The following is a 115,343-nucleotide window of genomic DNA, read 5'->3' as shown; positions in this document are numbered from 1 at the left end:
CTGTGATTCGTTAGATTGGCAGACAATGATATGCATGCCACGGGTTTCAGCTACTTTTTCGATCCCACTTATGGCCATGGCATATAAGTGATAACTTATTTTTGGAACGATGACGCCGATAAAGTTACTTCGTTTACGTATCTCAGTGGCCAACATACTTGGAGACATATATTCAAGCGCACGGGCGACTTCCAGAACCTTGTTTTGGGTCTTTTCACCAATTCTAGGATGGCCTTTTAAGGCCCTGGATACCGTAGAGATTGAGAGGCCTAGTGTTTCGGCAATATCCTTTAAAGTCGCTGGTTTGGATTTCAATAGTGTTCGTAATTTAGATTGTGCAAATGTTTGCGCAAAATAATGCAAATAATTTCGCGCATCAAACTAATTATTAAATATATTTGAATAATTGGTCTAATTGGATATGCGCAAATTTGCGCAAAAAATTAAAAATGTGATATGAATCATGAAAAAAGCCTATAAAATTGCAGTGGTAAATGGAGATGGAGTAGGAGCTGAGATCGTACCGGCCGGGGTTTCTGTACTCGATGCCGTAGCGGAAAAGTACGGATTTCAATTGGATAAAGAAGCGTTTCCTTTCGGTGCAGGATACTACAAGGAAAATGGAAAATTCATGTCGGATGATGCCTTGGAAACCTTAAAGGGATTCGATGCTATATTCTTCGGAGCGGTTGGTCTACCCGAAATCGATGATACCTTGCCTGCTAGAGATTATACGTTCAGAGTACGGACTTCTTTTCAGCAGTACATAAATTATCGTCCTGTGAAATTATTCCCTGGTGTGGATAGTCCATTGCGTTACAAAACCCAAGAGGATATTGACTTTGTGGTCATACGGGAAAATAATGAAGGGGAGTTTGTGCAAAGCGGTAAAATTCTCCATGCCGATAAACCGGCCGGTTTGGCTGTGGATACCAGTATTTTTACAAGATTTGGTATCGAGCGCGTAGCGCATTACTCATTCAAGTTGGCCCGTAAACGAAACCGGAAGGTAACTAACGTGACAAAATCGAATACCTTGATAAGTAGCCTCGCCTATTGGGATCAAGTGATTGCCGAAGTGGCGGAAGAATATCCCGATGTGGAGTATAGCAAAATGTATATCGATAATGCATCTGCCAGTTTTGTGCTACGTCCGGAAATCTTCGATGTCATTTTGACGACCAATCTTTTTGGGGATATACTTTCCGATCTAGGTGGCGCTATTATGGGTAGTCTTGGTCTTGGCGGTAGTGGAAATATCAATCCTGAGAAAGAATTCCCATCCATGTTCGAACCCATCCATGGTTCCGCTCCTGATATTGCAGGGCAGAATAGTGCGAATCCGATAGGGCAAATTTGGTCCGCGGCAATAATGCTGGAACATTTAGGGGAAATGGAAGCGGCGCAAGATATTATGGACGGTATCGAACATACCACCGCCCAGGGCAACCTCACAAAGGACCTCGGAGGAACTGCTACCACTGTTGAAGTGGCCGATAGTGTGGTCGAGTTTATTCGAGCCGCAAAAATGGCAACTGTATAATTTAGAATGATAGCTAAAAAAGTCATTGACCTTACCTTGCCCATCAATGGGGAGGTTAGCGGAGTGTTGATCGAACCTGCCAAAACCGTGGAGGAGGATGGATGGAATGCGACAACCTTGCATTTGTATTCCCATAGTGGTACCCATATGGATGCTCCGCATCATTTTGGGGTCAACGACCAAACTATGGACAAAATTCCGGCTGCCCGATTAATTTCCGAGGCCTGGGTGGTCGATTTGACTTCGGTGGTACCGAAAGAATCTATAACCATTGCACATCTGGAGAGTATAGAAAATAAACTTCAAAAAGGCCAAAGTGTACTATTGCATACCGGATGGAGTGAAAGATTGGGAACGGATGCCTACCGGAATCAACTTCCCCGAATAAGTGCTGAATTAGCACATTGGCTCGGTAAAAAAGGAGTGAATATGCTGGGTGTGGAGCCCCCTTCAGTTGCCGATGTCAATGATTTGAAAGAAGTAGCGGAAGTTCATACGATATTGATGCAAAATGATATCGTTATTATCGAAGGGCTGACCAATCTCGAACAATTGTCCCGAGAAAAAGTAACTCTAATCGCCTTGCCCTTAAAGGTCGAAAATGGAGACGGCGCTTCCGCTAGGGTGATTGCGTTAGAATAAACTGATGACCGACCAAGAAATCATACAATCGATAGCGGAAGGACAGGAGAGACCTGGTTATCTGGATGAAATTTGGCATGAGCTTAAGTTCAATCCTAAAACGATAGTGATTTTGGATGATGATCCCACCGGTACCCAAACGGTTCACGACATACCCGTCATTACACAATGGACAGAGGAAGTCATCGAAAAGGAGATTCTTAATAGTCCTGTTTTCTTCATCTTAACGAATTCGAGGAGTCTTCTGCCCGGTGAAGCGGACAATCTGGGAAGATTGATCGGACGTCGATTGCAAAAAGCAGCCGCTAAGTACAATAAGAACCTGGTAGTCATTAGTCGTAGCGATTCCACACTGCGCGGACACTACCCTAACGAGGTGAATGCCCTAGCTTCTGGACTTGGGTGGAATAATGCCAAACACCTATTGGTTCCGGCTTTTTTTGAGGGTGGGAGATATACCTATAAAGATGTTCATTATGTCAAGGAAGGAGATGCATTCATACCGGCAGCTGAAACACCCTTTGCCAAGGACAATACCTTTGGGTATGCTTCTTCCGACTTAAAGGCTTGGATTGCGGAAAAAACGAAAGGGGAGGTAAAGGATACGGAGGTCAAAAGTTTGAGCCTTGATGTTCTTAGAAACCGACCTACTCAGGCCATACAAGATATTTTAAATGGTGATACCAATCATTATATCGCAAATGCAACGGCCTCTTGTGATATGGATGCGATAGCTTTGGCCGGACTTCGGTCAACGGCCCGAATTATTTATAGAACAGGGGCATCTTTTATAAATGCGATAGCTGGAATCCAAATAAGACCACTTCTTGAAAAAGATACTATTTTCACAGAAAATAGATCAAACGGCGGGTTGATTGTGGTCGGTTCGTACGTTCCTAAGACAACCCGGCAATTAGAGTATTTGAAAAAGCATTCAAAGGCCTCATTTATCAAATTTGATGTTGCTAAAATGATAAGGAAAGGTTCCATGGAAAAGGAACTAACGCGGATTGGCATCGAAATAGACCATTCAATTCAGCAACAGAGTAATGTCGTCCTGTATACCGCGAGGGAGGTCATCAAAGGAGATACGAAGGAAGAAAGCCTTAAAATCGTCAATCAAGTATCCCAAAACCTGATTGCTATTATCAAAAGCCTAAAAAATAAGCCTAAATACATATTGACCAAAGGTGGTATAACATCAAGTGATATTGCCGTAAAGGCATTAGGGGTGAAACGTGCACTGGTGCTTGGTCAGGCCATTAAAGGAGTGCCTGTTTGGCGCTTGGACGAAAACGCCAAGTTTAGGGAATTGCCTTATATTGTTTTTCCGGGCAATGTTGGCGAAGACAATGCCCTCTTTACGATAATTCAAAAGTTGACATGAGTACAAAAAAGTATTTTCCCAAGAGGTATTTTATGGTTTTAGGTACCTTTTTGTTGGCCTTGCTACTCTATATAGACCGTGTCTGCATTTCGGTAGCTAAAGAACCTATTTCAGAGACCCTTAATTTGAATGATAAACAAATGGGGTGGGTGCTGGCCGCTTTTTCATTGGGTTATGCTCTTTTTCAAACCCCTGCCGGAATGTTGTCGGACAAATTGGGACCTCGCAAGGTGCTTTCGGTTATTGTGACCGTTTGGTCAGCATTTACCGCCTTGACAGGGGCGGCTTGGAATTTTATTTCGCTCTTGGTGGTACGGTTTTTATTTGGCGCAGGGGAGGCTGGTGCCTTTCCAGGTATGTCAAGGGCAATATACAGTTGGATTCCCCTTAACGAAAGAGGTCTGGTCACCGGAGTGAATTTCTCAGGTTCCCGATTAGGTGCTGCTTTTGCTTTACCATTTGTGGCATGGATGATAGGTGATTTCGGATGGCGGCCAACGTTTATGATTCTGGGTGGTATCGGTGTCGTATGGGCGGGTGCATGGTATGTATTTTTTCGCGATAAACCAGAGGAACATCAGGGCATTTCGGAAGAAGAAAGAACCGTTATTCTTGCGAACAGGCAACAACAAGATGCTAGTGAAAATGGAAATAAAATTAGAATGTCTACCTTGTTACAGTCAAAGAACATGTGGCTGGCTATGGGACAGTACTTTTGTAGTAATTTCACTTTTTTCTTTGCCTTGACTTGGCTTTTTCCACACGTAAAAAGCGAATATAATTTAGATACGTTAGAAGCCGGCTTCTATACCTCGATACCTCTGATTTGCGGAGCCTTTGGTAATTGGTTTTCAGGAGCAATGATGGATAGGATATTCAAAAGTGGTCAATGGAATAGGTCGCGCATCTTTCCTGCATCACTTGGATTTCTGCTGGCCGCTGTCGGATTGGTAGGGAGTATTTACATGGATAGTGCCGTAGGAGCGATCGTTTTTTTAAGTCTCGCTATTTTCGGCGCGGATATGACCTTGCCTCCATCATGGTCTTTCTGTGTGGATATTGGTAAAGAAAATTCAGGAGCGGTGTCGGGTACGATGAACATGGCAGGTAACATAGGTGCTTTTTTGACCGCATTGGCCTTTCCCTATTTACAGTCTTGGACACAATCTACCACTCCGTTTTTTGTAGTGGGCGCACTATTAAATAGTATCGCCATTCTCATGTGGTTTAATATGAAACCACAACAACCTTTTTCAACCTGAGGCTATGACACAACTTAAAGGCGTTTGTATCGGGGCAGGATATTTTAGTCAGTTTCACGTCGAAGCTTGGCAACGCTTGAGAGAAGTAGAAATTGTGGCTGTTTGCGATGTGCACAAAGCAAGCGCAGAGAAATTAGCGACAGCCCATGGTATTCGAAAGGTATATGACGATGTAGAACAAATGTTCATTGCCGAACAACCTGATTTTGTGGATATTATTACGCCGCCGGAAACCCATTTAGAACTTTGTCGTTTGGCCGTAGTGCATAACATTCATATCATTTGCCAGAAACCGCTGGCGCCCAATTTGAAAGAGGCTGAAGAAATTGCCATGCTCATTGAAAAATCCGAAGTGCGAATGATGGTGCATGAAAACTTCCGATTCATGCCCTGGTACCGGGAAATCAAAAAACTCCTTAACGGAGATGTGGTAGGGAACCGTATACACGCGCTTCATTTAAGAATGCGCATGGGCGATGGTTGGCAAGAGGATGCTTATATGAACCGTCAACCGTATTTTCGAAAGATGAAGCAGCTGCTCATGTACGAAACCGGAGTACATTTTATTGATGTTTTCCGCTATCTGGGTGGGGAAATCACCAAAGTGTATGCCCGACTGAAGCGCTTGAACACCAATATTAAAGGGGAGGACTTTAGTTGGGTACAATTGGATTTTGCCAACGGCGGACTAGGTTTTATTGACGCCAACCGTTACAATGAAAGTACAACTACTGATGCCAGACTGACTTTTGGCGCCCTCTTGTTGGAAGGAAATAAAGGAAGTATTCGGCTGTATGAAGATGGAAAAATTACCATACAAGTATTAGGAGAAAAAGAGCAGCCACATGAGTATGCCTTCGAGAACAGGAATTTTGCGGGCGATTGCGTATTTCATACCCAACAACATTTCGTAGAATGTCTAGTATCGAATAGTCCATTTGAAACAGCTGTTGCGAACTACCTCAAGAACATTGAAGTACTTGAAAAAGTATACAAATCCGATAAATCAGGATTGCCTATCGATTTGTAAAGGATTTCTGCAATATTATGGATGGTGCATTGCGCAATTCGATCTTCCATAAATCCGGTCTTGACCATGACCCATAGTTTAATAAAAGACCACAACCCTACAGCTATTGTCTAAAGTAACTGTTAAGAAATTTAGCTACTCGCGACTAAAATTAGAATCATTACATTTAATCATCACCAGTACTACGAAACTCTGTCTTCTTTGAAGTGAACCAACGGACCATATGCTTGAAGATTCTGAGATGTGAAAGAAGTCTGGTCGTTCCTTTCTAAAAAGCGGCTTTTCATTGAAGAAGATTCTAGAAGAAGGTTTATCGGAAAGTCGTACAATAGTTAAAAAATAAATGCGAATCAATAAATACACCAATACCAATGAAAAAACCTATTGCAATTGCAACAATAACATCACTTGAGAATAAAAAACCGGCCCATGCATTGGTCAATGGCCTTGATTTGGTCATTGTCAAATATGACGAGGAGATTTCCGTGCTCTATGGAAGATGTCTTCACCGAGGCGCTTTGATGGCTGACGGTCATATCGATGGCCACAATCTCATTTGTGGAGTACACGGCTGGGATTATCGCTATGATACGGGTGTTTCTGAGTACAATAACAACGAGGTGCTCCATAAATTTACGACCGAAATCAGGGATGGAGAACTATTTGTAGATGAGGCTGAAATCGATACCTATTTAGTGAAACATGCCCAGCCCTTTAATCGAGATGAGTATTTAGGGGCATATGCCGACACCCATCCTGAAGATACGGAACCCTATACAGGTTATATCAAGGAACTCTCCAGAAACGGACTTAAAAATATAGGACATCACGGGTTTTCAGCATCTATGGGGGTTGATAGGAATACGCTTCCGAAGTGGAACGATATTCAATTTTTGCCGGCCCAGTTGGCCTCTAGACCCTTATTGGATGACGAAGCCGTGGCGACCAAGGTGGTCATCGGCCCAAGAGCAAAAAGGCCCCTTGAACTAGACATCCCATTATTTGTTAGTGACATGAGTTTTGGGGCATTGTCTAGAGAGGCAAAAATTGCCTTGTCTAAGGGAGCCGAGCTAGCGGGTACCGGTATCTGTTCAGGTGAAGGTGGAATGTTGCCTGAAGAACAAGCAAGTAATAGCAAGTATTTTTACGAATTGGCTTCGGCCCAGTTCGGTTTTAGTTGGGATAAATTGGATAATGTACAAGCCTTCCATTTTAAGGGAGGACAGGGTGCAAAGACAGGTACCGGAGGACACTTGCCCGGAAATAAAGTGAGTAAGGAAATTGCAGAAGTACGTGGACTCAAAGAAGGGGAGACCGCAATTTCACCAGCGGCCAACCCTAATTTTCATACGCCCCAAGATTTTAAGGATTTTGGCGATAAGGTTCGTGAACGTACAGGTGGAATTCCCATCGGCTTTAAAATCGCCGCCAGTCATATAGAAAAAGACATTCAGTTTGCCCTTGACGCCGGGGTCGATTATATTATTCTCGACGGTCGAGGAGGTGGAACGGGTTCGGCACCCACCATTTTAAGAGATCATATTAATGTACCGACTATACCGGCCTTGGCGCGTGCAAGAAAATATTTAGATAAGGTAGGCGCGACCGATATCACTTTGGTCATTACCGGCGGTTTACGCGTAGCGGAGGACTTCTCGAAAGCGCTGATGTTGGGGGCCGATGCTATCGCCGTATCGAATTCGGCCCTACAGGCCATTGGTTGTTTGGGTATGCGTGCCTGTGGAAGCAATAATTGTCCCGTAGGTATTGCTACTCAAAAAGAGTCCTTGCGCAGCCGATTGATTATCGAATCTTCCGCAAAGCAGCTCCATAACTTTTTTGACGCGACCAATCACTTGATACAAGTAGTGGCCCGATCGTGTGGATATGATGACATCAGTAAATTCAATCCTGATGACTTGTCTACTTTTGATTGGGATATGCACAAATTAACTGGAATTAGTTACGCCGGAATTTAATGGGGAACATGGACAAACAAATGCACTTGGCTGCACAATATTTGGCCGCCGCTGGAATAAACTTCGTTCCGAAAAAAGAGGATGACAGTCATACCAATCTGGGGTTTTCAATACTTAAGAGAAGTTTGGAAACACATCCACTTTCCGAAAAAGGAGATACCCTTTCATTGAGTTATGCTAGCTTTAGTTTGCAATGGAGTTCGCCAAATAACACCGAATCTTTAGCATTAGATGGAGTTTCACATCAGGCTATTTTACAGTGGATTAACAATTTATCAGAACGCTTTTTAAGCGAAGCCTATTCCTATGGATTTCATTACGAGTTGCCCTATGAAATAACAGATGACCATGTATTCGAGCTCAGCGATTCAGAACGTTTGGCGGAGCTAAAACAACTACGAATTCTTGCGCAATCGGCTCTGAAAGAAACTTTGGCATCGACTAAATTAGAATCCCCTATTCGGGTATGGCCCCACCATTTTGATAGTGGTGCATTTGTAAGACTGAATGAACAGGTATCCCTAGGTTTCGGGATGGCGATTCCGGACAGTGTCTGCAATGAATATTATTTTTATATCAGTGGATATCGAGGGCATGATTCTATTGCTCCGGACAGTTTTTTGCCTCTTTCCAAAGGGGAATGGAAGAACGATACTTTCGTCGGAGGCGTGCTTGCTGCTGAAAATGTTGCACTGTCTGATGTGGTCTCATTTTTTGAGGAGGCAATAGCGCAGTACCGTAAGTAAGAACAACCTCTTGTAAAGGAGGGCCCCGGACTTTTAAATTCTTCTTTGCCAAATGCCCGCTCCCGTATTCAAAATTCTGATTGTTTTCTGAGATAGATTATGTTCGTGTTCAAAAGTCCGGTTTGAATTTTGCTATTTTCCTAGCATTCGGCTTATGATGACCAAACGTTTAACAATAGGGAACTAGACATATACTGAACAAATGCGCATTTTTGGGCGTAAGGTTAAAATACGCCCATAGATAGTCAATGGCCCTTAAGTCTTCTCCAACGATTTTTGGTAAATTTAAAGTAGTGCGAATAACTGATCATACCATGTATAGATTAGAACATCAGAACAATTTCTTACCGAATCGATTAACTAGTTTTAGTGCTTATAGAAGACATTATGAAAAACAGCGTTCCATTTTTACTATTTGCCTTGTTCTTGAGTATTTTATCCCTAAAAGCTCAAGTAAAAGTTTATGAAGGCACCGAGATCATTCCGACCTATCAGAAAGGCGCTGATGAGGTCAGCCCGATTTTTTATACGGGGAGGGGCGTGCAGGGAGCCCAAGGAAAGGTCTACCCGTATCCCTCGCAGACCAAATTGGGCGATTCCTTGACCGATGTGACCTATGAAATGGTTTATCTGGAAAATGAATACATACGAGTGAAAGTGCTCCCCGCTTTTGGAGGGCGGCTTTTTTCGGCTATTGATAAAACCAACGGGCACGAGCTTTTTCATACCAATAGTGTTATCAAGCCAGATTTGATCGGTACGCTTGGCGCTTGGGTTTCCGGGGGTATCGAATGGTGTTTTCCACATCATCATCGAACGAGTACACTGATGAAGAGCGATTATCGCATGGTCAACAATGAGGATGGGAGTGCCACGGTATGGATCGGAGAAACCGAGAAAACTATGGACATGCGTGGCGTTATTGGTATGACACTCCACCCAGGCAAGTCATATATTGAAGTCGATTATCGAATTAACAATGCCAATACCCTGACCAAGACATTTCTCTTTTGGGCCAATGTGGCCATTACCTCAAATGATGATTTTAGAACCTTTTGGCCTCCAAGCCAAGAAATCGGGGTGTTTCATAATAACCGAAGTTTTATCCAATGGCCGATTTCCAATGCCACGGATGACTATGGACGTACCAGTTATCCTGAAGGGGTCGATCTGACCTGGTGGAAGAATCATCCGAATCCTGTTTCCTTTTTTATGTGGGATATCAAAGAAGGGTTCATCGGCGGATATGACTATGCACAAAAAGCAGGTACTGTTCACGTCGGAGACCCGCACGAAAACAATGCTTCCAAATTATGGCAATTCGGACCGGGCCTACAGGGGCAAAATGCACGAAGGAAACTTACCGATGATGGTAAGGCGTATGTGGAATTAATGACCGGAACCTTTTCGAACAACCAACCTGATTACAGCTGGATTCTTCCCCATTCGGTCAAGGATGCCAAGAATTACTGGTACCCGCTTCGAGATTTGGAAGTAGTTAAAAATTCAACCATAGATGCTTCCGTGACACTACAAATGCGAAATGCGAAGACTGTTTTTTACGGATTCAATACGACATCCGTTTTTAAGAATGCGAAGGTGGTCTTGACATATGGGGAAGATGTACTCACAGAGAAAATTACGGATATCGACCCGGCGACTCCCTTTACGGATACCTTTAAAAACCGAAAACCATTAGATGAGTATCAGCTGCATGTTGCACTTTATGACGCGACGGGGAGGGAATTGGTGTCGTATCGACCCTACAAACCAAAAAAACCGGAATTGCCCGAACCACAGCAGCGGGTAAAGAGCCCTTCGGAATATGATTCCGTAGAGGATTTGTATTTGACGGGTAGGTTTGTGGAGCAGTTCAACCGCCCGGGAATGAACGCGGATGATTACTATTTGGCCGCTTTGGAAAAATCACCCAATGATTATCGCACTAATATTGCCTTAGGCCAACGTCGCTTGAACCAAATGCGCTATACGGAAGCCTTAACGTATTTACAAGCCGCCGCCGATAAACTGAATGTAAAGTACTACCAACCTAAAGAAGGTGAATTATTCTACTACAGAGGTTTGGCCCATAGGGCGCTTGGCAATGCAGAGGATGCATACAAAGATTTGGCCAGATCAACCTGGTATTATCAGTGGTACGCCGCCGGTAATTTTCAATTAGCACAAATAGAGAGCGTAAAAGGGAATCTTGATAAAGCCCTGGAGTATAGTGCCGAAGCCTATTCCACCAATACCAGGGATGGACGCATCGTACAGTTATATGCGACGCTTTTGAGAAAGACAGGCCATACTGAAAAGGCGAAATCGCTCCTTGAAGATCAATTGGCCTATGACCCCTTAAATTTTGCTGCCCTCTACGAGCAACAGCTGCTAAATGGAAAATCGACATTAACCGCATGGTATAAAAACATGCAAGATGTCGAAAACAATTACCTAGAAATTGCCACGAATTATATGAACGCCGGGCTTTACGAAGACGGAATCAACCTGTTATCGGACATTAGGGCCCCTAAAAATCCATTGGTACATTACTATCTTGCATGGTTTAACGGTCAATTAGGGAACACGAGCAGGGCACAGTTGTACTTGGCAGGTGCCAAAAATTGCTCCTTCGATTACAGTTTTCCCTATAGGGCCGAAACTGAGGTTGTATTGAAAAATGCCGTGGTGATGGATGATGACAACGCCAAGGCCAACTATCTTTTGGGCAATCTTCTTTATGACCATCGACCCGATGATGCCATGGCCGCTTGGCAAATGGCCGCCGAAGCCGACGCTACCATTTCTATGGTATGGAGAAACTTGGCATTCGGTCAATTTTATCATCATAAGGATCCAAAAAAGGCGATCGCAAATATGACCAAGGCCATTTCCATCAATGGGAAGAATCCGCTATGGTTCGCCGAAATCTCAAAGTATTATGATGAATCTGAAGAAGATAGCAGTGAGAACCTGAAAATATTGCAGGAGAATATCACCGTGGTCCGTGAAGATGTGGCGGCCCCAAAAACACTGGTGCAGCTGTTAAACCTTGAAGGGAATTATGATGAAGCCATCCGATTTTTAGGGGAACACCACTTCCGAACTTGGGAAGGCGGTCGTGAAACCTATTGGCATTATGTAGATGCCCATACGTTGAAGGCAAAACAGTTGATCCAACAAAAAGAATTTACAAAGGCCATTACACATTTAGAACGAGCCTTGGAATACCCCGAAAACCTGGAAGTGGGTAAACCCACACATGATGAGAAAAATGCCATGATCTATTATCAGATGGGCGAGGCCTATACGGCTCTCGGGAATTCGAAAAAGGCAAAAGAAAGCTATCAGAAAAGTGCCGAAGCCGAGAACGGGCGTGGAATGCACGATTTACTCTTTTATCAGGCGATGGCCAACGAGAAATTAGGTAGAAAAGATAGTGCGGTAGGTATGTTTCAAAACCTTATTAAACTGGGGCAACAACAACGTTCTGGCGGTAGCAATAATACGTTGGTAGCTGTGGAAGAGGCATCGGTCACGAATAAAAAGGGCGTGTCACAGTCGTATCTCTTGGAAGCACTTGGTAATATGGGCCTTGGTAAAATGGAGGAGGCAAAACGTCTGCTCAAAAGCGCCACGGAGACCTATCCCAACAACCTTTGGGCAAAAGTGATGTCTGAAATTTGACCGCTCCCTAATTCGATATAATGAAAAGGTAGAATAGCGATAACTGGTTCGAAATGCATCTCCCTCCGGTTATCGAGGGAAATCGAAGCTCTACATCGACGATTTTTCCAATTTACGATATTTCAAAAAATGTGCATCAGGCCAATCGCTTTGGACTTGTACTGTTTACAGATTAGTCGATACTTCTGTTGTCAAACAACAATGGAAAGAACTTGCCCTTCATTTGCTGACCTTTTTTGACTCCAATAGTACTTCCTCGTAACATTTCACCGTCAGTATCACTTTCGGTGCCATCGGCAAATACATTGATTACAAAGGCCCTTCTGCTGATAGAAGAAGTGTTTTCATAAGACCCGTGAACCATTAATGGATGATGAAAGGTCGCATGGCCTGCTTGAAGTTCTATAGCTACCGGTTTGAAGTTCGCCTTTTGTTCCGCTGTGAGCATATCGAGCAGCGCATCCATGTTTCCGGCAAGTTCTGGCTTTCTAAGCAGTCCCCAGCGGTGGCTTCCCGGAATGTACTGAAGGCATCCATTGGCCGTAGTGGCGTCATCCAAGCCCGTCCAACAGGTCAGGTGTTGCATGGGCACTGTTCTTGTCCAATACGAATAGTCTTGATGCCAAGCCACAACACCTCCATGACGAGCGGGCTTGCAAAACAATTGGTCGTGCCAAAATCGTACGGATCGCTCTCCTAAAAGTTGGTATGCCGCCATAGTAAAAGCCGGATTCCAGAGGATGTCATGAAATCCTTCGGTAATCCGCCAATGGCCCAGAGAGTGAAATAAGACCGTATTTGGGTCTGTGGATTGATTGCTATGGAACTCATAGAACAAATGATGCAATGGATGCTTTGGGTCACGCAATTCATCCAATTCTTTACGTAATACTTCTATCTGCTCAGCATCGAGCAGTTTAATGCCCGAAACATAACCGTATTCCTCGAAGTGATCAAGCTGATCTTTACTTAGTCGATACTGATCCCATTCTTCTTTGGTCTTCGGCAGTTTGAAAAGCTCGGACAGTAGTTCATGTTTTTCTGCAAGGTCTTTTGTGGTCTTCATTTCTCTTTACTTTAGTTTTTGATACTACCAATTGGTGAGCGAACCGTCATCTTTGCGAAGCCGAGGAATATCCACCAATTGAAAGTCCTGCTCCAATGCCAATGCCTCATTGAATTCCACACCCAACCCTGGAGTATCCGGAACGCGATAACGGTTTCCCTCCAATTTGGGTTGTATCGGATAGAAATCGGGTGCGTTCGTTCCCATATATTGAGCAGGGGTGTTTACTTCTTCCAAATAACTGAAATTCGGACATGCGGCTGCCATATGAATGCTAGCAGCCGTACAAATAGGTCCCAGGGGGTTGTGTGGCATCAAATCGACATAATGGGTTTCCGCCATTGACGCCACTTTCATCGATTCGGTAATACCGCCTACGTTGCAAACATCGATTCGGGCGTATTGTGCGATGTCATTTTCCAGAAACGGCTTGAACTGCCATTTACTTGAAAATTCCTCACCGATGGCGAAAGGTACATCGATCATCGCTCTCAGAGCCTGATAGGCCTCAGGGTTTTCGTCACGAATAGGCTCCTCAAGGAAATCGATCGTCCCAGGGGGCATTCGTTTCATAAAGGAATAGGTTTCCGCAGCGTTCAAACGTGTGTGATAATCAACACCAATAACGATACCCGGCCCTACTTCATTTCGTAATTCGGTAATCCATTTAGAAAGTTTTGCAATAGACTCTCGAGGCTCGAATCTAGTTTTGTTATCCTGTGATTCGAATTCCGCAGGGGCCAGTCGCAAAACCTTCCAACCTTCGGCTACACATATCTTCGAATAGTTGAGTAGTTCCTCCTTGGTCGTGAATCGAACCGAGGCAAAACATTCCACGTAGTCTCGCTGTTTCCCTCCTAATAGTTCGTATACGGGTATACCTAAGGCTTTCCCTTTGATATCGTATAAGGCGATATCGATGGCAGAAATGGCTGCTGCTAGCACCCGCCCGCCCTCAAAATATTGACCGCGATACATTTCTTGCCAGAGGGCCCCGATCTGACGGGCATCCCGCCCAATCAAAAAATCACGAAAATGGTCGATTGCTCCAACCACGGCCAGTTCACGTCCCGACAGCCCAGAACACCCCCAACCATGGATCTCGGCATCTGTTTGCACTTTGACCACAAGTTGTACGCCACCATTTTTCAAATTGATCGGATATGTTTTTATGGCTGCTATGTTCATTGTGTATTTCTTTTCTTGAGAATGATACGTTCTACTTTACCTACGATAACCGTGTAGCAAATCAATCCAAATAACGCCATTGCCCCGATGAAGTAGAGCGCAGGACTAAAATCACCATCCTGTACCAAAAACCCGATGACAATAGGAACTACGATACCAGATAATCCGCCAATAAAGTTAAAGGTTCCACCGATAAGCCCCAAGTGTTCTTTGGGAGCTATTAGTGAAATGAAGACCCAGGCGATACTGGCCAATCCCGTTCCGAAGAAGGCAAGGGAGAGGAAGAAAATGATCAAGGTATTGTTATCCGTATAATTGGCACCAATGATTGCCGTTGATAGTAGCATACCTATGATGATCGGGGTTTTTCTCGAGACTTCCGGGGTGTACCCTTTTTTCACTAAAAAATCTGAGGTAAAACCTGCTAATAAAACCCCTGCAAAGGCAGCCAAGTATGGAATGGAGGCATAAAACCCCGATTTGATAAAATCCAATCCCCTGAAGTCGATCAAATAGGTGGGAAACCAGGTCAAAAAGAAAATTGTTGTTCCACCCAAACAAAACTGACCGAGATACAATCCCCATAGTTTACGATAGCGAAAAGCTAGGGCCAGATCGGCCCATTCCATTTTTTTAACGGCTTTCGATTTACCCTCTTTGGTGACCATTCCTCCACCAGCTTCGATCAAGCGCAATTCTTGTTCACTTACTTTCGTATGATTTTGGGGATCTCGATAGCAGATATACCAAACGATGGCCCACACCAATCCGATAATACCGGAAACGACGAATAACCCTCTCCAGCCCAGTGCATCTTGAATAAGTGCCAAAACGGGAAGTAAAACGGCCATGCCCAAAAATTGGCCTGAGGTATAGGTTGCGATTGCCGAGGCTCTTTCGTTTTCTGGAAACCATCGCGTAACTACCAGATTGTTAATAGGGTAGGAGGGTGCCTCGAAAACACCAATACTCGCTCGCAGTCCGATAAGCGCTGCAAAAGAGTTCACCACCCCTTGGAAAAGGGTCGCTATGGACCATAGCGTCATGAGTATGGGGTACAGTATTCTAGACTTTACCCTGTCGGCGACAATTCCACCTGGAATCTGTAGAAGTGAATAGGTCCAACCAAAGGCGGAAAATATATAGCCCATTTGAATGGCATCGATGTTAAGCTCTTGTTTCAATGCCGATGCCGCAATTGACATATTGGTACGGTCGAGGTAATTGATGACGACCGTCACAAATATCATAGCAAGTATGTTGTACCGTTTTTTAGTGATTTTCAATTCATTCCGTTTTGCGCGCTTGGACCAGAACGACCCAATCCGACGTTCTATCCTTTTTGCTCGGAGGGAGTCCGAGAGACTGTTTACCAGAACCTGAAATAGATTTTACTTTTCCTTTTTGAAGTGCGCCTCCTGCTCTAGGGTTGTACCATGAAACCTCATATGTTCCGTCTGAAGAACCGAAATCAAGTGTCGATTCCCCACCATTCTTTAAATAGACTACATAGGTCTGTCCTTCTTCGGCCAAAACATAATCGCCATCTGAGGAAACCAAACTATCATTGGGCTCCATATTCGATACGGGTATGCTATTGTCATTAAAAAAATCCAGGCAGATTTTACCTTGTTCCCACCATAGATCCCTAGAACGATAATCTTGTAAGGTGAGATCGGAATGTGGATGCTCATAGCCAAAATACCATTCGGTGCCCCAAGCACCCGCCATCATGGCACCCCAAAGTGCATTTTTTCGGGGAATATCATGCGAGGGGTCTTCTGCATCGGGGATTAGGGAATGTCTGTGGTCTCCGGGTTCATCGACGGCAACAGCCCAAACCTTACCGGCATCTTTTGCTTCCTTAAGTACTTTTAACGTCCATGGATGAACATTGATGAATTTTTCATTGTTCGTTTGTAAGGATGCCCCCGTAAATTTTGTATTTGGACCATAAATAGGGTCGTACCAATCCCCATTGTGGATGACCAAATGGTGCTTGTAGGCGTCAATGGAAGAAATATATTCCGCCAAACGAATTCGTTCCAAAGCATCTAAGGGGAATGTCGGTGGCGTTTCTGTCCAGTCGCCGGTTTCCTCCGCTAGGTTCCAATTCAGGGCCAAATGATGACCAAAGCGAGCAATCAATTCCCGATAGTAAAGTTTGGTATATAAGCCGGTTCCCCCATTATCCAAAAGCCCCTGATTTTCGTGTTCCAAGGTTTTAAAATGGAGAAACATTCCTAGTTTATCCGCATGTTCGAAAAGTATTTCCCATTGATCTAATTTAGAGGTATCGAATCTATCCCATGTGTCATAATCCACATAGGGGAACACATTTTGATCGTCCCCGGCGATGTTCATCGTCAAAAATGAGAAAACGTTCATCCCTTTGGAGGCTAGATAATTGATGGCTCCGATAATTTCTTTTCCTTTACCCTCTTTCCAGGTTGGATCACCCTCTTTCCAATCTTGTAAATGAGGCGACCATGTTTTGACCAATTCGTCTTTATGACCGTCATTTTGAAAGGTACCATCAAATTGGTCATAGGCTAGGAAATTTTCTGGTGCGTCAGCCCCACATTTCAAAAATGTCTCCCCATTGGCGAACTTCAAGTAGCGGCTGCCCTGATATTGTAATTGACCTTTCCCTCTAAAGTCCCTTCCGGTTTTATCGGATGCAAGAACCGTGAAAGTACCTTTGAGTCCGTCCATAAAACTGCCGCTTTTTAGTTTTTCGGAAGTACGGACTGCGGCCCACTTTCCTTTTTTAAAATCGACTTCGTAGGTCCACTTGCCGGTTTTGTGAGGCGCAATGTGCGCCTTCCATATGTTTCCGGAAGTACTGCCGCTATTTGCCGCGTCCCCATCGCTGGCATAGTAACCAGGGATAATCCGTTTTTCCCCGGATTCATGTGTGAACGTCACATTCAGCCGATAGTTTAAGAAAGGGTTTTCTTCTGCTTGTTCGGAGGTTTCAGGACCATTAAATATCAAGGTGATCTTGTGCCATTGTTTCAATTCTCCTTGAATTTCTTGAGCACTTAACGGCTGTATCGAAAAAAAAAGAAGTAGTGGCAATGCGAATTTGAATAGGTTCATTTTATGTTTATTTTGAAGGTAGAATGTACAACTTATCTTTTACAAAGTTTGGATCGAACAGTACATCAAATGTTTAATTATATGCAACAAATTTTGGTATCGCCGCACTTCATACGGTCGTCAGTACACTTTGAAGAAAAGCAATAGTGCTACTTAGCCTAAACTTTTGCTATAGGCGATAATGATAATTCCTATAATCATACAGGCCAAACCACCGAATAAGGCCCCTCGGGCCCTCGGAGAAGCTTTTACCCATTCTTTGGTCATCAGACCACTGACAATAGCCGTTGCAACGGCTGACGTATTAAAAATGGCATAACCAACGGTATTCCCGGAAGCCCCCAATTTTGAGGCTGCATAACCGAATAGGGCAGAGGCGGCATAGTGAAAAATGGCCATGATCAAAATCAAAAAGAAATTTTTTGTGAAGGCTGGAGTGCTAAAATCACCCCAAGCTTTTTTCGTGCTTAATTGCCATAGAAAATAGGCGGTCATCACAATTCCACCACTGATGAATATGGGAAACATTACGGCAACACCGGTAATCCAATCGGCATTGTCATAGTGCTTCAGGGCTTCTGTAAGGTAGGGAGCACCGGCCGCATTGGCATAGCTAAAACCGGTGGCTAACAGTCCACCGATGACTGCAATGAGTATGCCCGTGGTCATAGATTTTTTTCCTGTCGATACGATATCCACTTTTTCTTCCGCCTCGTCTTTTTCGCGCATAAGGCCCGCTTTCCCGTTCAGAATGACACCGATCAAGACAATGATGATACCCAACAAAATAAATAGGAGCACGTTGTTCGGTGGCAAGCCATCAACAACAAAGGGGAGTAAGGAACCTATCAAAATGACCGTTCCGATAAAGAGCGAGAACCCCAGGGAAAGCCCAATATGGTTGATGGCCTTGCTCCACATCATCACCCCGATACCCCATAGAAAACTGGTTAGCCCCATTTTTATCCAAATCGCTGTTGGCATGTTTCCGAAGACATCCGCAAATCCATCAATTAAAGTAACGGAGGCGATTATCGGCACTACGAACATGGTCAGCAGAAAGAAGAGGCTCCAGGTATTTTCATACGTAAAGTCCTTGGTGAATTTTTCCGGAAGCGCATAAAGGCCCAGCATTAATCCGGCGAAAATTGCGAGCAGAATACCTGTTGTCATCTTTTTGGTTTTAGTTAAATAGACGGTCTTTCATTCACTACCAATCGAATTTAAAAATGGTAGTGCTATTATAGATTTCCCCTTTCTTGAGGATACTTTTTGGAGAATCGGGAATATTAGGTCCGTTGGGATACCGATGTGTTTCACAACAAAATCCGCGAAATTTACCATACTGGAGGCCTGACTCCCGTTTTAGGGCGTCCGAGGTGTATTTGCCGGTATAAAAAAGCATCCCGGGTTCGGTGGTCAAAATTTCTAAGGTTCTTCCACTTTTCGGTTCATGTATTTTTGCCACTTTGTCAAGATCAAAACCCTTTGCCTCAAAAAGGTAAAAATGCTCAAAACCGTCCCCCATAGCTTTATGGACCTCGCCTATCAACTTGCCTTCCCTAAGGTCATCCGGAGCATTACTAACGGAAACCGTTTCTCCGGTAGCGGCTCCTGTTTCATCCCAAACTTGTTTTTTATCCGAATGGATCTGGACCCGATGCCCCTCGATGTCTTCTACGAAACCGGAAAGGTTGAAATAGGTATGATTGGTCATTGTAAAGGGAGTGTCTGCATCGGTAGTAGCTTGATAATCAATTCGCAGCTCATTTTCATCAGTCAAGGTAAACTTGACCGTGGCTTCCACATTACCGGGAAAGCCTTCTTCCAAATGGCCACTTTGCAGGGTCATTTTTAGTTGTGCGGCATATCCATCATACGGCTGTACCTGCCATATTTTCTTATCAAAACCGATTTGACCTCCGTGAAGATTATTCTCACCAACCATTTGAGCCAATTGGTATTCTTCATCGTTCAAGAGGAACTTTGAATCTTTGATATGGGAGCAATACCGGCCAACTGTCCCTCCGAAATAGGGTGCATTGGCCTGATACTCTGATGAAAAGTAACTTTTGAACGTATCGAAACCACAGACGATCTCTGATCTTTCCCCACTTCTATCCGGTACCAATATGGAGGTTATGGTCGCGCCATAATTGGAAATTTTGACAGACATACCGTTGTCGTTTTGCAAGGTAAATCGTTGAACTTCTTTGCCTTCAAGTTTCCCAAAATAGGTCGCTGCGGTCTTCATTGGTGTTGTTGATATGGATTCAATTTGTCCCAATCAAATTCGACTCCTATGCCTGGGACATCCGGAGCGACGGCACGGTGATTTTTAACAACCAAAGGTCTTTTGGTGTACTGGTCTATGGGGAAACTATGGACTTCCAACCATCCTGAATTGGGTTGCGCCGAAACTAGGCTCACATGTAACTCTTGCATGCCATGGGAGCAAACGGGAATACCGTATTTGTGGGCCAAGCGCGCGGCATTCAACCAACCTGTTATTCCACCACAGTTGGAGGCATCTGGTTGTAGGTATGAGAGTTTCGCTTGTTCCATAGCATATTTGAATTCATGTATGGTGTGCAAGTTCTCGCCCATAGCCAGGGGGAAACCGGTAGCGTCCGCTATTTCGGCAAAGCCTTTGTAATTGTCAGGGATAATTGGTTCTTCAAACCAAGTAATATCAAATTGTCTGAATCTTTCAATAGCTCGAATCGCTTTCTCGATAGTCATTGAATAGTTGGCATCGACCATAAAAGTGACCCCAGGCCCGATAAATTCCCGTACTGCTTTGATTCGCTCGATATCCTCATCCAAGTTTTCACGACCGATCTTGATCTTAACGGCATTGAATCCGGCGGCTAGATAACCTTCTATATTTTTCAACAATTTCGGAATAGGAAACTGTAGATCAATTCCTCCGCAATAGGCTTTACACGTATTTGCGTGACCCCCGGTCATTTTCCAAAGGGGTTGGTCCGCTCTTTTGCATTTGATATCCCAAAGGGCGATATCGATGGTCGAAATCGCAAAGGATACAATTCCACCACGGCCGACATAATGCATATGCCATTCCAGAAAGTCATACATACCATCTACATCAGCCCCATTTTTTCCGATCAGCGCAGGGCGGATATCATGGTCTACCATAGCCTTAATGGCATGCCCTCCTTTACCCCCTGTATAGGTGTAACCCGTTCCATGAGTACCGTCCTCCAAGATGATAGTCGTTGTGACCAACTCGAAATGGGTATGGTCGCCGTGTTTGGCGTCGTTCAACACTTCGGGTAACGGCACTCGGAACAAGGTACAGTTAATGGTCTTTATCTGTGTGCCCATTTATGCTTTATGCCTAATGTAAAAGGTCTTTTTTTCCAAGTATTGTTCGAATCCATATTTGCCATCCTCACCGCCGCTACCGGAAAGTTTGTAACCATTGTGGAAACCCTGGTGTTGCTCTCCGTGACCTCGATTGACATAGATTTCGCCATATTCCAATTCGTCATTACATTTCATAATGGTATTCATGTCGTTCGTAAATACCATAGCCGCCAAACCGTATTCGCAATCATTGGCATACCCTACAACTTCATCGAAGGTCTTGAATTTCAGTACGGGCAGAATCGGTCCGAAAGACTCCTCGTGTACAATGGTCATGTCTTGTTTGACATCCGTTAAAACTGTCGGCTCAAACCAATAGCCTTTTTCGAATTGACTTCCTTCTGGGCGTTTGCCTCCTGTAGCCAATGTGGCGCCCTCTTTCAAACTGATTTCCACTAAATGCTGCATATGTTTCAATTCGGAGGCATTAACCTTTGGTCCCATATCAGTATCCCCCAACATGGGATCACCAACTTTCAAGGCTTTGGTCTTGGCAATGAATTTTTCCATGAAAGGTTCGTAGATGCCCTCATGAACGTACATACGCTCGTTGCAGGTACAAACCTGTCCGCAGTTGTCGAATCGCGAATGCAGGGCAGCCTCTACAGCTGCATCAATATCTGCATCCTCAAATACGATGAAAGGAGCCTTGCCACCGAGTTCCAGTTGTACGTGGGTCAGATTTTGGGCCGCATTGCGGGCGATTTGTTGCCCAACGGGAGTAGAACCGGTCATCGTAACCATTTTCGTAATCGGACTCTCCACAAGGGCATTTCCCATGGCGCGTCCAGGACCTGTAAGAATGTTGAGAACCCCATCTGGGAGTCCTGCCTTTTTAGCCAAATAACCTAATTCCAAAGTTGACAGGGGTGTTTCGGAAGTGGGTTTGATCACCACGGTGTTTCCTGCTATTAATGCGGGACCTAATTTACGCCCGGCCAAAGCCAATGGAAAGTTCCATGCGGTGATGGCCACAACAACACCTCTAGGAATTTTTTGTATCCATATCTGCTCATTGGGGTTGTCGGAAGGAATAATATCGCCCTCTATCCGTCGCGCTCCCTCACAGGCATATTCAATGAAAGAAGCAGTGACGGCAACCTCCATTTTTGCAACTTTAAGCAATTTGCCCTGTTCCTTGACCAGAAGTTCGGCTAAATAGTCGGCATTGGCTTTGATTTCATCGACCAACTTATATAATAATTCCGCACGCTGCCTGGCAGGTAATTTTTTCCATGATTTTTGGGCTCGTTCCGCTGCTTCCAAGGCCATCTGTGCTTCTCCTACGGTACCATTTTGGACTCTCCCCACAATTTCCTCTGTTGAGGGATTGACCACATCAATAGTATCGCCGGAAGCCGAGGTTATCCATTTGCCGTCTATAAATAGTTGATATTCTTTAGGGTCTGTCATGATATGATTACTTAAGGTATTTTTTATTTGAGATGCACTTTATTCGGGCTTCGGCTACGCTCAGCCTTCGGCTTTTTGACATCGTTTTGTTGGTTATTCAGCCTTCGGCTTTTTGTTTTGACTTCGGTCGGTTCTGGGTTAGCGTCCCATCCAGCCACCGTCAACGAGCATTGTTCCACCATGCATGTAACTTGAGGCATCTGAGCATAGGAAGACTATCGGCCCTTTGAAATCTTCGGGTTGTCCCCATCTTCCGGCCGGGATACGTGCTAGAATCGATTCGTTTCGTTCTGGGTTGTTGCGTAAGGCCTCCGTATTGTCGGTACTGATGTAGCCTGGGGCAATGGCGTTCACGTTGACCCCTTTACCGGCCCACTCATTGGCAAAGGCCATGGTCATTTGACCAATAGCACCTTTACTTGCTGCATATCCGGGAACGGTAATTCCCCCTTGAAAGGTGAGGAGGGAAGCGGTGAAAACAATTTTACCTTCACCTCGTGCGACCATTTCCTTTCCGAGCTCACGAGTCAATACAAACTGTGCTGTTTGGTTGACTTCGATTACCTTATCCCAGTATTCATCGGAATGTTCTACCGCCGGTGCCCTTAAAATGGTACCTGCATTATTGACTAAAATGTCAATTTTGGGATAATCATCCTTTACCTGTTTTATAAATGCATAAAGCGATTCACGCTTGCTAAAATCACATTGGTAGGCCTTGAATTTTCTGCCCAGCCCCTCGACTTCTTGCTCAACAATGCTTCCGTAAGGTTCCAAGGAGGCACTGACACCGATGATATCCGCGCCAGCTTCTGCTAAAGCAACCGCCATTCCTTTGCCGATTCCCCGTTTACAACCGGTAACTAATGCCGTTTTTCCCTTTAGACTAAATTGATTCAATATACTCATTGATTAAGTGATTTATATTTTAGTGTTTATTTGATGGGTCTTTCTTAGGATTGACAATCCATTAAAACCTTCATCCCATCCGGATTGTTATCGATGTTTTCAAAAACCTGTTGAATATTGGTCAAAGGTTGAACGTCTGTTATCATCTGCTCAAACGGTAGTGCATTTTCGGTAATCAGTGCTATGGCTTTTTCATAATCCTCTTTTTCATAAACTCGGGCTCCGATGAGTTTCAGTTCTTTCCAAAAGAACTTGAAAAGGTCAATTTCTCTTTTTTGCCCGTGTATGGCCACCATGAGAATTCTACCACGAATTCCTGCAATCTCTGTCATGACATCCAATGCGGGTTGCACTCCGGCCACTTCAAAAACGACATCGGCCCGTCGCCCCTCGGTTTGTTCCTTCACATATTCGACCAAATCCAACTTTAGTGGATTCACCGCATGCAACCCCAACTCTTTTGCCTTGGCGACACGATTCTCGTTCACTTCCGAGACAATGACATTCGCCCCACTTTCTTTGGCGACCAGCGCCACCAATAGTCCGATGGGACCGCCGCCTAAAACCACTGCGGTTTCCCCCGTCTTTAATTCGCTGAGACGCACATCGTGCACCGCTACGGACAAAGGCTCGATCAAGGCAGCCAATTTTAAATCGGTCTCGGCTCTGAGCTTATGAAGCGTGAAGGCGGGTACGTTCCAATACTGCTGCATGGAACCCGGACTGTCGATGCCAATAAATTTCAAATCTTCACAGATATGATTAAAGCCTTTGTCGGAGGGTTTGACCCCACGGTCATCTAAAGGCCTTACCACTACCTTTTCCCCAACTTCAAAACCAGTAACCTCTTCGCCTAAGGCGTCTACTGTACCCGACATTTCATGACCTATAGTTACCGGAATATTCACGCGTTGATCCATCATTCCGTGATAGATATGTACATCGGTACCACAAACACCTGAGTAGGCCACTTTGATTCGTACTTCTTCTGCAGACGGACTTTCCATCTCCTTTTCTATGATGGAAAACGTCTTATTCCCCTGATATACTGTTGCTTTCATTGTTTTAATGTATGCGTTACACGCTGTTTATTTTGATTTTACTCCTTTGGCCACATGCCTGGTTTTTCGTTTCGACGAGAATCGCATGATACTTTGATAGTCACTATTGTTATACACATGGGTGAGTCCCCAACGGAGAATTTCAGTAGGTTCCTTTTCGTTGTCTGCCGTGCGGTTCAGACCGATGGCATGCGCGTTTACCCCTGGAATAACCGACATGATTTCAAAGTTGATTCCATCGGGCGCCCATTGAATGGTATTTTTTTCGGGACCATCGGTGGTAATCAATGAAGCGATACCCCCATTATAAGGCCAAACACAGATTTCATGTCCGCTATTGCTTATCGGGTTGTACAAGGATTTTACATAAGGTCCTTTTGGATTATCGGCAATGGCTACTCCATGGCGGATCTGCCTACCTCCAAAGGTGATTTCCTCACCCATTTGCTCACCTTTATAATACAAATAGAACTTGCCTTTATAGGGTAGAATACAAGGGTCGTGTACTTTATGACTATCAAAATCCCCCTTTTTTTCTACCATAAAGCGATTTTGTTCCTCACCCTTCCAGACCCCATTATCGGCAGGTAGTAAAATGGGTTCCTCGCTTTTTGTCCATGGCCCATCAGGGGAATCTGACCAAGCCAGCCCCACTGTGTTTTTTACACGGACATTATAAGGCGATTTGACCGCCTGGTAGCTTAGGTAATAGGTATCTTCCCATTTCATGATTTCGACCGTAAAGACCGAGCGGTCATCATAAGCCCCCTTTTGTCCTCTAGGTACGGCCAGACCTTCTTCTTTCCAAGTCCATCCATCTTCTGAAGTCGCATACCAGATGTCACAACGATCCCAAGGGAATACCTTTTCGGTTTCTATATTACCTCCAAAACCTTGAGTTGGACCGGTACTCTTCGTATACCATACATAGTATTTGCCATTTTCTTTGATGATGGCGCTGGGATCCCTACGTACCACTCCTTTTTCGTAGGCCAAATCACCCTTTAAGGGTTCTAAAGCACCAAATTGAATGAACCATTCATTGCCAAGGTCAATAGGCCATTCCAAGGCCCTTTTTGAAGCTGCGCTAAGGTATTCGGGATCGGTGATTCCTAAATGGTCGATTTGTTCTTGGGTTATTTTCATTTCGGAATCATTTTGGTCATTGGGTTCAGCGTCTTGATGTTGCGAATTACAACTTACGATCAATAGTGCGGAACATAGTAAAAAGGTAAAAATCTTCATTTTATATTTGGTTTATCTACAGGTGTCAAAAATAACTGGGCGAAGGGCTAAATATAATCGAATCACCCATTGCACTTAGGTTTACGAACTAGACAAAACCTAAACAGTGATTAAAATCCCTATAGATTCGCGATGAACTCCTCAAGATTGACACTTCTTTCCAGCCCCATTTTTTTGCGCAGTCTATAGCGTGTGGTATGTACCGATTCTACGGATATGCCCAGTAACCTTGCCATCTCCTTGCTTGAAAAATTGAGTTTGATCAGGGCGCAAATTTTTTGGTCTGACTGCGTGAGTTTCGGGTACCGGGTAGTCACCTTCTTATAAAACGCTTCATTGACCGCGGTAAAACGAAGTTTAAACTCCTCCCAGTTGTTTTGGTTACTGGTCGATATCGACTTCAGGACTTTATGGATTTCATCGGTTTTGATTTTGCCATCATTGCCTTTCAACGTACCCTTTAATTCTTTTAGAAATTCATCTTTTTCGACCAGTTGTAGGGCTGAGGTGGCCAATTCCTTGTTTTTTAGTTCTAGGAGTTCCTTCGCTTTTTGTATTTCCAATTCCTTGTTTCGTCTGATGAGTTCTTTTTCTATTTTATGTTTTGCACGGATCTGAAGAATATAGATGACGGCAATGATCAACGTGAATACCAAAGCGCCCAATAGGATGATACGTTGTAGAAAGGAGATTTTATCTTCTTGCTCTAATTGCTCTAGACGTTGCTTTTGAATGAGTTTTTCCTGTCGTTCTTTCTCGATCCGGTACTCATCCTTTATTTCTAAAAGGGGTTGGTTACCGGTACTACGGCTATCAAAGAACTGGGCATCCAGTTCCTTGGCTTTCTTTTGACTGTAAAATGCCTTTTCAAAATCCCCTTTTTCAATAAAGAGCTGGGCTAAGCGTTCATGCACCAACACGGAAAAATCGACGTGGCTGTTATACTCGGCTGAAATGGCCAGGGCTTTTTGGTAGTAGTTCTCTCTTTGCCTCAGATCATCAAGATTTCTGTAGATATCGCCCCAATAGGTATACACCAAAACCAGATAAGACGGGCGATGCTCTTGAAACCATGGTTCTATTTCATTGAGCATGGCTATGGCTTGATCGTTCTGTCCTTCCTGGGCCATAATAAAGGATTTTTCAAAATCCAAATAGGCTCGATCCAATTTATTCCTTTTGGAATCGTACTTCTGAAAGCAGCTATCGAGGTAGATTTTTCCGATTTCGGGTTTACCCAATTCACGATAGGTGGCACAAATCAGATAATAGTTTTGGACCAACGATGCCTCATCTAACGCTCCTTTTTTTACCAATGATTTGTTCAGGGCCAAGGAGGTGTTCAAATATTCAAAAGCTTTCCCCTCCTTTTTGTAGAAACTATACAACCGGCCAAGGCGATCGTATATCACTGCCTTAAGCGAATCGTTCTTCAAGTCATCTGCCAAAAAAAGCGCTAACCAAAGACCGTCATATGACTTGGCATAATCCACTTTTTGTCCGTAGTGGTAGGGCATTTCAAGCAGGGCGGCAATGGCATTCAAGGTATCTCCTTTCTTGAGAAAATCTTCATGTACTTTTTGCAGTAAGGTCACTGCCCGATCGGGGTTTTTAAAGCGAATGGCCTTGGCTTCATCGAAATATTCATCCGTGGTCAGTTCGCTCTGGGCAGCATCTGTATTTTGAGAACTGGCGACCAATATGCCCATGAGAAATGAACCCATAGTCAAAAACCGAACGACCGATATGCCATGGGCTGATCTTTTCATTTTAGGGATGTCTTGACTTTAAAGAGATCATGCGTATCATTATTGTTGGCCACCAGAACATACTTCGCCTTGCTTGAATAGAAGAGAATCATATCGCGCACATCCTTATCTGCAAAAAAGCCGGACTTCATAAAGGAAATAGGCTGAAATTCTCCTTTGCCATTTCCCTTCAAGAAAGTGCCGATACCGGCATCCGATCGCGTGGTCTCTACCTCGGAATGATGATTATTTCCGGCCAATAAGAGGTCTTTAAGACCATCACCATCAAAATCTTCGAATACGATACTGTTAACCGGCGACTGTTGTACGGCATTGTTAAAAGGAATAAAGGAAAAATCTTGTTTGCCATTATTCAGAAAGATACCCGATCTAAACTCGGTGGCCTTGTAGTGCAATGCGGTTTCAAGTTCTTCACCTACAATCCCTTTTAAGTCTTTCGTGGCAAATTCATTGTAGGTCGGTATTTTTTGGGCGAGATAGGGCAGCTGTTGTGTCATACAGGTTTTTCCCCTGACAGGAACTTGCTTTCCCTGGTACTCCTTGGCGAGAATGATATCTTGCGAACCGTTGAGATCAAAATCAGAGGTATAGATTTCAAACGGTTTTTCCGGCGATGCGTGAAATTTATAGTTTAACCCCAAGTTACCAGCAATGATATCTTGGTCACCGTCATTATCGATATCGGTTACCTGAAGTTCGTTCCACCATCCGACCGCTTCTGATAAGGTGGTGTATTTATCACTTCGGACCAGCTGGTTGTTTTGATTTAAAAAGACCTGTACGCCCATCCACTCACCAGTGATGACCAAGTCTGTTTTTGTATCGTTATCGAGGTCTACCCATTGTGCATCGGTGACCAGACCGATGCTATTAAGCTGGGGAGCTAATCTGTCGTTTTGGACCGTAAACCGCCCTCCATCGTTTATGAGCAATAGACTGCTGGCCGGATGGGGATATCTTCCCGTAATGACCCGACCTCCTAAGAACAGGTCGATATCACCATCGTTGTCATAATCAGAAGGTACGATGACCGATCCGGCGATTCCGACTTCCGGAATCGCGTCCGCAGCCTTTTCAAAATTACCGTGGCCGTCATTCAAATACAATCGGTCGACCAACAATCGAGGATTCTCCATGAACTCGTAGCTACCGCTTACGACATACAGATCATCATCTCCATCATTATCGGCATCGAAAAATGTAGCACCTACGTCTTCATACATTTTGTCTTTTGAGAATGCATCACTGTTTAGCGGTTTAAAAGGACCTTTTTTGTTTCCTAAAAGTAGTTGCCCACTTTGATTGCGTCCACCCCCGATAAAAAGATCTTCCAAGCCATCGCCATTAATGTCGCCTTTTGCTACCCCCGGACCGGTTTGGGATAATTTATGCGGTAGGAGTATTTGTATCGCATAATCATTAAAATAGGGGTCTTCGTGCAAAATTTGTGAATCGACTTTTTCAAATATTTTTTCATCGCTATGCGATACAACTGGTTCCGTTTCTTCAGCGAATTGATGGTTCATGAACAACCACTGATTGGCCATCACATCTTCCAAGACCTGTACCTTGCCATCGGGCCATATGATTTCCATCTTTTTGGCTTTCAAATGTTTGCCCATTCCGAAATGCAGGTTATTGGAAACCGATGATAAGAAACCACGGGTGTTGACCAAGGTTCTGACCTGTACGGAATCGTTTTCAAAATGTAGTTTTACTGTGGTTCCCACCCCATATTGATTATCACGCGGACCATCTAGACTAACCCTGAGGTAATAATTACGCTCGTAAGGATTCATTTTGTGGTTTTCCAGGAGGGTGGCCTTGTCATTGATGTTGTTGACTAGCACATCAAGGTCACCATCGTTGTCTAGATCGGCATATACCGCCCCGTTTGAGAAAGTAGCCTTGTTGTCGGACCATTCGTCGGTTACATCTTCGAACGTTCTATCACCCTTATTTCTAAAAAAATAGTTTTGAAGTTTTTGTTGCGGAAGCATTTTGGCAAATTGAAGAAAATCTTCGTCTGTAGGCTTGCGTTGATTGGCTTTGAGTATATCAAGTGTCTCGGCGAGCATATCACGATCCATAACATCTCGGTACACCCCGTTGGTAATGAATAGGTCATTGAATCCATCCAAATCAAAATCGGCGGATAAGATAGACCAACTCCAATCGGTATCGGCCATTCCAGCCATTTTGCTTACTTCGCTGAACGTACTATTGCCATTGTTCATATGCAGCATATTGTGCATGTATTGATGGTGATACCCCTCGTTGACCATCAATTCAAATTGCTCGATAGAGGTCATTGCCATGGTGGTCTTCGATCGCACGTAGTCTGCCGGATTCATATCCAAAGTCATCAAATCTAACAACCCGTCGTTATCAATGTCTGCCATGTCACTCCCCATGCTGTTGAATGACATATGCTTGAAAAACTGGTCTCTTGATTCTGTAAAGGAACCATTCTGGTTATTGATGTACACCAGATCCGGAACATTGAAATCATTACATACATAAATATCCGGCCACCCATCATTATTTAGGTCACCGACCTGTGGATTAAGACCAAAACCAATATCGTTTTGTAGCCCTGCCTTTTTGGAAACATCGGTGAAATGCCCACTACCATCATTTTGATACAATCGATCACTTCCTTTGAGTTCTAAGGTCTTGGGGTCTTTCTGAATTTTTTCCAAATCCAGCACTTCTGTTCTACTGGTAATATCCGGTGTATTGGAAACATAGGCATCCAAATCACCGTCTTTATCATAGTCAAAAAAGGTGGTCTGTATGGTACGATTTGCATCCGCCAGTCCCATTTCCTCCGCTTTTTCGGTGAAGGTTTCATCGCCATTGTTCATATACAGGAGATTAGCGAACTTATTATTGTCATCTTTCCATCCCCCTCTGGAAACATAGATATCCAACATACCATCATTGTTGACATCAACCATAGTGACACCGGTGTTGAAGCCATCGTTGTGTATGATGCCCGCTTTCTGCGTTATATCGTTAAATTCAAGACCGCCCCTATTCAGGTACAGCTTATCCTCTCCTGAATTGGAGGTGAAGTACACGTCTACAAAACCATCTTCGTTAAGATCACCGACAGCAACACCTCCGCCAATGTAGGTGTACATATATTGGTAGTAATTTGATTCTAGGGTCTCTTCCAAAGTATTCACAAAATCTATTTTTGATCGCTCTGGGGAAACTTCAGTGAACATTTTCCTTTGTGGATGTGCATTGACGCTACTCCCTTTTTTTGAATTCGATTTTTGACACGATTGAAAAAGAAAAAGGAGCAGTGCAAGGACCGGAAGAAAAAGTTTAGAAAATGGTGTTACTCTCTTATTGTACATCGAAAAAGTGTCTGAATAGTAATGTTCTAAAATACGAATAATTAAAATCAAGGATGGGATCTAACCTTGCTTATTACATGAAGAATTGACTAAAAAAGCAAAGCGGTAAAGTATAAACCTTACCGCCGTACTAAAACTAAAATAAACTAACTCAATTCTTATTAATTCCCAAGATTTGGTAGCCTAGCTACTTCTCCTTCTGGAAGTGGTGCAAAGTAATTACTAGTGGATAGACCACCTAAGATCGGGTTTGAAGGAGCAGTAAGCGGTGTCGGTGTACCATTGCCATCTCCATCAAAAACGGTTCCTATAGAAACCCTTGGGTCTCTGGCGGTTCCACCTAAGGCCGCCTCGACTTGTTCCTTACGCACTAAATCGTTCCAACGCAGATATTCGCCGGCCAATTCCCATTTCCGTTCTTGGAATGCCAAGTCTTGAATGGTACCATCGGCTGCACTTACATCTGGAAGACCTGCCCTGGTGCGTACGGCATTCAAGGCAGCCCATGCATCGGCTCCTGCGGATCCCGCTTCCCCTGAAGCTTCGGCATAGATCAATAATATTTCGGCATATCTCATAAAGTAATCGTTTCTGTCACTTTGAAACCCTTGCCATGTGCCTTCCTCGAAAGGACCTACGATTTTTCGGAATACCGGATTTTGCTGATCCTTGAATTCTGTCCATGGTAACGAGTCAACGGGTGTGGTCGATGCATCGGAAATGATACTTCCGTCAGCGGCTAGAGGCATGGCTACATGATAGGTAGCATCTTTTCTTGGCCCTTCAGGAAAATCTTCAAAAAAGCGGATTTCGGCAAATGTCTCTTGCCAACCATTGGTCGGGGCACCGCTAGGAAGACCTAATTTGCCATGTTTACGATTCGCAAGACCACAAGGGGTACAATATGCAATGGTAAATAAAGATTCGGAATTGAATCTTCCGGCAATGGTATACAGACTGGCCATATCATCAACTAGTGCAAAACCATGTTCCCCAGCATTGTCCATGACTTGTTTCGCACTTGCCGCTGCCTCTGCATATTTACTGGCGTCTTTTACTGGAAACCCGGCCCAATCTAAATACAATCGAGCCAAAATAGCCCTAGCTGATCCGGCATTCGGCCTCGCGGCTCCGAGTTCCGTAGCCGTTGGGAGCAAGGATTCCGCCCGTAGCATATCGCTTTCGATTTGTTGATACACTTCTACTTGAGAGGCCAGTCCAATTTCTGGATCTACTTCAATGGAGAGGGGTAAGGGAATCCTACCGTGTACACGTGCCATTTGGTAGAACATCAATCCTCTTAAAAAATACGTCTCTCCTGTAAACACATCTTGGGCTCCTTTTTCGGTCAACTCGACCCCTTCTAAATTGGTCAGTACCGTGTTTGCCGCTAGCACCATCGAATAGACACCACGCCAGTTGGTGGCTGTTCTACCGTTGGATTGTACCACATTTCGTTGGTCGTATTCCCGGAAATCTGCCTTGTTACTGGCTCGGTGTGTCGTGATATCATCACCTGACCAGCCATTGACATAAAAAGTGGTCATCCACGCCGCTGATCTTAATTGCCCATAAATACCATTTACGGCCAGCTCCAATTCGGCGATGTTATTGTAGGGAACAACGGCCAGTAATGCCTGAGTCGGGTCTTCTTCCAAATCAAACTGTTCACAACTATTTATGGTCATGGAGAAAGCCAAGAGGCCCGCCATCCAGAGCTTCACTTTCATAGCGTTATAAAATTTCATTGTTTTCATATTTTGTATTTTTTTCATAGTTATATTAAAACCCAACCTTTAAACCAATTGAAAGTGTTCTGGGATTTGGATAGGCACCAATATTAATACCAGCAGCGGCATCTTCGTTTCCTTGATTGTTCGTCCTTCTTGAGGTGGATTCAGGATCATATCCGGAATAATCCGTAATCAAAAACAAGTTCTGACCACTGGCGTAGATTTTAAGAGAGGTTCCTTCCAAGCCGGCAACATCTTGAATGGTATAGCCCAATGCTAAGTTTGTCAACCGGATAAAGTCACCTTTTTCCACATACCGCGAGGACTCATATAGGTGAGCGAAGGCGGGGATGTCCGTTTCATTGGTTGGGGTCCAAGCATTTACCTGATCACTGGCCAGGAAGCTTCTAGAATCTCCAGCGCCACCAGTGATACCACCTTGCTGAACGTTATAAACATCAAATCCATGTTGCCCTTGAACAAAAACATTTAAATCCCAGTTCTTATAATTGACCGAATTGTTCCAACCCCAGGTGAAATCAGGGGTACCATTACCAATAGCACCAAACAATATCTGGTTGTCTTCGTCCAACAGGTATTTGGCATCACCAGGCACGGCCACTGGGTTTCCTTCTGAATTCAACGGAATATCATCGGTTGTTTTCCAGGTACCCAAGAAAGTGGCTCCGAAGAATTGCCCAATAGGTTGACCGACTTCGATACCGTTTAATATATTGCCTTGACCACCCGGAGCGGTAAATCTTCCTTCGATACGCTCTAATCCATCATATAAGGATGTTACCTCATTTTTAACATAGGACAAGGCCAAGTTTGAATTCCAATTCAGGTTTTCTGTACTGAGAATGTCATATCCGATGGTAAAATCGACACCGATATTTTCCATTTCCCCGACGTTTCGACGGACCGTAATCTGTGAATTGTTTCCCCCAAAGGTGTCCGGTAAGGCGACAGGTAACAGAATGTCGGTAGTTGTTTTCTGGTATCCTTCAACCGTAATATTACCTCGACCATTGTTGAACCCTAAATCGACTCCAACATTGAATTGACTGGTGGTTTCCCAAGTCAAATCAGGATTCCCTATTCTATTCAAACGCGTACCTGCCGTTGCCGAACTACCGTCAAAGGCATAGCTGTTGAATGCCGGTGTAGTAAAGGTGTCAAATGGATCAACATTCTGATTACCTACCTGGCCCCAACCTGCTCTTAGCTTTAAACTACTTATGGCTTCCGATTCTCCAAGCATATCATTGAAACTATAAGCCAGCGCTACAGAAGGGAAGAAACCCCAACGGTTTTCTTCTCTAAATACGGAAGAGGCATCATAACGGCCTGTAGCCGTTAGAAACAGATTGTTGTCTAAAATGTATTCAGCACGTAACATAAAGGAAGAGAGTTCTCTTGGTTCAAGACGGTTATTGACAGTCTGTCCTGAGTTCGGAGCTAGCTCTGCAAAATAGAAATTTTTACCATCTAAGCTCAAATCATTGGCGTCATATCCATTGACAACGCGTTTGGCATTGGTATATTCTTGAACTCCCGTTAACTTGATATCATGTTTTCCAAACTCTTTTTGCCAAGTCAGGATATTGGTCAATTGGAAGGAGGTAAACTTGTTATTTTCAAATGAAGTATGCGGCAATTGATCATCGCCCACTTCGACCGCATAGCGTTGTATATTGAAATTATTCACCTGCGAACCTAAGGTCATTGAATAGGAGAAGTTATCGGTAATGTCATACTTTACGTTAAGAACCCCGTTCAATCGTTCATTAATATCACGAATGTCGGTATCATTTAAGGTCCTGACCGGATTATCATTCAATGAGGCTATACCTTTTAATGATCTAATATTGTAATTGCCATCCGCATCGAATACAGGAGTGGTAGGATCCCAGGTCAAAGCTTTATAGATAAAACTACCTTGTCCGTTACCAAATCGTTGCACGTTGTTTTTGAGTTCACCCCTAACGGCAAAAATATTCACCCCTACCTTGAGTTTGTCGGTGACTTGGGCGTCGATATTGGAACGAACTGAAAGTTGTTGTAATCCGGTATTGATAACTACACCTTCTTCATCCCTATAATTACCGGATAGGAAATAACTCAGTTTTCCTTCGGAGCCACTGGCCGAAATTTGGAGATTTTCACTGATCCCCGTTCGAAGTAGTTCATCTTGGTAGTTGGTACCCCCATTTGCCGCTAGATTCGATATTTCCGCATCCGAGAAAATCGGGCTTCCCCCGGTCTGGGTTCTTCTTAAATTTTCTATTCTAGCAAACTCGTCCGGATTATCTGCCAATGTCGGTAAAAATCTTGGTACACTAGAGATAGTTGTAAAGAAATCAACATTTATTCTTCCTTTTCCCGAACCTCTTTTTGTCGTAATGATGATTACCCCGTTTGAACCTCTTACCCCGTAAATGGCAGTTGCGGAAGCATCTTTTAAGATGTCCATGGTTGCAATGTCATTCGGGTTGATAGTGGTGAGGTCCGCACCTTGTATTCCGTCAATAACTACCAACGGGCTATTATCACCTTCTATGGAGTTGACCCCTCGAATACGTACTTTGATCGCTCCACCGGGCTGTCCGTTCGCTCGGGCTACGGTTACACCCGCAGCTCTACCTTGTAAGGCTTCTTCAACCCTTGTGACCGGTTGATCTTCAAAGGCCTCGGTGGTTACCCTTGAAACAGCACCAGTAAGGTCACTTTTCTTGGCCGTTCCATAACCGATAACGATTACCTCATCTAATTGACTGGCATCCTCCGCCAATTGAACGTTGATGGTAGTTTGATTTCCAACGGTAACGTTTTGTGTCGCGTAACCTAAGTAGGAGAAAACAAGTACGGCATTAGATGAGACATCAATGGTGAAATTACCATCAAAATCGGTTTGCGTACCATCTGTAGTACCCTGCACAACAATGTTCGCACCCGGTACGGGTCCCCCAGTCTCGTCAGTTACTGTTCCTGTAACCGTTTGCTGTGCCATAGCGCTTTGCATACTCAAAAGCACCAAAAACAGCCCTGTCAGGAAGCATTGTTTTAAAAGTTTGAAGAATTGTTTTTTCATAATCATTGGTTTAAGTTGAAATAGTTCTGAGTTAAAAAATATTTTTAGGGTCGGTTCTTTTTGTTGAAAAACAGTATGATATTCTTAAATTTTTACCACTTGAATGTTGATTCCGCAATTTGATTTAAGTAAAACTAAGAATAGTGCATCACCATAATAAAAATCGCACTAGACTAAAACTAGACAAAGGCGACAGTCCGCTGATTTTCTCGAATTTTAACATTTTCGAGACATCATTGACAGCATTATTGACTTTCGCGGTGTTAGAATTTAACATTGTTTGTGTGTCATTCGTTATTTAATACATTTAGTGTACCTAGACAATTCGATAACGTACACCAACAAATGTGATGAACTTTAAACTGGTACTAGTGAACAAATGGTTCCTAGTGTATTACATATGATTTTAATATTGCTTTAACAAAAAATATCATCTTGAAATGTTCTTTTTCATTAAAGTGGCCATGTTCGATTGTTTAAAATTAGCGAGTAGTATCTGTTTCAAATGAACTGCCATTAACCGATGGTGGCACTATTTTAACAAGGGAAATGATCGGTTTTGATGGGTAGCCATCGAAATGTACTAGAAGTGACTATTTGAAAAGGAAGAGTACAAAAACCATAAGTCCGGCAAATATGGAGACTACCGCGGTTAATACACTAAAGGTCTTCAGCAATTTGGTCGTACCGATGTCATGTACTTCCTTGAACAACCAAAAAAAACTACTGTTTACTTGTATAACCCCTAATGAGCCAGCACCAATGGCAGCAGCCGTCAATTCAGGCGGGAGACTACCATTGGCAATTATGGGTGCCATAATCGAAGCGGTGGTAATCAATGAGACCGTAATAGAACCGGTAACGGTAGTAAACATAAAACTCAATAGAAAAGGCAACAGGATTCCGAAGGCTGACCATCCACTCGCATCGGGCAATAGCGCATTTACGATTTCCGTATCCTTGATTACCTGACCAAAGGCACCTCCGGTTCCGGTAATCAATATAACCGTAGCCGACTTAGCACCTGCTGTTTGAAAGAAGTCATTCAATTTTTTTGAGAAGCCCTTCCGTTCTAACAGGGGCAGCGCGAAAACGACGCCGATAAGAAGTGCCCAAACCGGATTTTTGATAAAAGCTATAACCGGCGTATCCGAAGAAAACAGATTTCCCATTCCCATCAAGATCAGTGGTATAAGTAGTGCTATGAAGGGCAAAGCGCGCTTTGATCCGTGTATCTTTTTTTTGTCGCCTTCATCCACAAGGAGTCTTTTACTAAGCGGAAGGGCGAGGTAGTGTTTGTTGAATTTTATCCAGAGCAATCCTCCAACGACCGCAACTAGGCCAACGGTCACATTAATCGGTATCATTCCGCCAATATCGGTTTCCAAAATGGCCGCTACGGCTAGCGGTCCCGGGGTTGGGGGAATCAAGGCATGCGCAACAGTCAAACTACTGGCCAGAGAAAGGCCTAATACAAGCACCGAATGTCCTGATTTACGCGATAGGGCAATGATGGTTGGCAACAGCGTCAGATAGGCGACATCGACAAAAACGGGAATACCGACTAGAAAACCGATAACGGCCATGGCCAGGGGCAGTCGCTTGATTCCAAAAACCTTGATGACGCTATCCGCAATTACATCGGCACCACCGGTTACCGCTAAAATCTCGCCCAATAAGGTGCCAAAAAGGATGACTAGGCCAATCCATTTTAGCGTATTGCCGAAGCCGCTTAAAAGGCTTTCCGTAACGGCCTCTACCGAACCACCGGAAGACAGTCCCAAAATCAAACCGGCAATCAGCAATGCTGGAATCGGATGCACTTTTAGTATCGTAATCGCGACTATGAGCAATACGATACATCCGATTAAAACAGCAAGGCCGGTCATTTATTCCCTATTTTAATTCCAGTTGTTCCACGCTCATCTGCTCCGTGCTACGAATGGCCTCATAGGCTTTGATCATTTGTTGTAATTTTTCGGGATTGGTTTTCGCCAAATTATTTTGCTGACCGATATCTTCCTTCAGGTTATATAGTAAGTACGCATCGGAATTCGCCAACTCGATATTCACCTGTGTATTGATTTGGGGTCCGTCATAGGGTGGGATCATTGCCCAATCGCCCTGTCGAAAAGCGGTTCTTGAAGTCGCTTCGATAACCATTTGCTCACGCCCTTCTTGACCTTGTCCCAAGAACAAATCCAATAACTCTTGACTATCATCCGTTCTTTCGTTGCTATCGACCAATGCGGCAATAGAAGAAAACAGGTCGAGTTGAGAAACCATCGCATCGGAAACACCGGAACTGATCTTACCTTTCCAATAGGTAAAGAAGGGAACGCGGGTACCCGCTTCGAATAAGCTATACTTTCCCCCACGGAGCACGCCTGCAGGGGTGTGGTCTCCTAATTTTTCTACCGAGTCATCATAATATCCGTCATTTACAACAGGCCCATTATCGCTGGAAAAAACAATAAGGGTGTTTTCTAACAGTCCTTCCGCTTCCAAAGTTTTTACAAATTCACCTACCATGGCATCCGCTTCCACAATAACATCACCCCTTGGCCCCATACCTGATGCACCTACAAATCTCGAATGTGGAGTTCGGGGTACGTGGGGCTGCTGCAAGGCATAATACAAGAAAAAGGGCTTGTCTTTATGCTCCTTCACATAGGTCTGTGCTTCAGCCAAAAAGTAATCCGCCATATCCTCATCAACCCATTTGGCGGCCTCGCCTCCTTTCATAAAGCCGATGCGGGGTATTCCGTTTACAATACTATTATTATGTCCATGGTGCCATTTCATTTTGAGCATTTCAGGATTTTCGAGCCCGGTGGGTTCCCCTTCAAAATTCTCTTGATAATTCACCTCAATGGGATCGTTTGGATCGAGATTGACGACATGTCCATTTTCAATATAAACCGTGGGTACCCTATCTTGGGTAGCGGCCAGAATGTTGCTGTAATCAAATCCCACTTCGTTAGGACCCGGGCTGATTCGTTCGTTCCAATTGACATTACCGGTACCAAGACCTAAGTGCCATTTTCCAACAATGCCCGTATGATACCCTTGCTTTTTCAACATCTTCGGAATCGTATTCTGCGCTGTGTCGATAATCAGAGGTGCTGTACCCGGAAGTATTTTCGCCTGTTCGTTCCTCCAAGGATAGATGCCCGTGAGTAGTGCATATCTGCTGGGTGTGCAAGTAGCGGAGGAAGCATAACCGTTGGTGAATCGCATTCCGCCATTGGCCAATCGATCAAGATTGGGTGTTTTCAATGCCGTAGCTCCATACGCGCCCAACTCTCCATACCCCAGGTCATCGGCATAAATGATGACGATGTTAGGTTTGGTTATCTCTTTGGGGGTTTCTACGCTTTTCTTTTCCTCTTTACACGATACAAAGGCCAGCAAAAAACCGACACTGATTAGGATATTTTTTTTCATGCTGTGGTATTTCAATTAGTAGTTTTCATTTATAAAATCGATACGGCGGTTGACCAAATCTCCAGCTTGATCCGTCCAGTTCGCTGGAAACATCGATTTGGGAATGGTTATCTTAAAATCGGGTCGTTGTGTTTTGATCAATGCAATACTGTTCAATATGAGATTGGTCTCGGTTTCAGACTCGGAATTTTCGAGTACCTCCAAAATTAGGGTGTTGGGTACATTCTGAACATGAAGCATAAGGTATTCAATAGCCCTGGCGCGTACCAGATTGTTGGAATCGTATTTTGACAGTTGTACTCCCATTTTGAAAAAGGGGGAGGATTCTTTTCCAAAAGTACTGCAGACCATCAAGCCCCAATATCGTTTCCAGGGATTATCGGATAACAAGGCTTTCTCAATATCCGCTTTGGCGGCCTCAAAGGGTCGTAAACTCAAATCGGCGATGTCAATCAATTCCGAAATTTCGTTTTTATGCTGTTGCCCAAAACCCACCGGATTGGAAAGGCCTGCTTCCAAGAAATAGGATTCGGGATAAAAGCTTAAATCGGGCATGGACTTCACCTGATCTTGTAGGTTTGTACGGAGTTCCAGCAGGGTGTTTTGATACTTTGGGTCCGCTGCTAAATTATAGACTTCATGCGGATCTTTTTCAATATCGTATAAGGCTTCGGGCGTACGGGCCTCAAAAAACTGTTGCTGTTCATCATTTAGATCCCCGGCCTTAAAAAGCTCCTTCCATTCCGAATAGGCTAGCATTTTGTACCGATAGAAATTAAAGAGTGCATCTACATTGAAGGGTTGGTAATTTCTCATGTATTTATATTTCCCCTTTCGAATAGACCGCACTAAATCGTATTTTTCATCAAACCTATCGGCGTAACCGATGGCCGTATCCCGTTGTTCAAGTTGTTGCAAGCTTACGGATTCTCCCAAAAAGGGTTTTCCATCGATTTGTTCGGGTATAGGGATTCCGGCCAAATTCAATATGGTAGGGGCCAGGTCAATAAATTGTACAAAAGCGTCCGTTCTACTGCCTGATTGTATCGGAGTCAGATGTTTCCACTTTTCAGGAACATAGACAACCATAGGTACATGTAGCCCACTTTCATAGATGTATCCCTTGCTTCTGGGAAGCACCCCTCCATGGTCTCCGTAATAAAAGATAATCGTGTTCTCCATCACCCCGTCTGTTTCCAATTGGTTTAAGAATTCCCCGATTTGCGTATCTACCTTTTGGTGTAAATCCCGATAGTAGGCATTGGTATAGCGGTAGCTTGGTGTGTCTGGGTGATAGGGGAAAACCGTAACGTTTTCGACTGAGGTTTGGGTAGGCGTGCTATCCATTTGGCTCTTGGTGAAATGCAATTGTCCTTCATGGGTAGCATGGAAATTCTGTACGTGGAAAAAAGGCTGACCTGGTTTTCGATTTTTATAGGTGGCTTCCTTTGAGGATTCATCCCAAACACTATCCGACTTTACGAAATTATAATCTTCCTTAGCATTGTTCGTGGTATAATACCCCGCTTCCCTTAAATACTCGGGAAACATTTTCAAACCTTCGGGCATGGGTGCCAGTTCCATTCTTCGGTGGTATTGGGTGCCGACTCTCGGTGCGTAACAGCCGGAGATGATCGTGCTTCGCGCCACAGAACAAACCGGAGCGTTGGAAAACGCATTGTTGAAAACGATTCCCTTTTTTGCCAAGGCCTCAACATGTGGCATAGGAGCGCCGCCCTCGTCATATAATTTTAGAAAATGTTTCGAATTGTCCTCACTAACGAGCCATACGATATTGGGTTTTTTCTCCGGTTCTTCTTTTTCTTGGCAGGAAAAAAGGAAAACCATCAGTACTAAGGAGACTATTTTTTTAAATGACATAACGCTTGTTAGAATTGAATTATATGGTTTCCCTCTTCCAATGTAAAATAGGTATTTCCTTTTGTTTCTTTACTTAAGATGACATTATTGATCAAGATTGAAGCCCTTGACTCGATAATCGAGGTTTATAATTGATTGCGGTCAGGCAAATAGTATTGGCGCCTGCGTCGATTCACTAAGACCGTTCCCTTCAATTACCACGCAAAATTGCCATGTATTGCTTTACCTGACAACTCTTCCTGAGGCGTTGCCTCCCATCAAACGTTCGACCTCGGCCCGGGTGGAATAATTGAAGTCACCTTTTATAGAATGCTTTAGACAAGAAGCCGCAACCGCATAATTCACAGCAGTTTGGGTTTCATTCAATTCAGGGGTGGTCAAAGCAAAAATCAAACCACCTGCAAACGAATCCCCTCCGCCTACACGATCTACAATATTTTTGATTTGATATGGGTTATAGTTCCCGTTGGAGTCCAAGGGAGCAAAAGAAGGGGAATCCGTGGCCGCATCGAAAAGCATGGCGCCCCAATTATTATGGCTGGCCGATAGACTCTCTCGCAACGTAATGGCCACCTTACTCACATTGGGAAATTGTTGGACTACTTTACGTGCAACATCGGGGTATCTAGAAGTATCGAGGGCTCCCGAATGTACGTCGGTATCTCCTGCTTGGATGCCTAAAACATCATGACAGTCTTCCTCGTTGCCCACGACGACATCAATAAAGGGAAGAATACTCCGCATGGTTTTTTGAGCCAGGTCTTTGGTGGTGTAGTTGGCGTCCCATTTCCACAGTTTTCCCCTGAAATTCAAGTCAATGGAAACGGAAGCACCAGCTTCTTTTGCTTTTTTGGCGGCTACCAATGTGGCTTCCGCCGCGGTCTTCGATAGGGCAGGGGTGATACCGCTTAAATGCAACCATTGTGCATCTTCAAAAATAGCATCCCAATCATAGGCGCTTGCTGGTGTAATAGATACGGCCGAATCGGCCCTGTCGTAAATCACGTTACTGGGTCTTTGGTTCGCTCCCGTTTCCAAGAAATATAGTCCCAATCGCCCTTCATCGGTTCTTAGAATAAAATCCGTGTCGATACCAACGGCCCGTATGGAATCCATTGTAGCTTCCGCTAGTGAGTGTTTGGGCAGGGCCGTGACATACCGTGCCTTTCCTCCGAAGTTACATATAGAGGCCGCTACGCTCGCTTCGGCTCCGGCATAAGTGATTTCAAAATTTCTTGTTTGTCGCAATCTTAAGTTTGCGGGTGAGGCCATACGCCCCATAATTTCTCCAAAGGTTACTACTTTTTTCATGGTGCTTTGATGATGTGGTATTACAATCTGATTTTGGTGATCAAGTTTCTAATTTCCAATGCGTTTTGTGTTATGGTGGTCCAATCTTCCGCTTGGATCAAATTTCTTTTGGCGACCCATGTACCGCCTATGGCGGTTATCAAATCGGATTGTAAATAGCTTGGTGCATTTTCGATATTGCAGCCGCCCAAGGGAATGAACTTCAGTCCCAAATAGTTGTAAGGGGCAGACATGCTTTCAAGGTGTTTCATACCACCCGAGGTTGCGGCCGGAAAAAATTTGAGTACTCGACAGCCTTCTTGTACGGCAATTTCTATGTCTGTTGGGGTCATGATTCCTGGCGCAAACGACAATCCTTGTTTATATGCCTCTGCGATGATTTTTGGATTGCACCCAGGTGATACAGCAAAATCCGCTCCCATATCCACTACTGCTTTTACTTGGTCAACGGTCAGTACTGTTCCGAATCCCAAAGTGATTTCCGGAACTTCTTTCTTAATTATTTTGGCCGCTTCCAATGCTGCTGGTGTACGAAGCGTTAATTCGATGGCATCAACACCTCCTTTAAGCAAGGCATTGGCCAAGGGAACGGCATGTTTTACCTCATCAACGATCAATACGGCAATGATACCTGCCGTATCGATTTTTTGAATTAACTCTGGAGACATGGCCTGTTGAACTATAGGTTGCATATTCTTGTTTTACTATTTGTATTGTAAATGTATCGTTTCGATGGGAATTTGCTTCATTTGTGAACTCGACAAAAACTAAATGTTGCCCTTATTTGGCCTATAATATCCTAGATTGCCATTGAAATCCGCTTTTTGACCAAATAATCGTCCAATGCCAAATGTGAGCAATCGTGACCGATTCCGCTGTTTTTGATTCCTCCATGGGGCAGATATATCGAATATTTGACCCCATTGATTTGAATCTCTCCAAATTGGAGGTCTCTTGAAAATCGTTCAATTCGTCTATGGTCGTTGGTAAAAATATAGGAGGCCAGTCCATATTCGGTGTCATTTGCCAAGGCCAACACTTCATCATCGGTTTCAAATGGCATTAAGGATGCCACGGCACCGAAGGTTTCCTTTTTGAATACTTCCATTTCTGGGGTCATTCCTGAAAGTACGGTAGGCTGAATCCAGTTGCCTTTTTCTTTTCCTTTGGGAATTTTCCCTCCGTATTCAAGTGTGGCTCCCTTACTTACCGCATCTTTGATCAAATCGAACATACGGTCCCGATCTTTTTTTGACACCATGGGCCCCATATCGGCATCGGAGTCTACACCATGGCCTAATTTAAGTTTGGATGCTCGTTCGATATAAGCCGCCAAGAATTTCCCATAGATATTTTGATGGACGAATATGCGGTTGGCCGCAACACAGACTTGACCTGAATTTCCAAATTTCAAAGCGATTCCCAAATTAAGTGCCTTTTCGAAATCGGCATCCTCGAATACAATGAATGGGGCGTTTCCCCCTAGTTCCATACCTAATTTTTTAATGGAAGTCGTACTGTCGGCAATCACTTTTTGTCCGGTTTGTGTTGATCCGATCATGGTCAACACTGCAGGGATGGTGCTTGTCGTCATGGAGTGGGCAACGGTGCTGCTGGGTCCGCATAAGATATTGACAACTCCTGGAGGGAAATTGATATCGTGTAAGATCTTACCGATCAAATAAGCGGAAAGGGGAGAAGCGGCAGAGGGTTTAATAATCAGCGAACAACCTGCAGCCAATGCGGGACCCATCTTAAATCCCACATTGAGCAAAGGAAAATTCCAGGCCAAATAGGCGACCGCCACCCCTGCAGGCTGATGTACCATTTTGTGTGTGTGGGTATTTTCGTAATCCGGAATCTGTTCATCGCGCATATTCTTCATGGCAGCCGGGTACCATTCCAGTCCGTTGATGACTCCTTCAATATCTTCCCAAGCGCCCGCGTAGGTCTTTCCCATTTCATAGACCATCGCCGCACGTAATTCGTGTTCATTTTCCAGAACGGCGGTCCGCAATTTGGTCATCCATTCGGTACGTTCGGCAAGCGATAATTTCGACCAGTATTCAAAACCTTTTTGGGCCGCTACCAATGCTAAGGTGGCGTCTTCTTCACCTGCCCAAGCTATTTCGGCTGTGGGCTCATCGTTGGCCGGGCATACGACGGTGTGCCTTTTACCGGAAACGGCATCGACTAGCGCACCCCCAATGTATAATTTGTGGTATCCAAAATTCATAATTGTCGTTGTTTTTAAATCAGGATTTCGGAGGAAAAATTACGTACCACTTCTTCATCGACCGTTATACCCAACCCTGGACTTTGTGGAATATCAATACATCCGTTTTTCATCTGAATAGAAGGTACTGTAAGTGATTCCCGGATTTCATTTTCCGTTCGATCATATTCGATGTACATATCAGGCGGATGCAATCGGCCTGGTATCGGCTCTTGGTTGGCTATGAAATGCAGCGCGGCGTGAAAAGCGATACCTGTTCCCCAAACATGTGGTATAATTTCAATACCCCTTGTATTGGCCAAAGTACATATCCGTTTCGCCTCACTTAGTCCACCCGCACCACAAATATCGACTTGTAGAATATCTACACAATTATTTTCCAATAGGGTCTGAAATCCGTATCGTAGATATTCACATTCGCCTCCGGCAATGGGGATGGTCGTTTTTGACCTTAATTCTCGATACTGGTGATAGTATTCAGGTGATACCGGTTCTTCAAACCACCCGATGTCATACTGCTCTATTGCTTTTGCCAAAGCGGTTGCCTCCCGAAGTGAATACGCATGATTGGAATCGACCATTAATTCAATGTCATTTCCGATCGCTTTGCGGACGGCCTTAACCAACGCAATATCTTGAGTTACCGAAAGACCGACTTTCATCTTTATGGCCTTAAAACCTTGGTCAACATACGAACGGGCCTCATCAACCAGTTTTACTGTAAGATTATCGCTTTCGGAAAAATAAAGACCAGTGGCATAGGGAATGACCCATTTGCGATGTTGCCCGCCCATTAAGACACTTACTGGTTGGTTGAATACCTTTCCCTTGATATCCCACAAAGCGACATCAATGGCACTTATCGAAGCTGCCAAAACGCCTCTTCGCGCAAAATCCAAGGTTTTTCGGTACATCTTATGCCAAAGAGTTTCATTCTCTAACGGATTTTCACCGATCAGTAACGGAGTGACTAGCTTGATTCCCGTTTTTATAAGATCGGCAGGGCCGTACCCTTCACCCCAACCACAGAGACCTTCATCTGTGGTAATCTTTACGATGCATATGCGTCTTTCACTATACGTCCATTGTGAGAAAGAAAAGGTTTCTTTCAACTGGTTCGATAAGACGAAGGCTTCAATTTTGGCTATTTTCATTGGTCAGGTATTAATGGAGCGAATCCGAGAAATTAAAATTAGAAAAGGCATTTGAATTACATTGAACCATATTTATCTGTGGCTAACCTTATTTTAACACTAATTGCCATGCATATAAGCAGGTTTAGGAAACCTCTGGGAGGTTGTATTGACTGAAATTACTGTAGTTGTCACGATATGTGCTGGGTGAGATCCCCTTAAAATTTTTAAACGTTCTATTGAAATTGGTCAGCGAGGAGAATCCGACGTCATAACATATTTGTTTGATGGGTGCCTCCCCGTTGATCAAGAGTTGACAGGCCTTACTGATGCGAACTTCATTTAAAAATAAGGAGAAGGTCTTATTGGTTCTTGTCTTGAAAAACCGACAAAAGGCGGGCGGTGTCATCACGGCAATTTTAGAAATATCGCCCAAACCGATATTTTGGGCGTAATTGGTCGAAATGTAGTTGATGACTTTATGCAACCTATTTTCACCGGCCACCTGCTTCGGAATGGTGAAGTTCGGTCCGGATAGAAGGGTATGATTTTGGCTTATGAGCAATTTTCGAAGTATGGCCAGTAAAAGTATCAACCTTTCCGAAGATTCGGCTTTCGTTAATTTTAATAGGTCTTCATGTACCGATTGCCGTGTCTCCTCAGAAAACAATAGCCCCTGATCGGCCTCTTTCAAAAGTGCCTTGATATGCACAAGTTCAGGCATTGAAAATAAGTCGATGTCCCCGAACATTCTTGTGAATTTTACCACGATAAAATCCGTTGTCACATCGTCGAGGCTGTCCACGTCATTCCGCCAAAGATGGGGAAGCCACTGCCCAACAAGTACCAATTCTCCCTTCTGAAAATTTGAAATATGGTCGCCCACAACGCGCATGCCTTGGCCTTTTAAAAAATAAATGAGTTCAAATTCTTTATGGAAGTGCCAATCACCGCCAATATGGGGTCGATAGACTCTTTTCGCATAAATGGAACTCAGGGAGTCGTGTTCCGAGGATTTGAATTGAAGTTTCACCTGTTAGATTTTAATGATTTTTACCTGCCATGAATTTCAAGAAATTGAAGCTGTGCAAACCATCGCTTTTTACATTGAATCTTAACCAACACTTTGGGATCAACGCTTTACTGCTCTTGCGGCCGTTTCCCTTGGGTTGATTTTCTATGGTAATCCGCTCGCTTTGGTCTCCTTTGGACAAATAGTACACAGCGTTTTTATCCATATGGGCACTTTAAACTAGTAAAAAATTACCCCTTTGGCAAATGTTTCTCAAGTATTTGAGTTAAAAAACGATAAGGATTGCCTGATGTGTGTCTGCCAATACGTCCATTCGTGGCCCCCAGGAAACTCTTGGTAGGTATGTATGATTTTCAATCTATCCAAATCGGCGTGTAGTTGTCTATTATGGCTGATCAATTCATCTTCCGTACCACAATCAAAGCGGATTTTCAGTACATCGGGTCTATAGTTTTCAATCACCCCGAGCACCGAGTTCTCGTAGCTATCCTCTTGTTGGTAATTGTTCAAGTCTTCTTCTACAAAAAGGGGCATCTGTGTAATATCGGTAATAGCCGAATGGGCCGAAACGGCCTTAAACCTTCCGGAGTGTTTTATACCTAATCGCAAAGCGCCGAAACCTCCCATGGAAAGTCCTGAAAGGAATAGATCGGAACTCGTGCTCACCGATGGAATATTTTCGATTACCGCATTGGTTACGTCTTCGACAATCCACTTTTCGAAATCTTTTTGATTATGCGCTAGATATCCTGAGCCGTCACCCCATAGTCCGTCGGAAGGCATGGCGATGACCATAGGGCGTATTTCGCCGTTTTGAATCATTTGCAAAGCCGTTCGGTGCACCCCTGCCTTTTGCGTCCATACCCATGAGCTGCCATAGACCCCATGCAATAAGATGACCAACGGAAGGTTGTCTATTGTTTCCCCCGGCGGAACAAAAACACAAATATCTCCACGACCTTTAAGGTTTTCGGTCTTGACCGTAATATAGCGAAGGTGGTCACTTTCAAATTGGGGATCTGAGATTTCTGTAGTTCTGAACATAGTTTGTCGGGTCTTTTATATTTGACAGGTTTCGGATGTCACCGCAAAGGTCGCAGGCAATAATTTGAATCCGTTGCTTGCTGAGTGTTTTTATAGTACTGGCGGTTCAACCAGTATCAGTATGGTTTTAAATTTACTCGATAATCGAGATTTAAAATGCTCCGACGCCTGCTTGCCGGACAGGCAGGCTTGCGTCGAAATCAATATTAATTTTCCTTCTAATGCCTCGCGGGCTTGTCCCGAGGTTATTTACTCAAATACGATTACGCCTTTGGCGTTTTTACCCGAAAGCATATCTTCAAATGCCTGTTCCAATTGATCTAACTTATAGGTCTGTGTAATCATTTCTTCCAATTTCAGCGCTCCGGAACGGTAGTGTTCCACAATTTTTGGGAAGTCTTTTTCTGGGTTACACCCGCCATATAAGGGATTGATATACACCTTGTCCCACTCAAAAAGATTCATATCGATGACGATTTCCTGTTCGATACCGCTGACTTGTACGGCCGTACCGGCATTTCTTACCATGGCTAAGGGAGCGGCGCCTAATTCAGGAACGGCCGTGCATTCAAAAGCATAGTCGGCACCTCTATTGGCAGTCATTTTCTTTACTTCTTTGGCCGCCAATAGTAGACCGGTATCTTCTCTGTCGGCCAAAATCGTGTGGGTCGCCCCGAATTTTTTAGCCAACTCCAGGCGATTGGTATTGATGTCTATTGCGATAATCTTGCCCGCTTTATTGACTTTCGCCCCCTGTATGACACTCAGGCCGACTCCTCCCGTACCAAGCACAACGACCGAACTTCCCTCCGTCACCTTTGCCGAATTTACGACCGAACCATAGCCCGTCATCACCCCGCAACTGATAATGCTTGCCGCTGCGAAAGACATGTCGGAAACAGGATTCTTGACCACGGCCGAAGCCTTGACCAAGGTATATTCCGATAAGGTGCCGATGTTAAATGAGCGTTCGATGGGTTCTCCATTATAACGCGTTCCTTCCAAGTGGGCATGGCCTTCGGTATAACCATTTGCACCGGCCACTACTGGCGAATTATTCTCGCATATATGTTCATTCCCCAAATCACATTGGAAACATGATCTACATGGGGTTGCCCAGTTTAGAATGACAGTATCTCCAACAGCTACATTTTCAACATCCGGGCCAATGGCCTCAATAACTCCAGATCCTTCATGGCCCATAACAATAGGCTTTCCCCAGTTCAGCGAATCATGGTCCGTATGGCATAAACCCGCAGCTTTCATGCGTACCAAAACCTCATTTTTTTTTGGTTCGGCGACACTTACGGTATCTATAACGTAGGTTCCATCACCTTTGGCAATGGCGCTTTTTGAAGTTAGGGTCATTTGTTTTGGTTTTAAAATTAGTTGTATTGTCAAAATTTCACCGGCTTCTAAAACCAGTGAGATCTAGAACTTGTGTACTGGCAAATGCGGTTATTCAGCTCCTAAATCATAAGATGTGCCGGCTTTAGCTCAACGGATGTATCGGCCAAATTGGATTTGTTGATCAATTGACCGGTCTTTATGAATTTTGTGCCAAGTACAAATGCCTTGGCATTATTGATTGCATCTACCGACAATAGCCGATCACCACTAAAATACCAAATCGAAAAACAAGGTTGCTCTTTTTCCTCTTTTCGAATGATGCTGTTATCGTGCCCTTCCGAAAGTCCGACAATCTGTAATTTCACATCATATTGGTCGGACCAAAACCAAGGGATGGAATCATAGATGACCTCTTTCCCGCAGATGGCCGCGGCTGCTACCTTGGCTTGATCAACGGCATTTTGAACGGATTCAAGACGAACAAATCGGTCATAATGTGGGTTATGATGAAACGTACAATCGCCTATGGCATAGATCTCTTCGTTACTGGTTTTGGCCATGGCATCTACTTTGATCCCATTTTCCGTGACGAGTCCGGCCTTTTCCGCAATCTCCGTATTTACACGGATTCCTACACCTATTATGATGATATCGGCGAAGTAGGCCGAGCCATCATCGCAAATAATTGTATGCTCAGTATTGGTTTCAACGGCAGTCACGTTTTTTTTCGTTAAAATGTCCACCCCTTTTTTTTGGTGAAGCGAATGAAAGAATTCTGACATCTCCGATACGGTAACTCGGGCCAGAATGCGTTCTTCACGTTCGAGTACCGTAACCGTTGCTCCTAATTTGTTTAGGGAAGCGGCTATCTCCAAACCGATGTACCCCCCGCCAATGATTACCACATTCTTTTTTGGGCTTTCGCCTAGGGCTTTTCGAATACCCTCCACATCGGCCATGGTCCGTAAAGGGAAAATATTTTTGGCGTTATCAAGACCTGTTATAGGAGGAATCAAAGGCCGCGCGCCTGTCGCTAAAATCAATTTGTCATACGCTTGAACCTTTCCGTCACTTAATGCAATTTTCCTTTCCCCAGAATCAATGCTCGTGACCTTAATTCCCAAATTCAATTGAATTTCGGAACGTTCATAACTTTCTTCAGATTTTAAGAGATTTTTTTGAGCCCCTTCTGTATTTGTCAAATAGGTTTTTGATAGCGGTGGTCTATGGTACGGAAGCTCCGGATCCGCATCATACAGAATGATTTGGCCCTGCCAACCTTCCTTGCGCAAGGCAAAGGCGCAATTCACCCCGGCATGACTTGCTCCGATAATGACACAAACGGTATCGGTCATTGGTGATTATTTGGCTACCGTCAAGATAACGCCATCAATGGCATCACTGATCGCGATTTGACAAGATAGGCGACTGTACGCATCGGCGTTATCATCTAGCTCCAACATATCGGTTTCAATTTCGCTAGCAGCTCCGGTTTTTTCCATATCCTCCGGTCGCACATGTACATGACAAGTGGCACAAGAACAGACACCACCACAGTCTCCGTCGATACCGTTTACATTATGTTCTACTGCCAGCTCCATTACTGAACCGGAATCACCCTCTAACTCAATCGTCTGATGATCACTTGTGATAAATGTTATTTTCGCCATATTTACTGTATAGGATTAAATTTTACATGAATGTAGTCATAGCCGACCTTACGTTGGAATTCTGCAAGATCCTCAATATTTTCCTTGCATTCGAACAGTTCGATACGATCTACTTTTTCTGCTAAGGTAGCGAGTAAGACTTTCATGATCTGTCGTGCATGTGAGGCGCCTAAACAATTATGATGGCTGAAACCAAACCCCACATGTGGATTCATTTTTCGATCGATTATGATTTCATTTGGCTTTTCGAATACCGAGGCATCACGATTTGCGGAAGCCCAACATAAGGAAACCCGAGAGTCGGCCTTCATTGCATGCTCACAGACCTGTGTATCTTCGGTAACCACGCGCCCCATCTGGGTCAACGGTGAAAAGTAGCGAATCATTTCCTCTACAGCCTTACCTATAATTTCAGGCTCCTTTCGAAAACGTTCCAAAGATTCTGGGTGTTCCGATAGATAGGCAATGGCATTGGTTACTGCATTAATGATGGTATCACGGCCTCCGGCAAAGGTCAAGACCATAACGCCCTTGACTTCTTCTTTCGTCAGCCTTTTACCGGCTACTTCCGATGCCAATAGCACGGAGTACAGATCCTCCCCGGGATTTTCCATTGCGGCTTCTATCTGCCCATCGATATAGTCATATAAAATATTCGCCTTGTCGGCATCCAATGCCGTGTCCTCACTTCGAAAAACGTGGGTACCCCAAGAAATCCAGGTTTCGGCCTCTTCATATGGAATATTCAATAATAAGGTCAAGGCACGTGATTGCAATACCAATGCGAATTCCTCGATAACCTCGAAGCTGTCCTTCTGAACCACCTCATCGACCAAGGCTGAAATCTGTGCGCTGAGTTTTTCGGTGTATTCAGGCTGCAAAGGTCTTTTGAACCAAGGTTCGATTAAAGCGCGGTAGGCACCATGAACCGGAGGGTCAAGCTCGAAGGGAATCTGACGTGTTTCTCGAATGTTCACCTCGGAGGGAACTACAATACGACCCGGCTTTGCTTCGGATTGAAATGTTTTGTAGTTGTGGGCTGTTTTACGCACATCTTTATGACGCAAAATCATTTTAACCGGATCATTTTGATCGTTGAGGTCACCAAGCCCCTTTTTCAAACGGGCATTTTCAAATGGATCGGGTAGTGCACTTTTTTCCATCACAACTGTGGCTTTTGGGATTGTTATTTTCCTTTTCACAAAACTTAGCATTATTATTTCAAAACAAGTAATCGATTTTGTTCAATACATATGCTATTCTGTTTAAAATATGTATTTTTAAGAATTTATTCAGATGTAATAGTGTATGAAACCTTATTTAGAACCCATTCCCTTAGGTCAGGAAAAGTCCATACTTGGATTCAGTTATGCTGCGGACAATTTTGACACACCTTGGCATTTTCATCCACAACATGAACTGACCTATATCGAAGAAAGTACCGGTACCAAATTTATTGGGGACTATGTGGGTTCATACGAACCTGGGGAATTGGTACTGCTCCGATCGAACCTTCCCCACTGCTGGAAAAATGCCCAGAATGGGCAAAATCAATCAAGGTCCTTAGTGGTGCAATGGAACGTTGGTATTTTTCCAAAAGTTCCCGAACTGCAGGTCGTTTTCGATTTGTTACGTACTGCGGCCAAGGGTATGCTATTCGATTTTAAGGAAACAAAAGAACTGATTCCAACCCTCAAAAGGTTGCCAAGCCTCGAGGGACACGAACTATATATTCAACTATTAGAACTACTTACCGCGCTTGCTAAATGCCCCTATCGAACGTTATCTGAGGCTAGTTTCATTGATGACTTGCCCACAGAGTATGGAAGCCGCATGTCGACCATACACGAATTCGTTTCTAAGTATTTTGAACGAAAAATATATCTAAAGGAAGTTGCCGATTTAGTCAGTTTATCCGAACAGTCATTTTCACGATTTTTTTCAAAAATGATGGGGCGTTCCTTTTTTACTTTTTTGAACGAGTATCGTATCAATAGGGCATCTAGAATGCTATTGGATACGGATTATTCGGTGGCCGAAATAGGATACTTTTGCGGGTATGAGTCGTTGCCTTTCTTTCACAAGCAATTCAACAAGTTCAAGAACTGCACGCCCTTGGTTTATCGAAAGAAGCACGGTCTTACTTGAGGTCATCACCCCTAATGGGCTAAGCTACTCTTCCAGCCTGCCTGGAGTTGTGTGGTCAGATCCGCCACAATATCCGGATGTTCCGCAGCGATATTTTTGGTTTCCGAAGGATCGGTGCGATGGTCATAGAGTTCAACGGCAATAGGTGCCATTTCTGTAGTTGTTCGGTCTTTCCAAGCGACGAAGCGGAAGTGTTCCGTACGCATAGAGTAGCCCATCAATCGATTTTCATATAGATCACGATCCCATTTCTCCGCTTGTTGTTGTATAATTCGGCCTTCCACCTCGTTAATCAGCGGACCAAAGTAAGTTTCCCTCATTTGGGCGGTCAAGGGGTTTGCGGCCCATTCGCGTAGGGCCGGAGTCGGAAATTGACTAAATGCGGTTTTCTTCCACGTTCTTTTAGGATTATCGAGCAAGGGAACAAAACTTTGGCCTTCTAGATGATCAGGTAGTTCAAGTCCTGACAACTCGGCTAGTGTAGGGTATATATCAACAAGTTCCACTAGGGCTTTTGTTTTTTGCCCACGAGTGCTTTCCGGCATATCGGGCGTGTTGATTACCAGCGGTACCCTAGTAGCGATTTCATAATTTGTGGCCTTACCCCATACGCCCATATCACCTAGATGCCATCCATGATCGCTCCAAAGAATGATAACCGTATTTTCACGTTGTCCGGTCCGCTCTAGGGCCGAGATCATTTTTCCGATTTGCGCGTCTACATAACTTACCGAAGCCAAATAGGCATGTTTGAGGGTTTTTGCCAACTCGCCTTCAATTGGGCCAGTTTTAGGGATGCCATGGCGCACTCGAAGTTCAAAAGAAGCGTGAAGCCCCATGGCAGCGGCGTTTTCGGGCGCTGTAGTATGGGTCGCCATAGGAATATCGTCTCGGTCGTACAAATCCCAGTATTTTTTGGGTGCGTTCCAGTCCAAATGGGGCAATCGAAAACCAAGGCCTAAAAAGAAGGGTTTTTCATTTTTCTCGACCATCTCTTCCATGGTAGCAATGGCCAATTCGGTATGGTAGCCATCAATGTATTCATGGTCTTCGACATCGGCCATTTCAAAAGCAGGTCCTCTACCTAGGGCATAATGGCTAACACTATTGTATTTCGCTCGAATTTCAGCTTGGTTCTTTTTATAAATTTCTTGATTTTTTTTCAAGGCATAGGCCCCAGGATAGTCCGGTTTCGCATGTTTTATCTTGTTCAGCGCTGGTTTTCTGCTCCAAGATAGTGCGGTGTCCGTAAACCTCCCGTGATAGATCTTTCCGGTATATACCGTTTCATACCCGTTGTTCTTAAAATGCTGAGGTAGCGTAATGATATCGGGATTTTCATCTCGGAAATAGGTATAATTCTCAAAGACCCCAATAGTTTCTGGTCGCGCACCGGTCATCAAACTTGCCCGAGAGGGACTGCAAATCGCTTGTTGACAATAGGCGTTTTCGAATAGTAGTCCTTCCGTAGCCAGTTTATCGATATTTGGGGTAATCGCGATTTCAGATCCATAGGCCCCAAGTTCAGGGCGAAGGTCGTCAACCGCAATAAACAAGATATTGGGTCTTTTTGCTATGGTTTGCTCAATGGGCTTTTCGCCCTTACAAGCAACTCCCAAAACGATTAGAATGAAGAAAAAAGCTATTCTCATGAGGTTCATTTTTGTTTTGGACGTATTTCGATAGTATCAATGAAAAACGGGGTCGCCTTTTTATCAGGTACATCTACTTTTCTAACTTCGATCTTAAATCGGTCGTTTGTACTGGAAGCTTCCGCTTTCAAGAACGTTTTTTTAACGGATATCCATTGGCGTCTTTCCAAACCAGTTAGGTCAATTGGAATGTCAAGTTTCGGATTTTCAAACGAGAGGTGTAGTTGTTTTACGGGCCTTCCTTGGTCTAACCATAGGTTCAGTGAAAGCTCATACGTTCCTTGGGGAATGTTGATGGCCCCAGCCGGGGATAAGGCAATTACGTTGTCGGTTTCCAATTTTTCATTTTTCCCCAAACCGGAAAATCGCAAGCTGTTGACTCCGGTGGCATAGTCGCCTTCTACAATGGAAAAGTATTTTGAGGAGAGGCTATCTATTTCCCAAAACTTTTGATAATCGTTGGTTTCTGAGCTTTCGGGCACCATTTTTAAAGGACGTGGCTGTTCTTCGTAGAGCATAGGTCCTTCAAAGCCATAAAACTGCCGCGCCAAAAGATTATCATTCGGCTTTTGCCATACACGCAGGTACTCTATTTCAAAGTCCACCGGGAGTTCTTCTTTATGGGGCATCCCGAGCCAAAAGAAAATTTCGGAATCGAGCCAAACCTCCATAGGATTGTTCAGTACCCAATCCAACCCTACATCATCTTGCGTGAAGTGATGAACCAGTTGACCATCGATGTAAATGCTCAAATAGTCTTCGCCCCAATCGGCGCCATAGATATGAAAATCGTCTGCAGTACGATAGGGAAGGTGTTCAACATGCTGAAATACATTTGTTGGCCTTTGTGCAGGCGGACTCCAATCATGGGCCGTGGCCAATGAACTCGTTGCCGTGATTTTTTCACCTTTCTTTGGGTTTCCCATTTGCTCGAAAACATCCAATTCTTGCTCGTAGCCTATTCCCCAGAAAGCTGCGGTAATTGCGGCATTGCCCGACTTTGATTTGACTTCCATATAACCATTCAGGAATCGTTTTTTCGTAATGACCGCAGCAGTGGTCACCGGCATTGGTTCTTCCTTATATTCTCCATACTTGGCCGTACCCATGGCGCCATCGGTATACGACTCTTGAATGAATTCATATTTAGGCTCCCAAGCAGTTCGCAGTTTTAACTTCCCATTTTCAACGCGAACATTATGGGGCACGAATTGGGAGGGAGCTCGGCCTTTCCAAATATAATAGTCGCCATGCTCACCTTCGATAAACCACTTGCTTCGGTCCAGTTCTTTGCCTTCGAATTCGTCGCTTACTTCTTTATTTAAAACCCATCCGCCTTCATTGTTTGGGTCTGAGGCCGGAAACGCCTTTTTTGTTTGTTGTGCAATACATCCAGAAATCGAAAAGATTACAATGAGTATATTTTTCATTCTGATTTCTTTTTTGGTGCCAAGGCCAATTGTACTTCTTCGATCGTCATGTTTTTGGTCTCCTTCAAATAGATAAAAAGAATGACAAGTCCAATGGCCACCGTACTTGCATAAAAAAGCAGTGTTGAACCTATGCCTAGATTCTCTAATTGCCACGGGAAAAATGTTTGTATCAATGAACTGGTTATACTGGTTAGGAATACAAAAACGGGTATCGCGATTCCTCGATTTGATATTGGAAATATTTCAGAAAAAAGTACCCACATCACAGGACCTATGGTCGATTGAAATGCGGCTATAAAACTTAATATTCCTATCAAAATCAATAGACCATTAAGATTAGCTGCCTTTTGAATCAAGGCGCTTGAGTGTTTTTTAGCCTCTTCTTCACCCAGAGTTTCCATCAATGCCTCCTTGAAGTCAATGTCGCTATCATAAGACGTATCTATCAGTATATTCAACCGTTCTGCACCTGACACTTCGGTAAGTTCAACAACATTTTCTTTTGATAGGGAATAGGTGGCATTATGAAACCCATAAAAGCAAATGCCCAGGCTAATAATAATCCATAGTAGTCCCCCAAGAACCATTGGGCGGCGCCCGATCTTATCTACAAGAAGTAACCCTAAAACGGTGAATATGACGCTAATCACACCTATCCAAATGGCTTGTGAAAATGCCGCATCGGTGCCCATACCCAATTGTTCAAATACTGTGGGGGCATAAAACAGTATTGCATTAATACCGGTAGATTGTTGTACGATAGCCAAGGTCGCCGCAATGATAAACGTAATTCGCATCGGCCGGTTAAATATTTCTTTGAATTGTGCCCAATCCGAATGATCTGCCCCCATTGTTTGTAGCGATTCTTTCATTTCTACAATATGGGTTTCAACTTCATTTTCCGATATAACCCTTTTCAGGGTTTCCTTTGCCTCTTCAATTCGTTCTTGAAGCACCAACCATACCGGACTGTGAGGGATAAACATCAAAAGGATCAACCATAAAAGGGCAAAAATAATCTCCGAACCAAGCATCCAGCGCCAAGTATTGGTATCGATACCCAAAGTGATGACCCATTCCGCTCCTGAATTGGCCCAATTTTGTATCATATAGTTGATGAAATAAGCGGCGGATAGGCCCACCACAATGTTGATCTGAATCATGGAAACGAGCTTGCCACGCCACTTGGGCGGGGCAATTTCGCCTATATACATTGAAGCCATTGAAATAGAACTGAAGGCCAGTCCACCTAAAAATCGAGCAGATAGGAAGATCCAATAGTTGGGTGCAAAGGCAGAACCAAGAGCGGAAATCAAATAGACGGCCGCGGAAATTTGCAAGGCTCTTTTTCGTCCAATCTTGTTGACCGCGTACCCCACGAATACAAGTGCCAACAATACGCCCCAAGCCGCCGCTCCCACGGCCGCACCAAGTTGTAATTCATTGAGGGCAAATTCTTCCGTAAGGTAATTGGTCGTGCCGGAAATCAGCGCTGCATCGATACCGAAGACAAAGCCACCCATGGCTACAATTGTCGCGTATTTGTAGGCATTCTTTTTATGATCGGTCATATGGTTTATGCGTATTGGTGGTTTATTCGTTAGCCCAAATTACGGGCATGAAAACGGTCATTTCGCTTTGCCCCCTATTACTCCAGGTGTAATACGGAATCAATTGTGTGGAGAAGCGTTCAAACTTTGGTTTTGATACCTCATTGTACATGCTTTTTAGCGCATCTTTACGGATGAGCAAATCGGTTTCTAGGGTAGTCACCCCACCTAAGACATCGGTTTTATGTATAGCCCTGAGTTCTTTATTACTTGAGATATAAACGTCTGTAATATCAGTGTCTTTGGGAAGGTCAGGGGACTCGAGAGCATAGACAATGGGACCTCTTTTAACCGCTACTTGATTTCTGACCTCTTCAATTCTCGGATGTCCTTCGATCAATTTGGCCTCCATTGGCATATGTAAGGAAATAACATCTCCTGTGGACCATTGGCGTTCGATTTTTGCAAAACTACCTGATGTGACATTGGCAAGGGACTCACCGTTTATTGTTAAGGTACTTCCTTTAGCCCATGCCGGAATTCTCAATGTTATTTCAAAAGGCTCCGATTTAGCTTCTTCCAGGGTCACTTCTACTGCACCATCCCAAGGGTAATTGCTTTTTTGGGAAAGTTTAAGAGCAGAACCATCCAACAACGTTGTTTCCAATTTGTTACTTCCATAGAGGTTTATGGCGAGGCCCTTTTCGGTTTTACTGTATGCCCACGCGGGAGACTTGGCCACCGTTCGAACCAAATTCGGTGGGCAACAAAAACATTTTAAATAGGGTTGTCTTTCTGGGAATTCTACGTTCATATGCTCATAATCCAATGCGCCATCAATTTTTCGTAAGGGATTGGAATAATAATAATCCTTGCCTCCAAGACCAATGCCTGAAAGCCCGCTATTGTGCAACACCAATTCCATGATATCACCGTGTTTGGAATCACCGGTGAGGGTCAACATACGGTAATTGAACATCGAATTGCAGATATTGGCACAAGTTTCATTGTAAGCTGTCATATTCGGCATCATATATTCATCTATGAACCCCTCTTCGATTTTATCTAATCTGGAAGACCTTCCATAATGTGTTTGACCAACAGCCCCGGTTACGTACATTTTTTTATGGGTCACGTTATCCCAAAGTCTGTCCAAAGCATCGATTAATGCTTTTTCTCCGGTTTCGGCATAAACATCCGCTGCGCCGGCATAGTAATACAACGCTAACACCGCATGACCTACCGCTTCGGTTTCCTCTCTCAGCGGAACCCGTTCTTGCACCATATCACCAATCGGATAGCCTTTGGTCGCCGCGGTATCGTTTATTTCGTAGGTACCTCGAAGATTAATAAACTGTTCGGCAAGTTCTAAATAACGTTTGTCCTGAACGGTTCGATACAATTCTACCAAGCCCATGATCTGGGTCTGATTGAACCCGAACCGTTCGAGCTCAGGGGTAATAGGTACAAAAAGGTCGTAGAGATAATCGGCATGTTTGATCGCGATATCCAGGAAGTTGGTCTTTCCGGTCACCCGATGGTGAATACAAGCACTTGTCAGTAAATGCCCGCTGTTATAAAGTTCATGGTATTTTCGGTTGGAAAAAGGTTCCAGATCATCGCGAATGATTATTGGCGTGGACAGATATCCGTTGTCTTGCTGTGCCTGCCCTATAATAGTAATGATCTCATCCATTTCTTGAACGATTTTCTCGTTCTTGTTCACTGCATAGATGTACATACTGGCCTCCATCCATTTATAGAAATCCCCATCATGCCACCACCATCCTTGATGCTCCCCTTCTTTTAGACCTGCCGCGATCTTGAAGTTGTTGAGTCCGTGACCGATATCCCCTTTCAATAAGCTTCCCATGTACGGCACCATCGTTTCCTCGGCCTGTTTCCATTTTTCCGCCCAAAAACCATCCGTCCAATGACAATCACCGATATCGATACTTTTTAATTTGACATGCGGACTCTCCGTATTATTGATGATGCCGCGGGCATTGTCTTTTATCATGGCAGTGGTTTTGGGTTTTACAATTTTGGGTTTTTCCGATTTTTCACTTGAATTCCGACAGGATGAAATGAGTAGTAAGGGAGCGATAATCATTGTAGCCAAACCAAAATAGTGCCTCCGTTTCATAAACAGTTTATTGGTTATTCTTTTTAGACCAAAACTTATCCATACGTTGCACATCCCGCCATTCGTACTCTTTTTTCAGCAGCCATCTAGGGCGCTCTAAAGTGGCTTCCCAAGCGAAGAGCTCCTTGTACATTTGCAAGTAGCGCTCCGGTTCTTTGTCGGCCAGATTGTTCAATTCACGCTCATCCTCCGGTAAATAGAACAGTTCTGCGGGCCGATCGGGGAAACGAATGAATTTCCAATCGCCTTTTCGCATAACAGCTCGGGCATCACGTTTCCAAAAAAGGGTTTCATGCGGCCGTTCTGTTAGAGTTCCATTGATATAGGGAAGTAAATCTACGCCATCAATATCCTTTAGATTTTTAGTGTCTCCACCAGCTGCCTTAAAGAAGGTAGGAAGCAAGTCAAAAGTGCTTATCGGTTTTGTATAGGTTGTATTTGGGGTAAGTTTACCGGGCCACTTCATTAGAAAAGGCACTCGAATACCTCCTTCTAAATGAGTTGCTTTTATGCCACTTAAGGGGAGATTGCTCGATGCATTCGCATCCGTTGGCCCCCCATTATCATTAGTAAAAACCACAATAGTGTTTTTATCAATACCCAATTCTTTTAGCTTGTTCAATACTTTACCCACAGCCCTATCTAAAGCCAAGCCCATTGCAGCCACAATTTTACGTTTACCGGTCAATTCTGGAAATTTTGCCAAATCCTCTGGAACTGCATCCATCGGAGTATGGACGGCATTAAAGGAAAGAAAAGCAAAGAATGGCTTGTTGATTTTACTATTTCGCTCGATAAAATCCAGGGATTCGTTTGCAATAGCCTCCGTAAGATATGCTTTGGATTCTTCAAATTTTCCAAAACCTCTTTCCATTAGATTCATGCGATCTTTCGGTGCTTCTGTGTATTCAAAATAACTGCGCGCACCGCCACGAAATCCGTAAAATTCATCGAATCCCCTTTTCGTTGGATGGAACCTATCAGCTCCCCCCAAATGCCATTTCCCATAGATTGCTGTAGCATAGCCTTGTTTTTTTAGGTAATCGGCCATGGTTACCTCTTCTATCGGAAGGCCCATTTCGGTTCCGTCAACTGCCGAAACGGCACTCATATATGTGGGTACATTGTTTTCTTCATACCCGAATCGGTACTGTGATTTTCCGGTCATCAATCCTGCACGTGAAGGCCCGCAGGTCGGATGTGTCACATAGGCCTGGGTAAATCGCACACCCTCTAATGCAAGTTTGTCCAAATGGGGTGTGATCATTTCCGTACTCCCTTGAAAACCAAAATCGGCATAACCTGCATCATCGGCAAAGAGCAAGATAATATTGGGCTTTTTTGCAGGTTCAACTGTCGTTGTTTGTTGTGCCGTAGATCCCCAAGGGATATACATGACGAATAGTAAGGCTAAAAGATGTCTCATGTGCATAGTCTCTATGGTTTCAAAAGTACCGTTATCGTTTTTCTTCGAATTTGCAGGAATTATCTGGAGCTAACTCTATTTTAACCCAAAAAACAATTATGGAACCTCAGAAGGGTAAAATACAAAGCTCGCAGGCCTATTTTAGTGGTTTTTCACTTCTCAGTTTCCGCTGTTTTTTACTTAACCCTTGTTGTAAATACACCTCTGGTGAATGTACCACACGATGTTTCTTCATTTCAGGGTCGTGTAGGTCTTGACTTAGATCACAATCGAAACGGACCAGTTTGGAACTGAACTTATTCCAATTGTCCGTAACATTGATGAAATGGGCGATCCCCCAACTGATTCCACGACCATTCTTGGTGTCCGTGAAAGCATCTGGAACATAGGGAGCAGCCGCATAGGGCATTAGCTCCGTGATGGAGGCAATTTCGAAGTTCACCCAATCTTCGGCATACTGTACCGTATTATGTTCAGGTCCATCTTTATAGACTAAGGCGGCAACCCCTTCTTTAAATGGAAACAGTGATGTTTCATGCCCTGAGGTAATTACGGGGTTCAAGGGATGTTTTGTAAAGGGGCCTAAAGGGTCATCCGCTATGGCCAATCCTTGCATACGAACGAGGTCGGGACGCTCGCCAAAATCGGATTTGTAATACAGATAGATTTTACCATTGTGAACCAAGGGGTAGGGGTCGTGAATAGAGTTTTGGTCCCATTCGCCTTCCGCCCCATTGGGAATTACGACTTGGTTATAGGGTATCCAGGGTCCATCGGGAGAATCGGCATAGGATACTGCTACGGGGCAATCGTCTCCTCCATTTTTACCGGATGCCACTGAAAAGGCTTGATAGTATAAATAGTATTTTCCTTTCCACACTAAAATATCGGTAGTGGTCACAGAACGATGACCGACATTGGGTGCCGGTGGCCTTGGTATGGCCACTCCTTGTTCTTCCCAGATAAACCCGTCTTCAGAAGTCGCATAATAAATATCAGCTAGATCCCAATCCGATGATGGAATGGTATCATTCGATTTCGAGGCATTGGGAATTCCGACTGGTGGTACAGGGGTTTCACGATGCGTATACCATACATAGTATTTGCCTTTATATAAAATAGTTTTAGAAGGGTCGCGACGTGAAATGGTGCCGTCGTGATCCTTATAATCAAAACCCTCGAGTTCGGTATATTTGAATTGACTGAACAGTTCGTTCTGCTCTGGCCTTGGTGAGGCATAATCGGTATATATTCTTTCCATAGCGGCGCTCAGGGCCCTTTTCGGTTTTTCTTCGGGTAGATGAAACGGGAAGCCTCCTTCATCTTGCCTAGCGTTCTTTTCGACCTGTTTTTGAGCACAGGAATTGAACAATACGCTCCCAATGAGAGCGAAGGCTATTGCACGATACTTAAAGTTTCTATGGATTATCATTGGTTTGCGGGTTTATCTTCAATAGGAGAGAGGTAGGTATAGTAAACACCATAGGTGCGTTCGCCTTCTATAAAATCATTGACCAGAAACGTTTTCCCCTTTTCGAGATAGACGCTAAAATCAATTGCCTCATCTTCCCTGCTGATTTTCTTTTCTAAGATCTGGTTGGCGATTCGTATTCGGACCTTTTCGGGCGAGATGGCTTTATAGGTAAACCAATTTTTGGGGTTCTTTTCAGGGACTCCCCATATACGTCCAGGATTTTCCTTCGGCCATCTTCGACATGAAATACGATAATGGCCCTCCCTTTCAATTTCAAGGGCATGGGTATTGTTTTGGTTCTTCTTACCCGCTGCCACCTGTTCACTTTTCCAGATGGCCAGATCATCACCTATGGCATGTTGAATGGTCAATTTTATTTCTTGCTGATCGGCGTTTCCAATTATTGCTGCGGGGAATTCGGAATACGTGTCATTCTTTTTTGCCTTTTTGAGGAAGGCGGCATTTTCCTTTAGCAGCTGATCGACAACTCTTGGATGTTCTTTTGCGAGGTTGTTCAGCTGCATTCGGTCTTTTTCGATATGGTACAACTCGGTACCGTTGATCAATCGCCATTGGTCTTTGATGATACAGGTGTTCTCCACATCAAGTGGCTGTCGCCAATCTTGTCGACTATGGATGAAAATAGTGCGTTCTTCCAGTTCTGTTTGTTTTTTAAGGAGTAGAGGACTTAAATCCAAACCGTCCAATCGCCGTTCTTTCGGAATGGAAATGCCACATAAGTTGGCCAATGTAGGCAACAGGTCAATATGAGCCGTTTCTTCATCAATATTCCAACCTCCTTTGATATCTCCATCTTTCCAACGAATGAAAAAGGGAACCCGATGTCCGCCCTCGGTCCGGTCATTCTTCTTTCCTCTAAACCCATGGTTGTAACCAAGGGTTCCGTCTTTGCTGATTCCGTCAGAGGTACCATTATCGGTCATGAAAATGAGAATGGTATTGTCGGCGATCTTGTTCTTCTTCAAGAACTTTTCAAGGGTTCCGAAATTCTCGTCGATATTGGTAATCATGCCATAGAACTCCGGATTCAATATGTCGCTTCCCTTTAATGGCTGGTAAGGAGCAGCATACTTCTTCTCCACGTAAAATGGACTATGCGGTGCATTGGTTGGGAGGTAAATGAAAAAAGGACGGGCTTTGTGATTTTCTATGAATTTCATGGCCTCTTCAAACCATACATCCGTACAGTATCCTTTAAATTCTTTAGGTTCATTATTTACATAATAGGTATCATTAAAATAGGTATTGCCCCAGTAATCAGATAATTCTCCAACACCCCCAGCCTTATGATGTACAGCCATATCAAAACCCATATCAGTGGGGCGTACAGGGTAATTATCCCCTAAATGCCATTTCCCGAAAATTCCTGTTTTATATCCATTTGTTTGAAAGAGTTTTGCCATGGTGAGGGCTCCCTGCGATAAGGCATCACGTCCTTTATAAGTAGCCCAAGCTCCATTGTTTATGGGGTAGCGTCCGGTCATGATTGCTGCTCGAGTCGGAGTACAAACGGGATTCACATGAAAATCGGTCAAGCGCACGGCATTTCCGTAAAATTTATCGATGTTGGGGGTTTGTATCCACGGATTCCCGTGGGCACCAAGCTCACCGATCCCTTGGTCATCGGTCAGGATCAAGATGACATTGGGTTGTCTTGATTGAACTCCCTTTTGCGAAAATGAGGAGAGGTAAATCAAGAAGGTACAGTATATTAAGCGATACTTCATTCCACGGTTTTATCCTTATTGACATTTTGTAGTTTAGTTTGCTTATCAAGACCTTGTTGGAAGTATACTTCGGGCTTGTGCCATACCGTACTTTTCTTAAAGACCTGTGGATTGTCATAGTCTAAGCTTAAATCACAATCAAAACGGGCCATAATGGAATGTTGTTTCCCTGCACCACCGGCATTGATAAAATGACAGAGTCCCCAGGTAAATCCCTTTCCATAATCCGTATTAGTAAAGGCATCCGGAATATGGGGGGCCGCGGCTACAGGTGTGAACGAAAGACTGGAAGCTATTTCAAAATTTACCCCATCTTCGGAATATTGCATGGTCTCACGCTCATTTCCATCCCTTATGGTCAAAGCGGCTACTCCCTTTTTAAAGGGAAAGTAGGTGGTTTCATGTCCTGAGGTCATCACCGGATTCAACGGGTGTTTCTCAAACGGACCTAAGGGGTCATCCGAAATAACCAATCCGTGGCCAACAGCATACCGATCCCTTATTTCTGGCCATTTATTAAAGGCAGCCTTGTAATAGAGGTAAATCCTGTTCCTAAATACAATAGGGTGTGGATCATGGGTTGCATCTTGGTCCCATTCCCCCTTTTTTCCAAAAGGAATGACCTTGTCGGCACCGTGGGTCCAAGGTCCAGCTGGACTATCGGCGTATGAAACGGACACCGGGCACCAATCACCACGAAGGCCGCTTGGTTCATCAAAGGCCTGATAGTACAGGTAATATTTGCCTTTCCAGATCAAGATGTCGGGCGTGGCTACTGAACGCCAACCTGAATTCGGTTTTTCGGGTCGGGCTACTGCTATTCCCTGTTCTTCCCAAGTAGTACCATCGATACTTGTCGCATACCAAATATCACATAAGTCCCAATCCGTGGATGGGATTTCATCAGTGGCCTTAATCGCATTTTTAGCTCCTATCGGTGGGATCTTTGTCTGCCTTTTGGTATAGTAGATATAATAGGTTCCGTTAACCTTTATGGGTCTTGAAGGGTCACGTCTTGATACCGTTCCATCCTCGTTGTGGTAATCAAACCCCACTAATGGCGTATACTTGAATTGTGAAAAGAGTTCATTGTCATGTATGCCTTTACCAGGATAGTCGAACATTCTTTCGGTAGCCGTACTCATAGGAATATCAGGTTTCTCCGTTGGTATTTTATGCGGAAAGACCGCTTTCGATATTTTCGCCGAAACTGGGGCCGATTTGGTTTCCGGTTCACCACAGGAAACCACCATTAAGAAAGAGATGATATGGAATAAGATAAATGGGATTTTCATGGTCGGTTACGTTATCATTCCAATTCTTCAAGAAATTCCCGTGCCAAATAGGCATAGGTCTGATTTTCGGATTTTGAAAATTCGAGAATGTTCACACGCGTTTGGGTTTGCAGCACATTGTTTCCCCTCAAATAATTAAAAAAGCCCTTGAGTTGATTCTTGCTCATCGCACCCAGTTTTTTGGAGAGCAGTTCGGGAACATAATCGGGCGCTTGCGCTAAATATTTAATCATCAAGCTTCTACTGCTCGAATCCACAATCTCAAACGCATCCCAAAAAGGACGTTGCAATTGGGGCACATCCTTAAATTTCGAGGTTAACCTTTTGGCGACAATGCTGCGCACAAGTGGGGTACCGGTTCTAAAGATTTGGGCCAACTGTTCATAATGTGTCCCGTATTCAGGAATATCCATATGGTTCAATGCAAATAATTGATACCCAGGATTTACGCTATAGAGCATATGTTGGGTCGTTTCCTTGTCTAAGGTAGCCAGCGTATGTGCTTTTAACTGTTCTTGAATGTCTCCATGAACCAAGTGCCATGCCGTATAACACGAGTATAGGGCCCCTGAAACCACGGCTTCCTTAACTTGGGTAATGGTGGCACCGGAAATGGCGTCAACCCCATTTACCGTTCTCATTGTTGGCTTTTCAACCAGTTGGTCGATTGTTCGGCGACCTAAAGGGCTTTTATCATCATTTAAAAGACGATGCAGTTTTTGATAGTCCTCTTCTTCAAAGACATCATGGTCATGTTTGGTCAAAGGCATCATGGGGTATCGGTCAAATCCGGCGTACTCGCCTAACAACGTCCAATAGAATTTGATGTTCATCAGTTTGCATTCACCATCTGCACAAACAGGGGTAGCTATATCCGCTGTATACAATATAGGTGCTTTTTTTTCATCGACCAATGCAAGCACCTCTTGCCTGCCGTAGGAATCTATCTCAATAAAAAAATCTGTTGGTTCGTGATGCAATCTTATACCCTCTTTCCACTCGAGCACAAAGTATTCCGGAGGACTATCCATGAACTCTTTCGGAATTGGACGGGTTCCGGAAAGTAGACCTACTAAAACCAGAAAAAGGAGGGTTCTCATTTTTTCGATTCTGGAATTTTTTCAAATTTTTGTCGTTCGATCAGGGCCAGATACTCCTCTAAATAACCCGTATAGATTTCTCGGGGGTTGACGTCGTACTTTTTGCACAATGCCGCAGCAAAACCCACCGCGGCCCCCATTTGTCCGGTTGTGCGCATGACCCGTGGACCACCGAGTCCCGCATGCGAGCAACTGAAATTTCGCCCGGCCATAAATAAGTTCGAAATGTTCTTGGAATAGAGACTGCGATAGGGAATGTAGTATTGCGGTGTCTTGTAGAACAACGCCTCGGAAATAAAATCGGGATTTTCTTCATCTTCCAAAACAGTCTGGTAGTGAATATCCACATCGCGAACCTCGATAACGACTCCATCAGGAAACTTACGCCCTTCTTTGGCATCGTTGAAGGTGAAGATATGGTCACCGACCAAGCGTCGTGATTCGCGTTTTCCGACAAGGGAGGAAACCCACTCCAACTTTCGCTTGCTATTCAATGAATCTTTTTTGGCATTGGCGAACGAGCCGTAAATCGCACGTAACATATGGTCTCGAATATCTTCGGCATCATCGATTTGATTGTGGTCGGGACTACTGAATTCCCATTGCCACTCTCCGGCGACCCTTGCATATTTTTTTGCTACGGACATGGCCCAGGGAACATCAGGAAATTCTTGTGCTACCTCTGTCTCCTTTGAACCCCACAGTACGGAAGACCCCATAACCGCATCATCGGGTTCGGTCGGGGTCCATAGTTCACCATGTTCTTCCCAGGTTTCGTCGTAGGTTTCGGAGCTCTCGCGCCCATAGTTGAATTCCGCACCTGCCCAAAAACCGATCCATCCGTCACCGGTGGAATCTACAAAACGGGGCGCGGTAAAACGAATGCGATGACCAGTGGCGGTATGTCTGGCATCGACATATTGAATTGAATTATCTTCGGCTTTTGCGTCGTATGCCCTGTGGTTTAAAAATAGATCGATGTTCTTATAACTCTTTACGTTGTCATCCCTTTTTTTCTGATCTGCTTTCGCTTCGGCACTTCCATTTGGATAGTGCTCCGTATCCAATTTCTTAAGAATACGCTCAAAATTCCCATAGATACCCAAGGTATGTACACGAATCTCTTCACTGGCATTTCCGCCCAAAACCGGTCGATCATGAATCAAAGCCACTTTGAGTCCCTCTTCCGCCGCCGCTATAGAGGCGGCACATCCAGCGATTCCCCCTCCGATGACTACCAAGTCATACGATTTGGTCAATGATGGAGCATTCGGTTCAGCTTTTACTTTCTTGCGCCATTCAACTAACTTTTTGAATGCCGATGGCGGCTCTTCGTATTTTGTTGAAAAATAAATGGCATCGCACCTACCATCGAATCCGGTGAGATCCACCAGTTCTATATCGATTTGCTTATCGGTGATGCCCATTTTATCGACATATTCCCAGCCCCAGCCGGAACGGAGCCCTAATACCTTATCTAGTGTTTTTTCTCCTATTTTCAGCTGAAATTGGCCAGGGGCCTCCCAATCACCGGGGACCCAGTTTTTTGTACGGACCCAGATATGATATTCCCCTAGTGATTCAAACGACACCTGGGTTGTGGCATTTTGTACAGGCTCACCGATACCATGGGCCAATAAATACGGTGATCCCATTTGCTGCTCGAATTGTGGGTCAATGGTCCACCCTCCAGGATTGTCGAAACTCTCAGCTTCGACTAGGAGGTCTTGACCGATGAGACGGTTCATTCCCAGTAGGACACAAAGAAGGGTTATGTAGTGAAGTGTTTTCATTTCGTATGTTAATCGTTCCAATGTGCGTCGATCACTTTTTGTATATGTGGATAGTTTGCGTCGGTTTCATTCAGCTCTTCACGTAGCGTAATGAGCTGTCGCTTTAGATCGGCAATGGTATCGGTATATGCTGGGTCTTCGTAAGCATTGTTCATTTCCTTCGGGTCTTTTTTCAAATCGTAAAACTCCCAAGCGGGAGGCGTGTGGTTGGTAAAGTCGTTACCCCAGCTCTCCTTATTCCAGGTGGCCTTTGGATCATCGGTATCGACCCAGTATTTGCCATAATAAAATATCAGTTTATAATCTTTGGTACGTACACCAAAATGCGCAGGATTTTGATGGCGGTGGGCCAAATGCATCCAATAGCGGTAATAGGTGGCCTTTTGCCAATCTGCGGGCTCGTTACCGGTTTCTAAAATGGTTTTGAAACTTTTTCCTTGCATATACTCTGGGGTTGTTCCACCAGCCAATTCGATCATCGTAGGGGCGAAATCAGTATTGTTGATGATGGCATCCGTGCGGCTAGCTGCTTTGATTCTTTCAGGGTAGCGCACAAAGAAGGGCATTCGCATCGATTCATCGTACATCCAGCGTTTGTCGATATAATCATGTTCGCCAAGCATAAAGCCTTGGTCGCCGGTATAGACGATGATGGTGTTTTCAAGAAGATTTTCTTCCTTCAGGTAATCCAACAGGCGTTTGATATTGTCATCGACCCCCTTTACGCAGCGCAAGTACTTTTTTAAATAATCTTGATAGACTTTACTGGTATAGTTTCGTTCTTCCTCGTCAATTTGCCATTTCACATATTCTTCCGGTTTGATATCCCGTGCATTTCGGTATTGTTTATAAATGGTACTGTCATTCCAATAAATATTCATGGCCTGGTTTCGAATGACATTTCGATGGGAGACCGATGAACCCACAATTCGCGTTAATGAATCATTGGTGCCCCGAATGGCTTCGGAACCATGGTTTCCGATAGCATACAGACTTTCAGGCTCGGGGATAAACGTATCCGCAAGATAGTCCTCATAGCGCGGGGCATATTCGAAATCATCATGGGGTGCCTTAAAATGATGCATCAAGAAAAAAGGTTGATCGGGATTCCTTTTATTTTTGAGATAGTCCAGGGTAGCATCCATAATCATATCGGACGAATGCCCCTTGGTTTGAACCACGTTTTCCGGCCATGGATTTTCACCTTGGACCCGGAATTCGGGATCATAATACTTTCCCTGTCCGGGCAATACCTGATAGAAATCAAAAGCGGCAGGTTCATGATGTAGATGCCACTTACCGACAATGGCGGTCTGATAGCCTAATTTCTTCATTTCCTTTGGAAGGAATTGTTTTTCCGGAGCAATCGCCCCTTCTAAATCCAATACCCCGTTGGTCTGTGCTCGTTGTCCGGTGATAATGGCAGCCCTACTCGGAACACAAATAGCATTGTTCACGAAAGCGTTGTCAAAGATCATCCCCTCTTTGGCAAGTGCATCGAGATTCGGCGTCGGATTTAGTGCTGCCAATCTGCTGCCGTAGATCCCAAAGCCTTGCGTAGTGTGATCATCTGACATGATGTAAATAATGTTCGGTTTTTGGGAACGGGCTTTTTCTTCTTCTTTTCCATCACAAGAAATAAAAAGGAATACGAGTGCCACGCTAAAAACGATAGTAGAAGCGATGGATTTGATTTTCATAAGGTCGGTTGTTTCACTTGTTCAAGCTGATCGGTATATGGATAATGCTGTTTAAATATAGCGAAAGTATGACACGATAATACCTATTCTTACTAGACAATAGCTCAACAATGGGTTAAAAAGTAACTCATATGTCTTTCTGGCGGTCCAAAAACACAAAGGCCAAGTCAAACATGACTTTAGTCATATTTTGAATCGTGCGGGCTACCTAGCTTTGGGGAAAGATTATAATTAAATTATGTGCAGTTTAGTTCAGAAATACAACATACCAGGGCCAAGATATACAAGTTACCCCACTGTTCCTTATTGGGATTTGAATTCTTTTTCCGGAAAGAAATGGGAAGAATCGGTAGCCCATAGTTTCAAGGCGACCAATTCAAAAGAGGGAATGAGCCTCTACATTCACTTACCGTTTTGCGAGAGTATGTGTACGTTCTGCGGTTGTCATAAGCGAATTACCAAACGACACGATGTTGAATTGCCTTATGTCCATGCAATTCTCAAAGAATGGAAGCTGTACCGCAATCTTTTTTCCGAAAAGGCTATGATTAAGGAGTTGCATCTTGGAGGGGGTACGCCAACTTTTTTCTCCCCGGAAAATTTAAAAAAACTCATTATGGGCATTTTCCGATATACCCATAAGGCGGAGAACGCGGAATTGAGTTTTGAAGGGCATCCGAACAATACCACCCGTGCGCATTTACAGGCGCTATATGATGTGGGTTTCAGAAGGGTCAGCTATGGAGTGCAAGATTATAACCTGACGGTTCAGAAAGCCATTCATCGGGTTCAACCTTTCGAAAATGTGAAGCGGGTAACCGATTGGGCTCGGGAAATAGGATATACCTCTGTGGGTCATGATATTATTTTTGGGCTTCCCCACCAGACGTTGAAACATGTAGAGGAAACCATATTAAAAACGAAGGAACTGCAACCAGATCGCTTGGCATTTTATAGCTATGCGCATGTGCCTTGGATGAAAGGTAATGGGCAGCGTGGTTATAAAGATTCGGATTTGCCCTCTGCTGATGAAAAGCGTCAACAGTATGAAAAGGGAAAGGCGCTACTCATCGATGTAGGTTATCACGAAATCGGTATGGATCATTTTGCCTTGGAAAGCGATACCCTTTACCAATCGATGGAGGCAGGAAAACTGCACCGGAATTTTATGGGCTATACCGCATCGAAGACCTCTTTAATGGTAGGTCTTGGTGCATCGAGTATCAGTGACAGCTGGTATGGTTTTGCCCAGAACGTCAAGAGTCTGGAGGAATATCAGCATTTGGTGGAAAACGATATCATTCCCATTTTCAGAGGACATATCCTGAACAAAGAAGACCAGATCGTTCGCAGGCACATCTTGAATTTGATGTGCAACTTCGAAACTTCTTGGGACACCCATCGCGGCTATCTTTCAGAAATGGATAGTATACAGGACAGCTTGGCCGAAATGTCCGCCGACGGATTGATCGTAATGCGTGAAGGTCATCTTAAGATAACTTCTAAAGGCAAGCCTTTTGTCCGTAATATCTGTATGGCCTTTGACTTGCGTTTGCAACGAAAGGCCCCGGAAACTAAATTATTCTCTATGACCGTTTAAAGGGCTTCATAATAAATGAAATACGAATCGAACCCCTCAAATAAAATTCTTTTGACCAAAGGTATCTAAACTAAAAATAGTGCTCTATGAAAAAAATAATCGTACCCGTAGACTTTTCAGAACAATCTAAATTTGCCATCAAAGTTGCCGCTTCCTTGGCAAAAAAACACGATGCCGAGATTTTGGCATTGCATATGCTTGAGTTGAATCAGGCCATGATCACCTCCTCTGAGGGATTTCATCCTGAACAGACCGTTTTTCTTCTCAAGCTGGCCGAAAAAAGATTTGGTGAATTTTTAGACCGACCTTGTTTGGAAGGTATCAAAGTGACTCCTATTATTAAGCATTTTAAGGTTTTTAGTGAGGTCAACGAGGTGGCCGAAGAAAACGGTGCCGACTTGATCGTAATGGGTTCGCACGGTACCGATGGTTTAAAGGAGATATTTGTGGGATCTAATGCCGAGAAAGTAGTTCGCAACGCGGATATACCGGTTTTGGTCATCAAGGAAGAAATTAAGGACTTCAAAGTCGAACGGTTTGCTTTTGCCTGTGATTTTAAGGAAGAGAGTTTGACAGCTTTTCATAAGGCCAAGGATTTTGCTAAACTACTCAATGCCGAACTGGAATTGGTGTATATCAACACGCCTGGAGATGACTTTCTAAGCCATAAGGATACCTATGAGCAGATCAATACGTTTTTAAGCAAAGCGAATGCGGGCTTGGAAGTAGAAATCTATAATGATTATAGTGTACAGAGTGGTATCTTGAATTTTAGTGAAACCATCAGCGCTGATATGATCGGAATTCCGACCCATGGACGAAAGGGGCTCTCTCATTTCTTTATGGGAAGTATAGGGGAAGATGTATCGAATCATTCTACAATACCAGTGGTCACCTTTAAGATTTGATCTGCTGGATGAATATCGGGTTTTAATTGCGCTCCGGTGTATTCAAGACAATGGCGAAGTTTATTTGAAGACCAAGTAGTTAGGTTGAGCTGGGTTGTCGCATCACATCGTCGCTATCTCTTCCTCTAACGACCGTAAGATGCTGGAACCTTTTTCCAAATCGTGGCCTAACTGAGATTTGACCTCTTTAAAGTCCGCCCCCAAACGGTCAAAAATGGTATGGTAATACGCTATACCGTCTTTAAGATTAGCAGCAAACGTTAGCATATATTTTTTTTGTCGATCGGTGACCCTTTTCCTGGTATCTTCAATTTTGTCTTTTAAATAGTCGAGATAAATGAAGAGTTCTTTGATGAACATATTAGGGCGGTCAGTCCGATCCATAATATTCGTTTTACCATAAATATGGCGGATCATATCCTGTAGTGATGTAATCTTCGAAAAATAGGCCATGTTCGGTCCAGGGCATATGGATACCCCATCTCCCTCAATCTTTGTGTCAAGATCGTATGCGAGCAAGGCAGCCGTACCCAATCCTACGCAGGTACACGATTTTTCGGTGATTTTTTGATAGTGGTATCCGTATTCCGATCTGTTGAGGTTTAGCGTCGCTAACTCTTCTAGTTTTTTATTTTGGTATTGCCGCGAAGCGGTGCAGAGACCATTTTCCTTGAAGTCTTTGTTGAGGGCGACGAATTTTTTCGGGCAAGGACTGCCCGGTTTTCCATGTGAAATCCGAATTTCTTTTTCAATGTCTTTGGTATTGCCCTTTAAACTGTGGAAAGGGATACCTAAAGGTGAGATATTGCTCAAGTAGAGATCTTTTTCCTTGGCCCGTACCAATTTCTTCAAGGTGGCCTTATCTACCGTTGTAGCATCGGGAACCAAAAGGAAGGCTGAACCCCAACCCACGGAATCTACTTGGTATTCTTCCAATAGAAATCGATGCTCTTCAGCAGTACCAACACCCCCTTGTGCCGTAATTTTTAAAGGCAATGGTCGCTTCGGTATCGTCCGCCCTTTGAGTTGAAGTGCATTTATCAAGAGTTCGTGGACCGTCACTATCAATTGCTTTCGATTATCCTTGAATTGTTGCAAGATCGGCCCCATAAGGTAACCATCCGTGGCAAAGGCATGACCTCCGCAATTGAGTCCTGATTCAATACGGTATTCCGATACCCAAATCCCTTTCTTTGCTAGAAATTTCCCTTGTATTAGAGCCGATCGATAATCACTTACCTTTAGAACGATTTTCTTTTCGATATAGCCGTTGGAATCGGGAAAAAACGCATCGAACTGCTCCAAATAGCTATACAGTCTAGGGTTCATTCCAGCGGAAAGCACTACGGAGGAATGTAATTTGCTTTTTGCAAATCCTCTTAGGGCCGCGTGGGCATCATTAAATTCAGCGGGTAGTTTCTTTTTTTTAATATAGTTCTCCTTATCTACTTTTGTCATGATGTTGACATCGATGCTTCCCATTGGCATATGTTCTTTCATCCACTTTTTGACGTCTTCCAGATTGAAATCGTTTCGTGTCAACTGAAAAAACTCTTGTTTGAATACTGACGAATCCGGGAGTGAACTGAAGTAGTGTTTGATGCTGTTGGCCGTTTCGGTCGTTGTCGTCTTGAAATCCTCAAATTTTTCTTGGGCAATATGCTGTATCGTATCGAGATACGAAGTAATACGCAATGCCCTGAAATCGTCTATTTTGTCCGTAATCTCGTTATAGGGAAGGTTGAACTTACCACAGTACATTTTGCGTAACTTTTCAAGAAGGATATCATCGACTAGAGATATTACCGAGTCGATACCGAATTGAGAAACTTTTACCGGGGAATCAATGGTAAAGCCGATGCCCATAACGGGAATGTGAAAAGAATGTCCAGTAGTCATAGAAGGTTATTTTGATTTCTTCAAAAGAGTTAAGTGCCTCCGAGCCATTTTTGTTCATGAGGTGGAGTCCGTAGTGTACAAAAATGGCCTTTATGCCTCCCCTAAAACATGATTTTTATCAGGTTTTTTTGGCCTGATTAACTGTTCTCAATCCGATGTTAACAACCAAATTATCTGAAGGATTTCTAGAACCTACCGCAAACAAATGATGTCTTTGAAATTACATCTTGGGTAGCGTTCCTTTACTTTTTTGTAGCAGCTGTATAGGGCGTGATTTTACGTTTATTCTAGGTTTTTGACCTACCGACAACCTAAAATTCGTTGTACAAACGTACGCACGTATCGCGTTTTTGGGCTGGGTATCGCGATTCTCAATGGATATTTTAAACCTTGGTGCTGGCAAGTTGTCTGATTCCATTGAATCTGGTATGGCTCTTTTTTACGAAACGTTCGGTTCAAAGGACCGAAGGGCAGGTGTAAATTCTTATTCCGTACCCCAATTCTTCTTTTCCTCCTCGCTCCAAAGTAACGGGAAGAATTTTCGTTGTTGATATTTTGGATGCAAGTATTTTTTCCATTCCGACCCTCCGGTCGCGGCTTTGTTCTCTCCTTTACTATTTAAATAGTGTTGCGCCGTTTTTAAATGTACCATGGGCCATTTCATGTTGTACAGATGGTCAAATTCCTTCAGTTTTTGCTTGAGGTGTTCAGAGGGGTCTTGAATCTGTAATACTTTATCTTCAATGGTCTTACCCTTATTTTTCTTGGCAAGTATCATTAATTCTTCCAAGTATCTTTCTTCAAACTGGATAAGGGTCAATGTTTTTTTATGGGATTTACGGTCGAATCCTGCATCTTTCCAATACAGTTGTTCAAAATATTCTTCAAGGGTAGGGTGCTCTGGCAGTCTCTTTTTGCCTTCGGAGTTCACCAGATTTTCTAAACGCGTACAATACAATTCGATAAATCTGAACTGGGCACTTTGAAAACCACTTGCCGGGGTAAGAGTGGTTCGGAAGGTATTATAGTCATCGTAGTTCATTCCATCTTTCATAATATCAAAAGAAGTAATAAGCATCGTCGTATAGCGATTGAGACGGTTTATTTTTTCAATCAAAAATGGTTCGTCAACTTTTTTTTCTTCAACGATCTGCTTGATTTCATGGCGCATCATTTTTAATAAGAGTTCCGTTACCTGATGATACATAATGAAAATGGTTTCATCTTTGAAATCGGTACGAGGTTTTTGTAGGGATAATAAGGTGTCAACTTCAACATAATCCCAGTACGCAATGGGCTTTGCATGTAGTAAACCTTGTAAATAGGTTTCAGGATTCTCACCCAATTCCTCATATTTCTTTTGGATCTTTTTATTGGTATTCACAATGATTATTTTATGTTCGTAGATGTCGATGGTCTATCAGTTCAAGCACTTTGATCAAGAGGTTTACATGAACCGTTACGTCAAAACTCCCATCATAAAACGGTAGAGCTCTTGCATTTGTGGTTTCCCTTTGTGTTTTCCGGTTCTACCGAAAATGTAGAGCACTATCCACAACAGTACCATAAATACCATCAATACAAGTTGAAATTTGTAGGGTTTGTTCAACGAGGCACTTGAATAGGCCCAAACCCCCAAGATGATGAATATGGTGGCTACTCCGAAATGTAGAAACATGAAAAAGGTCCATAGGGTCGGATTGGGTCCAAAAACCCCGTGCAACTTACTGCTCGTTTCATTCAAACCGTCGATTTCTAGATGTAGTTGCGGAGACCAGAAATGATTGTGTTCCGGACTGAATTTGATAAATACATGTTCGTCTAAACGCTTCACCAAGAATGGGGGTATTTGCGATTTTTCAAAACTTTCTAGAAGCTGTTCTTTTGGAGTTGATAGCTCTAATTGAAACCGAGGCCTTAAAACGATGTCATTGGGTATCGGCTTCATAAGCGTTTGATTAGTTATGGCACTCGACCGTACTGGATACCATATCCAAAACTGGAGCGGGGGAGAGGTAGGGAATACCTAGGCCCAACCCTCGTAAAATAAACAGCGCACCGATCAAAACAATGAAAACCGGTATGAGTCGTTGCACGTTTTGACGGACAGCACCTTTTAATAGACCGCTAAAGTAAATGGCGGCGGTCATGAGCGGAACCGTACCTAACCCAAACAAGACCATGTATAAACTTCCCTTGAGCGCATCGCCCATGGCGATTGCTCCAAACAGGGCCATGTATACCAATCCGCAGGGAAGAAAGCCGTTCAAAAAACCGATGGTGATAAAGGTATCGGGCGATTTCTTTTTGAGCTCTTGACCTAGTCGACTTTTGATTTTTGAAATAAGTCGGTATACGGGTTTTGCCAAACTAAAACGTTTCATGCTTTTATAAGGGATCAAAACCAAGACGATCATTACTATTCCAATGATGATGGAGAGTTTTTGTTGTATTCCAAAGACATAAAGTCCTTTGCCAAGCAACCCGAACACCAAACCGATAAGGCTATATGCGGTAAGTCGCCCAAGATGATAGATCAAGACCTGTCCGAATTTTCGATACCCATTGGTTCTGTCTACCGGAAGCATAAAGGCGATAGGGCCGCACATACCAACGCAGTGAAGACTACCCATTAAACCCAATATGATTGCCGATACAAGCATGTTAGTACGTTATACTTTCTTTATGTAAATAAGTTTCATTCTGATATTCCCAAGAAACCGTAATGTTCCAACGGCCACCCACCAAGCGTTTGTCAGGTATGAGCAAATGTGAATTGGACAGACTTATTGGAAAGTCAAAATCCAAGTGCTTATTGGATGGCCTGTATAGGAACACTTTTCCTTCTACTTTTTCTGCGGTCACCTTTTCTGGGAATGTTACGAGGAGGCCGTTTGTGTTTTTTTCGATAACCAATTGCACAGCATCGGTTTTGGCATTGGTCTCCGCATCGATTTCGTCCTGATAACTCAATTCTGCCCTGTAGTAGTCTTCGGTGACCAAATCGTGGTTGGCTTTGTCATCGGTACTCATGCGTACGACAAAGAAGAGAATGAAGCCGATAAAGGATATGATAGCTATGACGATCGAAGTTCCCCAGTTGAGTTTCATAGTTTAGGTCTTTATTTGGATTCCTGTTCTTTCAAGAATCGTTTATTATTATTTAGGTCCTTGCGCATAGTGCAGGGCCTTTTCGCTGCTATTAATTGTAGCTTCTCGGAGCTAAAAATGCCGTGGTGGTCGTTTCAACGAGCTTTCCATCACTGTACACTCCGATTTTTACTTTTTCCTTATCACTTTTAATGGCGGCATTATTGATTTCAATGAACAGGGTACCCTCCGCCAAGTCTTGTGCCGGTACGGTGAAGTCTTCATTGCGGACCAGTTTTACAGCTCCTTTGTGTGATAGGAGTTTAAAATTGACATCAACTACCGCTTCGGTGGTCTTATTGACCAACTTGTAGGTATAGACATTACTGATAATATTACCTTCCTTGTGTTCATACAATTGCCCCGGAAGTCGTAAGATGTTGGCTTCTAGGTCATTTCGTAGGAATAGCATCCCGACCAGAACGCCGGTCAAAATGGTCAATACTGCCGTATAGCCTTTTAGGCGGGGTGTGAACTTGAACTTCTCTTTCTTGGTGATTTCATCTTCACTAGCGTACCGAATGAGTCCTTTGGGCAGGTTGACCTTTTCCATAATAGTGTCGCACTCATCAATACAAGCGGTACAGTTAACGCATTCAAGCTGCGTACCGTTTCTGATATCGATACCGGTCGGGCATACATTGACACATTGAAAACAATCGATACAGTCTCCATGGCCCAAAACGTTGCGATCTTCGTTTTTTCGCCATTTTTTACGTCCATTTTCAGCTTCCCCTCTTTTATGGTCGTAGGCAACAACAATGGACTTATTGTCCAATAAAACACCTTGCATTCTTCCATAAGGGCAGGCAATGATGCAGACTTGCTCTCGAAACCAAGCAAAGACCCAAAAAAACACTCCGGTAAATATCAATAACGATATCATGGTGCTTACATGCTGCATGGGGCCGTCGGTGACATACTGGATCAACCGATCACTTCCGATCAAATAGGCGAGAAAAACATTCGCTATGATAAAGGAAATGATGAAAAAGATAAACCACTTCGTCCCCCTTTTTCTTATTTTTTCAGCATTCCAAGGTTGGCGATCTAACTTGATCTGTGCGCCTCGGTCTCCATCGATCCAATATTCGATTCTTCGAAATACCATTTCGAGGAAAATGGTCTGGGGGCACATCCATCCACAAAAAATACGCCCAAAGGCTACCGTAAATAGGGCAACAAAGATGACACCGATGATCATTGAAATGACAAAGAGGTGAAAATCTTGTGGCCAGAAAGGAAAACCGAAAATATTGAAACGACGTTCCAAGACATTGAACATCAAAAACTGGTTGCCGTTGATTTTTACAAAGGGTGCTGCGATCAAAAAAATAAGCAAAACATAGCTGACGCATTTTCGGTATTTATAGAACCGGCCGCTTGGTTTTTTGGGAAAAACCCAAGCGCGTTTGCCCTCGGCGTTGATCGTTCCTATGGAATCCCTAAAGTTCTCTTGGTCTTGAGGCATGATGCTACTCCCTAAATCCCCCCTTTGCAGGAGGGAAATTATTGTTTCAGTTTACGGCTACCGTGGTAGAATCGGTGACCACTGCCGTTGAATCTTTTTCTTGTACCGGAGGGGTCTCTTTTGCAGGTGCGTCCGGGTCTATCCAAATATCCCCTTCAGGTGCTTTGGGGTTGGCAGCAGTCGTTCCTTGAAAGGTGAGCACATAGCTTGCCACTTGCGCCATTTCTGCAGGTTTTAGACTCTGTTTCCATGCGACCATTCCCTTACCGTCACGACCCCCTTCTGAAATGGTATTGAAGACGTTTTTAATACCGCCACCCAAGATCCAGTTGTCATCGGTAAGATTAGGACCGATTCCACCGCCACCATCGGCCATGTGACAGGCGACACAGTTGGTTTCAAAAATACTTTTACCGGCATTGAGGTCCGAAGCGTCGGTCAATACTTCTACGGTATTGACATCGACCAAGTCTTTGGCCGTTTTTTTATAGGCTTCGATTTCCAGTTGCGCAGCTGCCACTTCCTGTTCGTATTCCATGTCTTGATCGTAGTCGTTCATCACATGAAAACGGATCAAGTAGATCAGGCCGAAGATGATGGTTGCATAGAACATATATACCCACCATGGTGGTAATTTGTTATCCAGTTCACGGATACCATCGTAATTGTGGTCTAAAATAATCTCTCCTTCTGCTTCGAGGGGTTTAGATCCCAGCATCTTTTGATAGACCCGTTTTCCCCATTTCCATTCCCAACCTTGGGATTTTGCTTCCAGATAACGTTCTTGCGCCTCTTTTGACATCGACAAGAAGGAGATGTTCTCCACTGATTGCAATATCAGCGCCACGGCAATCAATAGCAAAAGAATGGCGAACAGGAAAAATTGGGTAATCGGGTACTCGATAATCGCCGGTTTGTCCCCTGAGTCGATGAAGTACTCCATAAGTCCGAAGACTACGAAAAAGATGATTACAATATATAACCACCAGGGTCTTGTATTTTTCATATCTCTAAGTTGTTTTGTTGGTTGTCTTTATCTAGGGGTAATTCACTGACTTCTTCGATATAGGACTTTGATGCGGTGAACACCCACCAGCCTAAAATCATGAAGAATGCGAAGAATATGATCAATGATATCATCGGATAGGTGGCCACGCCCTCTATACTTTCCATATAACCTTTTACGAATTTTAACATGGCTTATTTGTTTTCTGATAGTAATTCATCTGTTTCCTTGATCTTGATATCCGTTCCGAGCCTTTGCAAATAGGCGATCATAGCAACGATTTCGCGGTCTTTCATTTCTATGAAATCTTGACCATTCTCGGAGGCATACTTTTTATCGGCCTCATACGATTTTGCAAAATCGGGATCAGCGTACAAATTCTTTTCTATTTGTGTGGCTTGCGCGGTCATATGGGCAGGTGCATTGGCAATTTCCTCAGCGGTGTAAGGAACACCTAATGAGACCATAGCTTCCATTTTGGTCTGTGTTTTACTACGGTCATGTTTGTTTCGTACGAGCCACTGATAGGCGGGCATGATCGAACCAGATGACGTGCTTTGTGGATCGTACATGTGGTTTAGGTGCCAGTTGTCCGAATATTTTCCACCGACGCGGAGCAAATCAGGACCTGTACGTTTACTACCCCAGAGGAACGGGTGATCGTATACGAATTCACCAGCCTTGGCATATTCACCATAACGTTCTACCTCACTTCTAAACGGCCTGACCATTTGCGAGTGACATCCGACACAACCTTCACGGATGTAAAGGTCTCTACCTTCCAATTCTAAAGGGGTATATGGGGTGACGCTAGTAATTGTGGGAATATTTGACTTGACCAATAGGGTGGGAACGATTTGTATGATCCCTCCGATCAAAATAGCGACGGTGGCCAATAGTGTCAGTTGAATCGGCTTACGCTCCAACCAAGTGTGAAAGGTCTCGCCTACGGTCCTTCTAGCGGCCACTCTTGTCAATGGGGCAGCTTCGGCCAGTTCATCTTCTACCTTGCTGCCTGATTTAATGGTGATTACCACATTGTATATCATGACACAGGCACCGATGAGGTACATGGTACCGCCAATGGCGCGCATCCAGTACATGGGCATGATTTCATTCACCGTCTCCAAGAAGTTGCCGTAGACCAAAGATCCATCAGGATTAAAGTCTTTCCACATCAATGCTTGCGTAAAACCGGCCACATACATTGGTAGGGCATATAAGATAATCCCTAGCGTACCGATCCAAAAGTGGAAGTTTGCCAAACCTGTGGACGCCAACTTGGTCTTGAACATTTTCGGAACCATCCAATAGATCATACCGAAGGCCATGAAACCATTCCAAGCCAAGGCACCAACATGCACGTGGGCAATGATCCAATCGCTAAAGTGCGCGATGGCATTTACATTTTTTAGTGAGAGCATTGGGCCTTCAAATGTGGCCATGCCATAACCGGTAATGGCGACCACCATGAACTTCAGGGTAGGACTCGTACGAACTTTGTCCCAAGCACCACGAAGTGTTAATAACCCGTTGATCATACCTCCCCAAGACGGGGCGATCAACATCACGGAAAAGGCAACACCAAGATTTTGCGCCCAATCTGGTAAAGATGAATAGAGCAAATGGTGTGGTCCGGCCCAGATATATATGAAGATCAACGACCAGAAGTGCACTATCGATAGCCGATAGGAATACACCGGTCTATTGGCCGCTTTGGGTACGAAGTAATACATCAGCCCCAAAAACGGTGTCGTTAAGAAGAAAGCAACCGCATTGTGCCCGTACCACCATTGTACCAAGGCATCTTGCACACCGGCATACACTGAATAACTCTTCAATGCGCTGACCGGAAGCTCTAGACTATTGAAAATATGCAATACGGCAACCGTCACTATGGTAGCCAGATAAAACCATATGGCGACATAGAGATGGCGCTGTCTTCTTTTTAAGAGCGTACCTATGAAGTTAACGGCAAAGACTACCCAGATCAACGTAATGGCAATGTCAATAGGCCACTCCAATTCAGCATATTCCTTTGAAGTAGTATAGCCTAATGGTAAGGTCACTGCCGCGGCGACTATAATCAACTGCCAGCCCCAAAAATTAATTTGGCTCAACATATCGTTGAACATTCGGGCCTTAAGAAGCCGTTGGGTCGAGTAGTAGATACCCGCGAACATCGCATTTCCAACAAAGGCAAAGATGACCGCATTGGTGTGCAACGGACGAAGACGCCCAAAACTCAACCACGAAATACCATCGGTCAAGTTCGGGAAAATGAACATGAAGGCCAAAAGGAGACCTACCAGAAAACCTACGATTCCCCAGAGCATTGTAGCGTAGAGAAAGTTTTTTACGATTTTATTGTCGTAATAGAACTGCTGTAATTCCATAATTATCGTTGTTTATTTAGTTGGATTTTATCTTGCTGTTTGTTTTTTACAGGGGTCTCTTTTTCGTGAACCAATTCGTCTTCGAATAGCATACGAACCGATGGTGTGTACGCGTCGTCATATTGCCCACTCTTTACCGAAATGATAAAGGCGATGAAAAAGAAGACCGCAACGATGATGCTGATGGCCAATAACACATAAATAACACTCATACCTACCTGAATTCTTGTGTAAAATTATGCTGATAGCCTTTCCTAAAACATGACATTTATCAGCTTCGTTTTTTATTTTTTAAGGTTCTATAATTTTCGTTTTTTGTTGCGCGGGCGGTTTCTCCTTGATAATCGAGAGAAGGGCCGCGACGATGATTAGGTTTTTGATAATGTACTGCCCCACAAGGGTTAGAAAAATGGGGTATCCATTGAAGGAAATCTCGTTAAAAAAAAAGAGTGGCGTGAAGGTGCAGAGCAAATGCCCCAAGGTCACGAAAGCTACTTTTTTGGGATGGATATTCAGCAAAAAAAAGATTCCGATGCCCACTTCCAATGCCGCTAACATTATGATGGAAACATTAGCGGGAAGTATACCCAGGGTCAATTGGGAAATCGTATCGGTAGCTAGCCCCTCTGCCGGACTCAACTCGGGAAAGAATTTAAGACCACCAAACCAGAGGTATACCAGACCGATACAGATTTTTATGAAACTATTTTGCCAGATATTTTTCAACACGTGCATACAGTTTTTAGGTTAGTTTACGGTTCATTAAATTGGTCATGACCGTGGTGAAAGCCACTACACTTATCGAGCTCAATGGCATCAAAATAGCTGCGATGACTGGCGATAATTGACCGGTCACGGCAAAATAGAGCCCGATCAGGTTGTAGGCCAACGAGAGCCCAAAGCTTAGTTTTATGATGTTCATCGCTTGTTTTGACGCAAGGATGTATGCATACAATTGCTGAAATTTGGAGGCATCCAAGATGGCATCACAGGCAGGGGAGAACACGTTTACGTTTTCCGAAATGGCAATACCCACATTACTTTGTGCCAATGCCCCGGCGTCATTGAGGCCATCACCTACCATCATTACGTTCTTATCTTGTTGCTGTAAGGCTTTGATAAATTCCAACTTTTCTTCGGGTTTTTGATGGAAGTAGAGGGGAGTCAATTTAGGAACCAATTTTTCCAAACGCCCTTTTTCACCATCGTTATCGCCCGATAAAATGGCAAGCTGGAGGGTTTCCGACATGGTTTTAAAAACCTCGGAAAGGCCTTCACGATACTCATTGTGAAAGATGAACTTGCCTTTGTACACATTATTACTGCTAATATGAACGGCCGTGTTCGTACTTTCCTCGATTTGTTGCTCCCCAACGAAATCAGCAGAACCAACCTTCATATGATCGTCTCCCATGCTGCCTTCGACCCCTTGGCCCAAATGCTCCTCATACTCATCTAAAGTGATGATATTCTGCTCGTTAAGTAGGTCATAAAGGGTGCGGCTGAGCGGATGGTTCGAAGCTCGGATTGTGTTTTTAAGTAATGATTCCTCCTCGGGGGTCAAGGGCATGCCCTCATAGGTAGCTACACTTTTTAAAGAGGTGGTTATGGTACCGGTCTTATCAAAGATCGCAGTGTCTATTTGTGCCAGTTGTTCAATGGTACGGATGTCTTTCAGATAGAATTTCCTACGACCGAAAATCCGTAACATATTCCCCAAAGTAAAGGGTGCGGCCAGGGCAATCGCACAGGGGCAAGCTATAATCAATACTGCGGTAAAGACGTTCATTGCACGACTCGGGTCGGTATACAGCCAATACGCTGATGCCACTATGGCAATGGACAAAACAGCGATGGTAAACCGTTTTCCGATACGGTCGGTCAGTGTTTGAAAGGTACTGGATGTATCCTTCCGAAAGACCGAATTACTCCAGAGTTGTGTCAAGTAGCTTTGCGATACCTTTTTTAGGGCCTCCATTTCAATTAGACCATTCAGCTGCTTGCCACCGGCAAAAATCTTATCGCCCGATTCCTTTCGGACGGGCTCTGATTCACCGCTTACAAAACTGTAATCAATTCGTGCCTTTCCATTGATGAGAATCCCGTCGACCGGAATCAATTCCTCATTGCGGATCAGTAGACGATCCCCTTTTTTGATATCGTGTACCTGAGTGGTTTCTTCCGCTCCCTTGGCATTGATTCGCGTCACCGCAATCGGGAAATAGGATTTGTAATCGCGTTCGAAAGAAAGAAAGGAGTATGTTTTCTGTTGGAAGAACTTGCCGAGCAGCAAGAAGAACACGAGCCCCGTGAGCGAATCGAAAAAACCCGGTCCCCAATCAAAAATAATTTCCAAGGTACTCCTCACAAATAGAACAAGAATACCGAGGGCTATGGGAACATCTATATTTAACAGGCCACTACGCAGACCCTTATAAGCCGAAATGAAGTAGTCTCTACCCGCATAGAAAACCACAGGTAGGGAAAAGGCGAACATCAACCAACGAAAGATCGGTTCGTACCGGTTCAGCCAAAATTCCCCCCCCGACACGTCACTGGTCGATAAATCAAAATAATCCGGAAAAGAAAGGAACATGACATTGCCAAAGGCGAATCCCGCAACCCCTAACTTATAGAGTAGGCTTCGGTCTACAGGTTTCTTTTTATTGTCATAATCTTCCAATGAAATATTGGGCTCATAGCCAATATGCCCCAAAAGAAGTACCAACTGTTTTAGGCTAAAATCAATGGTGTTATAGGTGATTCGAACCGATTTTTTTGGAAAATCGACTTGCGAACTTTTGATCGCTGGATGTAACTTATTCAAATTTTCCAAGACCCAAATACATGAACTACAATGAATGTGTGGAATGTAGAGATTGACAATTTCCATGTTACCGTCATTGAATTCGGTAAGCCTACCGACAATGGATTCATTGTCAAGAAAATCATACTTTCCTTCGATGGCATTGGGTGTAGCCCCGGCAGACGATTCTAGGTCATAGTAATACGATAAATCGTTGTTCGAGAAGATTTCATATACTGTCTTGCAACCGTTACAGCAAAACACTCGGTCATCGAAATCGATGCGCGTCTTGGTGCAATCGTCACCACAGTGATAGCAGCTTGGCCTATCCATATTCACTTTACTTATACCTGATGCAAAAGTGTGGAAGTATTCCACTTTAAAACATGATATAAGTCAGGTTTTGGAAATTTTTCGGTAGTTACCTTTGAAGCATATTAAAATGGATGCGGATGACTTCCTGTGATTTTCAAATAGCCAAGCAATTTAATTTTTTAAGGAGCATGACCGAGGTCGAACGGGCCGAATTGACGAAAACAAGTAGCCCACGACACCTTCAAAAAGGGGAGGTGCTCTTTATGGAGGCAGAGCAATTGCAAAAACTATTCTGTATCCGTGAGGGTGCCTGTAAATTTTCTAAAATAGATGAAAAGGGTAAGGAGCATATTACAAAGCTGCTCGGTAAGGGAGAGTTGATGGGCCGTAGGTCATTGATTTCCAAAAAGGGCGCCATGGTTACCGCCACGGCCATTACGGACACAACGATCTGTTCGGTTGATAAATTACCTGTGCTAAGGTGTTTAATGAAGAACACCGATTTCTGTATGGATGTCATCAAGGGCTTTGTGGAAGATACCGAGGAGGAAGCCAAAAGAAAGGGGCTCTTTGATAACCATCAAAGTATCACCAAACGCCTTGCCGGACTCCTTATCTATCTCGATGAAAAATTCGGCACGGAAAGGGATGGAACTTTGAAGCTGTTCTTGAAGCGTGAGGATATGGCCAATTTGATCGGTACCTCGAGTGAGTATGTAATATCCATTTTGTCGAGGTTCAAGAGGGGAGGACTACTTGATTTGGAACGGGGAAAAATACGATTGCTCGACAAAAAAGGACTTGAAAAAATGTGCTGACCCCAAACCCGAAATAAGCGCGCCAACTAGTTTATTAAAATGTTAAACTTAATTACGCCCAATACTGTACATGCCCATGCCGTGGGAGGTTGTTGGGTAATAGTTCAAAACCTATAAAATTATAGGTTTTGTTTTTTTCGTATCTTGTATTTTTGACTTAGTCAGGTAAAATATTCACCATGGAGCATCAAGAAGAACAAAGTCGTTGTGAGAATTGTATCGTCCGGCAATTCAACGCTTTAAGGGCGATGACCAAGGAAGAACTCAAGAAGGTTTCCGACTCCAAAATTTCCAAAAAAATCAAAAAAGGCGAAACACTTTTTGAGGAAGGCGAAAAACTCAATGGGGTGTATTGCGTGCGCAATGGTATTTCCAAACTGGCCAAACTGAGCGCCAACGGAAAAGATCAAATTGTGAAGCTTGCCGCAAAAGGGGAGGTCATCGGTCAGCGTTCCGTTATTGCCGAAGAACAGTCTAATTTGAGTGCCACAGCCGTAAGCGATATGGAGGTTTGCTTTATTCCGAAAGATGATATTATCAGTACGCTACATACCAATCCGAACTTTACGCTGGAGGTGCTGCGTCATATGGCACACGATCTAAAGGAGGCGGATGACGTTATCGTGAATATGAGTCAAAAGAACGTAAAGCAACGTATAGCAGAAGCCTTTTTGTATTTAAGAAACAATTTTGGGGAAGATACTGAGGGTTATCTAATGCTGACCCTTTCCAGAGAAGATATTTCCAATGTTGTGGGTACTGCTACGGAATCTTGTATTCGTATCATTTCGGAATTCAAGAAAAAAGGATTTTTGAAGACTTCGGGTAAAAAAATCGGTATTGCCAATACCAAGGCACTACAAGATATGGTCGACGGTTTCTAAAAGCGGGCTATAGACCGAGAGAAGGCTTCATAAAACACGACGGAAGTATCAATGAATTACCTTAACCAAGGTTCATACCTAATTCCATTTAAAACCTGACTTATGTCATAGTTTCGGCATACGACATCCGCTAATTTTACCCTGTAAGTTTTAGACGGATACCTATGAAAAACATTTTGATTCCCACTGATTTTTCGGAGAATGCTTGGAACGCTACGTGCTATGCCATCGCCCTTTTTCAAAATGAGGAATGTGTTTTTCATTTGTTGAATACCTATACGCCGGCCATTGCCAGTAGTCGATTCATGGCAGCGTCAATCAATGGGGGTGCGATGGAAAATGGGGCACACCAATGCTCTCAAAATGGACTTGAAAAAGTATTGAAGCGCATTAAAACAACCTGTGCAGTTCCAAATCACGGTTTCAAGACTATCTCATCATTCTGTATGTTGGTCGACGAAATCAAGGATATTGTCAAAGACCGCAAGATCGATTTGATCGTTACGGGCACAAAGGGGGCTTCAGGTCTTGAAGAGGTATTTATGGGTAGCAATACCGTACGCATCATTAAATCGGTCGAAAACTGTCCGGTGTTGGCAGTACCCCAAAATTTAGACTTTAAGACTCCTGATGAAATCGCCTTCGCAACCGATTTCAACCGATTTTATACCCAATCGGAATTGCGGCCTATGCTTGAAATGGCCAAAACCTTCAATGCGGTCATCCGAATCGTACATGTGCAATATGAACTCAAGGCCCTGACCGAACTACAACAATTCAATTTGAATATGTTGCGGAAGTACCTAGGGGAGCGTGAGCATTACGTGCATACCGTAACGGAACTGAATTCGATCTCAAAAACCCTGGAGGCCTTTACAAAAGAACTCGATATCCATCTGCTGGCGATGTTGAACTATCAACACAGCTATATGGAACGGGTCACCCGAGAACCGATTGTGAAGAAAGTGGCCTTTCATACGCAAATACCACTTTTGGTCATTCCCGAATTGGGTATGAATGCCTCTTCTATGACCCAAGATAAGAGCCTAGAGACCGTTTCTAGTTAGTGCGGTTTCCTATAGGATTGTCTTCGTAAAAATCTTCAAAGGTCTTTGCCGTTTTGTAGTTGTCGGTCAATACATTGTAGACCATTATCACAACGAACACTTGACCGATGACCGAGCCAAAGAAAATCAAGTTGAACGGAAGATTCATCGAGACCATTACCGTCACCGAAACCAAAATAAGGGTGGTGAGCGCCACCCAAAACATAGCGGAGTTTTGCATTTTTATTTTAAAGGTACCACATTGCTGTCTTTAGGCATGTTAATCGAAACTTAAAATCGGTGCTACAGGTGCTTATTCAAGTAAGTTTGTCAGAGAAGAAATCTATGGTACGTTTCCAAGCCAATTCCGCATCCTCACGATCGTACCTCGGAGTCGTATCGTTATGAAACCCATGGTTGGCGCCTTCGTACATATGGGCCTCATATTCTTTGCCGTGTTTCTTTAGCGCCGCCTCATAGGCGGGCCATCCTTCGTTGACACGTTTATCCAATTCCCCGAAATGAAGCAGTAAAGGTGCATTGATCTGCTCGATTCCTTCTTTGGGTTGCCCGCCATAAAACGGTACAGCCGCCTCGAGATCGGGTACGTTGACCGCCATCATGTTTGAAATCCACCCTCCGAAACAAAACCCGACCACGCCGACTTTGCCCGTGCATTCCGGATGGTCTTTCAAGTACTCGAATGCCGCGATAAAATCGGCCAACATTTCATTTCGATCTCGCTTTCGTTGTAATTCGCGACCTTCATCATCGGTACCAGGATAGCCTCCCAAAGGGGTTAGTGCGTCCGGAGCCAATGAAATAAAACCGGCCAGAGCCGCGCGACGGCCCACGTCCTCAATATGCGGATTTAAACCTCGGTTTTCATGAACCACGAGAATCCCGGGAAGTTTTTCTTTGGTATCTGCAGGCTTTGAAAGAAGTCCCTTGATTTCACCTCCCCCTTTTGGGGAATCATAGGTGATAAAATTAGACCGTAACCGTTGATCATCTTGTTTGATCTGTATCTTCTTGACATAGTCAGGGGAGATAAACCCCAATAGGGAGGCTACGGTAACCCCTCCAACAGCATAGGTCGATAGTTTATCCAAAAACAAGCGTCTGCTCACTCGATCGTGCGCATAATCGTCATAGAGGTCAAATACCTCTTGTTTGATGTCTTCTTTTTTTAGTTCCTTCATAACACGTTTTATTTTCATCCAATGCATTATCTTACATGCATCATTTTAAAGATACGGAATATGAAGAATATGACCTTCACCTTTTTGACCCTCTTTCTCATCTCGACTGCCCTTATGGCGAAGACCACTACAAAAGCAACTCTGACTATGGAACATGCAGCGGAAGGCCAATACACGCTACTCATTGAGGGGTATGACTGGGGCCCTGGGGTCAACAAAGTGGTGTTACCGATGGAGCAGATGGTTTCAGAAGTCGATTTCCGGGATTTTTCAGTGGAGGTTGAACGAAAAGCCGAAGGGGTCGAGATGAGACCTGGTGAAGCTAAAGGAGCTCGAAAGGTGATGCACGCCTATGTTTCGGATGCTATGGGAAAGGCAGTTGCGACGGGAAACCATGTTGCCTTGGTGCTTTTTGTCAGTCCGAACGATGCCTTGGGTTCTCCTATAAAGTATGTCTTCAAAAATGGCCGGGGGAGCAATCAATGGATCGATTATAAACTTGTCGTCTCACATCTTCCGTCAAAGAAGGTCTGGAATACTGAAACCGAAAGGATTATTAGTCGACTTAAGGAATTTGATTTGAGCGGAGTATATACCCAAAACGAAACAAGGCTCACCTATGGTTCCTTCATACCGAAGCACGAGGGTAAAGCGCCGCTGATTATATGGTTGCATGGAGGTGGGGAAGGGGGTACCGATCCGAGTATCCCTCTAATTGCCAATAAAGCATGGAACTATGCTTCCAAAGATATGCAGTCGATTTTTGGGGGTGCCTATGTGCTGGTCCCGCAAGCCCCGACCTTCTGGATGCAAAGTGCTACTGGTGATTACACTCGTGGTGATAGAAACGATATTTATAACGAAACACTGATGGGGTTGATCAAGCAGTATGTCAACGACCATCAAGGTATTGATACCGATCGCATTTATATCGGTGGATGTTCGAATGGCGGATACATGAGTCTAAAACTGATTTTAGAACATCCCGATTACTTTGCGGCCGGCTATATCAGTGCCTTGGCTTTTCACAACAAGTACATCTCGAATGAAGAAATTGAACGGATCAAGAACGTTCCGATGTGGTTCGTACACGCAAAAGATGATCCGGTTACCCTTCCCAATGAAACAGTAGTTCCGTTATACCAACGTCTGGTAAATGCCGGTGCCGCCGATGTACATTTTTCATTTTATGATCATGTAACCGACCTATCCGGATTCTACGGGGGTACGGATTACCGATACAACGGACATTGGTCGTGGATCTACTCTCATGCCAATCATGCCGATTTCGAATTAGATGGTACTCCCGTAAAACTAAATGGAGCAAAGACCACTATCATGGAATGGATGGCCGCCCAGAAAAACTAAAGTTTCGATTTGAAGAGCCGAAAATGATGAAAACGCATTATACATTGTCAGGGTGCGGATGCGTATATCCTTCTCTGTAAGCGCGTTGCAATAAAGCCGTAGCTTCTGGGTCATCTTTTACGGTCTTGCTTTGTGAATCGTAGACCAAGGGCCTACCCAGTTCCATAGATAGGTTGGCGAGAATACAACTGGCCGTTGAAATATGCCCCTCCTCAATATCCGCAATAGGTCTCGACCCTTTGGCAATGGCATTTAGAAAATCAAGCATATGCCTTCGCGTTGCTGGTGCGGCATTCAGTTCATTATCTTTCTCAACGAGGTCTTCAGGGTATTTTTCTTTTTCGTACAATACGTCATAATGAATCGGTGCGACGTCTTTTGAATGGGGTACAAAATCAGCTTGCATGGTGCTGCCTGATAAAGTCCCTTTTTCTCCATAAAGTTTGAAAGACCAGGGGTACTCGGGATCCGCTGGTGTCCCCCATGTACGATGTTGCCATACGCAATTCAAATCATCGTGCTCGAAAATTGCCGTTTGCGTATCCGCGATGTTCGATTTACCCTCGGTTTGGACATAAATACCACCTGTTGCCGTAATCTTTTTAGGCCACCCAAGTCCGAGCATCCAACGGACCGTATCATACATGTGTACGCACATGTCACCGGTGATGCCATTGCCGTACTCCATGAACGTCCGCCACCATCTTCTGTGCGGAATACCATCATAGGGGCGTAAGGGCGCAGGCCCCGTCCACATTTCGTAGTCTAGAAAATCAGGGACCTCTTCCAGCGGCGGGTTGCCATTTGCTCTCATATGAAAATAGCAGCACATTTCGACATGCTTTATTTTTCCTAAGAGCCCTGCGTCAACAATTTCCCTTTTTACGTCGATCAAATGAGGAGTACTCTTTCGTTGTGTTCCGACTTGTACTGTTTTATTATATTTTCTTGCCGCAGCGACCATAGCTTCCCCTTCAATAACATCCACACTGATCGGTTTTTGAACGTAGACATGGCATCCGGCCTTTAGGGCATCGATACATTGCAAGGCGTGCCAGTGATCCGGAGAACCGATAAGTACAATGTCTAATTTACTCTCGTCCAACATCTTTCGGTAGTCCCCGTACATTTTGGGTTTTTTTCCCGATTTCTGCCGTTCAGCAACTTGGGTGGCCGTATTGTCCATAAATTTAGTGTCTACATCACATACCGCTATGACCTTTACGTCAGCTACTTGAATCAATTTGAACAGATCGCTCGTACCATACCAACCACAACCGATAAGTCCGACCCGCCAGGGAGTATCGCGGTAAACACTTTCGAAGCCATAAGCACCTATGGAGCTTAACAGCAATGCAGCTGAGGTACCTTTAATAAATTTTCTTCGATCAAGGTGGAGGTTCTCGGTTTTCATTGTTCAAGTGGTTTTAGGTGGGATTCCTTATCCCATATTTCGACCTTAAGATAGTAAATGATTTGGTATTGACGGCCTGAATTTCATGCACTTCGTAGGAATATTACGTTGATTCATAACATTTCCCATGTCGTACGGATAAATTAGTGCCGGTTGAATCAAAAAAATCTTAAATTAGGGCAAATTAAAAATCAAACTATGCAGATAAAGGAGTCATCGGAAATATATGATGTAATTATTGTGGGCTCAGGAGCTGGTGGCGGAATGGCTACGAAACAATTAGCAGATGCAGGCCTAAATGTTGCGGTTGTTGAAGCAGGTCCGTTTTTCGACCCCAAAAATCCCGTAACCCAGACCCAGTTGAAATGGGCCTATGAATCACCTAGGAGGTTTGCGGGTACAGACCGTGCCTTTGGTGGCCACGATATGTCTTGGGGCGATTGGGAAGTTGAAGGCGAACCCTACACCCAAGAAGAAGGAACGAATTTTATGTGGTGGAGAGCTAGAATGCTAGGAGGACGAACCAACCACTGGGGACGCATTTCTTTACGTTTTGGACCAAAAGATTTCAAGCATAAAGATGTAGACGGACTTGGAGATAACTGGCCTATTAGTTACGATGACGTAAAACCTTATTACGATAAGTTAGATAAACTCATAGGGGTCTTTGGAACCAAAGAAGGCCGGGAGAATGATCCGGATGGATTTTTTCTTCCTCCGCCAAAACCAAGACTACATGAGTTATTCTATATTGATGGAGCCAAAAAATCAAATATTCCGGTAATTCCTGGTCGCTTGTCGATGTTGACCAAGAAGATCAATAACGAAAGAGGGGTTTGTTTTTATTGCGGGCAGTGCGGACGCTCCTGTTCGGTCTATGCTGATTTCTCGGCAGGAAGTTGTTTGATATTTCCGGCTCAAAAAAGCGGAGGTCAGGTAAAGATATTCGTGAATTCCATGGTACGGGAAGTCACCACGAACGAAGAAGGAAAAGCTACTGGGGTCTCCTATATCAATAAAGAGGATAGAAAAGAGTACAAGCTTAAAGCAAAAGTAGTTGTTCTGGCTGCATCTGCCTGTAGTTCAGCGCGTATCCTCTTGAATTCGAAAAGTAAACAGCATCCGAACGGCCTTGGAAATAGCAGTGATATCGTCGGTAAATATTTGCATGACTCCACAGGGGCAAGTGCCGCTGGGGTTATTCCTGGTCTGATGAATCGTAAGGTATCTTACAACGAGGATGGTGTAGGAGGTATGCATGTCTACTCACCTTGGTGGGGTGATAACTCGAAACTTGATTTCCCGCGTGGATACCACATTGAAGTATGGGGCGGAATGAGCAATCCTACCTATGGTTTCAGTATGGATCCCAACGGTTTGAACAAGCACTTCGGACTCAAAGTTGGAGGTTATGGTGATAGTCTTCGTGATGATGTTAAGAAATATTATGGTTCCGTTATCGGTTTTGGAGGACGCGGTGAAGCTGTTGCGCGAAAAGATAACTATTGCGAAATAGATCCAACAACGGTGGATCAGTTTGGTATACCTGTTTTAAAGTTCAATTACCAGTGGTCGGATTTCGAGAGAAACCAGGCAAAGCATATGCAAGATACATTCGAAGAACTGATCCATAATATGGGAGGTATTCCATTAGGCGAAAAACCTGGTAAAGACCAAGATTATGGACTGCATGCCCCAGGTCAGATTATCCACGAAGTGGGTACCACAAGAATGGGTGATGATCCTAAGACTTCGGTCACGAATAAGTTTCAACAATTACATGATGTCGATAATGTTTTTATCGTTGATGCAGGTCCGTTCGTTTCCCAAGCGGATAAAAACTGTACATGGACCATCATGGCGCTTTCCTGGAGAGCTTCCGATTATATTATCGAACAACTTAAAGCCCAAAATATTTAAGCTATGGATAGAAGAAAAAGTTTACAGACCTTAATTCTAGGAGGAGCTGCCGCCACTACAGGTGTGGCATTCAATTCTTGTAAAACGGAAACTATTGATGAAGCTGTTGTCGAGAGTAGCGAAAAGTTTTTTGGACGTACTCCGAAAGAATTAGAGCGAATTGAAAAACTCAATGCCGAACAATTGTTCAATGAGCACGAGATGGAAACCATTGCCGCGCTCAGCGTGGTGATCTTACCACCAAAAGAGCCTCACGGTGGCCCTATAGAAGCAGGCGTACCTGAGTTGATCGAATTTATGGGCAAAGATGTACCTACTATGGCGCCTACGCTCTTGGGAGGACTCATGTGGTTGGATCATAAAAGTAATACGGAATTCGGAACCGAATTCAAATCGGCAACTTTAGAGCAGAAGAAACAGATCTGCGATGAAATCTGTTGGCATGATACCGAGAAACCTTTGGATGAACAGCCCTTGGAAATCCAATTTTTTTATATGATGCGGGGCTTGACGGTCACCGGATATTACACCTCTAAGGTAGGTATTGCCGATTTGGGTTACAAAGGAAACCAACCCAACGTTTGGGATGGTGTACCACAAGATGTGCTAGATCAACATGGTGTAGCCTATGATCCGGAATGGATCGCGAAATGTATCGATCAAAGTACCCGAGGAACAATAGCCACTTGGGACGACGATGGAAATCTATTGACATAACAATAATCAAAACCAATATATCATGAAGAAGATGGTGGCAATCGTACTATTCGCAATGCTGATAGTACCTATGACAGCGCAAGAGGTAGGCCTTCAACTCTATAGCCTAAGAAATCAGTTCAAACAAGATGTTACTGGAAGTTTGGATGCCATCCAATCATGGGGCATCACAAAGTTGGAGGGTGGTGGTACCTATGGCATGTCTATGGAGGACTTCCAAAAGGAATTGGCCACACGCAAGTTATCCGTAGTCAGCGTAGGAGCGGGTTTTGAAGACCTTGAAAAAGACCCTCAGAAAGTAATCGACAATGCGAAAGCTTTTGGAGCTAAATATGTAATGTGCGCTTGGGTACCCCATGATGATAACAAGTGGGATCTTGAAGAGACCCAACATGCGACCAAAGTATTCAATACGGCAGGTAAATTGTTAAAAGCGAATGGCTTGGTTTTGGCGTATCATCCCCATGGATATGAGTTCAGACCGTATAAAAATGGAACCTTGTTTGATTATATGGCCGAAAATGCCACTGATTTTACCTTTGAACTAGACGTGTTTTGGGCACATCATGGCGGTGCGGATCCCCTTGCGCTGATGAAAAAATATCCAAAGAAGATGACCTTAATGCATCTAAAGGATATGAAGCACGGTGTACAGGGCAATAATACCGGGCATGAAGACGTAGAGACCAATGTTGTGCTCGGTAAAGGTCAGGTTGATATTCGGGGCGTGGTATTGGAAGCAAAAAGATTGGGTATCGAATATATGTTTATTGAAGACGAGTCTTCAAGGGTCGTTGAACAGGTTCCGCAGAGTTTAAAATTCTTGGATGGATTGAACAAAATGTAACCCTCACCTAATGAGTAAATCTTAAAATGAGAACTTCCAGATTAGTTCTAGCACTATCCTTTGTGGTTTTTCACTTAGCTGCGGGTATGGTCTATTCGCAAGAGATAGGATTGCAATTGTACAGTCTTCGCAATGAGTTCCCAAATAATGTACCCGGTACGTTTGCCAAGATCAAAAGTTGGGGCATTACCAATCTTGAAGATGGTAATGACGGTACCTATGGGTACTCCCAAGCGGAATACAACGCCATGTTGGCCGAGAATGGGTTGAAAATTGTAAGTGTCAGCGCACCATTTGAGGAATTGCAAAACTCCCCGGAAACCGTTTTGGCCCGAGCTAAGAATTACGGGGCAAAATATGTGGTTTGCTTTTGGATTCCGCACAACGGTAACGATTTCACCATAACGGATACCAATTTGGCTTTGGAGGTTTTTAATACGGCAGGCAAGCTTTTGAAGGATAACGGAATTACGCTGACCTATCACCCTCATGGGTATGAATTCAGGCCTTATAAAGGTGCTTTTCTCATCGACCACTTGATCAAGAACTCCGACCATTTTGATTTTGAAATGGATGTTTATTGGTTCGCCCATCCCGGGGAAGATCCCGTGGAATGGCTCAGAAAATATCCCGATGAATTCAAATTGATGCACTTGAAAGATTGTAAAAAAGGAACTAAGGGGAACGGAAACGGTAGTTCAGACGTAGAAACCAACGTCGTTTTAGGTAGGGGTCAAATCGACATTGACGCAGTGGTTGCCGAAGCGAAAAAGTTGCGCATCGACTATTTTTTCGTAGAGGATGAGTCCTCCAAAGCATTGATACAAGTACCAAAGAGTATCGAGTACGTGAAGGGTTTGGAATGAATCCGTACCTCTAGGTTTCGATAAGCATATCGCCATACGTCCGAATTATGAAACAGTTCTTTTTCCTTTTTTCCTGTAGTCTCTTGTTTGTGGGTTGCCAAACCGAAAAGGATAGAGGTGGGGCAAACGAAACGAAACAACCTAATATAGTGTGGCTGGTCGCTGAAGACCAATCTCCCGAATGGTTTCCCATGTACGGTGACAGTACCATTTCACTTCCCAATTTAGAGGCTTTGGCCGATGACGGGGTTATTTTTGAGAATGCCTATTCGCCAGCACCCGTCTGTGCACCTGCTCGCAGTTCGATTATTACCGGCATGTATCCGACCTCCTTGGGTACCCACAATATGCGCACACACGCACCTTGGCGGGGCAAAGGAAACAAACCCTACCCAAACTTGGACATCCCCAGTTATTCGCCCTTGGTGCCCAATGGAGTGAAAATGTTTACGCAATACTTGAGGGAGGAAGGCTATTACTGTTCAAACGGCCCAAAGGAGGACTACAATTTTCGAAAACTGGCGGCGGCTTGGGATGAAAGTAGCAAAGAGCACCATTACAGAAATCGTAGGGAAGGTCAACCTTTTTTCTCCGTCTTCAACTTTTCGGTATGCCATGAATCGCAAATCTGGGCTCGTGGTAAAGACTCCTTATTCGTTGACCCTGCAAAGGTGAAAGTGCCACCTTATTTTCCGGACAACGATACCATTCGTCATGATTTGGCGGTGAACTATAGCAACCTTAAACGTTTGGACGATCAACTGGGTGAGGTGATTTCCGATCTGAAGGAAGATGGACTTTATGAAAACAGCTTCATTTTCTTTTATGGAGATCACGGCGGACCCTTTCCGCGGCACAAACGTGCGCTTTACGAAACCGGTACAAAAGTACCCATGCTCATTAAGTTTCCCAAGGGTCAAAAAGCGGGTTCCCGTGATGCGCGCTTCATAAGCTTTGTCGATTTGGCACCGACCGTACTTTCCTTGGCGGGAATAGCTCCCCCGAAAGTGATGCAGGGTGTTGCTCAATTCGGACCGTTCGAAGCGACCAAGAAGCCGAAGTATACCTTTCATGCCTCCGATCGGTTCGATGGCGTATACGATCGTTTGCGCGCCGTGCGATCCGAACGCTATAAGTATATCAAGAGTTATGATACTACACTTAGCCATGCCTTACCGGTCAAGTATCGCGAACAAATGCCCATGATGCGTGAATTAAGACGCCTCTACGCGAATGGCGAGCTGAGTGAAAAGCAAGCGCACTGGTTGGCGACCACGAAGCCGGAGGAGGAGTTGTACGATTTGCAAAACGATCCGTATGAACTAAATAATTTGGCAAGATTACCTGAAGTTCAGGATACCTTATTGCAGCTGAGAAGCGTGCTTCAAGATTGGATGGAGCAGACCAATGACCTAGGCGGTATTCCCGAGGCAGATTTGATTGCAAAATGGCTGCCCGATGGCGATCAACCGAAATTACCTCCTTTGGAGATGGAAGACAAGGATGGTCATATCCGTTTACTCACAAAAAAGTCCGACGCCACCATTCTTTGGAAAACACCACAAGATTCACTTTGGAACATCTATACGCAACCCATTCCAAATACCACATCTTTTGAGGCCAAATCGGAACGAATCGGATATCGCGATAGTGCCATTCTGACCAATAGCTAACGATAGGACAGCAAGAACCAAACACAAGTCGCTCAACCAATAATTCCATTGGCATCGTTTTATCTACTAATTAATTAGTAGATTTACTAAAAAATTAGTAGTATTGTAATGAAAAAGACTAGTCCAATGAAAAAATTGACGGAAAGAGAAGACCAGATTATGCAGTTGGTTTGGCAAACCGAACCCGTGTTCATTCGCGATATTGTGGACCAACTTCCAGATCCGAAACCACATTACAATTCGGTAGCGACCATTGTGAAGATTTTGGTCAAAAAGGGTTTTTTGACCTCTGTAAAAATGGGGAATACCGATCAATACAGTGCTAAAATCAAGATGGAGACCTATCGACAAGTGGAAGTGAAGGCGATGCAGAAGAAATATTTCGGGAACTCCCTACCGAAGATGATGGCGCATTTCGCGAAACAGGAAGACTTGTCGGACCAAGAAATTCAGGAGCTTATTGCCCTTATTAAATCGAAGAAGTCATGATGCTGTTTCTTTTCAAGTCGGCCATAGTGCTTTCCGTGCTACTTATGTTTTATAAGCTTTTTCTTCAGAAGGAAAGCTTTTTCACGCTCAATAGATACTATTTGCTATTGGGGTTACTGTTGACATTCTCTTTACCGTTCCTTACGCTTCCCGAGCTTATGGATCATCAGGGAATTGTGGATAAAGTGCTCTCCGCACCCAAGCAAACTATGCTCATAGATCTTCCATCGCAGCAAAATGAGGAAATCCATAGTCCTGCTGCGGATTCTGAAATTGACGGAACTACGGATAATAATGCGCTCCAAATTACGCGGAACAAACGCGGGGTATGGTACTGGATCGGACTGTTGTACGGTTTCGGTTTCATTGTACTTTCCTTGAATTTCCTAACACAATTACTAGGGATTTTCATGCGAATACGTAAAAGCAAAGACCGCCTAGTCGATGGTAACGCCCGTATTCTGAATCAATCGGAAGAAACGGAACCTTGTTCTTTTTTCAAGTATATTTTTATCAATCCCGATGCCTATGACTGGAACACCTACGAGCAGATTATTGAGCATGAAAAGATTCACGTACAAAAGCGCCATTCCCTTGACCTACTGCTTGCCGAGGTGGCCATTATAATCCTTTGGTTTAATCCCCTGGCCTGGCTGTACCGTAGGGAAGTTGAAAAGAATATCGAATACCAGACCGATGCCATTTTGCTAGAATCGAACAAAGTGGCCTCAGAAACCTATCAAATGAACCTCTTGAATATCGCTAGCCTTAAAAAGACAAATGCCCTAGTTTCAAATTATAATCAATCATTAATCAAAAAACGAATCATCATGATGAACAAACAGAAATCAAACAGTAACAGTTATTGGAAGTATGCCTTTGTCGCACCGCTCTTATTTGCAATCCTCTTGGTGTTGAATCAACCCTCGGTTTTGCAGGCACAAGAGCCAAAGGAAGAAGTCTATCGCGATGCGGAGGAAGACAATAATTATGAAAAGGAGTATGACGATGATCTCAATCCTTTGTTAAGAGCCGTGCGACATGGCGATTATACGGCAGTAGAGCGAATGCTGAAAAATGGGGCCGACGTCAATCTGATGCAGCGCGGTGAAGGTACGCCTTTGACCATGGCAATCCGAAGTGAGCATTTTAACATAGCGGAATTGTTAATGGAAAAAGGAGCTGATGCGAATCTGGGTACCGATGCAGACGGTTACCCTTTATGGATGGCCGCTAGGAAAGGTAATGTCAAGTTGGTACGGCTTTTAATACGTCAAGGAGCCAATGTCAACACAAAATTTCCGGGTGACGGAAGTGCCCTGATCCAGGCAGCTAAAACAGGGAATCTTGAAATGGTCAACGTACTTGTTGACTTGGGTGCGGATGTAAATATGTCTGTTGAAGGAGATGGAAATCCGCTGATTATGGCCTCGAAACGCGGTAGTTTAGATGTAGTGAAGTTTCTTATGAACAAAGGGGCCAAGGTCAATACCGAAGTACCCGGGGATGAAACACCGCTGATCAACGCCAGTGAACAGGGGCATTTGGACGTTGTCAAGTTCCTCGTTGCGCAAGGCGCTGATGTGAATAAAGTATGTAAGGAAGAACTGAGGGATGGAAGTATTCGCGTGCGTACAGCACTTCAAATGGCAAAGAGGAAAGGGCATGAAGCCGTGGTTGACTACCTTGTAAAAAAAGGGGCGATCGACTAATTTTAAAGATACTATGAAACTAGTGTGAACTATCTGCTTTAGGGCAGATAGTTTTTTTGATTTCTATTGGACTTCGAAAGGGAACTCCTTAAAATGTAAAACCGGCTGATGGTATGCTGATTGGGGGGCTATAGGCGTCTAAACATCAAGAGGCGTACATCGATTCCGCCGTCATGGTCCATATGTGGTATTTTAAGCGTTAAGGGGTTTCTTCCTTTCTGAAGTTTTATGGATCCCAGAACCTTGGGACGAAAATCTTTGACATACGATTCTATTCGCGCATCACGATCGTCCTCCATTCCGGTTAATGGAGGGTCATGTGGTTCTACTATCCGTGTGACCAGAGTGCTGTGCCCATGTGATAATTGAACGGCTACTCCCGCATTTTCTGGTTTCATCGTATAGTAGAGTTCCACTTCAAAAGTCCCACTTGCTAGTACTTCGACATCCCAGACTACGGAATCCTTGGTGCTCGTCCAATGGGTAAAAAATGTATTGTTCGGATGCTGATTGCTTCGTTCGATCTTGCCATGCGGAATACCGTCACGTGCAGGAATTTGCGTGTATATGTAATCGGGATGTCCAAGCGTAAATGGTCTGTCATCTTTTTTAGGTGGGGCAATTGTTGCTAACCACGCAGTTTTGGTTGCGATCAGCGAATCGGTCACCTTGGGAGAGCTTTTCGAGATATCGATGGTCTGCCCACGATCTTCGTTCATTGCATATAGTCGATTCTCATGATCCAAACGATACTCTTGGGTGCGAAGGCTCGTTTTGCCATTCCAGTAATTGAACAATGTTCTTTTTTTCCATTCCGTATCGGTTTCAAAAAGTAAGGGACTCAAATCCCGTCCATCAACGGGTTTCTTTGTTTTGGCTTCCGTTCCAGTCAGACTTGCCAATGTGGGCAATAGATCGATAGCTCCGGCAATTTCAGTTATCTTTTTTCCTGAGCTGAGGTGACCCTTCCATTGCATGAAGAAAGGGGAGCGCACCCCACCTTCATCCGTTGAACCTTTTCGACCGCGCATGCCTCCATTATAGCGCCATCCATTTGGTCCATTATCGGAAAGATAAATCACTATGGTGCGTTGTTCGAGATCGAGTGCCTTGAGCTTACTTGTAATCCGACCCACATTGTGGTCGATGTTTGTGACCATGGCTAGTGCCGCCTTTGTGAAATTTTCATTTTCCGTTTCTTGACCTCCATACCTTAGTTTTAGGTCTTTATCCTTAAAAGAGTTCCAATACTCCTCCGGGACCTGCATTGGGCTATGAGGCGTATTTAGCGGTAAATACAGGAAGAAAGGTTGGTCTCTGTTCTTCTCGATGAACTCAAGTCCATGGTCTGTAAGATCATCGACCAAAAATCCGTTACCCTTGACAATTTTTCCGTTATGTTCGAGCATGGGGCTAAAGTAGTTGCCCCAATGCCCTGAAGCGAAACCGTAGTAATCATCGAAACCTCTTGAATTTGGGTGATAAGGGGCCTGCATGCCATTGTGCCACTTGCCATAGGCAGCCGTTTTGTAACCTGTTTCCTTTAAGATTTCCGCTATGGTAGTTTCCCCAAGGTTCATTCGTTCGCCACCGGCCGATGTGCGGTACACGCCCAGTCGACCAGAGTAGCGACCGGTCAATAATTCCGCTCGGGTGGGAGAGCATACCGGTTGTACATAGAAATTCTCGAAAGAAATCCCATTTTCGGCCAGCGCATCGATATGGGGGGTATTGAGGTTGGTATTACCGGTATAACTCAAATCGCCCCAACCCTGATCATCGGCCATGATCAAGATGATATTGGGTTTGGTATCGACCCCACTTTTTGATGCCGTGTCGGACGGATTCTTTTGTTTGCAACCTAGAACGATACCGAATGCAATGAATAGAAGCGTCTTGCGAATGTGAAAACACTTTAAAGCGATAGCGGTTTCAAAAGGCGTTGTTTTCATAAATGGTTTTTAGCGGACATTCTAAAAGTCTTAAAATTCCGGTACAACGCCAAATCGAAGTTTTAAATGGCCGTGGTTTTGACCAGAGAAGAAATCTGACTATCTTCAAAACCGTATAAACCGAATGACCACCAAATGTATTATTTTAAGTGCCTGAGGGTCTTTTTCATTACCCTGTCCCTGATAATCTGCAGTTGTTCCGAAGAAAAAAACAATTTTGTTTTAAATGGCAGTCAAAAAAAATGGCAGCCTATTACGCTGACTTTCGATGGTCCACAAGTCTCCGAAACGGATAGTATCAACCCTTTTTTGGAGTATAGCCTTTTGGTTCGCTTTTCGAACGGGGATGAGCAACTTCCCGTACTAGGGTATTTTGCGGCCGACGGGGATGCGGAAAATACAAGTGCCGTATCGGGAAACAAATGGCGCGCAAAATTTTCCCCGAACAAAACAGGAATCTGGAAATTCGATGCCTATCTGATGCAGGGCGAGGATATTACGGTCACTCCTTTCGTTGAACCTGAAAAAGGAAATACTCTTTGGAAGGTATCCGGAGATTTTGAGGTTACCGAGGCTGATAGTACCGCCAACGGTTTTTATGGTACCGGAAAGTTGGCCTATGTAGAAGACCACTACTTGCGAGCGTCCGAAACGGGAAAGGCTTTTTTAAAGAACGGCGTAGGTAGTCCGGAAACGTTCTTGGCCTATTACGAATTCGATGGTACCGTTAAGAAAGAGGGGGCATATACCCCTACACTGAACAACGGATTACATGAGTATCCTGATCATCGAAAAGATTGGAAATCCGGTGACCCTACCTGGGCCGATGGAAAGGGCAAAGCGATTATCGGGGCATTGAATTATCTCGCTTCCAAAGGAATGAACAGTCTTTATTTCCTGGTCATGAACGAACATGGTGATGGAGATAATATATGGCCGTGGATCGACCCTTTTGAGCAACGGCGGTATGATGTCAGTAAACTGGCCCAATGGGAAAAAGTGTTCACCCATATGGACGGATTGGGTATGGCGATGAACCTTTTTACACAAGAGACCGAGAACGACACCATTTTGAACAAAGGCGAATTGGGACTTGAACGTAAGCTTTATTATAAAGAGCTCGTCGCTCGATTCGGGCATCATTTGGGAGTGGTCTGGAATTTAGGGGAAGAAACCAATAGAACCCCTGAACAATTAAAAAGCTACGCTTCATATATACGTAGTATCGATCCTTACAATCACCCGATTGCCGTGCATAACCATGTGCGCATTACCGGAGAACGATTTCAGGGAAGGCCCTTAGATCCGATTAAAGAGACGCTGACCCCCTTGTTGGGCTTTAAGGATTTTGAAATTCCTTCCTTACAAATGTATGATACGACCGAGGTACACACTGAAGTATTGAAATGGCGAAACCTCTCTAGAAAAAACAATAGACCCTGGGTTACCTACTTGGATGAAATCGGACATTGGGATATCGGAATTACCACTGATACCGCTTCGAACAATAATTATGCACAAGTCATGCGCACTAGTCTTTGGGGTAGTTTGATGGCCGGTAGCGCAGGAAATTCATGGTATTTCGGGGGATTGGATACACCAAATAACGATATGGCAGCCGAGAACTTCAGGGCGCGTGACAAATGGTGGGCTATCAGTACCATTGCGAAAGACTTTTTTGAAAATCACCTTCCTTATGATGAGATGGAATGCCGCGATAACCTGCTCAGCAATAAAAAGGCCTTCTGTTTCGCAAAAAAAGATGAAATTTATGTAGTATACTTGCCCAAAGGTGAGACGACCGATTTGCAAATAGGTGATGGTACCTATTCCATTGCTTTTTTTGACCCTATGGCAGGTGGAAAACTACTTGATAGACAGAATGAAGGTTGGAAAATAACAAAACCCAATAGTGTTGAACTTTCCGCATATAATGGCGAGAAGAACAAAGACTGGGTGATACTTATAGGTAAAAGCCAATGAAGGAAAATCGTATGAAATGGCCGGGGAGTTTAGTGATTGGGGCAATAGTGTTCTTGATGTTGGCGTGCTCGGAGGAATCGAACTATATTCCTGTTGTTTTTCCAGGGGAGATCTGGGAAGAGCGACTGCCTGAAGAGCTTGGGGTAGATTCCCACAAACTTCAACAAGCCTTGGACTATCTCAAGGGCGAATCAGGAGAAGACGGCTTGGACGAGGTCTTTATTGTCAGAAAGGGGTATGTTATCTATCAAGGGGATAGTATTTACAAGAAGCACAACATCTATTCCTCAAGCAAATCATTTACTAGTAGTGTCCTTGGCCTCCTCAGCGATTTTGATATCGCGCATACCTATACCAAAGCCGCAGAGATCGATCCTGAAATGGAAATGTTATATCCCGATGCAAAGCTAAGACACTTTGCCAGTATGACCTCGGGTTACAGCGGTATGGGTGTAAGCCGGTGGAATGAACCTAGTGAAGACTGGTCGTGGACCCCGTATGCCATTGATGAGCCCTTGTTCGAGCCAGGAAGTGCATATGCGTATTGGGATGAGGCACAGATGATGTTCGGACGCCTACTGACTATGAAGGCCCAAAAGACTTTGAAGGAAGTATTCGATGAGCATATCGGTAGTGCCATCGGTCTTGGGGAATACGAATGGGTCACGGAAGGAGAGGTAGACGGCATTCCTATAAACAACGGATGTACAGGGGTGCTGATCAATGCGGAACAATTAGCTCGTTTCGGCCATCTTTATCTCAACGAGGGGCACTGGAAGGGCAAGCAACTGTTATCGCGGTATTGGATCAAAAAAGCGACTTCGAATCAGGTAGACACCGATAGGGTGGCCGATACGGATCGAAAAAATGTAGATGGTCGCGGGTGCTATGGCTATAATTGGTGGGTCAACGGAATGATGCCTACAGGAAAATACCATATGCCCGACGCCCCCAAATCACTTTACTATGCTAGCGGTCTGCATAACAATATGTGTTTTGTTATTCCGGAATGGGACCTGGTTTTTGTACGACGAGGCGAAGATGGCAACCCCGCCAAGGGCAAACCTTTTGTCTACAATGAATTTTTTAAACGAATGGCCCTGGCCATTGAAAAATGACCACAATGCGAATTGTAATGCTGATTTTAGGTATGGTGTTTATGCTGTTGCAGTCTTGCAAACAAAAAACCGAATCTGAAAATGAAAACGCTCCAGAGCAACGGTCAAGCAAAGTCAACGAGGTTTTAGATACTATTTTTGAAAAGAAACGACAACCCGAAAAAACGTTGCGGTCCATAGAAGGTCTAGCGGATTCCACCTTTGTACGTCTCGCTGATTTCAGCGATGGTTTTGCCTATGATATGCGCTATGCGACGGAAAACAATTTTCTGAAGGCTAAGGTCTACGACTGTGCGGAATGCTATACCCGCGTAAAGACCGTAAGGGCTCTCTTGGTTGCCAATGCGGAGTTTCGAAGCAAGGGTGTGAAAATCAAGTTCTACGATTGTTACCGACCTAATTCGGTGCAGTATAAAATGTGGGAAATCGTTCCGAATCCGCAATATGTGGCCAATCCAGTGAAGGGGTCTATACACAATAAAGGAGGCGCCGTAGATATTACTTTGGTGACTTTGGAAGGGGAGGAGTTGAATATGGGCACCGACTTCGATTTTTTCGGAAAGCGCGCCTACCATGATAATTTCGATTTGCCCCAGGAGATACTCGACAATCGAAAGCTTTTAAAGGAGACCATGGAAAAGCATGGGTTTTGGTCCACAAGAACCGAATGGTGGCACTACAATCTGCAAGGTGCCCATAAAGATCCTATTGCCAATTTCAAGTGGAAATGTGAATAAAATAAAACATAGTATGAAATACATAGCTCTTATCATATCCCTTATTTTTATGAATCAACTCATGGCACAAGATACCCTTCTACCCTTATGGCCCAAAGATAAAATCCCCAATCGTATTGCTTCTGATGAGAAGGAAGTACATGAACAAAATGGAATACTACGTATTAGTAAGGTTCAAGAACCGACCATCGAAGTCTATTTACCTGCGGCATCGAATGCAACGGGTGAGGCGGTCTTGATTTTCCCTGGCGGGGGATATGGCATTTTGGCCTATGATTGGGAAGGGACCGATATCGCCAAATTCTTGAACGGAAAGGGTATTGCAGGTATTGTGGTCAAATATCGTTTGCCTTCTTCCAACTCGCAAACAGATAAGCACAATGTACCATTAATTGATGCGCAGCGGGCTTTACGTATGGTACGGAGTAGGGCAGAGGAATGGCACATTAAAGACGATAGGATAGGTATTATAGGCTTTTCGGCGGGTGGACATTTGGCTTCGACCTTAGGAACACATTTTGACGAAAAGGTCTATACGCCTATAGATGCTATAGATACCCAAAGTGCGCGGCCTGACTTTATGGCTTTGGGGTATCCGGTCATTTCTTTTGGGGCCATGACCCATGGCGGTTCTAAAACAAATTTAATCGGGGAAAGCCCTGATGCGGCCCTTGTAGATCATTTTTCGAATGAGAAGCGCGTAACGGAAAGTACTCCGCCGACTTTTTTGTTTCATGCCACGGACGATACGGCGGTTCCGGTGGAGAATAGTCTATTGTTTTATAGCGCTCTTAAAGAAAAGGGTGTTCCGGCCACGATGCATATTTACCCAGAAGGTGGCCATGGCTTTTCATTGGCACGAAAAAACCCACATCTTAGTGGGTGGACGGAGCGAATGTATGAGTGGATCGCCAGTCTGTTTTAGATTCCATTATTTTTTATCAAAAGATAGTACGACATCAGTTCAACTTTTATATTTTTGCAATCCAATTTTGAATGCTAAGGCTATCGGAATTTGGAACTTTAATTTTTGAATTTACAGCTTCAGCTGTTATTTCGGGAGGTAGCCCTTCGACTTCGTTCAGGATAAACTACACTAGGTAGTATTCGGTTCGTTGCGAGAAACTATTGGTTAGGAAGGATGTTCAGATGTTCTTTTTAATTTCGGGATGTAGCGCAGTCCGGTAGCGCACTCGGCTGGGGGTCGAGTGGTCGCAGGTTCAAATCCTGTCATCCCGACGAACCACTTTTCAAGTGGTATTAAAGCACTGTTAACTGACTGGTTGACAGTGCTTTTCATTTTTTATGAATTCATCCGATATCATCTAATATCATATAAAAGGTGTAGAGTTCGGTGAATGGATTGGTACGATGGTTGTGCATAATTTTGGTAGTAGATAGGGCTATTTATAGTCGTCTTTGCAAACAAGGTTTGTTTAATTCAAAAGACTCGTATCATGCGCAACAACAGCACTTTAGCAGTACTCATTTTTACAAGAGACATTAACTACAATCCCGAAAAACTCACAATCTATGCCCGTATAACCGTTGATGGAAGGCGTGCTGAAATCAGTTTAAAACGCAATACCTCGGTGAATGTTTGGGACGTTTCCAAGGGAAGGGTCATCGGGACCACTTCCAAAGCGAGGTTGCTCAACAGCTATCTTGACGAGGTATACGTCCAGATTCTTGACGCCCACAAACAGCTTTTGCGGGAGGGCAAGGTCATTACCGCACAGGCCGTAAAGGCCCGTTTTCTGGGGCAGGACGACCAACATAAGACCCTAAAGGAGTTAGTCGCATATCACAATACAAATATGGACTCCGTGTTGAAATATGGTACAATGAAAAACTACTACTCCACCGAACGATATCTACACAAATTCATCAAAGACAAATTCAAGACCCCCGACATCTACCTGAAACAATTGAACTATAGGTTCATCGTCGACTTTGAACAGTATCTGTTAAATTATCGACCTGAGAGGGCAAGGAAGACCTGTTCCAATAATGGAGCTATGAAACATCTGGAACGTTTGATGAAAATGACCAACCTTGCCGTGAAACTGGAATGGTTGGAAAAAGACCCTTTCCATCAATTTAAACTCAACTTTCAGAAACACAATCGAAGCTACCTCTCGGAAAGGGAACTGCAACTAATAGAGGAGACTACCTTTAAAGCAGGATATGAAAAGGTTAGGAACGTATTTCTCTTTTCCTGTTACACAGGTCTATCCTATGTTGACGTCAAAGAACTATTTCAAGAACAATTAGTCCTGGGAATTGACGGCAATTACTGGCTACATACCAAAAGGGCCAAGACCGATGAGATTGTGAAGATTCCATTATTGCCAAAAGCAAAAGCCATAATCAAAAAATATTCCGATGAAATGAAAAATAGTCCAAGTGGTAAATTACTCCCAGTTTTTAGCAATCAAAAAGTGAACAGCTATTTGAAGGTAATTACCAAAGCTTGTGGAATACATAAGAACATTACGTTCCATTCTGCCCGTCATACGTTTGCTACGACGGTAACACTTTCCAATGGAGTACCCATAGAAACAGTCTCGAAAATGTTGGGCCATGCTAAGCTAACGACCACCCAGATCTATGCAAGGGTCTTGGAAAAGAAAGTCGGGGAGGATATGCAAGACCTGATGGACCTTTTTGAAGCAAAAAAGAAACAAAGAAGCGAAGCCCCCAAATCTTACCATAACTGAAATGCGCATGGTCCCTGTTTGATTTTTGTAGCGTCCCGATAGGTAAGCGTAAAGCAAAAATAGAATAGGGCGCATCCTACTTTTTTTGTTATTGAAAAGCCTTTTTTAGGGTATTCAAAACTTAGGAGTGAAACGGAGAAGATTTGAATAGCAAGAGGACAACGCGCTAAAGCGACGTTGTGTATTTATTTTTTGATTTAAATAACTGATAATCAATAAATTAAAATACATTTTAAAGCTACAGAAATTGTCAAAATTGTAACAATCAGCAATATAACCCCTATGAATACGGGAATAAATCGTAACAATCGTTCGAAAAAGAAGTAAAAAATGGACGGATTCGGAACTATACGGCTACATCATAGAACCATTAAAAGGTTCAAGGGGTTTTCAAGTAAATTCAAGAGCTCTTATTCGGAAACCCTGGAAGCGGTTATGGACTTTTTCGAGTGGCATGGAATTTTGCCCTCCAAACGTTTTGCTGACCAGATTAATAAAGAAGAGGAGAAGACAAGGAAGAGGGTAGAGTCAGCAATCGCCATAATCCGAAATATCGAGAAGACACAGACGCTGCCAACTAATATTATGCTGGAAGCTTTGTTCGGAAAGCATGAAATCGTACGGCAAAGAAAAGAGCCGAAATTGGTGGAAACGAAGTTCGAAAAGCTTACCAGAGAAGAATGGAACAAAAAGGAAAACAAAGTCTCACGGATTAAGTATGACCGGCTTAAGGAAAAGCACATTTCCAATTTGGAGCGAATGATAGCTACCTTGAACAAGGTCGAAAAGATCAAACCCAGATTTGGAAAACCCTATCTGAAATTGGAGATCAGCCCAATGGAATTGGCCAAACTTAAAAGACAATTGACAAGACAAGTATAAAAAATGCCTCGCAAGCAGATTAGTTTGGTAAGGATTTGGGACTTGCAGCACGAAACTTCGTTTCGCTTGCCTAATTTGGATTGGAGTTTGAACCTTTGAATTGATGACTGACTCTTACTACCCTAAACAACCAAAAAAAGTCAGCTTCGGCTGAATGTGCTACAACGGTCTCGGCTATGATTCCGTTGCGAGTAAAATCCGAAGGATTTTCCGAGTAGGAATCGGCCGATTAAAAATTTTATGAGTTGAAGTTATGGAAAATACAGCAATGGATTATAGCCATTGTTGTGCAACGTTTTTTATTTATTTTCTCTTTTCTTTTTTATGAATTTTCCAATGAAAACAATTCCCATCGCTTGAATCAAAGTGTTTAAAAAGAGTAATGTCAGATTATTGATTTTCCAAAATTCAGTATCATTCAGTATCAAAGGGAATCCTTCTTTAAAATGTCCGATTGGAAATCCGACAATACTATTTATAATTCCGTTTAATTCCAACTGTTTTTGATTCACATCGTCTCCCATTGATAAGATTCCCAAAACTACTATCAATATTGACAGTCCAATCAAGATAAAAACCATCATTAGTATTACTTGATAAATAGTTTTTGTTCGACTTTTCAAAATTTAATGTTTCGTATTCGGCTTATGTTGCACAACGGTTGAGCTATGAACAGTACGGGAGCAAACTAGCATTTGCTTTCCGCCATGCACATAGCGAAATCTTTTGGTTTTCTTTTTTCTTTGTCCCGCTAAAAAGCAAAATCCTAAAGATTTTGCGGACTTCATAAAAATAAACAAACCCAGCGACTTAGCCCTTAGCCCGTATTGTTTATAGGTTTTGTTATCTTCTGTAGCGACCCATCCAAGTAAACACGTCCAACTAATCCGTTTTCCATTCCGCCAGAGTGAGAAGTCCGTGCGTATTGTTTTTTGTAACTGGTTTTGCAATTGACCTAAGTGCTTTAAATAATTTTGTTTAGGAAAATTTTTTGAAAGTATATTGCAAAATCTGTAACCTAATTGAATTGACAATAATCATATAGATGTAACTTTTTAAAGCAAGAAAAATGAATGAATTTATCTTTGGACCCGGAATTGTATTAGTCGCATTATTTGTTGCCGCAGGATACACAATCTACACTTTTATTAAAGCTTCGCATTTAGAGCGAATGGCTAAAATCGAAAAGGGCATTGACACAAATGCACCCTCGAACAAAAATCGATACCTAGAATTGAAATTAGGAATGTTAATGGTCGGTATTGCTTTCGGTTTGCTCTTGGCTTACCTAATAGAAAAAACTTTGAAAATAGACGAAGTGGTTTTTTACCCATCTTTTATGCTCTTATTCGGTGGAATAAGTCTTATCGCATCATTTTTCTGGGCAAAAAGAATACAGAAAAAAGAATAGCCCTTTATGGATGCCCATTACATAAATGAGGTTTTAAAAGGAAACACAAATGCTTTTGGTTATTTCATAAGAACGTATCAAAACAAGGCTTTTGGGGTGGCTATTTCAATCGTAAAACATGAAAATGATGCAAAAGATGTCGTTCAGGACAGTTTTATTACTGCCTATTCTTCGCTGTCCAACTTTAGACACGATGCAAAATTCTCAACTTGGTTTTATCGAATAGTTGTCAATACCGCATTGCAGTTTATAAAACGGGAAAAGCGAAAAGATGAAGTAGTGGGAGAATACTCAATTGCAGATGATGAAAAAACCGCATTCAATAATGCCATAGGTCAATTGCAAAAACAAGATTTAAAAAAACTGATAAAAAAAGTATTTGAGAAAATACCTGCAAAAGAAGCCTTGATTTTGCAACTGTATTACATCGATGACCACAGCATGGCGGAGATTGAAGAAATAACTGTCTTTACCAAAGCAAATGTAAAAGTCCTTTTGCACCGAGGAAGAACAAGTTTTTATAAGGTACTAAAGGATGAAAAGATTAAAAAACCCTATTAAAATGGAAGATAAAGACCACTTAAAAGAAATCCTTGGGAACATTGACCAAGTTAATGAGCCTATTGACCTAGAGGGAGTTATTTTGAAAACAATACAGAAACACGAAAGTTCAAAAGTTCAAATAGCCCGTTACAAAGCAAATGGCTTTAAAGCTATAATCGTGTCAGGCATTTTAATTGTAATTCTCGGAATACTCTTTAGTCTGCCAAGCAGCGTTCGCACGTTTGAACATTCGATTGTAACGTACACTTCGATAGTCTTAACGCTACTTGTCATTTTTATTCAACTAGAAATGGGAAAAGCAAAAATATTTAATAATCTGAAAAACAATTTATCATGAGAAATATAGAAGCGAATAAAGGAAAAGAAAATCGTACTGATTACTTGAAAATCAAAATGTTGGGTTTTCTAATGTTACTGATGAGTTCGGTAAGCATAAATGCCCAAATGACTGCGACCCAAATTGATAGTATTGTCGAAAAGGCGATTAGCACTCTAGATAATACAGCGGGTTTTGCAATTGGGGTCGTCAAAGACGGTAAAATTGTGCATGTAAAAGGTTATGGCAGAACCTCCGTTGATTCAAAAGAGGTGGTAACCGCCTACACCCCTTTTGGCATTGCTTCAAATTCCAAGGCTTTTACTTCCGCTGCTTTAGCAATTTTAGTTGAACAAGGAAAAATTAAATGGGAAGATAAGGTCATAGATTATATTCCTGAATTTAAAATGTACAACGATTATGTTACGAACAACTTCAATATTCAAGACCTTTTGACACATCGAAGTGGTTTAGGGCTTGGTGCAGGTGACCTTATGATTTTTCCTGATGGTTCGGATTTTACTATTGATGACGTGCTTACCTCTTTTCAACATTTTCAACCAACGACAGCTTTTAGGACAAAGTTCGATTACGATAATTTGCTGTACTTGGTTGCAGGGGAACTTACTGCCAGAGTTAGTGGAAAAACGTGGGAAACATTTGTTGATGAACAAATTCTAAAACCCTTACAAATGGATAATTCCTATTCCAGCTACGCTAATGCGTTCAAAAATGATAAAATTGCCGTGGCACATTCTTTTGATGGCAAATCGCTCAAGGCGATACAAAGTCCACAATCAGATTTAGATGCCAATAAAGAAAAGTTGAATGGTGCAGCAGGCGGAATTTGGGCTAGTGCAAACGATATGTGCAAATGGATGTTGCTACAATTGAACGAAGGCAAATATGGTGTTGATTTCAACAAAACGTTATTCTCGGAACAACAGCAACAAGAAATGTGGCGTGTTCACACGCCTATGAATAAGCAATCAGACCCAAGGTCGCCTTTTAAATCGCACTTTTCGGGGTATGGATTAGGTTGGTTTTTGTCGGATTTTAACGGTTTTTTCAAAGTTGAACATTCGGGATTAATTGCAGGGATGTCCTCGGAAGTAACTCTGATTCCAGAACTCGAACTTGGCATAGTCGTGTTGAACAATTCCGAGGGAGCTGGTTTTTTGAACGGTTTGATGGGTTTTATTTTATTAGATGAATATCTAAAATTGGAAACTGGTATCAATTGGTTCGAAATGGCAAAGGGTATGCAACAACAAGGTCAGCAAATGGGTGACCCTGATTCGGAAAAAGTTTGGGCCAAAGTAGAAGAAAATAAAAGTGTAAAAGTCAATAAGGATAGTTATGTCGGAATATATGAAGATGATTGGTTCGGAAAAGTTGAAGTTTTTAAGAAAAATGGGGCTTTATGGTTCAAATCGAAGAAGTCTCCAAGACTAAATGGTAAAATGGAATTTTACAAGGAAAATACTTTTGCCATAAAATGGGAATACCAAGATATGAAAGCCGATGCCTTTGCCATCTTTTCGCTAGACGAAAACGGAAAAGCTGAAGGCATTAAAATGAAAGGAATTTCTCGTTTTATAGATTTCAGTTTTGATTTTCAGGATTTGGATTTAAAAAGGATTTCGGATAATCCTACAGTCAAGGGAAGAACAAGATAAGCACTTATTCAAGCTAAGAAGTCCCGTAAAACACTAGTCTTACGGGATTTTTTTGTCCGTAATTTTGACAAGTCCGATTTTTTATTCCCGTCCGAGTAAAAATTCCAGCGTACTGCTTTTCAATTCCGAAAAAGTATGAAATCAGTCCATGATTTTTAGCAACTCCGTTCTTTCAGTTTGGCGCAAAATTCGAAGGAAGAATGTTTTTTTAAGCCATTGAAGATAACGGCTGGGCTAAGGTTCGTTGCTGTGATTCGTCCGAAGGACAATCCAGCCGAACCTAAAGATAGCTTATTGCGCGTGATTTCCGTTTAGGAAATCCGCAAGCAATGAATTTTAGGCTTTGTTGGCAACTGGCTTTATATTTCGCAAATCCGAAATAGCTTTGATTTTCCATCAAAACGATTTTCGGATAATATTATGTTTTGTTCGTTTAATTTTCTTTTGTCTTTTCTTCTCAAATGAGGCGGTTCATACCCACATTCCAAATAGTACTTCTTATTTAATTCAAGTTGATAATTGTCAAAAAAATCCGCACGCCAATTTAATTCCTTTTTTGATTTTTTCTCAACTTTAACATATTCAGATTCAAGTCCGTTTAAAGGTCTTGTTGTCTTTCTTGAAATTATATTACCATCTTCAGAGTAAACCCCGAAATAAAAAGTCAAATACAAGGGGTTTATCCAAATGTCCGAATCAGTCGGATTTTCAATGACAAAAGTCACATTGTTTTGGGAAGATAAGTCAATACACGTATCAATTTCCAATTCCATTTTCAGGTCTTGAGAAAAACAGATACTTGAAATCAATATCACGATTATATTTAGTATACATCTGTTCATTTTTCAGCTTGTTGCCAACGGCTGGGCTAAGGTTCGTTGCTGTGATTCGTCCGAAGGACAATCCAGCCGAACCTAAAGATAGCTTATTGCGCGTGATTTCCGTTTAGGAAATCCGCAAGTAATGAATTTTAGCCATTGTTGTAGTTTGTTTTTACTGCAGAGCAAAGGTTATAGGAATAGATAATTTCACATTGGTATAGTTGCGTTCTTTTGTCGGTGGAATGAATAGAGGGCCTTCTTTTACTAGTCTAATTGCCTCCTCCCCAATACCAAAACCGGGATTGTTTGTAACACTGTAATCCGATTTTACAAAGTTTTCGTCCATCTGGAAATTGACATAGACTTTTCCTGAAACTCCATACCATTGAGCTTTCTCAGGATATCGAAATTCTCGGCTTATATGTTTTAGGAAACCAGCATCTCCGCCAAGGACAAGTCCTTTAATTTC

Annotated in this window: 92 protein-coding genes and 1 tRNA gene (1 of these 93 running past the window's edge); 33 read left to right on the top strand and 60 right to left on the bottom strand. The window is 43.6% G+C overall.

All coding sequences use genetic code 11. The annotated features are described in order from the left end of the window. Positions 1-315, bottom strand: partial view of a LacI family DNA-binding transcriptional regulator gene (locus tag ACKWCA_RS14800; protein ID WP_413978995.1) — the start only. It extends 711 nt beyond the left edge of the window; 315 of the gene's 1,026 nt are visible here — the first part of the coding sequence; the start codon lies at positions 313-315; its stop codon lies beyond the left edge, outside the window. Positions 316-463: 148 nt separating this feature from the next. Here ACKWCA_RS14800 and ACKWCA_RS14795 point away from each other — a divergent pair, with 148 nt between their 5' ends. From ACKWCA_RS14795 to ACKWCA_RS14760, 8 genes are all read left to right on the top strand, one after another. Then, positions 464-1,543 carry an isocitrate/isopropylmalate dehydrogenase family protein gene (locus ACKWCA_RS14795; protein WP_413978994.1) on the top strand — a complete coding sequence of 360 codons (1,080 nt, stop codon included), beginning with the start codon at positions 464-466 and terminating at the stop codon, positions 1,541-1,543. A 6-nt stretch (positions 1,544-1,549) separates the two neighbouring features. Beyond that, positions 1,550-2,185 carry a cyclase family protein gene (locus tag ACKWCA_RS14790; protein ID WP_413978993.1) on the top strand — a complete coding sequence of 212 codons (636 nt, stop codon included), beginning with the start codon at positions 1,550-1,552 and terminating at the stop codon, positions 2,183-2,185. A 4-nt stretch (positions 2,186-2,189) separates the two neighbouring features. After that, positions 2,190-3,572, top strand: coding sequence for a four-carbon acid sugar kinase family protein (locus ACKWCA_RS14785; protein ID WP_413978992.1), 1,383 nt, complete (start codon positions 2,190-2,192; stop codon positions 3,570-3,572). Then, positions 3,569-4,834 (top strand): MFS transporter, encoded by a 1,266-nt coding sequence (locus tag ACKWCA_RS14780; RefSeq protein ID WP_413978991.1) that lies wholly within the window; start codon positions 3,569-3,571, stop codon positions 4,832-4,834. The genes ACKWCA_RS14785 and ACKWCA_RS14780 overlap by 4 nt, the downstream gene beginning before the upstream one ends. A gap of 4 nt (positions 4,835-4,838) precedes the next feature. Next, positions 4,839-5,864: a Gfo/Idh/MocA family protein gene (locus ACKWCA_RS14775; RefSeq protein ID WP_413978990.1), complete on the top strand. Its 1,026-nt coding sequence runs from the start codon at positions 4,839-4,841 to the stop codon at positions 5,862-5,864. A 371-nt stretch (positions 5,865-6,235) separates the two neighbouring features. Beyond that, entirely contained in the window at positions 6,236-7,843 is a 1,608-nt protein-coding gene (locus tag ACKWCA_RS14770; protein ID WP_413978989.1) for a glutamate synthase-related protein, read from the top strand. Positions 7,844-7,851: 8 nt separating this feature from the next. Beyond that, positions 7,852-8,589, top strand: coding sequence for a hypothetical protein (locus ACKWCA_RS14765; protein WP_413978988.1), 738 nt, complete (start codon positions 7,852-7,854; stop codon positions 8,587-8,589). A gap of 387 nt (positions 8,590-8,976) precedes the next feature. Further along, entirely contained in the window at positions 8,977-12,276 is a 3,300-nt protein-coding gene (locus tag ACKWCA_RS14760; RefSeq protein ID WP_413978987.1) for a DUF5107 domain-containing protein, read from the top strand. A gap of 172 nt (positions 12,277-12,448) precedes the next feature. Here the strand turns inward: ACKWCA_RS14760 and ACKWCA_RS14755 are convergent, their stop codons facing one another. From ACKWCA_RS14755 to ACKWCA_RS14615, 29 genes are all read right to left on the bottom strand, one after another. Further along, complete coding sequence (locus ACKWCA_RS14755) at positions 12,449-13,342, bottom strand: phytanoyl-CoA dioxygenase family protein (RefSeq protein ID WP_413978986.1); 894 nt, start codon at positions 13,340-13,342, stop codon at positions 12,449-12,451. Between the two features lie 24 nt (positions 13,343-13,366). Then, entirely contained in the window at positions 13,367-14,530 is a 1,164-nt protein-coding gene (locus ACKWCA_RS14750; protein ID WP_413978985.1) for a mandelate racemase/muconate lactonizing enzyme family protein, read from the bottom strand. Beyond that, a complete protein-coding gene (locus ACKWCA_RS14745) occupies positions 14,527-15,816 on the bottom strand; it encodes an MFS transporter (protein WP_462046060.1) in 1,290 nt (429 codons plus the stop codon). Before ACKWCA_RS14745 ends, ACKWCA_RS14750 begins: the two co-directional genes overlap by 4 nt. A 1-nt stretch (position 15,817) precedes the next feature. Then, the gene (locus ACKWCA_RS14740) at positions 15,818-17,632 is read right to left on the bottom strand and encodes a DUF5060 domain-containing protein (RefSeq protein ID WP_413978984.1); all 1,815 of its coding nucleotides are present in this window, start codon (positions 17,630-17,632) and stop codon (positions 15,818-15,820) included. 153 nt (positions 17,633-17,785) lie between these two features. Further along, positions 17,786-18,805: an L-rhamnose/proton symporter RhaT gene (locus ACKWCA_RS14735; protein ID WP_413978983.1), complete on the bottom strand. Its 1,020-nt coding sequence runs from the start codon at positions 18,803-18,805 to the stop codon at positions 17,786-17,788. 37 nt (positions 18,806-18,842) lie between these two features. Continuing rightward, positions 18,843-19,886 carry an aldose epimerase family protein gene (locus ACKWCA_RS14730; protein WP_413978982.1) on the bottom strand — a complete coding sequence of 348 codons (1,044 nt, stop codon included), beginning with the start codon at positions 19,884-19,886 and terminating at the stop codon, positions 18,843-18,845. After that, positions 19,883-20,980, bottom strand: coding sequence for a mandelate racemase/muconate lactonizing enzyme family protein (locus ACKWCA_RS14725; RefSeq protein ID WP_413978981.1), 1,098 nt, complete (start codon positions 20,978-20,980; stop codon positions 19,883-19,885). The genes ACKWCA_RS14730 and ACKWCA_RS14725 overlap by 4 nt, the downstream gene beginning before the upstream one ends. After that, positions 20,981-22,435, bottom strand: coding sequence for an aldehyde dehydrogenase (aldA, locus tag ACKWCA_RS14720; RefSeq protein ID WP_413978980.1), 1,455 nt, complete (start codon positions 22,433-22,435; stop codon positions 20,981-20,983). A gap of 138 nt (positions 22,436-22,573) precedes the next feature. Then, the gene (locus tag ACKWCA_RS14715) at positions 22,574-23,338 is read right to left on the bottom strand and encodes an SDR family oxidoreductase (protein ID WP_413979500.1); all 765 of its coding nucleotides are present in this window, start codon (positions 23,336-23,338) and stop codon (positions 22,574-22,576) included. A 50-nt stretch (positions 23,339-23,388) separates the two neighbouring features. After that, positions 23,389-24,405: a zinc-dependent alcohol dehydrogenase gene (locus ACKWCA_RS14710; RefSeq protein ID WP_413978979.1), complete on the bottom strand. Its 1,017-nt coding sequence runs from the start codon at positions 24,403-24,405 to the stop codon at positions 23,389-23,391. 27 nt (positions 24,406-24,432) lie between these two features. After that, positions 24,433-25,551, bottom strand: coding sequence for a glycoside hydrolase family 117 protein (locus tag ACKWCA_RS14705; protein WP_413979499.1), 1,119 nt, complete (start codon positions 25,549-25,551; stop codon positions 24,433-24,435). 218 nt (positions 25,552-25,769) lie between these two features. Further along, entirely contained in the window at positions 25,770-27,419 is a 1,650-nt protein-coding gene (locus tag ACKWCA_RS14700; RefSeq protein ID WP_413978978.1) for a tetratricopeptide repeat protein, read from the bottom strand. After that, positions 27,416-30,787, bottom strand: coding sequence for a VCBS repeat-containing protein (locus ACKWCA_RS14695; RefSeq protein ID WP_413978977.1), 3,372 nt, complete (start codon positions 30,785-30,787; stop codon positions 27,416-27,418). Before ACKWCA_RS14695 ends, ACKWCA_RS14700 begins: the two co-directional genes overlap by 4 nt. Before the next feature lie 161 nt (positions 30,788-30,948). Continuing rightward, positions 30,949-32,535: a RagB/SusD family nutrient uptake outer membrane protein gene (locus ACKWCA_RS14690; RefSeq protein ID WP_413978976.1), complete on the bottom strand. Its 1,587-nt coding sequence runs from the start codon at positions 32,533-32,535 to the stop codon at positions 30,949-30,951. A 34-nt stretch (positions 32,536-32,569) separates the two neighbouring features. Beyond that, positions 32,570-35,614 carry a SusC/RagA family TonB-linked outer membrane protein gene (locus tag ACKWCA_RS14685; RefSeq protein WP_413978975.1) on the bottom strand — a complete coding sequence of 1,015 codons (3,045 nt, stop codon included), beginning with the start codon at positions 35,612-35,614 and terminating at the stop codon, positions 32,570-32,572. A gap of 593 nt (positions 35,615-36,207) precedes the next feature. Next, positions 36,208-37,503: a GntP family permease gene (locus ACKWCA_RS14680; RefSeq protein WP_413978974.1), complete on the bottom strand. Its 1,296-nt coding sequence runs from the start codon at positions 37,501-37,503 to the stop codon at positions 36,208-36,210. A gap of 7 nt (positions 37,504-37,510) precedes the next feature. Further along, positions 37,511-39,061 carry a sulfatase family protein gene (locus ACKWCA_RS14675; protein ID WP_413978973.1) on the bottom strand — a complete coding sequence of 517 codons (1,551 nt, stop codon included), beginning with the start codon at positions 39,059-39,061 and terminating at the stop codon, positions 37,511-37,513. 15 nt (positions 39,062-39,076) lie between these two features. Then, positions 39,077-40,942: a sulfatase family protein gene (locus ACKWCA_RS14670; protein ID WP_413978972.1), complete on the bottom strand. Its 1,866-nt coding sequence runs from the start codon at positions 40,940-40,942 to the stop codon at positions 39,077-39,079. Positions 40,943-41,164: 222 nt separating this feature from the next. Beyond that, entirely contained in the window at positions 41,165-42,253 is a 1,089-nt protein-coding gene (locus tag ACKWCA_RS14665; protein ID WP_413978971.1) for a sugar kinase, read from the bottom strand. Between the two features lie 20 nt (positions 42,254-42,273). Next, positions 42,274-42,945: a bifunctional 4-hydroxy-2-oxoglutarate aldolase/2-dehydro-3-deoxy-phosphogluconate aldolase gene (locus tag ACKWCA_RS14660; protein ID WP_413978970.1), complete on the bottom strand. Its 672-nt coding sequence runs from the start codon at positions 42,943-42,945 to the stop codon at positions 42,274-42,276. A gap of 107 nt (positions 42,946-43,052) precedes the next feature. Then, entirely contained in the window at positions 43,053-44,489 is a 1,437-nt protein-coding gene (locus ACKWCA_RS14655; RefSeq protein ID WP_413978969.1) for an NAD-dependent succinate-semialdehyde dehydrogenase, read from the bottom strand. A 14-nt stretch (positions 44,490-44,503) separates the two neighbouring features. Continuing rightward, positions 44,504-45,643 (bottom strand): mandelate racemase/muconate lactonizing enzyme family protein, encoded by a 1,140-nt coding sequence (locus ACKWCA_RS14650; protein ID WP_413978968.1) that lies wholly within the window; start codon positions 45,641-45,643, stop codon positions 44,504-44,506. Positions 45,644-45,767: 124 nt separating this feature from the next. Further along, positions 45,768-46,655: an AraC family transcriptional regulator gene (locus ACKWCA_RS14645; protein WP_413978967.1), complete on the bottom strand. Its 888-nt coding sequence runs from the start codon at positions 46,653-46,655 to the stop codon at positions 45,768-45,770. Positions 46,656-46,665: 10 nt separating this feature from the next. Then, positions 46,666-46,860 carry a hypothetical protein gene (locus ACKWCA_RS14640; protein ID WP_413978966.1) on the bottom strand — a complete coding sequence of 65 codons (195 nt, stop codon included), beginning with the start codon at positions 46,858-46,860 and terminating at the stop codon, positions 46,666-46,668. Positions 46,861-46,907: 47 nt separating this feature from the next. Further along, positions 46,908-47,699: an alpha/beta hydrolase gene (locus ACKWCA_RS14635; protein ID WP_413978965.1), complete on the bottom strand. Its 792-nt coding sequence runs from the start codon at positions 47,697-47,699 to the stop codon at positions 46,908-46,910. 249 nt (positions 47,700-47,948) lie between these two features. Next, entirely contained in the window at positions 47,949-49,067 is a 1,119-nt protein-coding gene (locus ACKWCA_RS14630) for an alcohol dehydrogenase catalytic domain-containing protein (RefSeq protein ID WP_413978964.1), read from the bottom strand. Positions 49,068-49,168: 101 nt separating this feature from the next. Beyond that, the gene (locus ACKWCA_RS14625; protein WP_413978963.1) at positions 49,169-50,404 is read right to left on the bottom strand and encodes an NAD(P)/FAD-dependent oxidoreductase; all 1,236 of its coding nucleotides are present in this window, start codon (positions 50,402-50,404) and stop codon (positions 49,169-49,171) included. 6 nt (positions 50,405-50,410) lie between these two features. Then, positions 50,411-50,719 (bottom strand): 2Fe-2S iron-sulfur cluster-binding protein, encoded by a 309-nt coding sequence (locus ACKWCA_RS14620; protein ID WP_413978962.1) that lies wholly within the window; start codon positions 50,717-50,719, stop codon positions 50,411-50,413. A gap of 2 nt (positions 50,720-50,721) precedes the next feature. Next, the gene (locus tag ACKWCA_RS14615) at positions 50,722-51,882 is read right to left on the bottom strand and encodes a cytochrome P450 (RefSeq protein ID WP_413978961.1); all 1,161 of its coding nucleotides are present in this window, start codon (positions 51,880-51,882) and stop codon (positions 50,722-50,724) included. Positions 51,883-52,027: 145 nt separating this feature from the next. On the opposite strand from ACKWCA_RS14615, the gene ACKWCA_RS14610 reads away from it, so the two are divergent. Then, positions 52,028-52,867, top strand: a complete 840-nt coding sequence (locus ACKWCA_RS14610; protein WP_413978960.1) for an AraC family transcriptional regulator — start codon at positions 52,028-52,030, stop codon at positions 52,865-52,867. A gap of 11 nt (positions 52,868-52,878) precedes the next feature. On the opposite strand, the gene ACKWCA_RS14605 is transcribed toward ACKWCA_RS14610, so the two are convergent. The 11 genes from ACKWCA_RS14605 to ACKWCA_RS14555 form a co-directional block, all read right to left on the bottom strand. Beyond that, a complete protein-coding gene (locus ACKWCA_RS14605) occupies positions 52,879-54,519 on the bottom strand; it encodes a sulfatase (RefSeq protein WP_413978959.1) in 1,641 nt (546 codons plus the stop codon). A gap of 5 nt (positions 54,520-54,524) precedes the next feature. Further along, a complete protein-coding gene (locus tag ACKWCA_RS14600) occupies positions 54,525-55,949 on the bottom strand; it encodes a family 16 glycosylhydrolase (RefSeq protein ID WP_413978958.1) in 1,425 nt (474 codons plus the stop codon). Next, positions 55,946-57,523, bottom strand: coding sequence for an MFS transporter (locus tag ACKWCA_RS14595; RefSeq protein WP_413978957.1), 1,578 nt, complete (start codon positions 57,521-57,523; stop codon positions 55,946-55,948). The genes ACKWCA_RS14600 and ACKWCA_RS14595 overlap by 4 nt, the downstream gene beginning before the upstream one ends. 22 nt (positions 57,524-57,545) lie before the next feature. Further along, on the bottom strand, positions 57,546-59,648 hold the full coding sequence (locus ACKWCA_RS14590) for a glycoside hydrolase family 127 protein (RefSeq protein WP_413978956.1): 2,103 nt from the start codon (positions 59,646-59,648) through the stop codon (positions 57,546-57,548). Positions 59,649-59,655: 7 nt separating this feature from the next. After that, a complete protein-coding gene (locus tag ACKWCA_RS14585; protein WP_413978955.1) occupies positions 59,656-61,074 on the bottom strand; it encodes a sulfatase-like hydrolase/transferase in 1,419 nt (472 codons plus the stop codon). A 136-nt stretch (positions 61,075-61,210) separates the two neighbouring features. After that, on the bottom strand, positions 61,211-62,506 hold the full coding sequence (locus tag ACKWCA_RS14580) for a glycoside hydrolase family 117 protein (RefSeq protein WP_413978954.1): 1,296 nt from the start codon (positions 62,504-62,506) through the stop codon (positions 61,211-61,213). Next, positions 62,503-64,296 carry an arylsulfatase gene (locus ACKWCA_RS14575; RefSeq protein WP_413978953.1) on the bottom strand — a complete coding sequence of 598 codons (1,794 nt, stop codon included), beginning with the start codon at positions 64,294-64,296 and terminating at the stop codon, positions 62,503-62,505. The genes ACKWCA_RS14580 and ACKWCA_RS14575 overlap by 4 nt, the downstream gene beginning before the upstream one ends. Further along, positions 64,293-65,591 carry a glycoside hydrolase family 117 protein gene (locus ACKWCA_RS14570; RefSeq protein WP_413978952.1) on the bottom strand — a complete coding sequence of 433 codons (1,299 nt, stop codon included), beginning with the start codon at positions 65,589-65,591 and terminating at the stop codon, positions 64,293-64,295. Before ACKWCA_RS14570 ends, ACKWCA_RS14575 begins: the two co-directional genes overlap by 4 nt. Positions 65,592-65,605: 14 nt before the next feature. Then, entirely contained in the window at positions 65,606-66,691 is a 1,086-nt protein-coding gene (locus tag ACKWCA_RS14565; protein WP_413978951.1) for a hypothetical protein, read from the bottom strand. Then, positions 66,688-68,484 carry an FAD-dependent oxidoreductase gene (locus ACKWCA_RS14560; protein WP_413978950.1) on the bottom strand — a complete coding sequence of 599 codons (1,797 nt, stop codon included), beginning with the start codon at positions 68,482-68,484 and terminating at the stop codon, positions 66,688-66,690. Before ACKWCA_RS14560 ends, ACKWCA_RS14565 begins: the two co-directional genes overlap by 4 nt. A gap of 8 nt (positions 68,485-68,492) precedes the next feature. Next, positions 68,493-70,184 carry a sulfatase family protein gene (locus tag ACKWCA_RS14555; RefSeq protein ID WP_413978949.1) on the bottom strand — a complete coding sequence of 564 codons (1,692 nt, stop codon included), beginning with the start codon at positions 70,182-70,184 and terminating at the stop codon, positions 68,493-68,495. Between the two features lie 238 nt (positions 70,185-70,422). Between ACKWCA_RS14555 and hemN the strand changes: the two genes are divergently transcribed. Then, on the top strand, positions 70,423-71,784 hold the full coding sequence (hemN, locus tag ACKWCA_RS14550; RefSeq protein ID WP_413978948.1) for an oxygen-independent coproporphyrinogen III oxidase: 1,362 nt from the start codon (positions 70,423-70,425) through the stop codon (positions 71,782-71,784). 86 nt (positions 71,785-71,870) lie between these two features. Then, a complete protein-coding gene (locus ACKWCA_RS14545) occupies positions 71,871-72,692 on the top strand; it encodes a universal stress protein (protein WP_413978947.1) in 822 nt (273 codons plus the stop codon). 102 nt (positions 72,693-72,794) lie between these two features. Here ACKWCA_RS14545 and ACKWCA_RS14540 read toward each other — a convergent pair whose 3' ends face one another. The 12 genes from ACKWCA_RS14540 to ACKWCA_RS14485 all read right to left on the bottom strand — a co-directional run bounded on the left by ACKWCA_RS14540 (position 72,795) and on the right by ACKWCA_RS14485 (position 85,753). Continuing rightward, a complete protein-coding gene (locus ACKWCA_RS14540) occupies positions 72,795-74,591 on the bottom strand; it encodes a hypothetical protein (protein WP_413978946.1) in 1,797 nt (598 codons plus the stop codon). Positions 74,592-75,075: 484 nt separating this feature from the next. Further along, positions 75,076-75,978 (bottom strand): tryptophan 2,3-dioxygenase family protein, encoded by a 903-nt coding sequence (locus tag ACKWCA_RS14535; RefSeq protein WP_413979498.1) that lies wholly within the window; start codon positions 75,976-75,978, stop codon positions 75,076-75,078. A 72-nt stretch (positions 75,979-76,050) separates the two neighbouring features. Continuing rightward, the gene (locus tag ACKWCA_RS14530) at positions 76,051-76,539 is read right to left on the bottom strand and encodes a GTP-binding protein (protein ID WP_413978945.1); all 489 of its coding nucleotides are present in this window, start codon (positions 76,537-76,539) and stop codon (positions 76,051-76,053) included. A 10-nt stretch (positions 76,540-76,549) separates the two neighbouring features. Continuing rightward, complete coding sequence (locus ACKWCA_RS14525) at positions 76,550-77,254, bottom strand: sulfite exporter TauE/SafE family protein (RefSeq protein ID WP_413978944.1); 705 nt, start codon at positions 77,252-77,254, stop codon at positions 76,550-76,552. Between the two features lies 1 nt (position 77,255). Next, the gene (locus ACKWCA_RS14520; protein ID WP_413978943.1) at positions 77,256-77,702 is read right to left on the bottom strand and encodes a FixH family protein; all 447 of its coding nucleotides are present in this window, start codon (positions 77,700-77,702) and stop codon (positions 77,256-77,258) included. Positions 77,703-77,793: 91 nt separating this feature from the next. Beyond that, positions 77,794-79,212, bottom strand: coding sequence for a cytochrome c oxidase accessory protein CcoG (gene ccoG / locus ACKWCA_RS14515; RefSeq protein ID WP_413978942.1), 1,419 nt, complete (start codon positions 79,210-79,212; stop codon positions 77,794-77,796). Between the two features lie 46 nt (positions 79,213-79,258). Further along, complete coding sequence (locus ACKWCA_RS14510; protein WP_413978941.1) at positions 79,259-80,218, bottom strand: cbb3-type cytochrome c oxidase N-terminal domain-containing protein; 960 nt, start codon at positions 80,216-80,218, stop codon at positions 79,259-79,261. Further along, positions 80,215-80,409: a CcoQ/FixQ family Cbb3-type cytochrome c oxidase assembly chaperone gene (locus tag ACKWCA_RS14505; protein ID WP_413978940.1), complete on the bottom strand. Its 195-nt coding sequence runs from the start codon at positions 80,407-80,409 to the stop codon at positions 80,215-80,217. The genes ACKWCA_RS14510 and ACKWCA_RS14505 overlap by 4 nt, the downstream gene beginning before the upstream one ends. 3 nt (positions 80,410-80,412) lie before the next feature. Beyond that, positions 80,413-82,614 carry a cytochrome-c oxidase, cbb3-type subunit I gene (ccoN, locus tag ACKWCA_RS14500; RefSeq protein ID WP_413978939.1) on the bottom strand — a complete coding sequence of 734 codons (2,202 nt, stop codon included), beginning with the start codon at positions 82,612-82,614 and terminating at the stop codon, positions 80,413-80,415. Between the two features lie 2 nt (positions 82,615-82,616). After that, positions 82,617-82,826 carry a cbb3-type cytochrome oxidase assembly protein CcoS gene (ccoS, locus tag ACKWCA_RS14495; protein WP_413978938.1) on the bottom strand — a complete coding sequence of 70 codons (210 nt, stop codon included), beginning with the start codon at positions 82,824-82,826 and terminating at the stop codon, positions 82,617-82,619. Between the two features lie 79 nt (positions 82,827-82,905). Further along, a complete protein-coding gene (locus tag ACKWCA_RS14490; protein WP_413978937.1) occupies positions 82,906-83,343 on the bottom strand; it encodes a hypothetical protein in 438 nt (145 codons plus the stop codon). 13 nt (positions 83,344-83,356) lie between these two features. Further along, positions 83,357-85,753 carry a heavy metal translocating P-type ATPase gene (locus ACKWCA_RS14485; RefSeq protein WP_413978936.1) on the bottom strand — a complete coding sequence of 799 codons (2,397 nt, stop codon included), beginning with the start codon at positions 85,751-85,753 and terminating at the stop codon, positions 83,357-83,359. Between the two features lie 119 nt (positions 85,754-85,872). Here ACKWCA_RS14485 and ACKWCA_RS14480 point away from each other — a divergent pair, with 119 nt between their 5' ends. The 3 genes from ACKWCA_RS14480 (at position 85,873) to ACKWCA_RS14470 (ending at position 88,504) form a co-directional block, all read left to right on the top strand. Then, positions 85,873-86,553 carry a Crp/Fnr family transcriptional regulator gene (locus ACKWCA_RS14480; protein ID WP_413978935.1) on the top strand — a complete coding sequence of 227 codons (681 nt, stop codon included), beginning with the start codon at positions 85,873-85,875 and terminating at the stop codon, positions 86,551-86,553. A 179-nt stretch (positions 86,554-86,732) separates the two neighbouring features. Beyond that, on the top strand, positions 86,733-87,437 hold the full coding sequence (locus ACKWCA_RS14475; protein ID WP_413978934.1) for a Crp/Fnr family transcriptional regulator: 705 nt from the start codon (positions 86,733-86,735) through the stop codon (positions 87,435-87,437). Positions 87,438-87,601: 164 nt separating this feature from the next. Beyond that, the gene (locus ACKWCA_RS14470) at positions 87,602-88,504 is read left to right on the top strand and encodes a universal stress protein (protein ID WP_413978933.1); all 903 of its coding nucleotides are present in this window, start codon (positions 87,602-87,604) and stop codon (positions 88,502-88,504) included. Here ACKWCA_RS14470 and ACKWCA_RS14465 read toward each other — a convergent pair. Together ACKWCA_RS14465 and ACKWCA_RS14460 are read right to left on the bottom strand one after the other, a co-directional pair. Further along, entirely contained in the window at positions 88,497-88,724 is a 228-nt protein-coding gene (locus ACKWCA_RS14465) for a hypothetical protein (RefSeq protein ID WP_413978932.1), read from the bottom strand. The genes ACKWCA_RS14470 and ACKWCA_RS14465 overlap by 8 nt on opposite strands. Positions 88,725-88,800: 76 nt before the next feature. Further along, positions 88,801-89,685, bottom strand: a complete 885-nt coding sequence (locus tag ACKWCA_RS14460) for a dienelactone hydrolase family protein (protein WP_413978931.1) — start codon at positions 89,683-89,685, stop codon at positions 88,801-88,803. A gap of 60 nt (positions 89,686-89,745) precedes the next feature. Between ACKWCA_RS14460 and ACKWCA_RS14455 the strand changes: the two genes are divergently transcribed. Then, positions 89,746-91,053, top strand: coding sequence for a prolyl oligopeptidase family serine peptidase (locus ACKWCA_RS14455; protein ID WP_413978930.1), 1,308 nt, complete (start codon positions 89,746-89,748; stop codon positions 91,051-91,053). A gap of 37 nt (positions 91,054-91,090) precedes the next feature. On the opposite strand, the gene ACKWCA_RS14450 is transcribed toward ACKWCA_RS14455, so the two are convergent. Next, positions 91,091-92,467, bottom strand: coding sequence for a Gfo/Idh/MocA family protein (locus ACKWCA_RS14450; protein WP_413978929.1), 1,377 nt, complete (start codon positions 92,465-92,467; stop codon positions 91,091-91,093). Between the two features lie 198 nt (positions 92,468-92,665). Here ACKWCA_RS14450 and ACKWCA_RS14445 point away from each other — a divergent pair, with 198 nt between their 5' ends. From ACKWCA_RS14445 to ACKWCA_RS14415, 7 genes are all read left to right on the top strand, one after another. Beyond that, complete coding sequence (locus tag ACKWCA_RS14445; RefSeq protein ID WP_413978928.1) at positions 92,666-94,387, top strand: GMC family oxidoreductase; 1,722 nt, start codon at positions 92,666-92,668, stop codon at positions 94,385-94,387. 3 nt (positions 94,388-94,390) lie between these two features. Next, the gene (locus ACKWCA_RS14440; RefSeq protein WP_413978927.1) at positions 94,391-95,104 is read left to right on the top strand and encodes a gluconate 2-dehydrogenase subunit 3 family protein; all 714 of its coding nucleotides are present in this window, start codon (positions 94,391-94,393) and stop codon (positions 95,102-95,104) included. Between the two features lie 22 nt (positions 95,105-95,126). Further along, positions 95,127-95,951, top strand: coding sequence for a sugar phosphate isomerase/epimerase family protein (locus ACKWCA_RS14435; protein ID WP_413978926.1), 825 nt, complete (start codon positions 95,127-95,129; stop codon positions 95,949-95,951). 26 nt (positions 95,952-95,977) lie between these two features. Further along, positions 95,978-96,817: a sugar phosphate isomerase/epimerase family protein gene (locus ACKWCA_RS14430; protein ID WP_413978925.1), complete on the top strand. Its 840-nt coding sequence runs from the start codon at positions 95,978-95,980 to the stop codon at positions 96,815-96,817. Between the two features lie 47 nt (positions 96,818-96,864). Further along, positions 96,865-98,490 (top strand): sulfatase family protein, encoded by a 1,626-nt coding sequence (locus ACKWCA_RS14425; RefSeq protein WP_413978924.1) that lies wholly within the window; start codon positions 96,865-96,867, stop codon positions 98,488-98,490. A 126-nt stretch (positions 98,491-98,616) separates the two neighbouring features. Next, positions 98,617-98,979, top strand: coding sequence for a BlaI/MecI/CopY family transcriptional regulator (locus ACKWCA_RS14420; protein ID WP_413978923.1), 363 nt, complete (start codon positions 98,617-98,619; stop codon positions 98,977-98,979). Beyond that, positions 98,976-100,691 (top strand): ankyrin repeat domain-containing protein, encoded by a 1,716-nt coding sequence (locus ACKWCA_RS14415; RefSeq protein ID WP_413978922.1) that lies wholly within the window; start codon positions 98,976-98,978, stop codon positions 100,689-100,691. Before ACKWCA_RS14420 ends, ACKWCA_RS14415 begins: the two co-directional genes overlap by 4 nt. Positions 100,692-100,819: 128 nt before the next feature. On the opposite strand, the gene ACKWCA_RS14410 is transcribed toward ACKWCA_RS14415, so the two are convergent. After that, positions 100,820-102,643 carry an arylsulfatase gene (locus ACKWCA_RS14410; protein WP_413978921.1) on the bottom strand — a complete coding sequence of 608 codons (1,824 nt, stop codon included), beginning with the start codon at positions 102,641-102,643 and terminating at the stop codon, positions 100,820-100,822. Between the two features lie 135 nt (positions 102,644-102,778). Between ACKWCA_RS14410 and ACKWCA_RS14405 the strand changes: the two genes are divergently transcribed. The 7 genes from ACKWCA_RS14405 to ACKWCA_RS14375 all read left to right on the top strand — a co-directional run bounded on the left by ACKWCA_RS14405 (position 102,779) and on the right by ACKWCA_RS14375 (position 110,083). Next, positions 102,779-104,626: a DUF5060 domain-containing protein gene (locus ACKWCA_RS14405; RefSeq protein WP_413978920.1), complete on the top strand. Its 1,848-nt coding sequence runs from the start codon at positions 102,779-102,781 to the stop codon at positions 104,624-104,626. Beyond that, positions 104,623-105,744, top strand: a complete 1,122-nt coding sequence (locus tag ACKWCA_RS14400; RefSeq protein ID WP_413978919.1) for a serine hydrolase domain-containing protein — start codon at positions 104,623-104,625, stop codon at positions 105,742-105,744. The genes ACKWCA_RS14405 and ACKWCA_RS14400 overlap by 4 nt, the downstream gene beginning before the upstream one ends. A gap of 5 nt (positions 105,745-105,749) precedes the next feature. Next, positions 105,750-106,481 carry a M15 family metallopeptidase gene (locus ACKWCA_RS14395; protein ID WP_413978918.1) on the top strand — a complete coding sequence of 244 codons (732 nt, stop codon included), beginning with the start codon at positions 105,750-105,752 and terminating at the stop codon, positions 106,479-106,481. A 13-nt stretch (positions 106,482-106,494) separates the two neighbouring features. After that, positions 106,495-107,406 carry an alpha/beta hydrolase gene (locus ACKWCA_RS14390; RefSeq protein WP_413978917.1) on the top strand — a complete coding sequence of 304 codons (912 nt, stop codon included), beginning with the start codon at positions 106,495-106,497 and terminating at the stop codon, positions 107,404-107,406. A 240-nt stretch (positions 107,407-107,646) separates the two neighbouring features. Then, positions 107,647-107,720 (top strand) — tRNA-Pro (locus ACKWCA_RS14385). A gap of 218 nt (positions 107,721-107,938) precedes the next feature. After that, positions 107,939-109,201 (top strand): site-specific integrase, encoded by a 1,263-nt coding sequence (locus ACKWCA_RS14380; protein ID WP_413978916.1) that lies wholly within the window; start codon positions 107,939-107,941, stop codon positions 109,199-109,201. A 330-nt stretch (positions 109,202-109,531) separates the two neighbouring features. After that, positions 109,532-110,083, top strand: a complete 552-nt coding sequence (locus ACKWCA_RS14375) for a BfmA/BtgA family mobilization protein (protein ID WP_413978915.1) — start codon at positions 109,532-109,534, stop codon at positions 110,081-110,083. A gap of 299 nt (positions 110,084-110,382) precedes the next feature. Here ACKWCA_RS14375 and ACKWCA_RS14370 read toward each other — a convergent pair whose 3' ends face one another. After that, positions 110,383-110,706 carry a hypothetical protein gene (locus ACKWCA_RS14370; RefSeq protein WP_413978914.1) on the bottom strand — a complete coding sequence of 108 codons (324 nt, stop codon included), beginning with the start codon at positions 110,704-110,706 and terminating at the stop codon, positions 110,383-110,385. Between the two features lie 446 nt (positions 110,707-111,152). On the opposite strand from ACKWCA_RS14370, the gene ACKWCA_RS14365 reads away from it, so the two are divergent. From ACKWCA_RS14365 to ACKWCA_RS14350, 4 genes are read left to right on the top strand one after another with little or no spacing between them, the layout of a single operon-like run. Further along, positions 111,153-111,494 (top strand): DUF6249 domain-containing protein, encoded by a 342-nt coding sequence (locus ACKWCA_RS14365; protein WP_413978913.1) that lies wholly within the window; start codon positions 111,153-111,155, stop codon positions 111,492-111,494. A 6-nt stretch (positions 111,495-111,500) separates the two neighbouring features. Continuing rightward, on the top strand, positions 111,501-112,055 hold the full coding sequence (locus tag ACKWCA_RS14360) for an RNA polymerase sigma factor (RefSeq protein WP_413978912.1): 555 nt from the start codon (positions 111,501-111,503) through the stop codon (positions 112,053-112,055). Between the two features lies 1 nt (position 112,056). Beyond that, on the top strand, positions 112,057-112,395 hold the full coding sequence (locus ACKWCA_RS14355; protein ID WP_413978911.1) for a hypothetical protein: 339 nt from the start codon (positions 112,057-112,059) through the stop codon (positions 112,393-112,395). Beyond that, positions 112,392-114,053 (top strand): serine hydrolase, encoded by a 1,662-nt coding sequence (locus tag ACKWCA_RS14350; protein ID WP_413978910.1) that lies wholly within the window; start codon positions 112,392-112,394, stop codon positions 114,051-114,053. Before ACKWCA_RS14355 ends, ACKWCA_RS14350 begins: the two co-directional genes overlap by 4 nt. Positions 114,054-114,412: 359 nt before the next feature. On the opposite strand, the gene ACKWCA_RS14345 is transcribed toward ACKWCA_RS14350, so the two are convergent. Beyond that, complete coding sequence (locus ACKWCA_RS14345) at positions 114,413-114,826, bottom strand: hypothetical protein (RefSeq protein ID WP_413978909.1); 414 nt, start codon at positions 114,824-114,826, stop codon at positions 114,413-114,415. A 220-nt stretch (positions 114,827-115,046) separates the two neighbouring features. Then, positions 115,047-115,343, bottom strand: a 297-nt coding sequence (locus ACKWCA_RS14340; protein ID WP_413978908.1) for an energy transducer TonB, incomplete at its 5' end; no start/stop codon positions are given.

Source organism: Maribacter corallii, assembly GCF_047345415.1.
GTDB lineage: Bacteria > Bacteroidota > Bacteroidia > Flavobacteriales > Flavobacteriaceae > Maribacter_C.
This window is presented reverse-complemented; position numbering and strand designations above follow the sequence as displayed.

Coding starts and splice junctions, on each gene's coding strand:
- ACKWCA_RS14795 (WP_413978994.1), top strand. CDS start 464: ATGAAAAAAGCCTATAAAATTGCAGTGGTAAATGGAGATGGAGTAGGA.
- ACKWCA_RS14790 (WP_413978993.1), top strand. CDS start 1,550: ATGATAGCTAAAAAAGTCATTGACCTTACCTTGCCCATCAATGGGGAG.
- ACKWCA_RS14785 (WP_413978992.1), top strand. CDS start 2,190: ATGACCGACCAAGAAATCATACAATCGATAGCGGAAGGACAGGAGAGA.
- ACKWCA_RS14780 (WP_413978991.1), top strand. CDS start 3,569: ATGAGTACAAAAAAGTATTTTCCCAAGAGGTATTTTATGGTTTTAGGT.
- ACKWCA_RS14775 (WP_413978990.1), top strand. CDS start 4,839: ATGACACAACTTAAAGGCGTTTGTATCGGGGCAGGATATTTTAGTCAG.
- ACKWCA_RS14770 (WP_413978989.1), top strand. CDS start 6,236: ATGAAAAAACCTATTGCAATTGCAACAATAACATCACTTGAGAATAAA.
- ACKWCA_RS14765 (WP_413978988.1), top strand. CDS start 7,852: ATGGACAAACAAATGCACTTGGCTGCACAATATTTGGCCGCCGCTGGA.
- ACKWCA_RS14760 (WP_413978987.1), top strand. CDS start 8,977: ATGAAAAACAGCGTTCCATTTTTACTATTTGCCTTGTTCTTGAGTATT.
- ACKWCA_RS14755 (WP_413978986.1), bottom strand. CDS start 13,342: ATGAAGACCACAAAAGACCTTGCAGAAAAACATGAACTACTGTCCGAG.
- ACKWCA_RS14750 (WP_413978985.1), bottom strand. CDS start 14,530: ATGAACATAGCAGCCATAAAAACATATCCGATCAATTTGAAAAATGGT.
- ACKWCA_RS14740 (WP_413978984.1), bottom strand. CDS start 17,632: ATGAACCTATTCAAATTCGCATTGCCACTACTTCTTTTTTTTTCGATA.
- ACKWCA_RS14735 (WP_413978983.1), bottom strand. CDS start 18,805: ATGACAACAGGTATTCTGCTCGCAATTTTCGCCGGATTAATGCTGGGC.
- ACKWCA_RS14730 (WP_413978982.1), bottom strand. CDS start 19,886: ATGAAGACCGCAGCGACCTATTTTGGGAAACTTGAAGGCAAAGAAGTT.
- ACKWCA_RS14725 (WP_413978981.1), bottom strand. CDS start 20,980: ATGGGCACACAGATAAAGACCATTAACTGTACCTTGTTCCGAGTGCCG.
- aldA (WP_413978980.1), bottom strand. CDS start 22,435: ATGACAGACCCTAAAGAATATCAACTATTTATAGACGGCAAATGGATA.
- ACKWCA_RS14710 (WP_413978979.1), bottom strand. CDS start 24,405: ATGAAAGCAACAGTATATCAGGGGAATAAGACGTTTTCCATCATAGAA.
- ACKWCA_RS14705 (WP_413979499.1), bottom strand. CDS start 25,551: ATGAAAATAACCCAAGAACAAATCGACCATTTAGGAATCACCGATCCC.
- ACKWCA_RS14700 (WP_413978978.1), bottom strand. CDS start 27,419: ATGAAAAGATCAGCCCATGGCATATCGGTCGTTCGGTTTTTGACTATG.
- ACKWCA_RS14695 (WP_413978977.1), bottom strand. CDS start 30,787: ATGTACAATAAGAGAGTAACACCATTTTCTAAACTTTTTCTTCCGGTC.
- ACKWCA_RS14690 (WP_413978976.1), bottom strand. CDS start 32,535: ATGAAATTTTATAACGCTATGAAAGTGAAGCTCTGGATGGCGGGCCTC.
- ACKWCA_RS14685 (WP_413978975.1), bottom strand. CDS start 35,614: ATGAAAAAACAATTCTTCAAACTTTTAAAACAATGCTTCCTGACAGGG.
- ACKWCA_RS14680 (WP_413978974.1), bottom strand. CDS start 37,503: ATGACCGGCCTTGCTGTTTTAATCGGATGTATCGTATTGCTCATAGTC.
- ACKWCA_RS14675 (WP_413978973.1), bottom strand. CDS start 39,061: ATGAAAAAAAATATCCTAATCAGTGTCGGTTTTTTGCTGGCCTTTGTA.
- ACKWCA_RS14670 (WP_413978972.1), bottom strand. CDS start 40,942: ATGTCATTTAAAAAAATAGTCTCCTTAGTACTGATGGTTTTCCTTTTT.
- ACKWCA_RS14665 (WP_413978971.1), bottom strand. CDS start 42,253: ATGAAAAAAGTAGTAACCTTTGGAGAAATTATGGGGCGTATGGCCTCA.
- ACKWCA_RS14660 (WP_413978970.1), bottom strand. CDS start 42,945: ATGCAACCTATAGTTCAACAGGCCATGTCTCCAGAGTTAATTCAAAAA.
- ACKWCA_RS14655 (WP_413978969.1), bottom strand. CDS start 44,489: ATGAATTTTGGATACCACAAATTATACATTGGGGGTGCGCTAGTCGAT.
- ACKWCA_RS14650 (WP_413978968.1), bottom strand. CDS start 45,643: ATGAAAATAGCCAAAATTGAAGCCTTCGTCTTATCGAACCAGTTGAAA.
- ACKWCA_RS14640 (WP_413978966.1), bottom strand. CDS start 46,860: ATGGATAAAAACGCTGTGTACTATTTGTCCAAAGGAGACCAAAGCGAG.
- ACKWCA_RS14635 (WP_413978965.1), bottom strand. CDS start 47,699: ATGTTCAGAACTACAGAAATCTCAGATCCCCAATTTGAAAGTGACCAC.
- ACKWCA_RS14630 (WP_413978964.1), bottom strand. CDS start 49,067: ATGACCCTAACTTCAAAAAGCGCCATTGCCAAAGGTGATGGAACCTAC.
- ACKWCA_RS14625 (WP_413978963.1), bottom strand. CDS start 50,404: ATGACCGATACCGTTTGTGTCATTATCGGAGCAAGTCATGCCGGGGTG.
- ACKWCA_RS14620 (WP_413978962.1), bottom strand. CDS start 50,719: ATGGCGAAAATAACATTTATCACAAGTGATCATCAGACGATTGAGTTA.
- ACKWCA_RS14615 (WP_413978961.1), bottom strand. CDS start 51,882: ATGGAAAAAAGTGCACTACCCGATCCATTTGAAAATGCCCGTTTGAAA.
- ACKWCA_RS14610 (WP_413978960.1), top strand. CDS start 52,028: ATGAAACCTTATTTAGAACCCATTCCCTTAGGTCAGGAAAAGTCCATA.
- ACKWCA_RS14605 (WP_413978959.1), bottom strand. CDS start 54,519: ATGAGAATAGCTTTTTTCTTCATTCTAATCGTTTTGGGAGTTGCTTGT.
- ACKWCA_RS14600 (WP_413978958.1), bottom strand. CDS start 55,949: ATGAAAAATATACTCATTGTAATCTTTTCGATTTCTGGATGTATTGCA.
- ACKWCA_RS14595 (WP_413978957.1), bottom strand. CDS start 57,523: ATGACCGATCATAAAAAGAATGCCTACAAATACGCGACAATTGTAGCC.
- ACKWCA_RS14590 (WP_413978956.1), bottom strand. CDS start 59,648: ATGAAACGGAGGCACTATTTTGGTTTGGCTACAATGATTATCGCTCCC.
- ACKWCA_RS14585 (WP_413978955.1), bottom strand. CDS start 61,074: ATGAGACATCTTTTAGCCTTACTATTCGTCATGTATATCCCTTGGGGA.
- ACKWCA_RS14580 (WP_413978954.1), bottom strand. CDS start 62,506: ATGATAATCCATAGAAACTTTAAGTATCGTGCAATAGCCTTCGCTCTC.
- ACKWCA_RS14575 (WP_413978953.1), bottom strand. CDS start 64,296: ATGAAGTATCGCTTAATATACTGTACCTTCTTGATTTACCTCTCCTCA.
- ACKWCA_RS14570 (WP_413978952.1), bottom strand. CDS start 65,591: ATGAAAATCCCATTTATCTTATTCCATATCATCTCTTTCTTAATGGTG.
- ACKWCA_RS14565 (WP_413978951.1), bottom strand. CDS start 66,691: ATGAGAACCCTCCTTTTTCTGGTTTTAGTAGGTCTACTTTCCGGAACC.
- ACKWCA_RS14560 (WP_413978950.1), bottom strand. CDS start 68,484: ATGAAAACACTTCACTACATAACCCTTCTTTGTGTCCTACTGGGAATG.
- ACKWCA_RS14555 (WP_413978949.1), bottom strand. CDS start 70,184: ATGAAAATCAAATCCATCGCTTCTACTATCGTTTTTAGCGTGGCACTC.
- hemN (WP_413978948.1), top strand. CDS start 70,423: ATGTGCAGTTTAGTTCAGAAATACAACATACCAGGGCCAAGATATACA.
- ACKWCA_RS14545 (WP_413978947.1), top strand. CDS start 71,871: ATGAAAAAAATAATCGTACCCGTAGACTTTTCAGAACAATCTAAATTT.
- ACKWCA_RS14540 (WP_413978946.1), bottom strand. CDS start 74,591: ATGACTACTGGACATTCTTTTCACATTCCCGTTATGGGCATCGGCTTT.
- ACKWCA_RS14530 (WP_413978945.1), bottom strand. CDS start 76,539: ATGAAGCCGATACCCAATGACATCGTTTTAAGGCCTCGGTTTCAATTA.
- ACKWCA_RS14525 (WP_413978944.1), bottom strand. CDS start 77,254: ATGCTTGTATCGGCAATCATATTGGGTTTAATGGGTAGTCTTCACTGC.
- ACKWCA_RS14520 (WP_413978943.1), bottom strand. CDS start 77,702: ATGAAACTCAACTGGGGAACTTCGATCGTCATAGCTATCATATCCTTT.
- ccoG (WP_413978942.1), bottom strand. CDS start 79,212: ATGCCTCAAGACCAAGAGAACTTTAGGGATTCCATAGGAACGATCAAC.
- ACKWCA_RS14510 (WP_413978941.1), bottom strand. CDS start 80,218: ATGAAAAATACAAGACCCTGGTGGTTATATATTGTAATCATCTTTTTC.
- ACKWCA_RS14505 (WP_413978940.1), bottom strand. CDS start 80,409: ATGTTAAAATTCGTAAAAGGTTATATGGAAAGTATAGAGGGCGTGGCC.
- ccoN (WP_413978939.1), bottom strand. CDS start 82,614: ATGGAATTACAGCAGTTCTATTACGACAATAAAATCGTAAAAAACTTT.
- ccoS (WP_413978938.1), bottom strand. CDS start 82,826: ATGAGTGTTATTTATGTGTTATTGGCCATCAGCATCATCGTTGCGGTC.
- ACKWCA_RS14485 (WP_413978936.1), bottom strand. CDS start 85,753: ATGGATAGGCCAAGCTGCTATCACTGTGGTGACGATTGCACCAAGACG.
- ACKWCA_RS14480 (WP_413978935.1), top strand. CDS start 85,873: ATGACTTCCTGTGATTTTCAAATAGCCAAGCAATTTAATTTTTTAAGG.
- ACKWCA_RS14475 (WP_413978934.1), top strand. CDS start 86,733: ATGGAGCATCAAGAAGAACAAAGTCGTTGTGAGAATTGTATCGTCCGG.
- ACKWCA_RS14470 (WP_413978933.1), top strand. CDS start 87,602: ATGAAAAACATTTTGATTCCCACTGATTTTTCGGAGAATGCTTGGAAC.
- ACKWCA_RS14465 (WP_413978932.1), bottom strand. CDS start 88,724: ATGCAAAACTCCGCTATGTTTTGGGTGGCGCTCACCACCCTTATTTTG.
- ACKWCA_RS14460 (WP_413978931.1), bottom strand. CDS start 89,685: ATGAAGGAACTAAAAAAAGAAGACATCAAACAAGAGGTATTTGACCTC.
- ACKWCA_RS14455 (WP_413978930.1), top strand. CDS start 89,746: ATGAAGAATATGACCTTCACCTTTTTGACCCTCTTTCTCATCTCGACT.
- ACKWCA_RS14450 (WP_413978929.1), bottom strand. CDS start 92,467: ATGAAAACCGAGAACCTCCACCTTGATCGAAGAAAATTTATTAAAGGT.
- ACKWCA_RS14445 (WP_413978928.1), top strand. CDS start 92,666: ATGCAGATAAAGGAGTCATCGGAAATATATGATGTAATTATTGTGGGC.
- ACKWCA_RS14440 (WP_413978927.1), top strand. CDS start 94,391: ATGGATAGAAGAAAAAGTTTACAGACCTTAATTCTAGGAGGAGCTGCC.
- ACKWCA_RS14435 (WP_413978926.1), top strand. CDS start 95,127: ATGAAGAAGATGGTGGCAATCGTACTATTCGCAATGCTGATAGTACCT.
- ACKWCA_RS14430 (WP_413978925.1), top strand. CDS start 95,978: ATGAGAACTTCCAGATTAGTTCTAGCACTATCCTTTGTGGTTTTTCAC.
- ACKWCA_RS14425 (WP_413978924.1), top strand. CDS start 96,865: ATGAAACAGTTCTTTTTCCTTTTTTCCTGTAGTCTCTTGTTTGTGGGT.
- ACKWCA_RS14420 (WP_413978923.1), top strand. CDS start 98,617: ATGAAAAAATTGACGGAAAGAGAAGACCAGATTATGCAGTTGGTTTGG.
- ACKWCA_RS14415 (WP_413978922.1), top strand. CDS start 98,976: ATGATGCTGTTTCTTTTCAAGTCGGCCATAGTGCTTTCCGTGCTACTT.
- ACKWCA_RS14410 (WP_413978921.1), bottom strand. CDS start 102,643: ATGAAAACAACGCCTTTTGAAACCGCTATCGCTTTAAAGTGTTTTCAC.
- ACKWCA_RS14405 (WP_413978920.1), top strand. CDS start 102,779: ATGTATTATTTTAAGTGCCTGAGGGTCTTTTTCATTACCCTGTCCCTG.
- ACKWCA_RS14400 (WP_413978919.1), top strand. CDS start 104,623: ATGAAGGAAAATCGTATGAAATGGCCGGGGAGTTTAGTGATTGGGGCA.
- ACKWCA_RS14395 (WP_413978918.1), top strand. CDS start 105,750: ATGCGAATTGTAATGCTGATTTTAGGTATGGTGTTTATGCTGTTGCAG.
- ACKWCA_RS14390 (WP_413978917.1), top strand. CDS start 106,495: ATGAAATACATAGCTCTTATCATATCCCTTATTTTTATGAATCAACTC.
- ACKWCA_RS14380 (WP_413978916.1), top strand. CDS start 107,939: ATGCGCAACAACAGCACTTTAGCAGTACTCATTTTTACAAGAGACATT.
- ACKWCA_RS14375 (WP_413978915.1), top strand. CDS start 109,532: ATGGACGGATTCGGAACTATACGGCTACATCATAGAACCATTAAAAGG.
- ACKWCA_RS14365 (WP_413978913.1), top strand. CDS start 111,153: ATGAATGAATTTATCTTTGGACCCGGAATTGTATTAGTCGCATTATTT.
- ACKWCA_RS14360 (WP_413978912.1), top strand. CDS start 111,501: ATGGATGCCCATTACATAAATGAGGTTTTAAAAGGAAACACAAATGCT.
- ACKWCA_RS14355 (WP_413978911.1), top strand. CDS start 112,057: ATGGAAGATAAAGACCACTTAAAAGAAATCCTTGGGAACATTGACCAA.
- ACKWCA_RS14350 (WP_413978910.1), top strand. CDS start 112,392: ATGAGAAATATAGAAGCGAATAAAGGAAAAGAAAATCGTACTGATTAC.
- ACKWCA_RS14345 (WP_413978909.1), bottom strand. CDS start 114,826: ATGGAATTGGAAATTGATACGTGTATTGACTTATCTTCCCAAAACAAT.